The organism is Diaphorobacter sp. C33 (assembly GCF_030503915.1).
In the GTDB taxonomy this organism is placed as follows: domain Bacteria; phylum Pseudomonadota; class Gammaproteobacteria; order Burkholderiales; family Burkholderiaceae_C; genus Diaphorobacter; species Diaphorobacter nitroreducens.
Genome location: NZ_CP129980.1, coordinates 282,639 through 395,718, shown reverse-complemented (window position 1 = coordinate 395,718; position 113,080 = coordinate 282,639). Strand labels below are relative to the sequence as shown.

Genomic DNA, 113,080 nt, shown 5'->3' with positions numbered 1-113,080 from the left:
GTCTGGAATCACGTCGATCACCTCGTCGCCTTGCAGGCCCAGGCTCTGCCACGAGTCGTTGTCGCGCAGCTGCAGCGGCAGCACCCCCATGCCCACGAGGTTGGAGCGGTGGATGCGCTCGAAGCTGCGCGCCACCACCGCCTTGATGCCCAGCAACTGGGTGCCCTTGGCCGCCCAGTCCCGGCTGGAGCCGGTGCCGTATTCCTCCCCCGCGAAGATCACCGTGGGCGTCTTGTTGGCGATGTAGTGCATCGCGGCGTCGAAGATGAACATCTTCTGGCCCTGCATCGGTCCCTCGCCCTGAAAGAGGGTGACGCCCCCCTCCTCGCGCGAGCCGTCGGCCAGCGGCGGGATCATGAGGTTCTTGATGCGCACGTTGGCAAAGGTGCCGCGCATCATCACGTCGTGGTTGCCGCGGCGCGCGCCATAGCTGTTGAAGTCGGGCTTGGCCACCCCGTGCTGCAGCAGCCACTGGCCGGCGGGAGAGGTTTCCTTGATGGAGCCTGCGGGAGAGATGTGGTCCGTGGTGATGGAGTCGCCGAACAGCGCCATGATGCGGGCACCCATCACGGATTCAGAGGTTTTTTGGCCCGTAACGCCCTGTTTATCAGCGCTGGCAGCTACTGAATCGAGAGCAAAATCCGCGAAGAATGGCGGCTCCGCGATATAGGTGCTGCCGGGCCACACATAGACGTCTCCGTCCACCCCGCGGATCTTGTTCCACAGGGCTCCGGGGTCGGTCTTGACCTTGGCGTAGTTCTCCTTGAAGGCCTTGCCGTTCATGGCGTACTTCATGAGCGCATGGATCTCGTCGCTGGTGGGCCAGATGTCGCCCAGGTACACGTCGCGCCCGCCCTTGCCCTTGCCGACCGGTTCGGTCATGAGGTCCTTGAGCACCGTGCCCGCGATCGCATAGGCCACCACCAGCGGCGGGCTGGCCAGGAAGTTGGCTTTGAGGTTGGGGTGGATGCGCGCCTCGAAATTGCGGTTGCCCGACAACACCGCGGCACACACCAGGTCATTGCTGGTGATGACCTCGTTGAGCTCGGGCGCCAGATCGCCCGCATTGCCGATGCAGGTCGTGCAGCCATAGCCCGCCAGGGCAAAGCCCAGCTTTTCCAGATAGGGCAGCAGCCCGGTCTGCGTGAGGTATTCGGTCACGATGCGCGAGCCCGGCGCCAGCGAGGTCTTGATATGCGGCGCGACCCGCAACCCTGCCTCCACCGCTTTCTTGGCCAGCAGGCCCGCAGCCAGCAGTACGCTGGGGTTGGAGGTGTTGGTACAGCTGGTGATCGCCGCGATCAGCACGTCGCCGTTGCCGATGGTCGGGTCCGCCCCCTTGGCGGGCAAATGGATCGCCGCGTCTTCGTGCTGCACCTCCAGGCGCGGCTTGTTCTGCTCCATCTCGACCAGGAAGCGCGGCGCCCCTTCGGGTGCGGGTTTTTCGCTGGGGGCCCCCTCGGTCACGGGCGCCATGCGCCGGTGGATATGGTGGCGCGTGTGCAGCAGCTCAGCGGGCTGGTTGAAACCCGACTCGGCCACCGGCTTGCTGAACAACTCGGCAAACTGGCGGCACACGTTGCCCAGTTCGATGCGGTCCTGCGGGCGCTTGGGGCCGGCCAGGCTGGGGGTGACATCCCCCAGATCCAGACGCACCACCTGCGAGTAGTCGATCTCCCCCGCGCGCGGCACACCGAACAGGCCTTGTGCGCGAAAGTACGCTTCAAACGCATCGATCTCCGCCTTGGTGCGCCCCGTGCCGCGGAAGTAGTCGATGGTCTTCTCGTCCACCGGGAAGAAACCCATGGTGGCCCCATATTCCGGTGCCATGTTGCCGATGGTGGCGCGGTCGGGCAGCGCCAGGGTCCGCGTGCCTTCTCCAAAGAATTCCACGAACTTGCCCACCACCTTCTCGCGGCGCAGGATCTCGGTCACGGTGAGCACGAGGTCGGTGGCGGTGACACCCTCGCGCAGTTGGCCCGAGAGTTCGAAGCCCACCACGTCGGGTGTGAGGAAGTACACCGGCTGGCCCAGCATGGCGGCCTCGGCCTCGATGCCGCCCACGCCCCAGCCCACGACGCCAATGCCGTTGATCATGGTGGTGTGGCTGTCGGTGCCCACCAGCGTGTCGGGGTAGTACACGCCGTCGTTGCCCTTGTGCACGCCGCGTGCGAGGTATTCCAGGTTCACCTGGTGCACGATGCCAAAGCCCGGAGGCACCACACCAAAAGTGCTGAAGGCCTGCATGCCCCACTTCATGAACTCATAGCGCTCGCGGTTGCGCTGGAATTCCAGCTTCATGTTCAGGTCGAGGGCCTTCTTCGTGCCGTAGTAGTCCACCATGATGGAGTGGTCCACTACCAGGTCCACAGGCACCAGCGGTTCGATCTTGCGGGGGTTGTGGCCCAGGCGCTGGGCCACGCTGCGCATCGCGGCCAAATCGGCCAGCAGCGGCACGCCCGTGAAATCCTGCAACACGACGCGCGACACCACAAACGGAATCTCGTCCTTGCGCGGCGCATTGGGCGCCCAGCGAGCCAACTGCTCCACATGCTCTGCAGTGATGCGGCGGCCATCGCAATTGCGCAGTACGGATTCCAGCACGATGCGCAGGGACACCGGCAGCCGGTTCACCCCCGGAAACTGGCGCGCCAGCGCAGGCAGCGAATAGAACTTGCCGCTCTTTCCCGCCGCCGTGGCAAACGTCGCGAGCGTGGAAGCAAAAGCGTGACCGGGGTTGCGGGAGGCTGCCATACAAGAACTCCTGTGGGTAACGACAGAGCCCATTTTGGCAGCGCCACACTGCAGAGCCAACGCATCGCGAAATACCTTTACCCCACGCTGGGGGCAATCGGATTTAAATGAATACGCGTTCTGCGGTCGCGGCGCGGCCAGAAAGCACCGGTACAGCGCTCCTGCACCGTATCCGTTAATCGGTGCGTGGGCCACTTTACCGAGTGTCTGACATCAGCGGGGGCCTTTGACGCGCCCACCATATTGCCGCGCACCGCGCCACGAATACTGCGCCCCTCATAAGCGACAAAACCCGCCAAGGCCACGCCCCAGCGGGTTCTTCAAATCACACGCAAAACAGCGGTTAGGTCAGCCCGGAGAATTGCGCCGAGCCGCGCCGCCACGTGGTGTTCAAATAGCGAACTTCTCGCGGTCTTCGTTTTGAATCCATTTCGGCGCCTTGCCGCGGCCCGTCCAGGTCTGGCCCGTGGCGGGGTCGCGGTATTTGGGCGCGACCTTGGTTCCACTGGTTGCAGAAACGCGGCCCGTGCGGCCTGCAGGGAACACATCCTGCTGCGTCAGGCCATATTCCGCCACCAGTTCACGCACCTGCGAGATAGCAGCCGTCAATTCACGGCGTCGCGCCTCGGTGATTTGCTGCTCAAGGGCTTCACGCTGTTTCAACAGTTCTTTGTAGCTGACGGTCATGGAGGTATGGAGCGTTAAGGATTAATGGGCACGCGGATTATAAAGTCCTAAACCCAATCCCGTTACAAGTTCATGGCAATTGGCCGCATAAAAAAGCAACGAACAACCCCAGCCCAGATCACTACCTCTCATGGACACCCTCAAGGAACCTTTTCTCGCGCAGGTGCACAAATGCATCCGTATCATTGCTTGCACCAAAATGGTGATTTGATTCAACTAGTTACTAACGCTTCTGGTTTGCGCAGCACTTTGCCAGCGTCGCATAGCCCTTCAAATAACCACCGATTCCACCCAGTTGGCGAGCACAATCGCCGCTTCTCCTGACTCTGTTCTAAGAATATGGCTCTATATTGTGTGGGCGACATCCAGGGTTGCGACAACGCCTTTGAACGCCTGCTCGCCACCATTGGATTCTCTCCCAGCCGGGACACGTTGTACGTGCTGGGTGATCTGGTGAACCGCGGCCCGGACTCCACCGCAGTGCTGCGCCGATGTATCACCCTCGGAGACAGCGTGCGGCCCCTACTGGGCAACCATGATTTGCACCTGCTCGCTGCCGCCTACGGCACGCGCCGACCGTCGCGGCGCGACACGCTGCAAGGCATCCTGCTGGCACCGGATCGGGACGAGATGCTCGAATGGCTGAGGCACCAGCCGCTGGCGCGGCGTGTGCACCATGGCGGCGGCGACCTGCTGATGGTGCATGCCGGCGTGTTGCCACAATGGACGGCAGAGGAGACGTTGGCATATGCCGGCGAAGTCGAAGCCGTCCTGCAAAGCCAGGAGTTCGCCGGTTTTCTGCAACAGATGTACGGGAATTCTCCCGACCTGTGGAGCCCGGAACTTCAGGGAACGGACCGCCTGCGCGTGATCGTGAATGCGCTCACGCGCATGCGCTTTTGCTCACCCGAGGGCCGTATGGATTTCGAGAGCACCGAAAGCGCCTCCGAGGCGCCTCCAGGGCTGGTGCCGTGGTTTGACGCACCCGGACGTCGCACGCTGAACACACTGATCGCCTTTGGCCACTGGTCCACGTTGGGCTGGCTGGATCGGGCGGACGTCCTCGGGCTGGACACCGGGTGCGTGTGGGGCGGCTGTCTGAGCGCGGTGCGTTTCGGCACGACACTGGCCGACCGCGAGCGCTACCACGTGGAATGCCCGCAGGCGCAAATGCCCGGTGCCTAGGCACGCTATCAACAATATAGCTTGGAGCGCTTGCTGTTCCGTCAGTTGAGCCGCAAATCGCCAAAAGCCTTCTTCGCGGCGCCGCTGGCCCGCGAAGAAAGCGTTTTCATCCTGCGCGCGCCGGCACTGGTCGCAGCGCGGCGAGCATTCCAGGGGAACTCCAGCGCGTGCCATCAGCGCTCGCCACGAGGGCTTCGACATGTGCGTGGCCCGCATGCCATGCAGGTGCTGCCGCAGGTCCCTGGACCATCAGCGCCGTGCCCCAGCCGTTGACGTCTTCGATACGCTCGGCCATGAGCGCCACGCCAGGCACACCTTCCGTGGGCCAACCCGTGCGGGGGTTGAGCACATGGTGCAGGCGGCGTCCTGCACGCAGGAAGCCCCGCTCGTAGTCGCCGGACGATGCCACCACGCCGCGCCCTTGCAGCTCCAGTACGCCCAGCAGCTGCGCCGGAGCGGAGGGATTGCGCACGCCCACACGCCAGGGACGGTCGTGCTGCCGGCCCATGACCAGGACATCGCCACCGCCGTTGACCAGCGCATCCGTGACGCCAGCGCGCTCCAACACTTGCAAGCCCGCCTGCAAAATAGGTAGCTTCGCCACGCCGCCCAGATCCAACCCCATGCCCGGCCGCGCAAGGTAGGCCGTTCCTGCGCGCTCGTCCAGCACGAGGTGGCGCGCGTTCACCAAACGCAGCGCCTGAGCGATCTCCTCAGGTGCCGGCGCGGCTTCGTGGCCTGGCTCAAAATGCCAGCCCCGCAGTGCACCGACGGTGGGATCAAAGGCGCCAGCACTTTCTTGGTGCAGGCGACGCGCCGTGCGCAGCACCTGCATCACTTCCGGGGCCACGTGCACGGCATGCCGGCCGGCGGCCGCGCCGAGCCGCGCCACGTCGCTGCCCTCCCGGTAACGGCTCATAAGCGCCTCCAGGCGCTCCATTTCCGCGAACGCGTGCAGCATCGCCTGCTGCACAGCGCCGGCATCGCGGCCATTGCCAACGGCAGCCGCGATGTCCACGCGTGTGCCCATGAGGGTACGGCTCGCGCGCATCAGGGGCTGCGCGCCCTCCACCATGCCAGCCAAAGCCTGGCGCGGGTCGAGGTACGCCAGCGCGCCCAGCAGCGGCAGCGCAAGGGCGAAGCGCCGCCGCGTCCACCGGTTGCCTACCGCCGGCATGCACCGATCTGAGTTCATCGCGAGCCCCTCCGGTCCTTACATCGACTGGTCAGCCATGAAATCCACGGCGGCCTTCACTTCGTCATCGCTCAGCGAAGCCGCGCCGCCGCGCGCGGGCATCATGCCCTTGCTGCCGGTGAAGCCTTCGATGGCGTGCTTGTAGAGCGTGTCCTTGCCCTGGGCAATACGCGGCGCCCAATCGGCCTTATCGCCAGGCTTGGGAGCCCCTGCAACGCCGGCCGCATGGCACATAGCGCAGGTTTTGCCGTACACGCTCTTACCGACGGTGTTCTCCGCCGTCGCGGGGGCGGCGGCAGGTGCTTGAGCGGCTGGCGCGGGAGCAGGGGTAGGCGCGGGAGCCGGTGCTTGCGCAGCGGGTGCAGGAGCAGGCGCGGGCGCCGGAGCGTCGTTTTTGCCACAGGCGGCGAGCAGCAGGGTTGCGGCGGCCAGCGCCATCGTGAGAGATGTCTTTTTCATGAAAGCCTTTCTTGTTGACGTCCAAAACCAAAAGGGCATCTTAGCCTGCGCCCCATGCAACGAGCCTGCCCTTCAATGGGTCGTCAGTTTGGTAGTTTCCAGAATCATTCATTTGATGTAAATCAACATCGAAAGAAACATTCAAAGTGAACATTTAGGCACTGTCACCACAGAGGTGGCTTCCAACACGCGCCGTTAGAGCCCATACTTCCGCCATGGATAAACTCCGCTCCCTGAACCTCCTACGCTGGTGGGCAGTGGCGTGGTTCGTCCTTGGTTTTGGGGCGGCACTGGCCTCCCCCCTCATTCAGCCGCGCACCATGGAACTGGTCTGTTCCAGTGCCAGCGGCGCCACCTTGGTGGTTCACCATGCCGGTAGCAATGCCGTGCTCGACACCCTGGGCATGGACTGCTCGCTGTGCCTGCCCAGCATGGAACCGCCGCAACCCGCCGTACTGACCGTGCCGGGCTGGCCCATCACCCATTCCGTACCCCTGCCACCGCCTCGTGTGGTGGCCGTTGCCCCCACGGCCGCGCCACCACCTGCGCGCGCGCCCCCATTTTCCGCTTGCACTACCTGAAAGAGGACATCATGAGCGACAAGAGAGAGAGCCTGAACCCTGAAACCGTCGGCATGGGACGCCGCCGGTTCATCAATACCGCTGCTTTGGCAGGACTGACCGTGGGCGTTGCCGCGTGCAACGACAAGCCCGCAGCCGCCCCTGCAGCATCCGGCACCCCTGCGCCGGCACCCGCCCCCGCTGCCGCCCACGCCGGCGCCAACGTGCACCTCAAGCCCGGTGAGCTCGATACCTACTACGGTCTTTGGAGCGGCGGCCACAACGGCGACGTTCGCGTGCTGGGCCTGCCCTCTGGTCGTGAACTCCTGCGCATTCCCTGCTTCGTGCCTGACGCCCTCGTGGGCTGGGGCATCACCAATGAATCCAAGGCCGTGATGGGCACCAAGCCCGACGGCAGCCTGCGCTACACCGTGGCGGACACCCACCACTTGCACGGCTCGTACAAGGACGGCAACTACGACGGTCGTTACGCCTGGGTCAACGACAAGATCAACAGCCGCATCGCCCGCATCCGCCTGGACTACTTCATCTGCGACAAGATCACCGAGCTGCCCAACGTGCAGGGCTTCCACGGCATCTTCCCCGACAAGCGCGATCCGGTCGATCCCAACATCAACTACACCACGCGCGTGTTCTGCGGCGCTGAATTCGGCATTCCCCTGCCCAACGACGGCAAGGATGTGAACGCCACCGAGAAGTACCGCTCGATGTTCACCTGCGTGGATGCCGAGACCATGGAAGTGCGCTGGCAGGTCCTGATCGACGGCAACTGCGACCTGACGGCCACGTCGTTCGACGGCAAGCTGGCAGCGACCAACCAGTACAACACCGAGAACGGTGTGCACTACGAAGACATGATGTCGGCCGAGCGCGACGCCTGCCTGTTCTTCAACATTGCCCGCATCGAAGAAGCCGTGAAGGCCGGCAAGTTCAAGACCTACGGCACGTCCAAGGTGCCCGTGGTGGACGGCACCCGCGAAGCCAACAAGGATGCCAAGACCGCTCTCACCGCCTATGTGAGCGTTCCCAAGAACCCGCACGGCGTGAACGCCAGCCCCGACCAGAAGTACTTCATCTGCGCCGGCAAGCTGTCGCCCACGGCCACCGTGATCGAACTGGCCAAGGTGCTGGACTGGTTCGACGGCAAGAGCGAGAAGCTCGACGACGCCATCGTCGCCGAGGTGGAAATCGGCCTGGGCCCGCTGCACACCGCCTTCGACGGCCGCGGCAACGCCTACACCACGCTGTTCCTGGACAGCCAGATCGTCAAGTGGAACATCGACAAGGCCATCGCCTTCCACAAGGGTGACAAGAACGCCACCTACGTCGTGGACCGCCTGGACGTGCACTACCAGCCTGGGCACATCAATGCCACGCACTCGGAAACCGTGGCCGCTGACGGCAAGTTCCTCGCCGTGGGTTGCAAGTTCTCCAAGGACCGTTTCCTGCCGGTGGGCCCCTTCCACCCCGAGAACGAGCAGTTGATCGACATCTCGGGCGACAAGATGGTGCTGCTGGCCGACCACCCAGTGCGCGGCGAGCCCCACGACTTCATCATCTTCAAGCGTGACATCGTGAAGCCCAAGCAGGTCTACGACCTGGACGAGTTCCCGCTGGCCGTCAAGGACGCCAAGGAATCCGGCGTCTTCCGCAACGGCAAGAAGGTCACGGTGAAGCTCACGTCGCAGGCCCCTGCCTTCAGCCTGCGTGAATTCACCGTCAAGAAGGGCGATGAAGTCACACTGATCCTCACGAACCTCGACAAGATCGAAGATTTGACGCACGGCTTCGCGGTGCCCAAGTACAACATCCAGTTCGTGATCAACCCGTTGGAGACGAAGTCGGTGACCTTCATCGCCGACAAGCCCGGTGTGTTCTGGGCTTACTGCTCCACGTTCTGCCATGCGCTGCACCTGGAAATGCGCACGCGCATGATCGTCGAAGCCTGATGATGCGCAACCCTCCTGGGCCTGGCCTGGGAGGGTTGCAAATCAAATTGGCTTCTTTCGCAGACGCAGCAAGCGGCGCCTGCTATTAGTTGGATAGTGCAATGTTTTCCCTAGGTTCACGGTTAGCCGCTTTCTGTCTTGCTCTGATCCTCGCCGCCCCGCTTTGGGTGCCGCGGGCGCACGCAGGTGCCTACGAGGCGGAACTGCCTGCGAACCTGGCCACCACGCCCGACATGTGCGCGCTGCTGCCGTGCACCGAAGTATTTCCGGGCGCTACGCATTTTTCGCCGCGCAAGGGCCAGCCGCCCTATGTCGAGGCGTATGACAACGACTCGGCCCAGAAGAAGCTTCTGGGCTACGTCATGCTGTCGACCGACATCACCGACACGCCCGCCTACTCGGGCAAGCCGGTGGTCACGCTCATCGGTATGGACACGCAGGGCCGCTTCGTCGGCATGAAGGTGCTCAAGCACTCCGAGCCCATCCTGCTGCTGGGCATCCCCGAGTCGGCACTCATCAATTTCAACAACCAGTACATCGGCAAGTCGGTCACCGACACCATCGAAGTCGGCCCTTCCCGCCCCGATGAGAACGTCATCGGCGTCGACGCCATCTCCGGCGCCACCGTCACCGTGGTGGCTCAGAACCAGGTGGTCATGGCCTCGGGCTCGGCCGTGGCACGCCAGACCGGCATCATTGCTCCCACGGTGCGCGAGCAGCCTCGCTTTGTCACCACCGGACAAACCTACGATTGGGCCCAACTCGTCAAGATGGGCGCGGTGCAGCAATTGCTGGTCAAGCCCGAACAGGTGGGCCTGCCGCGCGGCCCCGAGCCCTTCATCGAAATGTGGTTCGGTGACCTGAACCAGCCCGACGTAGGCCGCAGCCTGCTGGGCAAGAACAGCTTCGAAAGCCTGCGTTCACGCCTCAAGGAAGGCGAGAGCGCCATGTTCGTCATCAAGACCGGCGGGCAGGAGTCCTTCAAGGGATCAGGTTTCGTCCGCGGCGGCATTTTTGACCGTGTGCAGGTCAAGCAAGGTGCCGACTCCTTCACCTTCCGCGACCTGGACTCCCTTAATCTGTACGGCCTGGAGGCCGCCGGCGCACCCCGCTACACCGAGTCGTCCATCTTCATCATCCGCTCGCAGGCCTTTTCTGCGGCCTATCCGTGGAAATTCGCCTTCCTGGGCAACCGGGTCGATCGGGCCACAGGCCATCGCAGCTTTGCCGTCTTCGAGTCCAAGTACTGGTTGCCGGCAGATCTGCTCGAAGGTGGCCGCCCCAAGGTGCAAGAACCCGATGCCCCCTGGGTACGCATCTGGAAATCGCAGGCCCTGCCCATCAGCCTGTTCGCCCTGCTGCTGATCGCAGTCACCGTGGTGTACGCCTTCCGCGAAAGGCTCACCCGCCTGTCCACGCACAAGAACAAGTGGCCGGTCAATGGCTTCAAGTACACCTTCTGGGCCATCAGCATCTTCTGGATCGGCTTTGGCTACATGGCCCAGCCGTCCATCACCCAGGTGCTGACCTGGTTCCACTCCGTCCTGTTCCAGTGGACCTGGTCGCTGTTCCTGTCCGATCCGTTCATCTTCCTGTTCTGGATCTTCATCATCGTGACCGCCTTCCTGTTCGGGCGCGGGCTGTTCTGCGGCTGGATGTGTCCGTTCGGCTCGCTGCAGGAGGCGATCTTCAAGATCGCCAAGGCCCTCGGGCTGAAACGCTTCCAGACACAGCTGCCGCAAAAGTGGCATGACCGGCTCAAGTGGATCAAATACGCCGTCTTCTTCGTCCTGCTGGCGGTGTCGATGTTCTCCATGGGTCTGGCCGAGAAGCTGGCCGAGGTCGAACCCTTCAAGACCACGTTCCTGGTCGGCGTGATGAACCGGGCATGGCCCTATGGCCTGTTCGTCGCCGCCATCCTCGGCGTGTCGATCTTCATCGAGCGCCCCTACTGCAAGTACATCTGCCCGCTGGGCGCCTCGCTGGCCATGCCCAGCACCTTCCGCTGGTTCGGGTTGAAGCGCAAGCAGGACTGCAACAGCTGCAAGGCCTGCGCGGTGGGTTGCGGAGCACAGGCCATCGACGCCGACGGGCGCATCGACCACCGGGAATGCCTGCATTGCCTGGATTGCATGATCCTGTACACCGACACCAAGGGCTGCCCGCCTCTGGCCAAGGAGCGCAAGCGCCGCGAGAAGGACGGCTTGGAGATGACGCCCATCGGCAAGAATGGCTACTTCATCCCCATCTACCCCGCCACCGTGCAGGACCAGATATCGGCCAAGGCCGCCCAAGGCCCCGATCCGCGCATGCCCACCGAACCCACGCTGCCCGCGCACAAGCGCAACGTAGGCTTCATGAGCTGGCTGTTGCTAGAACTGCGCGACCATCTCTGGCCCTGGAGCGCCGAAGGCTGGCGCAGCCAGCGCGCGCTGCAGATCGCCGGGCTGTCGCTGGCGGTGGCGGCCACCATCGCCTGGATCATGGCAGCGATGGGCCACCTCTCGTCGGGCGCCATCATCGGCTGGTGGTTCGGCTGGAGCGTGTACGAAGTGTTGATTCGGCTGTCGGGCCGCCGTTACGTCAAGGACGGCCCGTGGTGGCGCGACAATTACCGCGTTGCAGGTGTAATGGACATGATGAGCTACGTAGGATTCAAGAACCTGATGATCGGTGCTGCGCTGTTCCTGGTGCTGCAGGCACTGGGACTGTTCACCCCATGAAGGGCGGTGTCACCCACTTAATGCTGGCCTTGGCGATGACCCTCGCCGGGGCCTGCCAGGCAGCCACCCTCCATGTGCGAGCGGGCGACGATCTGACCGCCGCCGTGCGCAAAGCCAAGGCAGGCGATGTGCTGGAGATTGCGCGGGGCACGTACCGCGCCAATCTGGTGATCGACAAGCCCCTCACGTTGCGCGGCGTGGACCGCCCCACCATCAGCGGCGGCAACCAGGGCGACACCATCCGCGTCACCGCACCGGACGTGGTGATCGAGGGCCTGATCGTGCGCGACTCGGGTGACGACCTCAAGGATCAGAACGCCGGCATCTACCTCTACCCGGGCGCCCACCGTGCCGTCGTACGCCGCTGCGACCTCACCTACAACCTGTTCGGCCTGTGGATCGAGAAGGCCAATGACGTGCTCATCGAGCACAACGTCATCACCGGCAAGCGTGAATACTCCTCCCCGCAGCGTGGCAACGGCGTGCAGCTGTACAACACCAAAGGCGCAAAGATCCTGAACAACAACATCAGTTTCGTGCGCGACGCGCTCTACGTGGACGTCTCGCACCATGCGCTGTTCAAGGGCAATCAGCTGCATCACAGCCGCTATGGCACGCACTACATGAACTCCTACTACAACCTGTGGGAGGACAACGACACCTACTACAACCGTGGCGGCTTGGCCCTGATGGAAGTGCGCGAGCAGACCGTGCGCAACAACCGCGCCTGGGGCAACTCCGACCACGGCATCATGCTGCGCACGCTGCAGGATTCGGTGATCGAAGGCAACGTCGTGGCCGGCAACAGCCGGGGCTTCTTCATCTACGACGTGGAGTACATCAAGCTCAACAACAACCTGGTGGTGGACAACACCGTCGGCGTGCACCTGGCCGCGGGCTCGAAGAACAACGAAGTCGAAGGCAACGACTTCATCTCCAACCGCGAGCAGGTACGCTACGTGGGTGCGCGCGACGAGCGCTGGGGCGCCAAGAGCGGCAACCACTGGAGCAACTACCTGGGCTGGGACCGCGATGGCGACGGTGTCGGCGATGTGCCCTACGAGGCCAACGACATGGTGGACCGCCTGACCTGGCGCCACCCTAGCGTCAAGCTGCTGCTGGCCAGCCCGGCCGTGCAGGCCCTGCGCCTGGTGGGCCGGCAGTTCCCTGTGCTGCGCGTGCCATCGGTCGTGGACCCGAAGCCGCGCATGCAGCCCAGCAATCAACAATGGAGTGAATGGCGTGGCAAGCATTTCCCCGGCCAGTGACAACGTGGCCATCTCGCTGCGCGGCGTCAGCAAGCACTACGGCGCGCTGCACGCCGTGGACGGCGTGGACCTGGACATCCCCAAGGGCGAGATCTTCGGCCTGATCGGGCACAACGGCGCAGGCAAGAGCACGCTGTTCAAGATGATGCTGGGCCTGGTGAAGCCCACGCAGGGCACGCTTTTGATCGCAGGCGCCCAGGTGGGTGGGCGGGGGTTCCGCGCCGCCCGCCGCCAACTGGGCTACCTGCCCGAGAACGTGGTGCTCTACGACAACCTGGACGGATTGGAGACGCTGCGCTTTTTCGCGCGGCTGAAATCCGCCCCGCTGGCGCAGTGCGCGGACATTCTGGAGCGCGTGGGCCTGGCACACGCCGGCAAGCGCCCGGTGCGCGAGTATTCCAAGGGCATGCGCCAGCGCCTGGGCTTCGCGCAGGCATTGCTGGGCAGCCCGCGCGTGTTGTTCCTGGACGAGCCCACCAACGGCCTGGACCCGCAGGCGATCCGCGACTTCTACACCACGCTGCGGGGCCTGCAGGCCGAGGGCGTGACCATGGTCATCACCTCGCACATCCTCGCCGAACTGCAAGAACGCGTGGACCGGCTCGCCATTCTCTCGGCCGGCCGCATCCAGGCGCTGGGCAGCGTGCAGCAGCTGCGCGAGCAAACCCGCATGCCGCTGTCGTTCGAACTGGACATCGCACCCGCCGACCGGCCCGCCGCCGCACAGGCGCTGGAACAAGCGACGGGCATCGTCCCCGAGCACACGCCCGAAGGCTTGCGCCTGCACTGCCCGCGCGAGCAGAAGATGGCCGTGCTGGCCGCCCTCGCGCCACTGGGTGCGCGCGTGCGCGACCTCAAGCTGCTGGAGCCCTCGCTCGAAGACGTGTTCTTCGGCTTCGCCGACTGACACCCTGCCCACGACGCCCCATGGAACTGACCCAGATCTTCACCATCGCCGCCAAAGAATTCCGCGATCGCATGCGCAATCGCTGGGTGCTTGCGGTGGCCCTCGTCTTCACCGTGTTCTCACTCGTCATCGCCTACTTCGGCGGCGCGCAGCAGGGCACGGTGGGCTTTCGCTCCATCGAGTTCACCATCGCCAGCCTCGTCAGCCTGGTCATCTACCTCATCCCGCTGATTGCGCTGTTGCTGGGGTTCGATGCCATCGTGGGCGAGCGCGAGCGCGGCTCGCTTGATCTGCTGCTGGCCCTGCCCATCACCCGGCTGGAATTGCTGCTGGGCAAATACCTGGGCTTGGCGGCTGCGCTGGCGCTCTCCACCCTGGCGGGCTTCGGGCTGGTGGCGGTGCTGCTGTGGCGCCACATGAGCGCCAATGCCCTGTTCCACTACGGCGGCTTCATGATCAGCTCGGTATTGCTGGGCCTCGCATTCCTGAGCCTGGCAGTGATGCTATCGGTGCTGGCTCGCGACCGCACGCGCGCCTCGGGCCTGGCCATCGCTACCTGGTTCTTCTTCGTGCTGGTGTTCGATTTGCTGCTGCTGGGCCTGCTGGTGGCCACGGGCGGGCAGTTCGCGGGCGATGCGTTCGCCTGGCTGCTGCTGCTGAACCCGGCCGACGTGTTCCGTATCCTCAACGTGTTCTCGCTCGAAGACGTGCGCACGCTCTACGGGCTCGCCAGCGTCGTTCCCTCGTCGCTGGGTAGCCCCGCAATCATGGGTGGCGTGATGCTGGCGTGGATCGCCCTGCCGCTCGCCATCGCCAACTGGAGATTCAAGCCATGACCTGTTCCTGCATCACCCGTCGCCGTGCACTGGGCATGGCCGCCTTCACGGCGCTGGCCACCAGCAGCCTGCTGGCTGGCTGCGGCGACAAGGCAGCCGAACAGCAGTCCCTTGCGCCCGTGGAGATCGACCGTTCCACAAGTTGCGAGCTCGACGGCATGCTGCTTGCAGACTACCCCGGCCCCAAGGCGCAGATCCACTACGCGGGCCAGGAAAAGCCGTCCTTCTTCTGCGACACCATCGAACTGTTCAACACCCTGCTCGCCGGAGAACAAGTGCGTGCAGTGCGCGCCGTGTACGTGCAGGACATGGGCAAGGCCGACTGGAACGAACCCAAAGGCCACTGGATCGACGCCAAGACCGCCGTCTACGTGCTGGGCAGCAAGCGGCATGGCTCCATGGGCCCCACCATCGCCAGCTTCGCGCAGGAGGCCGATGCGGCCAAATTCGCCGGCGAACATGGCGGCAAGGTGCTGCGCTTTGCGGACATCAAGCTCGACATGGTGGACCTGAGCGGCGGTGCGCTGCACGACACCCGCATGTAACAGCCCTTGCACCATGTCTGCATCCACCCTGAGTCCTCCGCCGCACCAGCCACGCCGCAGGCGCATGGTTGCGGGCGCGCTGGTGTTTGCAGCTGCGGCGGGCGGGCTCTGGGGCGTGCCGGGCCTGCGCAGCGCGCTGCGGCCCGAGCCGGCTCCCGCCCTGGAGCCGGACGTGTGCATCGTCGCACCCCCGACGCCGTACGACCCCGCGTCAGGCCTGCCGCCCACGGCAGCGCGCCCCATTCCGGTGGATGCGCGCTGCCCCGTATGCGGCATGTTCCCCGCCCGTTCGCCCGACTGGGCGGCGCAGGTCATCTTTCGCAATGGCGACGCACAGTTTTTCGACTCGCCCCTGTCGTTGTTCATGTACCTGCAGGACGTGGCCCGCTACAGCCCCGGCCGCAATGCACGGGACATCATGGCGCACTACGTCACCGACACCGCTCGCCCTACGGCCGCGGGCGGTGCCCGCTGGACGGACGCGCTGTCTGCCTATTACGTGCACGGCTCGTCGGCGCGGGGGCCGATGCGCGCCGGCAATCTGCCCGCGTTCTCGACACGGGAGGCCGCACAGGCCTTTGCCGCGCAGCGCGGCGGCACAGTGCTCGCCTTTGGCGCCGTGGATGCCCCCCTGATCGCGCAGTTGGCGGGCCCTGGCGGGCACAATCACCCCTAGCACTCGCTATTAAAAACATAGCTATCAGCGCTTATTCCGCAAGCGCTAGGCGCATTTTTTATTGAAAAGGCCGCTGAACGGCGGCCTGTGTTTTCAGTGGGTTGATGGCTCGGCCGTAGAGGCCTGCGGTGCCTTGAACAAGGCGGGTAATTTGCGCTTGGGCTTGATGTTGGCGGAGATGCCGCCACGCGCGGGCGATGCCTTGGGTGCCACCTCCCAGCTCGCCGACGCACCGGCCGAGGTGCTGGCCTCGTAAGGCTTGTCGAAGAACGGATCGCGAGACGCCGCAGGCGCGGAGCGGTACGCGCTGCGCTCACGACTGCGGGGGGCGGCTGGAGCGCCCTCGCCCGAATCGTCGCCGCCCCAGGCGCGGCGGCCGTCGTTGTAGCGGCCCCGCGGACGATCTTCCTGCAATTCCAGCGGTTCCAGCTCAATCTTCTTCTTGATGAGCTTCTCGATATCCGCCACCAGGCGGGTATCGCTGCTGGCCGCCAGCGTGACAGCCAGACCCGATGCGCCGGCGCGGCCCGTACGGCCGATGCGGTGCACGTAGTCCTCTGCATTGAAGGGCACGTCGTAATTGAACACCGCAGGCACGTCCTTGATGTCCAGGCCCCGCGCCGCCACGTCGGTGCAGACCAGCAGGTCCACCTCGCCGCTCTTGAAGGCTTCCAGCGCCTTCAATCGCTCGTCCTGGCTCTTGTCGCCATGCAGCGCGGCGGTCTTGAGGCCGTCGCGCTCCAGGCTGCGGGCCAGGCGCGCGCAGCCCAGCTTGCTGTTCACGAAGATGAAGGCCTGCTTGAGGCCGCGCTCGTTCAGCACATGGCGGATGGCGCGGCGCTTGTCGTCGCCGTCTACCGCGAAGAAGCGCTGCTCCACGGTGGAGGCGGTCTCGTTGGGGCGCGCGACCTCGATGGTGATCGGGTCCTGCAGATAGCTGCCGGCCAGGCGCTTGATCTCGGGCGAGAAGGTGGCGGAGAACAGCAGCGTGGTGCGCTGCTTGGGCAGGTAGGAGAGGATGCGCTGCAGGTCGGGCAGGAAGCCAATGTCCAGCATGCGGTCGGCCTCGTCCAGCACCACGTACTCGACCTGATTGAGCACCGCGTTCTTGGCCTCGATATGGTCCAGCAGACGGCCGGGCGTGGCCACCAGCACCTCGACGCCCTTTTTCAGCTCGATGGTCTGCGGCTTCATGTCCATGCCGCCAAACACCACCGTGCTGCGCAGCTTGGTGTACTTGGCGTACAGCGCGATCTGCTGCGCCACCTGGTCCGCCAGCTCGCGCGTGGGCAGCAGCACGAGCGCCCGCACAGGGTGGCGCGCGGGAGAGGCTGAACTGTTCTCGTGCTTGAGCAGGCGCTGCAGCAACGGCAGCGAAAAGGCCGCCGTCTTGCCGGTGCCGGTTTGCGCCGCACCCATCACGTCCTTGCCGGTCAGCACGACAGGGATCGCCTGCGCCTGGATCGGCGTCATGTTCTCGTAGCCCATCTCGGCTACGGCGCGCTTGAGCGGCTCGGCCAGCGCAAGAGTGGAATAGGGTTGTGTCATGAAGCCGCTATTGTCGCATTGCAGCAGCGGCGAAGGCCAACAAGGCCGTCAACGGCCTGTACCGGGGCGTCTCCTGCTTGGCGCGAAAACGACGGCTTAGCGTGCGTTCACGGTGTCAAAGCGACTGTGCGTTGAAAGTGTTGCAGCCCTGCACACTGCCGGTCTTGAACCCCTGCGTGAACCACCGCACGCGCTGCGCGCTGGAGCCGTGGGTAAAGGCATCGGGCCGCACGGTGCCAGTCTGCTGGCGCTGCAGCGCGTCGTCACCGATCTGCTCGGCGGCGTTCACCGCGGACTCGATGTCGCCCTGCTCCAGCCAGTTCTTGGCCTGTTGCGAATGGTGGGCCCAAATGCCGGCGTAGCAGTCGGCCTGCAGCTCCAGCCGTACCGACAGCGCGTTCTGCTCGCGCTGGCTCACGCGCCCGCGCATGCCGTCCACCTTGCCGGTGGTGCCCAGCAGGGTCTGCACATGGTGGCCGACCTCGTGCGCGATCACGTAGGCGCGGGCAAATTCGCCTGGCGCACCCAGCTGGCGACTCATGGTGTCGAAGAAATCCATGTCCAGGTACACCTTTTGGTCCCCGGGGCAGTAAAACGGCCCCATCGCGCTCTGCCCCGTACCACAGGCCGTGGGCGTGGCGCCGCGGTAGAGCACCAACTTGGGCTGGCGGTACTGCGCCCCACCTTGCTGGAACACCTGCGCCCACACATCCTCCGTGGACGCCAGGACGGTGGAGACGAAGGCGGCCTCACGGTCGCCCTGCGGCGGACGCTGGGCCGGCCCCTGTTGGACCTGCGGCGCGCCCCCGCCCGACAGTACGCCGATGGTGGTCAGCGGGTTGATGCCAAACACACCCCAGCCGATGAGCGCCACAACGATGGTGCCAATGCCGATCGAGCGTCCGCCGATGAAGCCGCCCCCGCCGCCGCTGCGCCGGTCTTCCACGTTGTCCGATTCGCGATTGCCTTCCCATCTCATGGGTGATCTCCTGCGTGCACGACGCACCAGCCGCCGATGTTACGCCCGCGGCGGCACCCTCGGGATTTCGCGCCGCGCACTACTGCGCGGCCAGCAACATGTCCTGCGACGGGCGCGGCTGCAGCGTGTGGTTGACGTACTTCGCCATCCGTTCGTGGGCTTGGTGCGTGTGGCGTTCCACCACCGCCTGCAGCACCCACAACTGCGCAAGGATGACGATGGCGGCACCCAGCCACATCCAGAGGCTGGGCGTGGGCGCAGACTTCACGGGCGGATCCCATGGCCGGGGCGCAGCGGGGGAGGCGGGATCATGGATGGGGCGGGACATGCAGTACTCCTGAAACACTGCAGCCATCCTAGGCAGCGCCACGCAGCCGTACCACCGGCGCAGGGCCAGCCTGCGTGTAGGACGGCGGCAAGCGCCGGCGCAGGAGTCGGCGCGCACCCCACGGTCCAGGCCGCGGTCCTTTAGGCAGGTCCTTCAGGCCTTGGGCAGCGTCACCCCGTGCTGGCCCTGGTATTTGCCGTTGCGGTCCTTGTAGCTCACGGCACATTCCTCGTCACCCTGGAAGAAAAGCACCTGCGCGCAGCCCTCGCCCGCGTAGATCTTGGCGGGCAGCGGCGTAGTGTTGGAGAACTCCAGCGTCACGTAGCCTTCCCACTCGGGCTCGAACGGCGTGACGTTGACGATGATGCCGCAGCGCGCATAGGTGCTCTTGCCCAGGCAGACGGTGAGCACGTCGCGCGGGATGCGGAAGTACTCCACGGTGCGCGCAAGCGCGAAGCTGTTGGGCGGGATGATGCAGTAGTCGCCTTCGAAGTCCACGAAGCTCTTTTCGTCGAAGTTCTTCGGGTCCACCACGGTGCTGTGGATGTTGGTAAAGACCTTGAATTCGCGCGCGCAGCGAATGTCGTAGCCGTAGCTGCTGGTGCCGTAGCTGATGATCTTGCGCCCGCCCTGCTGCCGGATCTGGCCGGGCTCGAACGGCTCGATCATGCCGTGCTGCTCGGCCATGCGGCGGATCCATTTGTCGCTCTTGATGCTCATGGGGTACTCCTGGCGCGTATTCTAGGTGAATGAAAGCTACTTAAATGATAGCTGCTGGCGCTTGATACATAAGCGTCAGAGGCAAATATTTCATGCAATGACCGTGCGCTCGATCAAACGGTCGTCGCCGAGCACGATCATCGCGAACAGCAGTTCGTCCAGGTGGGCGGCGCCCGCCGTGCGCCGCGCCAGCAGCGGGGTCGCTGCAGGATTCAGCACCACGAAGTCGGCTTCGCAACCCGGCTCCAGGTTGCCCACCACGCCATCCAGCCCCAACGCCCGCGCGGCACCGGCGGTATGCAGCCACCACAGCCGTTGCGGCGCCAGGCTCAGTCCCGTCTTGGTCTGCCCCTCCCGGCCTACGTAGTACGCGGCCAGCATCGTGTGGAAAGGGCTGAAGCTGGTGCCGCCGCCCACGTCGCTGGCCAAGCCGTAGCCGAAGCCCATGCGGTCCGCGCCCGCAAAGTCAAACTGGCCACTGCCCAGGAACAGGTTGCTCGTGGGGCACACGGCAGCCACCGCGCCGCTCTCGCGCATGGCGGCGCGGTCCTCGTCGTCGAAATGGATGCAATGCGCGTACACCGCGCGCTCACGCAGCAGGCCGACACGGGCATACACATCCAGGTAGCTGCGCGTGCCGGGGAACAGCTCCCGCGCCCAGCAGATCTCCTGCTGGTTCTCCGCCACATGGGACTGCACCCATACGTCGGGGTAGCGCGCGGCCAGAGCACCCGCGCCGCTCAGCTGCTGCGGCGTACTGGTGGGGGCAAAACGCGGCGTGATCGCATAGCCCAGCCGCCCCTTGCCGTGCCAGCGCTGGATGAGCGCTTCGGTATCAATGAGGGATTGCTCGGTCGCGTCGCGCACGCCGTCGGGCGAGTGGCGGTCTTGCAGCACCTTGCCGGCAATCAGGCGCAGCCGCCGCGCATGTGCCTGCGCCATCAGCGCATCCACCGAGCCCGGATGCGAGGTGGCGAAGGTGAGCGCCGTGGTCACGCCGTTGCGCTGCAGCTCATCCAGGAAGAAGCCCGCCACCCCCGCGGCGTAGCCGGCATCGGCGAATCGCGACTCGTGCGGAAAGGTGTAGTTCTCCAGCCAGGGCAGCAGGCCTTCGGCGGGCGAGCCGATCACGTCCAGCTGCGGGTAGTGCACATGCATGTCCACGAAGCCGGGTGCAATGATGCGGCCAGGCCAGTGGGTCACCGGCTGCGAGGCCTGAGAAAAATAAAGGGGCGCCAGCGCGCGCCACGCGCCGGCGGCGTGCACGCGCTGCACGCCCCGGTCATCGGGTGCGGTGGCCAACAGGCCGTCTTCTTCGTACAGGGCCGTGCCGTCGTCGGCAAAGCGCAGGAGCGCAGATCGGTAAAGGTGCATGGCCCCGGATGATGCCCGCAATACCGGGGGGCGTCAGGGCGCGATGCTGGCGCCGTTTTCGTACCAGCGTTTGAAGGTTTCGCGCTCTTCGTCGGACAGTGCGCCCGGGTTGCCAAACGGCATCTTGCGCAGCTGCACCACCTGTTGGTAGATCTGCTGCGCGTGGCTCTTCACGTCCTGCGGGGTGTCGAACTTCACGTTCTTCTGCGCGGTGTTGGCGCTGTGGCACACCACGCAGTGTTTTTGTATGACGGCGTGCAGTTGTTCGTAGCCTGCGGCGGCCGGCGCGGCGGCGGACACGGCCGGCGCAGCCGGCTTGAGCCATACCACCACGCCCAGCAGCACCACCACGCCCACGGCCGCATAGGGCCAGGGATGGCCGTTGCGGCCCAGCTTGTAGCCGTGGCGCATCACGAAGAACTGGCGAATGGCCGCGCCTGCGAACATCATGAGGATCAGTACCAGCCAGTTCTGCCCATGGTTGTAGAGCCAGCCGTAGTGGTTGGAGAGCATGGCGAACAGCACCGGCAGCGTGAAGTACGTGTTGTGCACGCTGCGTTGCTTGCCGCGCTTGCCATGCACCGGGTCCACCGGCTGGCCGGCCTTCAGTGCCGCCACCACCTTGCGCTGGCCGGGAATGATCCAGAAGAACACGTTGGCGCTCATCGAGGTGGCGAGCATCGCGCCCATCAGCAGGAAGGCCGCCTGGCCGGGAAAGATGCGGCAGGCCAGCCACGCGGCGATGCACACCAGGACCAGCACCAGCGCCCCCACGGTGGCATCGCCGTTGGCCTTCTGGCCGAACACGCGGCAGATGCCGTCGTACAGCAGCCAGAACACCACCAGAAAGGCCAGTGCCGCCACGATGGCCATGGCGGGCGACATGAGCGGGTTAGCCGGATGCACCAGGTAGATGCCCGCGTTCCACAGATACGAAACCGTGAGCAGCGCAAAGCCGCTGAGCCAGGTGGTATAGCTCTCCCAGAAGAACCAGTGCAGATGGTCCGGCAGCTTCGGGGGCGCCACGTTGAACTTGACCGGGTGGTAGAAGCCCCCGCCATGCACAGCCCAAAGCTCGCCGTTCACGCCCTGGCGCTTCAGGTCCTCGTCGACCGGCGGCGTGAGGCTGCTGTCCAGAAAGACGAAGTAGAACGAGGAGCCCACCCAGGCGATGGCAGTGATGACGTGCAGCCAGCGCAGCAGCAGATTGGCCCAGTCGAGGAAGTAGCTTTCCATCGTGTTTCAACCTTGGCGGCCCGGCGGGCCACCTGCAAGCTGCTCACCACTGCGGGCGCTCTGAGCAGAAAAAGAGGGGCCGCGCACCGTGGCAGGAAGCTGCCGGGGCACCGCTGCGACCCGTTTTGTGAACAAGAAGTGTATGCACTTTTCTGGCAACGGCCGCTGGAATGGCCCAGGGATTGTCCCTAACCCTGCAGGATGTAATCCGGATGCTGGGCGCATACGTCGTCCACCGCGCTGAGCGTGCCCGACAGGTGCTCGCGCAACGCCTCCTGGGCCGCGGGAGCGTTCTGCCGGTCAATGGCGTCGAGGATGGCCCGGTGCTGGCGCATGATGACGCCCGTCTTGCCTGCGGTGGGTAGGTGCAGGCGGCGCAAGCGATCCACATGGCCGGAGTAGCGGCGCACCAGCGCCCACAGGCCCATGACGCCGGCCGCCTCATACATCAGGCGGTGAAAGCCATGGTCCGCACCCAGAAAGTCGTCATAGCGCTGCGCGGCGGCCAGCGATTCCTGCAGTGCGCACTGCGCCTGCAATTGCACTACCAGGCCGGGGGGCGGCTGCAGCGCCAGCGTGCGCACGATCTCCAGCTCGATGGAGCGGCGCAGGAAGTGCGCTTCGCGCGCAGCCGCCACGTCGATGCGGCTGACCAGCGTGGCGTGCTGGGGAAAGACTTCCACCAAGCCCTCCTCTTCCAGGCGCAGCAGCGCCTCGCGGATGGGCGTCTGGCTCACGCCGAATTGCCCGGCCAGGTCGCTGCGCACCAGCATCGCGCCGGGCACCAGCTCCAGCGTCAGAATGGCCTCGCGCAGGCTTTCGAAGACCTGCGGGGCGGCCAGGCGCGAACGGTCAAGGCGGAACTTGGTCAGTATGGGCATACGTGGATTCTCGCATTCGTGCACTAATATATTAGTGTTCCAATATTTCAAATGGCACGCCTTCACGGCCGTGCCCGCCTCTCCTTTTCTCTGTCCACACACTTCCCAAGGATTCCCATGTCTGCTTCCTCCCCCCACGGCCTGCTCATCAACGGCGAATGGGTTTCCACGTCCCAGGCCGCGCCCAACACCAATCCCAGCAACCTGGCCGATGTGGTGGGCGAATACGCCCAGGGCGACGCCTCGCACGTGGACGCCGCCGTGGCGGCCGCCACCGCTGCCTTCCCCGCATGGAGCACGTCGGGCATCCAGGCGCGCCACGATGCGCTGGACAAGATCGGCAATGAAATCCTCGCGCGGCGCGAGGAACTGGGCGCGCTGCTGGCGCGCGAGGAAGGCAAGACCCGCGCAGAAGGCATCGGCGAAGTCGCCCGCGCCGGGCAGATCTTCAAGTTTTTCGCCGGCGAATGCCTGCGCCTGGCGGGCGAGACCGTGCCCTCGGTGCGGCCCGGCATCGGCGTGGAGGTCACGCGCGAGCCCATCGGCGTCGTGGGCCTGATCACGCCGTGGAACTTCCCCATGGCCATCCCCGCCTGGAAGATCGCGCCGGCCCTGGCGTTCGGCAACTGCGTGGTGTTGAAGCCCGCCGACCTGGTGCCCGGCAGCGCGTGGGCGCTGGCCGAGATCATCCACCGCTCGGGCATCCCCGCCGGCGTGTTCAACCTGGTGATGGGCCGCGGGCGCGTGATCGGCGAGGCGCTGGTGCAGCACCCCGGCGTGGCCGCCATCAGCTTCACCGGATCGGTCGGCGTGGGCCGCGGCATCGCCCAGGCGTGCGTGCAGAACGGCAAAAAGGTGCAGCTGGAGATGGGCGGCAAGAATCCGCAGGTGGTGCTGGACGATGCCGACCTCGCGCAGGCGGTGGAGCTGTCCGCACAGAGCGCGTTCTATTCCACGGGCCAGCGCTGCACGGCGTCCAGCCGCCTGATCGTCACCCAGGGCATCTACCCGAAGTTCATCGAGGCGCTCCAGGCACGCATGGCGAAAATCAAAGTGGGCGACGCGCTGGCCACGGGCACCGACGTGGGCCCGGTGGTGAGCCAGGCGCAGCTGGAGCAAGACCTGTCGTACGTAGAGATCGCCAAGGCCGAGGGCGGCGTGCTGGCGGCCGGCGGCCTGCGCGTGGCCTGCCACACGGGCAGCGGCAACGAAGGCTTCTTCATGGCGCCCGCGCTGTTCGTGGATACGGCGCCGGCGATGCGCATCAACCGCGAAGAGGTGTTCGGCCCCGTGGCCAGCGTGACCCGCGTGCGCGACTACGACGAAGCCCTGGCCGTGGCGAATGACACCGAATTCGGCCTGTCCGCCGGCATTGCCACCACCAGCCTGAAATACGCCACGCACTTCAAACGCCATGCACAGGCGGGCATGGTGATGGTGAACCTGCCCACGGCCGGGGTGGACTACCACGTGCCCTTCGGCGGGCGCAAGGGCTCCAGCTACGGCCCGCGGGAACAAGGCCGTTATGCGCAGGAGTTCTTCACGACGGTGAAGACGGCCTATACGCTGGCGTGACCCACGCAACTCCTGTATTAATAGCTGCTGGCGCTCGCTCCATAAGCGCCAGCAGCCATTTTTATACGCAATCTCAGGCCAGCCGCTGCAGCAACTGCGCGGCCACGGCCACGGCGATCACCTCGGGCTGCTTGCCGGCGATTCCGGGCACGCCGATCGGGCAGGTCACCTGCGCCAGCTCGGTATCCGAGAACCCCCGCGCCGCCAGCCGGTGGCGGAAGGTGGCCCACTTGGTGCGGCTGCCGATCAGGCCGATGAACGGCAGATCGCCGCGCGCACGCTGCCGTGCGAGGCACGCCGCCACGATGTCCAGATCCTCCGCGTGGCTGAAGCTCATGATGAGCACGAAGGACTGCGGCGCCAGGCCCGGCACGGCCGCCTGTACCGGGTCGGACTGTTCACAGACCACGGACGCGTCGTCCTCCTGCGGCGGGAACACGCCATCGCGGCTGTCGATCCAGTGCAGCGCAAACGGCAGCGGTGCCAGCACCCGCGCCAGTGCATGCCCCACATGGCCGCCGCCGAAAAGCGCCACCGGCTGCAGCCGCGGTGCCAGGCGCTCGCGCAAGGCCGGCGCGTCAGCAGCCCCCACGCATTCAAACCGCAGCTGCACCACGCCGCCGCAGCACTGCCCCAGGCTGGGGCCCAGCCCATATCGCACGAGCGGCATGCGCGAAGGGTTGCCAGCCAGGTGCTCCGCCAGGCGTTCACGCGCTTCGCGCAGCGCCTGCAGTTCCAGATGGCCGCCGCCGATGGTGCCGACGAAGTCGTTGCCCACCGCGAACACCGCCAGCCATGCCCCGGCTTCCCGCGGCGCCGAGCCTTGGGTAGACTCCACCGTCACCAGGCAGGCGGGTGCGGTCTTGATACGCTCCAGCAGGCAGTCCAATGCCTTCACTCGCTGATTCCTCCAGCTTGATTCATGCGCGCCACCGCCTTGGTCGTGGCCGCGGTACAGCATAGCGACAAACACCATGCCACAGCTGCCTTCTGCCCAGTCCTCTTCGGCCCAGCGTGCATCCCGTGCGCGCCGAACGTGGTGGCTGCCCGCCGGGGTGATGGCATTGGTCGCGGCGATCGTCTCGGCCTGCAAGTCGGGGCCCGAGGCGCCCTCCGCCCAGGACTCGCGCCTACCGGGCAGCGACGCGCGCGTCACCGGTCCGGTGCCGGCCGCCCAGGGCTCGGCACGCGCGTCCTCCGCGGCCACCCCGCGCGCCTACCGGCAGGATGCCGCCAGCCACATTTATGGCCTGAATGCAGCGCGCATCTACAAGGGCAAGCTGCCGCCGCTGCTGCACGCCATTGGCGTGCTGGAGGTGGACATCGACCGCGCGGGCCGCGTGACTTCGCTGCGCTGGATGCGTGCGCCCCGCCACGCGCCCGACGTGGTGGCCGAGATCGAACGCACGGTGCGCGCGGCAGCGCCCTTCCCCGTGCCCACGCGCATGGCGCGCGTGACCTACACAGACACCTGGCTGTGGGACAAGTCCGGGAATTTTCAGCTCGACACGCTGACCGAGGGCCAGCTCTAAGACGCCGCCGCACAGGCCTCTGCGATGGCGCGCGCCCTGGTTTGCAAGGCGCGAATCACAGCAATAGCCGTAGCGACTGCGGGCATCTGCACCGCCGCAGCCCGCCCAAAGCAGGCATGCGCGACTCGCAAGAATTGGCTCCGCGTTGCCCTGCGCCACGCGGCACACGGCGCGGGCTTGCAGCATCAGGACCCGCGGTAGGTGGAGTAGCTCCAGGGGCTGACCAGCAACGGCACGTGGTAGTGCTGGTCGGCGTGGGCGATGCCGAAGTCCAGGCTCACGCGGTCCAGGAATGAGGGCTCGGGCAGCATCACGCCCTTCGCCTTGAAATACGCCCCCACATCAAACGTCAGCCGGTAGGTGCCGGTGCGCAGGCTGGCGTTGTCGAACAGCGGCGCATCGGTGCGCCCATCGGGGTTGAGCACCAGGCGCTTGACCAGCGTGGCCTGGTCACCCTGCGTGGCATACAGCGCCACCACCATGCCCGCCGCGGGGCAACCGTGCATGGTGTCAAGAACGTGGGTGCTGAGGCCCATGGTGAAGTCTCCTGATGGCAAGGCGCGGCCCGCCGATGGTGATGAGGAATGCGCTGGCGAATGGGCAAGCGATTGATACGCTCCCCTCCCTACGATCAAAGTGTATACAACTTCTGTACGCGATAAACGCCACGTCCTGTGGTGCGCCGTCCAGGACAGTTGCCGCGCGGATCGCCTGATGGGGAACAGCCGGCAGGCCGCGCGCACTCAGGCAGGGCGCGCCCGCGCCAGCAGATCAAAAAAGTGAGCTTCCAGCGCTTTATAGAAGCCGCATTCAGATGCATTCGTATCTGAAATCCAGCAACAGCAGGCGTGGCAAGCTACAAAACAAGTAGCGCGCGAAAGTCGTTCACATTGGTGTGCGTGGGCCCGGTGACGACCAGATCGCCCAGCCGCTCGAAGTAGCCGTAGGCGTCGTTGCGGTCCAGATGGTCGCCGATGCGTGCGCCCTGCGCCGCCGCGCGCGCCAGCGTGTCGGGTGCCACGCGTGCGCCGGCATTGTCTTCCACGCCGTCGATGCCGTCGGTATCGGCCGCCAGCGCCCACACCCCTTCCTGCCCCTGCAGCGCCTGCGCCAGGCCCATGCAGAACTCGCCCGCGCGGCCGCCGCGCCCCTTCGGCGCGCCCGGGGCGCGCGGGCGCACGGTGACCGTGGTCTCGCCGCCCGAAAGAATCACGCACGGCCGCGCAAACGGCTGGCCGTGGCGCGCCACCGCACGCGCCAGCGCGGCGTGCACCTTGCCCACCTCGCGCGACTCGCCCTCCATCTCGTCGGACAGGATGTACGCCGCCACCCCCGCCGCGCGCGCCGCATCCGCCGCTGCCTGCAGCGACTGCTGGGGTGTCGCGATCATGTGCACCGCATGGCCGGCAAAGCGGACATCGCCGGGCTTGGGGGTTTCCAGCGCACCGGCCTGCAGCGCTGTGTGCACGGCGGCGGGAATGTCGATGCGGTAGCGCGCCAGGATGTCCAGCGCGTCAGCGCAGGTGCTGGCGTCGGGGACCGTGGGGCCGCTGGCGATCACGGAGGGGTCGTCCCCCGGCACATCGCTGATGGTCAGCGTGACGACGCGCGCCGGCGCGCAGGCTGCCGCCAGGCGACCGCCCTTGATGCGCGAGAGGTGCTTGCGCACGCAGTTCATCTCGCCGATGGCGGCGCCGCTTTCCAGCAGTGCGCGGTTGATGCGTTGTTTCTCCTCCAGCGTGATGCCTTCGGCCGGCAGCGTGAGCAGCGCCGAGCCACCGCCCGAGATGAGACACAGTACCAGGTCGTCTTCGGTCAGCCCGCGGGTCAGCGCCAGGATGCGCTCAGCCGCGGCCAGGCCCGCCGCGTCGGGCACGGGGTGCGCGGCCTCGACGACTTCCAGGCGCTGCGCCAGCCCCTCGGGCCGCGGCGGTATGTGGCCGTAGCGCGTGACCACCAGCCCCGACAGCGGTGCATCCTGCGGCCACAGCGCCTCCAGCGCCTGCGCCATGGAGGCACCCGCCTTGCCCGCGCCCAGCACCACGGTGCGCCCCTTGGGTGGCGGCGGCAGATGCTGCGCCATGCTGTGCAAGGGCTGGGCGCGCTGCACCGCCACGCGGTAGAGGTGCAGCAGGAAGGCCTGAGGGTCGCGCAAGGGGTCTGGGGCTGTCATGGTCATGGGTCGTTGTCTCCGCCGCGCATTATCCAAAGCACGCGGCCGGCACAAGCCCTACCGTCAATCCATCGAAACCTTGGCTTCCTTGACCAATCGCGCAAAGCGCGCCGTATCGTCCTTGATCACCGGCGTGACGGTGTCGAACGACATGCTGATCTGTCCGCCCCGGGTCCCCGACAGTCCACAGAAACTGTATACAAAAATTGTCTTTCACGACTATGATGGCCGCATGGAAACCTCCACCACCGGCTTCATCGTCGAAAGCCTCACGCGCGCCATCGTCGAGCACCGCCTGTTGCCCGGCACCAAGCTGGCCGAGCAGAAGCTCGCCGACCATTTCGGCGTGTCGCGCACGCTGGTGCGCCAGGCGCTGTTCCAGCTGTCGCAGAACCGCCTGATCCGCCTGGAGCCCGCGCGCGGCGCCTTCGTGGCCGCGCCCTCGGTCCAGGAAGCGCGCCAGGTGTTCGCCGTGCGCCGCATGCTGGAGGCCGAGATGGTGCGCGCCTTCCTGGCGCAGAGCACGCCGGCCAAGATCCGCGCGCTGAAGGCCCATGTGGCGGCCGAGAAGAAGGCCATGGAGGGCAACGACGTGGGCCAGCGCACCGAACTGCTGGGCGACTTCCACGTGCGCATGGCCGAGCTCATGGGCAACGACGTGCTGGCCCAGTTGCTGGGCGAGTTGATCTCGCGCTGCGCCCTCATCACGCTGATGTACCAGTCCACCACCGCCGCCGAGCATTCGCACGAGGAGCACGCCGCCATCGTCGCGGCACTGGCCGCGGGCGACGCGGCGCAGGCCGTGCGGCTGATGCAGCAGCACCTGGACAACGTGGAGGCGGGCCTGACCTTCGACCGCGACCTGCCGACCAACGACCTTTCGATGGCCCTTTCCTCCGTATCGCCATGACCTACGACACGACGGCGCCCTACCCCCGCGACCTGATCGGCTACGGCCGCACGCCCCCGCACCCGCACTGGCCGGGCAACGCCCGCGTGGCCGTGCAGTTCGTGCTGAACTACGAGGAGGGCGGCGAGAACTGCGTGCTCCACGGCGACCCCGCCAGCGAGCAGTTCCTGTCCGAGATGTTCAACCCGGCCGCCTACCCCGAACGCCACATGAGCATGGAGGGCATCTACGAATACGGCGCGCGCGCCGGCGTGTGGCGCATCCTGCGCGAATTCGAAAAGCGCGGCCTGCCGCTCACGGTGTTCGGCGTGGCCACTGCGCTGCAGCGCCACCGCGAGCTGGCCCAGGCCTTCGCCGAGCTGGGCCACGAGGTGGCCTGCCACGGCCTGAAGTGGATCCACTACCAGAACGTGCCCGAGGAGGTGGAGCGCGCCCACATGGCGCAGTGCCTGGAGATCTTCGACACGCTCTACGGCCACGGCGGCGACCACGGCCTGGGCTGGTACACCGGGCGCGACAGCCCCCGCACCCACCGCCTGGTGGCCGACGACGGGCGCTTTGCCTACGACAGCGACTACTACGGCGACGACCTGCCGTTCTGGATGAAGGTGGCCAAGAGCGACGGCAGCGCGCACCACCAGCTCGTCGTGCCCTATACGCTCGATTGCAACGACATGCGCTTTGCGCTGCCGCAGGGCTACTCGCACGCCGACCCGTTCTTCCAGTACATGAAGGACACGTTCGATGCGCTCTACGCCGAGGGCGATCCGGGCGGCGACAACGCGCCGAAGATGATGAGCATCGGCATGCACTGCCGCCTGCTCGGCCGTCCCGGCCGCATCACGGCGCTGCAGCGCTTCCTGGACCACATCCAGCACCACGACCACGTCTGGGTGTGTCGCCGCATCGACCTCGCGCGCCACTGGGCGCAGCGCTTTCCCGTACCCGCCATTTAAGCCAAATCGGGCTGTAACGCTTATCTAATAAGCGCGAGCAGCTATTTTTTCGATAGTAGTAGGAGCCACGATGGCCTGGACCCTGGAACAACTCAACGCCGCCTCCCCCGCCGAGGCCCTGCAGATGCTCGACGGCCTGTACGAGCATTCGCCCTGGATCGCCGAGGCGGCGCTGCAGCTGCGCCCCTTCCGCTCGCTGGCCCAGCTCAAGTACGCCATGGTGCAGGTGCTGAACGGCGCCGACATGGAACGGCAGTTGGAGCTGATCCGCGCCCACCCCGAGCTGGCGGGCAAGGCCATGGTGGCGCAGGCGCTCACGGCCGCGTCCACGAACGAGCAAAGCCAGGCGGGCCTGACCCACTGCACGCCCGAGGAGTTCGCGCGCATCCAGCAACTGAATGCCCACTACAACGCCCGCTTCGGCTTTCCCTTCATCCTGGCGGTGCGCGGGCCGCGCGGCACGGGGTTAGCGAGGCAGGAGATCATCGCCACCTTCGCGCGTCGCCTGTCCAACCACCCCGACTTTGAGCGCGCCGAGGCGCTGCGCAACATCCACCGCATTGCCGAGATCCGCCTGAACGACAAATTCGGCGCTGAGCCGGTGCTGGGCAACGACGTCTGGGACTGGCACGAGCGCCTGGCCCAGCACAGCGACCCGGGCTATGCCGAGAAGGGCCAGCTCACCGTCACCTACCTCACCGATGCGCACCGCGCCTGCGCCCAGCGCATCAGCCACTGGATGCGCGACTGCGGCTTTGACGAGGTCGAGATCGACGCCGTGGGCAACGTGGTCGGCCGCTACAAGCCGGCCACACCCGACGGCAAGTATTTGATGACCGGCAGCCACTACGACACCGTGCGCAACGGCGGCAAGTACGACGGGCGTCTGGGCATCTTCGTGCCCATGGCCTGCGTGCGCGAGCTGCACCGCCAGGCCAAGCGCCTACCGTTCGGCATCGAGGTGGTGGCGTTTGCCGAGGAGGAAGGCCAGCGCTACAAGGCCACCTTCCTGGGCTCGGGCGCGCTCATCGGCGACTTTCGCAACGAATGGCTGGACCAGAAGGACGCCGACGGCATCACCATGCGCGAGGCCATGCAGCACGCCGGCCTGTGCATCGACGACATCCCCAAGCTGCGGCGCGATGCCGCCCGCTACCTGGGCTTCATCGAGGTGCACATCGAGCAGGGCCCGGTGCTCAACGAACTGGACATCCCGCTGGGCGTAGTCACGTCCATCAACGGCGGCGTGCGCTACGTCTGCGAGATGCTGGGCATGGCCAGCCACGCGGGCACCACGCCCATGGACCGCCGCCGCGACGCCGCCCTGGGCGTGGCCGAGCTGGCGCTGTACATGGAGCAGCGCGCCGCGCGCGATGGCGACAGCGTGGCCACCATCGGCATGCTGCAGGTGCCAGGCGGCTCCATCAACGTGGTGCCGGGCAAGTGCAGTTTCAGCATGGACATGCGCGCGCCCACCGATGCGCAGCGCGATGCCATGGTGGCCGACGTGCTGGCCCAGCTGGAGGAAATCGCCCAACGCCGCGGCCTGCAGTACAAGGCCGAGCTGGCCATGAAGGTCGCCGCAGCCCCTAGCGCCCCCGCCTGGCAGCACCGCTGGGAGAAGGCCGTCGACGCCCTGGGCGTCCCCATCTACCGCATGCCCAGCGGCGCCGGCCATGACGCCATGAAACTGCACGAAATCATGCCGCAGGCCATGCTGTTCGTGCGCGGCCTGCACGGCGGCATCAGCCACAACCCGTTGGAATCCAGCACCGCCGACGACATCCAGTTGGCGGTGGATGCCTTCAGCCATGTGCTGCAGCAGTTGGCCGCCGAATAACCCCTCCATGGAACGCTCCGCCATGAACCAAGACCGCCAAGCCACCTACGCCGCACTGGATGCGTGGATCGACCAGCACTTCGACGAGCAGGTGCGCTTTCTGCAAGCACTGGTGCAGGTGCCCACCGACACGCCGCCCGGCAACAATGCACCGCATGCCGAGCGCACCGCTGAACTGATCCAAGCCTTCGGCTTCGAGGCCGAGAAGCACGCCGTTTCCGCGCAGGAGGTCAAGGATTACGGCATGGAGTCCATCACCAACCTGATCGTGCGCCGGCCCTATGGGCCCGCGGGTTCGGGCCGCACCATCGCCCTCAACGCCCACGGCGACGTGGTGCCGCCGGGCGAAGGCTGGACCAGGGACCCGTACGGCGCCCAGATCGAAGGCGGCGCCATGTATGGCCGCGCCACCGCGGTGAGCAAGAGCGACTTCTCCACCTTCACCTTCGCCGTGCGCGCGCTGGAGGCGGTGGCCAAGCCCACGCAGGGCGCGATCGAGCTGCACTTCACCTACGACGAGGAGTTCGGCGGCCTGCTCGGCCCCGGCTGGCTGCTGGCGCAGGGACTGACACGGCCCGACCTGATGATCGCCGCGGGCTTCAGCTACGAGGTGGTCACCGCCCACAACGGCTGCCTGCAAATGGAGGTCACCGTGCAGGGCAAGATGGCCCATGCCGCCGTGCCGCACACGGGCGTGGACGCACTGCAGGGCGCGGTGGCCATCATGAACGCGCTGTATGCCGAGAATGTGCAGTACCGGCAGGTGACGTCGAAGGTGCCGGGCATCCAGCACCCGTACCTGAACATCGGCCGCATCGAGGGTGGCACCAACACCAACGTGGTGCCCGGCAAGGTGGTGCTGAAGCTCGACCGCCGCATGATCCCGGAGGAGAACCCCGCCGAGGTCGAGGCCCGGATTCGCGCCGTGATCGCCCAGGCGGCGGAAGGCTTCAATACCGAGCGCGGCTACGGGAGCGCAGACGCCCTACGCGTGGACATCAAACGCCTGCTGCTGGCCAACGCCATGACGCCGCTGCCCGGCAATCAGCCGCTGGTGGAGGCCATCCAGCAACACGGCGAGGCAGTCTTTGGCGAGAAGCCTCCCGCCGTGGGCACGCCGCTGTACACCGATGTGCGCCTTTATGTGGAGCGCGGCATCCCCGGCGTGATTTACGGCGCGGGCCCGCGCACGGTGCTTGAATCGCACGCCAAACGCGCCGACGAGCGCGTGGTGCTGCAAGACCTGCGCCGCGCCACCAAGGTCATAGCGCGCAGCCTGGCAGACCTGACGGCCTGACGCACAGCCGCACCAATGCTCCAGCCCGGCCCATGCCGGGCTTTTTTACGCCCTGCGCCGATCCCATCGCGCCGACTGGTGGCGAGCCCCCGCCGGGCGTAGCTGCGCCGTTGGCTGCCGACACCACCGCTTGGCAAGCAGCAAGGGCAAACCCCTAGCAATTCGACCTTGATCGGGGTCGCCTTACGACAGGCAATTCCGCATACTTTGTATACAGTTTTTGTATGGATTGCTGTGCGCAATGGCAGCCCTGTCCGGCACGGCGGAAGCCCCTTGAACAGCAAGCCAGGATTCCAAGGAACACCCATGTCCACGAACGTTCATCCGGTTGACGAAAAGCTGCCCTGGGGCCGCGCAGCCACGCTGGGTCTGCAACATGTGCTGGTGATGTACGCAGGCGCGGTGGCGGTGCCGCTCATCGTGGGGCGCGCGCTCAACCTGCCGCCCGAGCAGGTAGCGCACCTGATCTCTGCCGACCTCTTCGTCTGCGGGCTGGTCACGCTCATCCAGGCCTGGGGTGCCACGCAGTGGTTTGGCATCAAGCTGCCGGTGATGATGGGCGTGACCTTCGCGGCCGTGGCGCCCATGGTGTCGATGGCGCAGGCCACGGGCGGCCAGGCGGGCGCGGGGCTGATCTTCGGGGCGGTGATCGGGGCGGGCGTGGTCTCGATGCTCATCGCGCCGGTGATCAGCGGCCTGCTGCGGTTCTTTCCGCCGGTGGTCACGGGCACCATCATCGCGGTGATCGGCATCAGCCTGATGCGCGTGGGCATCAACTGGATCTTCGGCAACCCCGTAGGGCCCACGGCCCCGGCCGTGCCCAACCCGGAGCACCTCAAGTGGCTGGCCGAGGCGCAGGCCGCCGCCGGCGCGCCCGGCTCCTCGCTGCCGCCAGTGCCCAAGGGCTTCGCCGTGGTGCCCACGCTGCCCAACCCGCGCTATGCCGACCTGACAGGCGTGGGCATCTCGGGCGTCGTGCTACTCACCATCTTGCTGGTGGCGCGCTTTGGCAAAGGCTTCTGGGCCAACATCTCGGTGCTGCTGGGCATCATCGTGGGCGGGGTGGTCACTGCGTCCATGGGGCTGATGGACTTTCACAAGGTGGCCCAGGCCCAGTGGTTCGACATGGTGCTGCCATTCGAGATCGCGCTGCCGGTGTTCGACCCCATCCTGATCCTGACCATGACGCTGGTGATGATCGTCGTGATGATCGAGTCCACCGGCATGTTCCTGGCCCTGGGCGAGATGACGGGGCGCGAGATCTCGCGCGACGATCTCACGCGCGGCCTGCGCACCGACGGCCTGGGCACGCTGATCGGCGGCCTCTTCAACACCTTCCCGTACACCAGCTTCTCGCAGAACGTGGGGCTAGTGGCCGTCACCGGCGTCAAGAGCCGCTGGGTGTGCGTGGCGGGCGGCATGATCCTGATCGTGCTGGGCGTGCTGCCCAAGATGGCGGCGCTGATCGAGTCGCTGCCCACCGTGGTGCTGGGCGGCGCGGGGCTGGTGATGTTCGGCATGGTGGCGGCCACGGGCATCCGCATCCTGTCGAACGTGGACTTTCAGAAGAACCGCAACAACGCGATGATCGTGGCGGTGTCCATCGGGGTGGGCATGATCCCGCTGATCGCACCCAACTTCCGCCAGTGGATGCCCCATGCCATCCATCCGCTGATCGAATCCGGTATTCTGCTGGCCTCGATCACTGCCGTGGTCCTGAACATCTTCTTCAATGGAGCCAGCCGCGACACCTCTGCGGCCGTGCTCGCCGCCCGGCAGGCCGACGCCCACTGAACGTCGCCCTGCCCCGCGCCTTCCACCCGAAGGATCGCGCCCCGCGTGCCGTATGGCGCACGGGGCGCGGAAGGTTTGTTGACGTCCACGCAGGCTGCCGTGCAGGCCCTCTGTTTGCGTCAGCATGCAGTAAGCTTGTCCGGCCCGTGTTGGCCTGTTTTTTCGTGCACCGCACCATTCGTATTTCGTATGACCCAGCCCCTGTCTGCCGCTGAAGCGGCACTGCGCGAAGCCGCGCTCGAATACCACCGCAACATGACGCGCGGCAAGATCGCCGTCACGCCCACCAAGCCCCTGTCCAACCAGCGCGACCTGTCGCTGGCCTACTCGCCTGGCGTGGCCTATCCCTGCCTGGACATCCAGGCCGACCCGACCAAGGCGTTCGACTACACCTCGCGCGGCAACCTGGTGGGCGTGATCACCAATGGCACGGCCGTGCTGGGCCTGGGCGACATCGGCCCGCTGGCCGGCAAGCCGGTGATGGAGGGCAAGGGGTGCCTGTTCAAGAAGTTCGCCGGCGTGGACGTGTTCGACATCGAACTGGACGCACGCGACCCCGACAAGATCATCGAGATCGTGGCAGCACTCGAGCCCACCTTGGGCGGCATCAACCTCGAAGACATCAAGGCGCCCGAGTGCTTCTACATCGAGCGCGAGCTGTCCAAGCGCATGAACATTCCGGTGTTCCATGACGATCAGCATGGCACGGCCATCATCTCCAGCGCTGCGCTGCTCAATGGCCTGGAACTGGTGGGCAAGCAGATCGACCAGGTCAAGGTCGCCGTCTCGGGAGCGGGTGCCGCCGCCATTGCCTGCGTGGGCGTGATGGTGGGCCTGGGCGTGAAGGTGGAGAACATCTTCATGTGCGACTCCAAGGGCGTGATCTACGAAGGTCGCCCCGGCGGCTTCGATGAATCCAAGGCCCGCTACGCACAGAAGACCGACGCGCGCACGCTGGCCGACGCGGTCAACGGCGCCGACGTATTCCTGGGCTGCTCGGCCCCCGGCGTGCTCACGGCCGAGATGGTCAAGACCATGGCGGACAAGCCCATCATCCTGGCGCTGGCCAACCCCGAGCCCGAGATCCGCCCCGAACTGGCCAAGGCCGTGCGCCCGGACTGCATCATCGCCACCGGCCGCTCGGACTACCCCAACCAGGTCAACAACGTCCTGTGCTTCCCCTACATCTTCCGCGGCGCGCTGGACTGCGGCGCTACCAAGATCACCGAGGCCATGAAGCTGGCCTGCGTGCGCCAGATCGCCGCGCTGGCCAAGGAAAACATCAGCGAGGAAGTGGCTGCCGCCTATGCCGGTCAGGAGCTGACCTTCGGCCCCGATTACCTGATCCCCACGCCGTTTGACTCGCGCCTGATCCTCAAGATCGCCCCCGCCGTGGCGCAGGCAGCGCTGGAGTCGGGCGTGGCCAGTCGTCCCATCGAGGACATGGAGGCATACAAGGAGAGCCTGTCGCGCTTCGTGTACCAGACCGGCATCCTGATGCGCCCGGTGATCAACGCCGCCAAGACGCTGCCCAACGCGCAAAAACGCGTGGCCTATGCCGACGGCGAGGACGAGCGTGCGCTGCGCGCCGCGCAGTTTGCGATCGACGACCGTATCGCCCACCCGATCCTCATCGGACGCCCGGCGGTGATTGCCGCACGCATCGCCAAGGCCGGCCTGCGCATGCAGCCGGGCAAGGACGTGGAGATCTGCGACCCCTCGGACGACCCGCGGTTCCGCCAGTACTGGGAGGCCTACCACCAGCTCATGAAGCGTGACGGCGCCACGCCCGAGGTGGCCAAGGCAGCCGTGCGCCGCTCCAACACCATCATCGCCGCGCTGATGGTGAAGCTGGGCGATGCCGACGCAATGATCTGCGGCCTGGTGGGCACCTACGAGACGCACCTGGAACGCATCCACAGCATCCTGGGCCATGCACCCGGCGTGCAGCAATACGCCGCGCTGAACGCGCTGATGACGACCAACAACGGCACGCTGTTCATCGCTGACACCTACGTCAACGAAGACCCTACGGCAGAGCAGCTGGCCGACATCGCCTGGTCCTCGGTGCAGGAAGTGCAGCGCTTTGGCATTCCGCCGAAGGTGGCGTTCCTGTCGCACTCCAGCTTCGGCTCGTCCAAGCGCGCCTCGGCACGCAAGATGCGCGCAGCGCGCGACCTGTTCGTGGCCCGCCATCCCGAGATCGAATGCGATGGCGAGCTGCATGGCGACGCCGCGCTGGAGCCCAAGATCCGCAACAACTACCTGCCGGACTCCACGCTCACCGGCTCGGCCAACCTGCTGATCTGCCCGAACATCGACTCGGCCAACATCCTCTACAACGTGCTCAAGACCACGACCAGCGGCGGTGTCACCGTGGGCCCGATCCTCATGGGTACCTCGGCCACGGCGTACATCCTCACGCCCGCAGCCACCGTACGCCGGGTGTTGAACATGACCGCACTGGCCGTCGCCAGCAGCGCCGCGCGCCGCAAGTAAGCGCAGCGCACAGCAGGGCCGCCCGCCAGGCCATGGTGCGCGGCCCTTATTTTTTGACAAATCATTTGAATTCAAATGATTTGTTAGAATAACAAAATGTCTGCTGCCTCATCGTCCGATGCCGCCCGCCCCGCCAACCCCAAGCGCCTGCTGGGCGTGCGGCTCGTGGGCCTGGGCCGGCGTTGGCGCAAGACGCTGGACGCACAACTGGCCGCCGAAGGCCTGAGCGACGCCGTCTGGACGCCGCTGGTGCACCTGCACCGCCTGGGCGACGGCATCTCGCAGACCGAGCTGGCAGCCGCCGTGGGGCTGGACGGCTCCAGCCTGGTACGGCTGCTGGACGCATTGGCTGCCCAGGGACTGGTCGAGCGCCAGGCGCACGCGAGCGACCGCCGCATCAAGCTCGTGCATCTCACTGCCGCTGGCAAGCGCACGGCCAACGGCATCCGCAAGCGCCTTGCCGCCATCGAGGATGAGTTGCTGGCCGATCTGGACGAGGCCACCGCCCGCACCCTGCTGCAGGCCTTCGAGCAGATCGAAGCGCGCATTGCCAGCGCCCAGCACGAGGACTGATGCCATGGCGTTGCCAACCGGCCCTCTTCTTCCCAGCTCCCACGGCCACGCTCTGCGCCAGGCGTTGGCATCCGCGCGGCTGCGGGAGAGCCTGTCGCTGCAGCGCCCCGCCTCGTTGCGCAACGCCACGATTGCCGGCGCGCAGGTGGCGTTGGCGGTGATCCTGGTTGCCGGGCTGCTGCATGTCTCGCCCTGGGCCCAGGTGGCGGGCTTCGGCGGCCTGGGCGCTCTGGCGGCACTGTTCGGGCGCTTCGCGCCGCTGGCCCGCCGCCGCGGCGTCGTCCTCAGGGCCGGGGCGCTGCTGGTCATGCCCGTGGCGCTGCTGTCGCTGCTGGCCTGGTCGGGGCTGGGACCGGTAGCCATGCTGCTGGCCCTGTCGGGCATGGCAGGGCTGCTGGCATCACTGGCCCACCGCATGCAGATGGGCGCGCCGGGAGCGGTGATTTTCATCTTCGCGGCCAGCGCCGCGATCAGTCCGGTTGACAGCGCGCTGGTCCTGGCCGGGCGCGCCGGCGCCACCGTCCTGGGCGTGGCCGCCGCCTGGCTGTTGTGCCTGCTGACCGACCGCCTGCGCGACCTGGAAGTAGCACCGCCTGCCGCAACACCCGTCCAGGCAGCGGCGGGGGCACGCGCCCCGAAGCCCCTCACGCCGGGTTACGCACCCGTGCAGTCGGCACGCGTGGCGCTGTGCGCCGCGCTGGCCGCCCTGCTGGCACACGCCGCGGGCTGGGCGCACCCGGCTTGGGCGTCGATTGGCGCGGTGGCCGTGCTGCAAGGTGCGCACCTGCCGGGCACGGTGCACCGCGGCTGGCAGCGCACGCTGGGCACTGTGGTGGGCGCCGGCATCGCCTGGGTGATCCTCTCGTCCGAGCCATCGTTCTGGACGCTGCTGCTGGCCGTGGCCGTGCTGCAGGTGCTGACCGAGGCGGTGATCGGGTTCAACTACGCACTGGGCCAGATTTTCGTGACGCCGATGGCTCTGCTGATGACGAACATGGCGCACCATGGCGAAGCCGCGGAAATGGCACTGTCACGCATCTTCGATACCACCCTGGGCGCGGCGGTAGGGATTGTGTTGGCGCTGGTGCTGTCGTCGCTGGACGAGAGGGTGTACCTTGCGCACCACCATGGCCGCGCGCAGTGACTTAAGGTAAAAAAGGCACCTAGCGCCCGTCCAACAATCGCCAGCAGCTTCTTTTTTGATAGCAAAACAACAGATCAGCGAGCCCGTGTCCGCCGCTCGCTGGCCAGCGCCGCTGTGAACACAGCCAGGCCGCCCAGGCCCAGCAGCGCCCCCACCCAGCCGGTGGAAGTCCAGCCGCCGCCCGCTGCGATGGCCACACCGCCCAGCCAGGCCCCCAGCGCATTCGCAGCGTTGAAGGCCGAATGGTTGAGCGCGGCCGCCAGGGTCTGCGCATCGCCCGCCACGTCCATCAGACGGATCTGCAGCGCGGGACCGATGGCCACCACCGTACCCAGCAGGAAGACGGACAGCGCCGCCGTCAGCGGGTGGTGCGCCGCCGCGACGAACACCACCATCATCGCCACCGACCACCACAGCAGCTTGCCCACGGTGGGCATCAGTGCGCGGTCCGCCATGCGCGAGCCCACCAGGTTGCCCGCCACCATGCCCAAGCCAAACAGCGACAGCGTGAACGGCACCAGCGCCGCCGGCATGCCGGCCACTTCCAGTAGCGTGGGCTTGATGTAGCTGAACACCGCGAACATGCCGCCGAAGCCGATGGCGCCGATGCCCAGCGTGAACCACACCTGGCCCCGCGCCAGCGCGCCCAGTTCGCGCCAGGGGCTGGCGCCCTGCGGCGCGGGCATGTCGGGCACCCAGCGCCGCACCATGAACACCGCCGCCAGCGCGATGGCCCCCACAAACACGAAGGCCGCGCGCCAGCCCAGCAGACTGCCCAGCGCCGCCGCGATGGGCACACCCACCAGCGTCGCGCTGGTCAGCCCCAGCATCACCCAGCCCACGGCCCGGGCGCGCTCGCCCGGCCGTGACAGTGCCGCGGCCACCAGCGCCGCGACGCCGAAGTAGGTGCCGTGCGGCAGGCCGCTGACCAGCCGCAGCAGCCCCAGCGACGCATAAACTGGCGCCAGCGCCGACGCAAAGTTGCCCAGGGCGTAGACCGCCATCAGCGCCATGAGCAGCGCCCGCCGGCCCCAGTGCGCCGCCGCCACGGCCAGCACCGGCGCGCCCACCACCACGCCCAGCGCGTAGGCGCTGATCACGTGCCCGGCCTGCGGAATGCTCACCCCCAGGTCGAGCGCCACCTCGGGCAGCAGGCCCATGATGACGAACTCGCCGGTGCCGATGGCAAAGCCTCCCACGCCCATGGCCAGCACGGCGCGCACCAGCGTGCGCTCGTCCGCGGGGCTGGCGGCATCGGCATCGGCGGCGGGTGTGGCGGTGCTGGAAGTGGGTGTGCCAGAAACAGTCATGGAAGGCTCGGAAACCAGGGTTAACCCCAGGGCGCGCGACCATAGCACGCATGGCACTTCCCCGCCGGCGCACGGGCTTGGGGCGGCTGCACATACGCGATACAGGTGCTACGCTGCGGCGCAATGCCATCACAGGGCCGACCATGAACGCTGATTCCGCTTTTCAGGAGATCGCCCGCACCGTGCAGGTGCTGGCCTTTGACACCTTTGGCACGGTGGTGGACTGGCACGGCAGCATCGTGCGCGAAATGCAGCAGCACCACCCCCGCGTGGACGCCGACGCCTTCGCCCGCGCCTGGCGCGCGGGCTACCAGCCAGCGATGGCGCGGGTGATGAGCGGCGCGCAGGGCTGGACGCTGATCGACGCCCTGCACCGCCAGATCCTCGACGAAATCCTGCCGCGCTTTGGCCTGGCGCACCTGGGCGAGGAAGAGCGCGTGCACCTGAACCGCGTGTGGCACCGGCTCTCCCCGTGGCCCGACTGCGTGGCGGGGCTGACGCGGCTCAAACGCCGCTACACCATCACCACCCTGTCCAACGGCAACATCGGGTTGCTCACCCACATGGCCAAGCGCGCCGGCCTGCCCTGGGACTGCATCCTGAGCGCCGAGGTCTTTCGCGCCTACAAGCCCGATCCCGCCACCTACCTGGGCGTGGCCCGCGTGTTCGACCTGCCACCGCAGCAGGTGATGCTGGTGGCCGCCCACCACGACGATCTGGCGGGCGCGCGCGCCTGCGGCCTGCGCACGGCCTATATCGAGCGGCCGCTGGAGTTCGGCGCGGGCCACGCCAAGGATGTCTCGCCACGCCCAGGCAACGACCTGCACGCCCGCGACCTGCTGGACTTGGCGGACCAGTTGGGGGCGTAAAGGCTGTTTTGCGTGCGCAATGAAAAAAGGGCTGGCACCTGACGGCACCAGCCCTTGAGGCAGGAGGACCGACCTAGACAGCCGGGCCCGTGTTTTTGCCGGCTTACTGCTTGACGGCTTCGATCTGCGCCACGATGCGCACGTTCTTGGGGAAGCCGTACTGCACGCCGTAATCCACGCCGAAGGCCGTGCGATCGATCGTGGTCTCGAAGTCGCCGCCGCACACTTCACGCTTGAGCATCGGGCTGTCGTAGCAGGCGAACTGGTTGGCCTTCAGGGTGACGGGCTGCGTCTTGCCCTTGATGGTCAGGTTGCCCGACACGGCCGTGAGCTTGTCGCCCTCGAAGGTGAACTTGTCGCCCACGAACTTGGCGGTGGGGAATTTGGCGGCGTCAAAGATGTCCGCGCTCTGCAGGTGCTTGTCGAACGGCGCGGTACCGGTATTGACGGAGTCGATGTGCAGCGTCAGCTCCACCTTGCCGGTCTTGCCGGCCTTGTCGAACTGCACGGTGCCTTCCTTCTTGTCGAAGCGGCCGCGGTTCACGCTGGCGCCGAAGTGGCTGATCTCGAACGTGGCGAAAGTGTGCGTGGGGTCCACGGCGTACGTGGCGGGCTGGGCGTGCACGGCACCCGCGGTCAGGACAGCGGCGGCAGCGATGGTCAGGAAGGTGGAACGCATGTCGGTTTCTCCGTAGTAGAGGTTGGTGATTAAAAAGGGGAAGCGTTAAAGCTTGGGCACGCCGGTCAGGGCCAGCTTGAACTTGACCTGCACCTCGTCGGCCACCATGGACGTGTCGGCCCATTCGTTCTCGCCGATCTTGAACGCCAGGCGCTTGATGGCGAAGCTGCCCGCCGCGGTGGTGATGGCGCCGCTTTGGGTCAGGGTGACGGGCACCACGACGTCCTGCGCCGCGCCCTTGATGCTGAGCTTGCCGGCCACTTCGTACTTGCCCGCGCCCAGGGCCTTGATGGCGCTGGAATGGAACGTGGCCTGCGGGAACTTGGGCACGTTGAACCACACGGGCTTGGGCAGCTCGGCATCGGTTTCCTTCACGCCCAGCGTGGCACTGCCGGTATCCACCGTGAACGCCACCTTGCTGGTGGCGGGCTTGGCGGGGTCGAAAGCGACCTGGGCATCAAACTTCTTGAAGCGGCCCTCGACGGGCACGCCCATCTGCTTGCTCACGAAGACGATCTCGCTCTGCTCGGGCACGAGCTTTTGCTGCGCGAAGGCGCTGCCTGCGGCCAGCAGCGCGGCGCCGGCCAGTGCGATGCCAGCAAGACGGGGAAGGGACGACTGCATCATGGTGAATGCTCCATTCATGGATCAGGACAGGAAGAGAAACGGGCTCAGCCACGCGCCGGCAGCATGCGGCCTACCAGGCCGTCACGGTCGATAAGCTGGTGCTTGACGGCTGCCGCCACGTGCAACACGACCAGGGCGGTCAAGGCGTAGGCGCTGATGGCATGCAGGGGCTTGATGGCCTCCGCCAGGGCAGGGCTGACCGGCACAAAGTCAGGCAGCGGCACCAGGCCGAGAAAAACGATGGGAAAGCCCGCGGCCGAGCTGTAGGCCCAACCCACCAGCGGCACGATGAGGAACAGCGCATACATCAGGTAATGCACGCCATGGTGCGCGGCCTGCTGCCAGCGCGGCATGGCTGCCTGCACCGCCGCAGGCAATGCGGGCGGACGGTGGGTCAGGCGCCACAGCAGCCGCAGCACCGACAGCGCAAGGATGGCCACGCCCGCCCACTTGTGCCAGTTGTAGAGCTTCAGGCGCTGGGGCGAAAACGGCAGCCCCGTCATGTACCAGCCGACACAAATCACGGCCACGATGGACAGGCCCAGGATCCAGTGCAGGGCGATGGCGGTGGCGCCGTAGCGCGCGGGTCGTGGTGCGGAAGCGGTGGTCATACGGAATGGTGGCGGTAGAGGAACAGTGCGCGGCGATTGTGCGGATGGGACCCGCAGCAGAGACGGCGCTCTGGTGATGTGACGCAGTCTAGAGTGCGCTCCGTGCGGTAAGTTTCAACCGTATTGATGTTTCGATTCAAAATTTATGAACGACAGCGGTTAACCACGTTGGACAGGGGCCCTCGCGCACCCGCGTGCGCAGCAGGGCATGTCATGATTCGCGCATTGGCCTTCGCCACCTTTGCGTTCGCCGTCGCCGCACTTTCACCGCATCCCCATGACTCCTCCCTCCACTTCCGTCGTCTACGGCACCGAAGACGTGCTGGTCTCGCTGTGCAACTCCGTGACCCGTGTGCTGTCGGTCGCCACCCAGGGCCCCGTGCACTACTCAGGCATGGTGCAGCGCATCACCAAGACCTGCCTGAAGCCGGACATTGGCTGCTTCGTGCTGTTCGACGGCGGCTTCTCGGGGCTGGTGATCATCAATTTCTCGGCCGCCGCAGCCATGGAAATCTACGAGCGCTACATGCTCAGCATGGGCATGTCGGCGCAGGAGCTGGCCAGTTCTTTCACCTCTGACGAAGTCAGCAACGTCATGGGCGAACTGATGAACCAGGTGGTGGGTGACTTCACCGGCAAGGTGCGCCGCGAACTGCAGACTCACATCACGCAGAACCAGCCCAAGATGCTGGTGCTGAACCAACAGGTGGTGCTGAGCGTGGACGCCAACCTCGACCAGCCCGAGGCCCGCCGCGTGACCTTCTACACGGGCAGCAACAACATCTTCTATCTGGAACTGGCGATCGACCGCACACAGTTCATCAAGCTCTACGACTTCGAACCCCAGGACGCGCCCGACCCCGACGCACTCATGGCGCAGGCGGCAGCACCCGCGCCAGCGGCAGCCCCTGCCAGCGCAACGGATGCCGACACCGAGGCGCTGCTCCGGTCACTCGGGATGTAGCATCATTTTGCTATTAAAAATATAGCTTTTAGCACTTATCCGTAAAGCGCTAAAAGCCATTTTCACTCATAGTCCGCCCGCGTCCTACGACAAAGGAGGCCTGGTGCCGACGGCGCGCCCGCACACGCCTTCTAGGCTGGAAGCCATTTCCACAGCGGAGTGCCACCATGCCCCAACGCACCTGGAGCGCCAAACGCGAGCGCCAATACGAGCACATCAAGGACAGCCTGCTGGAGCGCGGCGAAAAGCGGGACACCGCCGAAGAAATCGCCGCACGCACCGTGAACAAGGAACGTGCCCAGCACGGCGAGGCCAAGCAGGCCGATCCCCACACACTGCAGGACACGCCCGCCCCGGTACGCGGAGGCCAGCGGTCGCACCAGGGCCCGCAAGGCCGCACGCGCGAGCAACTCTACGAGGACGCCCGCCGACGCGGCATCCCCGGGCGCTCCAAGATGAACAAAGCCCAACTGGCGGCTGCGCTAAAGCGCTGACTACGAGCCCCTACAGGGCCACACCACAAGCACCGCGCCGCCCCGCCACCCGCTTACAATAGGCGGCTTCGCGGAGACTTGGGTGAGTGGTTTAAACCAGCAGTCTTGAAAACTGCCGACGGGCAACCGTCCGTGAGTTCGAATCTCACAGTCTCCGCCACCGCCAGAAAAATCAGCGCCTCGCGAGGGCGCTTTTTTATGTCCATTCGGGGGCGGATGAAGCGGGTTTTCCAGGGTCACATACCAACCCGTGATGGGACAACTGCCTGTAGCCCTGCGTTCACAACATGGTGCGCAATGACTCGCCGGTAGCGCCTCCAGCAGCTTCAGGGGCGCGTGTGCCGAGTGACATGGTTCGCGTGCGCCTGGAACCACTTCTTTCATGGCCGGTGCGTGGTGCCCCTCCCGAAACACAACGGCCCCAAGACCGTTGCGCACCACATCTATGCCGCTGCAAAAAGCAACGCCAATGCGAGTACGGTACCGCCAACATAGGTACCCAGCGCCCCCACGGCACGGAAAGGGTTGGGACGCGCCAACGTGGCAGAAGCCAACACGCCGATCACCAACAGATAGCGCGACGCGGTCACGCCCACCATCACCCAGCTGACCCATTCCGCCGAACTCCGCTGACCCAGCAGGTAGATCAGAAGCGCCAGCATGGCTGCATATTCGGCAGTGTTGCCGTGGGCACGCACCGCCTTGGTCAGCGCATGGGCTGGATCGTCTGCCCCTGCGCACAGAATCCGAAACCGAGCGCGGGTCGCACTGACGTACAGGCCGCTCAGAAACAAAAGCAGCGCCAGCGCAGCTATGCAAAAAACAGCCACAGTCGAAGGTTGCATGGTGACTCCCCAAAGGTAGATAAAAACCCCGCCCACCGGCAACGTATGCCAGCCCGGTTACAGGCCCGTGGCGGAGTACCGTTCCAGTGCAGCGTCTTGTACGCAATGCCAGAGCGTCCTGGCACCTCATGGAAGTACCGCCGCTCGCCAGGAAGCGTTGCGGCGCCTTTCTACCATCGACACCTGTGGTGCCAAGCGGCGAGCGCATTCCGCGGTGCTCACTGCCCCATCAACACCATAGGTCGCCGGGCACCTCCCAGTCGCCGTCATGGACCAACCGGTGCCAGCGGCACGCGGCCGCGCTCGCGCTGCAGACAGAGGTTCTGGTCGGCGCTGGCGGTGCGCCCAACGGCGCGATAAAAGGCCGCGCGTTCGGCGGCGGTGTGGGCGTGGGGGCCGTTATGGCGTCTCGTTCAACCAATCGCGCTGCGCGGAAGTATCTTCCAACGCCAGCAGCGCACGCTTGCGCGGCAGGCCGCCGCCAAAGCCGGTCAAGCTGCCGTTGCTGCCGATCACCCGGTGGCAGGGCACGACGATGGAGACCTTGTTCTGCCCGTTGGCCCCAGCGACGGCGCGCGTGGCCGTGGGCTGGCCGATGGTCCGCGCCTGCTGTGCATAGCTGCGCGTCTCGCCGTAAGGGATGGCCAGCAGCGCCTGCCACGCGGCGATCTGGAATGGCGTGCCCACCAGGTCCAGCGGCACACCGAACACGCGGCGGCGGCGCCCGAAGTATTCCGCCAACTCACTGGCCAGCAGCACGGTGACCGCATTGCCCTTCTCATGTAGGGCCTTACCGCGAGCGGCCTGCACCTGGGCCAATTCACGCTCCACACCCGGCTGCCCCAGGAACTCCAGCAGACACAGCCCCCGGTCCGAAGCCACGGCCAGCATCTCGCCCAACGGGGTAGGCATGGTCTGCGCATACAGCATGGCGCGGCGCCCCCTCAGTCCTCGATGCCGCGCTGCGCGGGAATGCCCGCCTGGAACGCATGCTTGATGAGCTTCATCTCCGTCACCGTGTCGGCGATGGCGATGATTTCCTCGGGGCAGCGGCGGCCCGTCAGGCACACGTGCACGTCCTTGGGCCGCGCCGCCAGGGTGTCCAGCACCTCCTGCAGTGGCAGCCAGCCATAGATCAGGGGATAGGTGATTTCGTCGAGCACAACGAGGAAGTTCTCGCCCGACAGGATGGCCGCGCGGGCCTTGACCCAGCCGTCGCGCGCCAGTTGGGCGGAGTGGTCCAAGTCCTTGCTCTTCCAGCTGAAGCCGTCCCCCAGGCCTTCGATGGACAGGCCGATCTGCTCGAACATGCGGTGCTCGCCGAAGCGGGCGCTGGGCACCTTCATGAACTGGAAGACCTTCACGGCCTTGCCCCGGCCATGCGCGCGCAGCGCCAGGCCGAAGGCCGCCGTGCTCTTGCCCTTACCGTCGCCGGTGTTGACGATGACCAGGCCCCGGCGCTCGCCTTCGGCCTTGTCGTAGCGTTTCTCGGTGGGGGGAGTTTCAATCTGCATGCAATGCCTCAAGAAGAAGTTTTGGGAAATCAAGCCGTCGCGGGAAACGATGGAGCACGCCGCGCCTGGAAGGCCGCATGTGGCGCACCAACTGCAGCGCCAGCTCCTCCATCGAGAGGCCGGGTGGCACGCGCAGAACGGTAATGCGGCAGGCGCCAGCGCTGCCAAGCTTGCATGCGCATGGCGCCGCGCATCCACAGGGCACGGAGAAAGGCCAGCGCCACCCGCACGGGTACGGGCCACAGCAGCACCTGCGCGACCTGGGCAAAACCGGCGTCCAAATTCATGCGTTCACACTCCATGCCCTCTGCGGTTGGCCGCCCGTCGCAAGGGGTTCAAGGGAAAAGGGGCGCAGCGCGTTCACCGCTCCATGCGGGGCAGCGCCATCCACAGGCCGTCGATCTCGCGCACCTGGATGCGCCGCTCGAACACCTGCTCCAGCGCGGCGTGCGTGGCCGTGCTCTGGCATGGCCCGTGGTGCACCACGCCGCCGGCGGCCATGATGAGCATGTCGTCGGCCTGCAGCGCGATGGATACCTCGTGCAGCACGCTGACCACGGTACCGCCCTGCCCCACCAGGTCGCGCACGGTGTGCAGCCAATCGGTCTGGTGCGGCGGGTCCAGGTTGGCCAGGGGTTCGTCCATGAGCAGCACCGGCGCCTGCACGGCCAGCGCGCGCGCCAGCAGCACGCGCTGGCGCTCGCCTCCCGACAGTTCCGACAGCGGACGGTCGCGCCAGTCCCACGCCTGGGTGGTGTGCAGCGCCTGCTGCACGGCGGCATGGTCGGCATCGCTGGCCGGCGCCATCCAGGCACGGTGCGGCAGACGGCCGAGCATGGCCACGTCGTAGGCGGGCAGGTCTTCGGCGGCGGACTCGTTCTGGCCCAGCCATGCCAGTTGGCGGGCGCGCTCGCGCGCGGGAATGTCGGCCAGCGCGCGGCCCAGCAACTGCACCCGCCCTTGCACACGCGCATGGCGCAGCAGGCCTGCCAGCACCTTGAGCAGCGTGGACTTGCCCGCACCATTGGGGCCGACCACGCTGGTCCAGCGGCCAGCGGGCAGGTCCAGGTCAATGCCGCGCAATATAGAGGCATTTGCGATACTGGCGCTTATCTGGCGTGCGCTAACAGCTATGTTCTTCATAGCGAGCTTCCCAACACCCGGCGGTGCATGAGCCACAGCAGGTAGCTGCCGCCCAGCGCGGCGGTGAGCACGCCCACGGGCAGTTCCTGCGGCGCCACCACCCAACGCGCCAGGATGTCGGCGGCCAGCAGCAGCACCGCGCCCATCAGGCTGGACAGCCATACATGCCACTGGTGGGTGACGCGCGCGATCGAGCGCACGAGGTGCGGCGCCGCCAGCCCGACGAAGGCAATCAGCCCAGTGTGCGCCACGGCCGTGCCGGTGGCCAGGGCCAGCGCCAGCACCAGCCCCGCGCGCATGGGCACGATGGGCAGGCCCAGGCTGGCGGCCGTGGCTTCGCCCAGCATCAACCCGTCCAGCAGCCGCGACAACGCCCAGGCCGTGGCGGCACACAGCAGCCAGCCGCCAGCCATGATGGCGCAGGCCTGCCAGCCCACGAAGGCCGAACTGCCCATGGTGAAGACCTGCATCGGCTCCAGAATGGCGGGCTGCGCCACCTGGATCAGGTCGCGCGCAGCGCCAAGCACCACGCCCACGATTACGCCCGCCAGCAGCAGGCGCAGCGTGTGTTGCACACCACGCGCCAACACCAGCGTCAGCAGCACGGCGCCCGCAGCACCCGCGAAGGCCAAGCCCGTCACGCCCAGTCGCGCCAGCCAGCTCGCCGTGCTGGGCGACACACCCAGAACGGCCATGGCCACGGCGCCGCCCAGCGCCGCGCCCGACGCGCTGCCCAGCAGGTACGGGTCGGCCAGCGGGTTGCGAAAGAGCCCCTGGGCAATGGCGCCCGCCAGCCCCAGCAGCGCGCCGGCCAACCATGCGCCCAGTGTGCGCGGCAGGCGGATGTCCCACACGATCTGCTGCGCCAGCGGGTCGCCGCGCAGGTTCAGCAAGCTGCCAAAGCCCGTGCTGCCGACGCTGGCGCCGAGCAGCAGCAGCGCCACGCTGGCGGCCAGCAGCCACAGGCCCAGCCAGCGCGCGCGGCGGCCGCTGGCGTCGGGGTGTAAGGAGGTGGCATAGGTTGCTGGCATGGCGGTGGTCGCCATCATGGTAGAGGGCTGCGGGAGGCGCGCGCTCATTCGTACTTCTCCGCCAGGCAGCGGGCCATGATGCGCGCGGCCTCAGCCATGCGCGGGCCGGGGCGCACCACCACGTCTGACAGTTCGGGACCGAAGTCGCACACGCGGCCCGCCTTGACCGCGGCCAGGTGGTTCCACCCCGGGTATTGGGTCATGGGCTGCATGCTGCGGTTGGCCACCATCAATACGTCGGGCTGTGCGCGCAGGACGAACTCGGGATTGAGGCGCGGAAAGGGCCCCAGCTCGGGCGGGACCACGTTGCGCGCGCCCAGGCGCACCAGCGTCTCGCCGATGAACGAACTGGCCCCCGCCGCATAGGGGCCGCGGCTGACCTCGAAGAACACCCGCGCCCCGCGCGCGCGCTGCGGCAGCGACTGCGCGGCGGCCTGCACGGCGGCATCGATCACGCGCCACACGCGCTCCGCGCCGTGCTCCGGGGGAACGGCCAGCAGTTCACCCAGCACCCCCAGCACGCGGCGCACGTCCGCATGGGTCTTGTGGTCCAGCGCCAGCACCTTCACGCCCAGCGCCTCCAGCCGGTCGCTGACGCGGCTGCTGACCGACAGCAGTACCACGTCCGGGCGCAGTGCGACGATGGCCTCGATGTTCGGGTCCAGCCCGCCGCCCACCTGGGGCAGGCGCCGCACGGACGCGGGCCAGTTGGAGTAGCGGTCCACCCCCACCAGGCGCTCACAGCGCTGCAGCTCGCACACGCTCTCGGTCAGCGACGGCAGCAGGCTCACGATGCGCTGGGGCGGCTGGTCGAATCGCAGCGCGCGGCCCCGGTCGTCGGTGATGGTCACCGCGTGGGCGCTGGGCAAGGCCAGCAGCAGGCCCAGCAGCCAGCCGGCGGCAGCAAGCTGGCGGCGCCAGCGAAGAGGCATCATGGTGCGTCCTTCAGGGTAAGCGGCAGGCCCGCCGCCATCAGCGTGACGCGCTGGCAGGCTGCCGCCGCGCGCTGGTTCAGGGCGCCCAGCGCGTCCACGAAGGCGCGCACTTCGCGCCCCAGGGGGATCACGCCCAGGCCGATCTCGTTGCCCACCAGCACCACGGGGCCGGGCGCGTGCGTCAACGCTTCAAAAAAGTGAGCTGCCTGCGCTTGCCAATCGCGCGCTAGAGGCTGTTTTTGCTCTACATCTTGGGGTTCGGCCGGCATGAGCCAGTTGGTGAGCCACAGGGTGAGGCAGTCCACGACGATCAGGGTCTGTGGGGTGCTGTGGCACACCAGGGCGTGAGCCAGATCGCGCGGCTCTTCCTCGGTCTGCAGGCCGGGCACACGCTCGGCACGCTCGCGCTGGTGGCGGGCAATGCGCGCACGCATCTCGTCGTCCCACGGCTGGCCGGTGGCCAGCAGCAGCGCGCGGTGTGCCAGCGCGGCCTGCAGCCACTGGCGCGCCAGCAGTTCGGCGCGGCGCGACTTGCCGCTCTTTTGCCCACCCAGGATGAGTTCACTGCGGGCGATGGTCTGCGGCGCCGCGTTCATGGCCCCGCCTCCGCGCCCAGCAAAGCTGCGGTCGCCTGCGGGCTGGACGCAAACCATGCGTGAAAGTAGCTCGCGTGGATGCTGCCGTGGCGGTACACGGCTTCACCGCCGTCCGGTGCCCTTGCGTGATCGGGACGCTGGGCGTGTGCGCACACGGCGGCCGGGCTGTCGGTGACCGAGTAGTGAAAGGTGTGGCCGCGCAACTCATGCGTGCCCATGCGCAGCGCGCGCGGCCCCAGCGCGGCCAGGCGCCGCTGCATGGTGGCATGACCCGGCAGCAGCCCCCACAGGGGCACGCGGCGCCCGTCGGCCAAGGTGATGGACTCCAGCAGCGCCATCATGCCGCCGCACTCCGCCCACACGGGCCGACCCGCCGCCACGTGCGCCTGCAGGCTGTCGCGCAAGGCCGTATTGGCGGCCAGCGCATCGGCGTGCAGCTCGGGGTAGCCGCCGGGCAGCCACAGCGCGTCGCAGGCTGGCAGCGCAGCGTCGCACAGCGGCGAAAAGCGCACCACGCGCGCGCCCAGCTGCTGCAGGGTATCGATGTTGGCTTCGTAGATGAAGCAGAAAGCCTCATCCGCCGCCACGGCCACGGTGCGGCCGGCCAGCAGCGGCGTGATGGCGGCACGGCCCACGGGCGTGCCGCCAAAGTCCACCGCCCAGCGCTGCAGGTCCGCGGCGGACATGCGGCCCAGGGGCGTGACGGCCAGCGCATCGGCCACGGCGTCCAGCCGCTGCAGGGCATCGGGCAGTTCGTGCGCTGCCACCAGTCCCAGGTGCCGCTCGGGCAGAAGGCCACCAGGCTCCCTGCCGCCCGCAGCATCACCCACGACCCGTGGCAGCGCACCCAGCCAGTCCGCAGCGTCGGCCAAGCCGTCCCGCAGCATCTGCGCATGGCGGTCGCCCGCCACGCGGTTGGCCAAGACACCGGCCCATGGCAGGCCCGCACGGTAGTGCCGCAGCCCATGCACGATGGCGCCCAGCGTGCCCCCCATGGCAGAGGCATCCACCACCGCAAGCACCGGTATGCCGAAGCGCTGCGCCAGGTCGCCCACGCTGTGCTCGCCGTCGAACAACCCCATCACCCCTTCGATGAGCAGCAGGTCTGCTTCGGCCGCCGCGGCGCGCAGGCGCTGCGCGCAATCTGCCGCGCCGGTCATCCACAGATCGAGCTGGTGCACGGGGGCGCCGCTGGCCAATTGGTGCCAGTGCGGGTCCAGGAAGTCGGGCCCACACTTGAACACCCGCACGCGCCGGCCTTGGCGTGTGTGCAGGCGCGCCAAAGCGGCGGTGACGGTGGTCTTGCCCTGCCCAGAGGCGGGCGCGGCGATGACCAGGGCGGGACAGCGGCTCATGGTGTGGCAGTCGGTGATGGCGTTACTGCGGCTCCCACTTCAGGCCCACGTAGAACGTGCGGCCGCCGGTGGCGTAGGTGCGCGCCAACTGGTAGTCCTTGTCGGCCAGGTTGTCGACGCGGGCCAGCAGCGTCACGTCGCGCGCCACGCGCTTGCTGGTGTAGAGGTTGAGCGTGGTGTAGCCGCCCAGTACGTTGGTGTTGGCCGCGTTGTCGTACCGGCGCGCGGATGCGTAGAGCTCTGCCCCCAGCGTCCAGCCTGCCACCAAGGTGTCGGCACCCAGCGTGGCGTAGCGCTTGGCACGGCGCGCCAGCAGTTTGCCGCTGTCCAGGTCACGCGGGTTCTGCCAGTCGATGGAGCCATGCAGCGACACGCCCGCGATGCGGTGCGCGGCCGACAGCGTCACGCCCTTGTACTCGGCGCGGCCCACGTTCTCGTAGCAGCCGAAGCTGGAATCACAGCGGCCCGCGGCGCCGAAATTGATGAGGTTGCTGACGCGGTTGCGGTACGCCACGACACCCACGCTGCTCTCTCCTTGTGTCCACCGCGCGCCCAGCTCCACGTTGCGCCCCTTCTCGGGCTGCAGGTCGGGCGCGCCGTATTCGCTGAAGCGGTGGTAGAGCGTGGGTGCGCGGAAGGACGTGCCGGCCGCTGCGGTGACGCGCCACTGCGGCGTAATGGCGTAGCCATAGGACAGGCTGCCCGTGCTTTTGCCGCCGAACTCGCTGTCGTCGTCATAGCGCAGGTTGGCCTGCAGCGTATGGGCGCCCTGGTTCAGGCCATAGCCCAGCGCGAGCGCGTTCTGTGAGCGGTCACGCTGGAGGTCGCCCACGAACTCGGTGGCGGGGTTGTGCAGTTCGTCCTCGCGGCGCTCCAGCGCGGCTGTGAACAGATGCGCGCCCAGGCGCCACTCGTTTTGCAGCAGGTAATTGTGCAGCGTGGTCTCGGTCATGTAGAAGTTGGGCCGGGTGCTGTATTCACTCTGCCCCTGCGTGACCTGCAAGCGCGTGCTGTACACGTCGCTCCACTTGGCCAGCCATGCCAGGCTGGCCGTGCGCAATTGGTGGTGATTGCGGTCGTCGGCCGTTTTGCTGCCGTCGTACTGCGAGTTGAGGTTGCTGGCCAGCAGCGTGCCCTCCAGGCGATGGGTCGTGTCGAACTGCACGCCCAGTCGGGCATTGGCAGAGGTGCGGCGGTAGCCGTCTTTGTCCGGGTTGTAGGCGGAGCCTACGCGGGCACTGAAGCCATCGGCGCGCTCATGCGACAGCCCCAGCGCATAGTCCACCTGCTCGGTGCCGCCACTCACGCCGGCCTGCACCGTCCGCGTGCCCTGGTTGCCCAGGCCCACGCCCACGTAGGGCGCCGGCGCACCCTCGCCCTTTTTGGTGAAGAGCTGGATCACGCCTCCCATGGCATCCGAGCCGTACACAGCAGCCGCTGGCCCGCGCACGACCTCGATGCGGTCGATCTGCGACAACGGGATTTGCTCCCACACCACGCCGCCGGTGGATTGCGAGTCCAGGCGCACGCCGTCCAGGTACACGGCGGTAAAGCGCGACTCCGCGCCGCGCAGGTAGACGCTGCCACTGCTGCCCTGGCCGCCATTGCGCGTGATCTGCACGCCTGGCAGGCGCGAGATCACGTCAATGACGCCTACCGCGCCGCTGGCCTCGATGGTTTCACGGTCGATGACGGACACATCGGACACGATGTCGGCCAGCGGCCGGGCCACGCGGGTTGCCGTGATGACGGTTTCACGCAGTTGGGGTTCTGTGGCTGCCTGGGCCAGCAGGGTCTGGGACACGGCGGGGAAAGCGGCGGCCAGCGCCAGCGGCAGCACGGCGACGCGCGCGTGCACGGAAAGCGCACTCAAGCGCACATTGAACGGACGGGTGTTTGTCATGTGGGGCAAACAGAGAGATCGCCACGGCCGACCTCCCCGTCGGCACCTGGGCATAACGGCCCAGGTTTCACAAAAGGAAACGCGGAGCCACCTCGTTGGCCGGTATCCGGGCTGGCGGAACGCTCTGCATCGCCTTCCCAAACGCTTGTTCAAGGCGCTCAGTGGCTTGTCAATGAAGAGGGAGCCGAAGTACGGCTCATCCGCTGACCGTTGCGGGGGCAGCGCAGGCACAGGACGCACTCCATGACGGAGGGCCCCTCCCTGCTTCCCGTTGAACTGCGGCATGTGAACCACGCCGCGAGCACCAACTGCGCAATTTTACGATGGTTCGCACGCCGATCCCTACAATCGGCAGCGTATGGCCTCCCCCTCTTCCATCGACCAGATCGCCGAGCGCGTTGAGCGGCTGCTGCTGCGCCATGCCGAGTTGCAGCGCACCAATGCCCTGTTGGCGCAACAGGTCGCGGCGCTCACCCAGGAGCGCGATTCCCTCCAATCCCGCCTGCAGGCGGCCCGTGCGCGCGTGAACGCATTGCTGGACCGCCTGCCTGCCGAGCCCGAACTCCCCGGCACTGCCGAGACGAAAGACGCGCCATGAAGCAGATCGAGGTACAGATCCTCCAGCAAAGCTATCTCCTGGCCTGCCCCGACGGCCAGGAGTCGCGCCTGCTGGAGGCGGTCGAGCGCGTGGATACCGCCATGACGCGCATCCGTGACGCGGGCAAGGTACGCGCGCGTGAGCGCATCGCCGTGCTGGCGGCGCTCAACCTGGCTTTCGAGATCGCCGACCGCGAAGCCGCCGATTTGGCAGCCGCCTCAGCCCCTGCGCGCATCGTCCCCACCCCGGTCGCGCCGCACGTGCACGACAGCGATGAGCGCGTGCAGCAGTTGCTCCTGCGCCTGGACGAGGCGCTGGGCGAGGATGGGCGCCTCCTATAACCATTACGGTAAAAGCCCGGCCCCTGGCCGCACACGGGCAGCCCACTACAATGAACATGTCTGCGATGCTGCCGGGCTTTATATTTCCTTGAACCAATGCTCATTGAGCACGGGCTTGGTACATCGCCCGGTGAGCGTGATCATCTCGCGTCAGATGAACCCAACGCCTGGCTGCCCTCGCCCACCTGAACCCCCGGTTCAGGATGCCGGTCCGGTGGCATTCGCAGACACCTTTTCTCTGGTAATCGCTTGCGCCCTCGCTCCGGGTGAGTGCCAGCGACCTCAATACCTGCTCAGAAAATCCGGCGCTCCGCGGCCAGCGCGCGCAACCCACCCATCTGCAAGGCACAGAGCAGACCTTGGTAGTCGTCGCACCGATGCCAAATATCCTGGCGTGGTTCGGGCGTTTCCCAGTCCTTCGGCAACCTCACTGATACGCAGCGCGCGCCCCAGACGTACGGTGGCGCATCCAGTAAGGCAGCGATGCGTAGCTGGATTTCTCCACGTCGATGAGAACAGACTCGTCACTTCCGCTGGTATAGATCTGACAGCGATACGTCACGCCTGAGCGCCTCGGTTTGCGCCATTCGCTTGCCACGACATGCTTCGCGGAGTCGCTGTGGTTCCACAAAACGCTGTTTTCAGGGCACGCACCACGGCGCCGGCTGCCCATGGACAACCTCCATCCACAGCGCCCATGCACCCAGGGAAAAAAGCACACCACCTGCCAGCCGAGACCCCCACGCCCCACCCTTCACGCCGATCCAAGCGCGAATGCGGCCAAATGTCCACGGTCCCAGCACCAGCCATACACCGCTTCCCACGCCAAACAGGACCATGCACAAGGCTCCGCGGAGCACGCTTCCGCTGAGAGCGGCAGTCAACAGTGCGGTATACAGAAGGCCGCATGGCAGGAGCGCCCAGGCCACACCCGCGGTCAGGAGCCCGCCAGGCCGAGAGACCAAGGGCTTGACCTTCGCCCAGGCAGCACGCCCCGCCCGCTCAACCCACAAGGGCTGCTGCGCTTGCACCATCATCATCCCGCCCCACGCGAGGATGAGCACATGCATCAGCGTCCAAAGGGGGCGCAATGCCGAGGTGCTTTGCCCCAGCCATGCGAGTTGCTCCATGGCCAGCGCAACCACCGCCCCTGCGGCGCCGTAACCGATCAGGCGCCCCACGTGAAACTGCGCTACCCGTTGGAGGATTCCGCGGCGGGACGCCCATTGAATGGTGTGGGTGGCGTCCTGCGTGCCACCCAGCCCCGTAAGCGCCGCGCAGGGAACAGAACACATCGCCAAACAGTGAGCCCCTCCCATCAGCCCCATCAGGAAGGTCGTCGTGGCCAGCGCCCACAGCATGGGTCAAATAATCCGGGAAAAGCGAGCGCGGTTACGGTCAGCCTGCAGATACTTGTCGAACACCATGGCCACGCCGCGCACGAAATACCACCCCATGGGCGTGACTTCAACGCCCTCATCACTGATTTTCACCAAGCCCTGAGCCGCCATTTCTTGCAGTTGCTGTAATTCCGCATCGAAATAACTGCGGAAATCAATCAGCCAAGACTGTTCCAACGGCTCAAACAGCAATTCACCTTGGCACATCAACGCCATGATGACTGCGCGGCGCACCAAGTCGTCCTTGGTCAACGCCAGCCCGCGCACCACAGGCAAATGCCCCTGGTTAATGCAGTCGTAATACTCGTCCAGCGTTTTCACATTTTGGCTGTAAGTAGCGCCCACGCGCCCGATGGCAGAAACGCCCAGACCAATCAGGTCGCAATCGGGCTGCGTGCTATAGCCTTGGAAATTGCGGTGCAGCCTGCCTTGCCGCTTGGCCACCGCCAGCGCATCGTCAGGCAGCGCAAAATGGTCCATGCCCACGTAGACGTAGCCGGCTTCCTGGAACACATCAAGTGACCGGGCCAGCATGGACACCTTGGCCGAAGCCATGGGCAACTCGGCCGTGATGATGCGTCGCTGCGACTTGAAGCGTTCTGGCAAGTGAGCGTACGCATACAGCGCGATCCGGTCTGGCCGCAGCTCGGCTACCTGCTCCAAGGTGCGATCAAACGACTCCGGTGTCTGGCGCGGCAGCCCGTAGATCAAATCCACGTTCACCGATTCAAACCCGAGCTTCCGAGCCGCATCGACCAACGCGAACACCTTTTCGGCAGGCTGAATGCGGTGCACGGCCTTTTGTACTTCAGGGTCGAAATCCTGCACGCCAAAGCTCAGGCGATTGAAACCCAGCTCCGCCAACAATCCCAGCCGCGCTTCATCCACGGTCCGCGGGTCCACTTCTATGGAGTACTCCCCCCCCGGAACGAGGACGAAACTGCGCCTCAACATGCCCATCAGTTCGCGCAAACCGTCATCCGTCAGAAAAGTAGGCGTGCCTCCGCCGAAATGCAGCTGGCTCACATGCTGACCCACACCGCAGTGCGCCGTATGCAGGTCGATCTCACGGCTGAGGTAACGCAAGTAGACCTCTGCCCGCTCTGGATGCCGGGTAATGATCTTGTTACACGCGCAGTAATAGCACAGCGATTCACAAAACGGGATGTGGACATAAAGCGACAAAGGCATCGCCTTGGCTACCGACCCCACGCGACGCTGCTGCAGCGCAAGGATGTATTCCCGCTCGCCAAAGGCCTCGACAAAACGATCAGCAGTCGGATAAGAGGTGTAGCGCGGCCCTGGAACGTCAAAGCGACGCAGGAGCTCTGTTGTAACAACGGTCATGACGGGATTCCTTGCACTTTCATATCACTGTGCCGTAGAGTCCCCCATGAGTCCTTGACGTTGATCAAGCGCCCATAAGGTCCTTGTGGCGACAATTTGACTTCGGCTCAAAGTCGTCCAACGGCCTACGGCATTCCATGTCTCCCAGCCGTTCAGAGGTAAGCTCAAGCCATGAACAGGGTTCCCATGCATACGAATCTCCAGACCATCAAAGTTGCCTGCTCAAACTGCAATCTGCGTGAGCTGTGCATGCCCGTGGGTCTGGACGACCAGCAACTCAAGCGCATCGATGACATTGTTGCTGTACGACGCAAGATCAAGCGTGGCGGCACGCTTTTCCGGAACGGTGAACCCTTCACATCCCTTTTTGCCATCCGCACCGGATTCTTCAAGACCTGTGTCGCCACCGAGGACGGTCGCGATCAAGTGACGGGTTTTCAAATGGCGGGCGAGATCATTGGCCTGGATGGCATCGTGAGCGACCGCCACACTTGCGATGCGGTAGCGCTTGAAGACGCCGAAGTATGCGTCATGCCTTTCGATCGTATTGAAGAGTTGTCGCGCGAAGTAACGGCACTACAGCACCATGTGCACAAGATCATGAGCCGCGAGATTGTTCGCGAGCATGGGGTCATGCTGTTGCTGGGGAGTATGCGTGCCGAGGAACGCCTTGCCGCATTCCTGTTGAATCTCGTACAACGCTTGCATGCCCGGGGGTTCTCACAATCCGAATTGGTGCTGCGCATGACGCGGGAAGAGATCGGCAGTTACCTAGGATTGAAACTGGAAACCGTCAGCCGCACGTTTTCGAAGTTCGTGGAAGAAGGTATTGTGGAAGTAAAACAGCGCCATGTGCGCATCGTCGATACCGATGCGCTGAAGCGCATTGTCAACAGCCAGCAAGCCTGCCATTAAGCCTCGGTTTTTTGCTCATTCATAACTGATCGGCGGAAAGATCAGGAAACGTATTTGGCGCAATCAGCCGGCCGCGCCCCTTTGGGCACGGGGCAGCGATTCAACTCAAAGGGCGAGAGTGACAACAGCGTAGTCAATGCGCTGGAAGCCATGAGTACGAACCAGAACGTGAAGAAGGCGATGGTATACACACCTTCGCGCGAGAGATGCAGGGGTTGATCAAACCACTGCAGCGCTTCTGGATCCACGAAGGCGAACACCACCATTTCCATGACGCCCGCCATCAAAAAGGCCGGCCACGCGATCCACATCAATCGTTGCATCCACATTCGCCCATCTCCTAGCAGGTGTAGTTGACAGCGTAGCATCTGTTCTGCGGCATGCAAAGAGGACTCGCCCTGCCGGTCAACGCGGTTGGTCCTCCAGCGGAGTAGCTGCATGGTTGCGCCCCTTCATGGCAGGCGTCATGTCGCCTCCAGACTCCTTCAGGGTCTCGTTGATGTTCAATCCCCGTTGGTAATAGTCTTCCGCGATGACGGGGTCGGGTTGGCTCACGGCCAGCCAGAGGGTCACGAAGCCCGCAATGATGACAATCACCGGCCCCGCGATGACAAGCCAGACATGGCCAAACGTCCACCAAGGCTTTCCTGCGTCTTCCAGATTCATGGGGGAATTACTCGACATCGATACCAACTCCTCGCTCATTTATGAGCACAGCTTGTTCATTTGCATTCCGCGACCGCCTTCAGCGAGGCACGAGGAACACGGATTTCTCTGCCACTTGGGCTTTATCACCCTGCGCTTGAATATCGAAATACACCGTATGCGATCCGGGAGATGCTGAGCCATACGGAATTTGAAGACGGACAACCACCCATCGGGATTCCGCCGGTCCAATGTCAATTGCGGTCTCGGACGCCACTTCCAGCCCTTCCATGCCGTGGGCGCTGATGGTGTAGCGCTGCGCCCCCTCCGTGGCGTTCATGATCTGCAGCCGGTAGATATTTTCCAGCTTGCCTCCCGCCACGATGCGCGAGAGCGCAGCGCGGTCGCGCACGATGTCCACCTTCAACGGGGTGCGTACCACCAAGCTGGCCAGCATGCCGATGCACAACACCACCAGCACCGCTGAATAGAACAACACACGGGGTCGCAGCACGCGTTTGAGCATTTGCGACTGGGTCCAGTGGTTCTTGACGCCGTTCTGCGTCGAGAAGCGAATCAGCCCGCGCGGATACTTCATCTTATCCATCACGGTATTGCAAGCGTCCACGCAGAGACCGCAACCAATGCACTCGTATTGCAGTCCGTTGCGAATATCGATACCCGTTGGGCAGACCTGGACACACAGCGTGCAATCGATGCAGTCACCCAGTCCCGCAGCTTTGTGGTCTACCGTCTTGTTACGGGGCCCGCGAGGCTCGCCGCGCTCAGGATCGTAAGAGACGACCAGCGTGTCCCTGTCGAACATTGCGCTTTGGAAACGCGCATAAGGGCACATGTATTTGCATACCTGCTCGCGCAGGAATCCTGCGTTACCGTACGTGGCCAACCCATAGAAGATCACCCAGAATATCTGCCACCCTCCTTGCAGGGCCAGCAACTCTCCCCCCAGCTCGCGAATCGGAACGAAATAGCCCACGAAGGTGAAGCCGGTCCAGAATGCGACCGCAATCCAAATGGCTTGCTTGACAGATTTTTTCCAGATCTTCTCAAATGTCCACGGACCATTGTCCAGGCGCATACGGGCACTGCGGTCGCCTTCGACTTTGTGCTCGATCCACATGAACATTTCCGTGTATACGGTCTGGGGACAGGAGAAGCCGCACCACAGGCGTCCCGCCACTGCGGTAAACAGAAAAAGCGACAGCGCGGAAATAATCAGCAAACCCGTCAGATAAATGAAGTCCTGCGGGTAAAGCACCAAACCAAAAATATAGAAACGGCGTGCTCCGAGGTCAAAGAGCACCATCTGGCGCTGGCCCCACTCCAGCCATGGCAGGCCATAGAAAACCAGCTGTGTCAGAAACACCATCGCCCAACGCCAACGTGCGAACACTCCACTTATCGAGCGTGGATAGATTTTCTTTTGCGCCTCATAGAGCGAAATGACCTCGGTCTGCGAACTTTCGGCCCCCACTGGCGTGATAGGAATCACCTTACGGGGCTGACCTTCGGCTGGCTTCATGGTGGAATCTCAAAAAGGAAGTGCAACTTCCAAAACGCAAAACGGCCGGCGCCCCTCGACGGGGAGCCGGCCGCACAGGGAGCATCAGCGCGGGGCGCCGGCCTTATTGGACAAACCCCAGACGTATGCCGTCAACACCTTGATCTGTGCATCGGTCAACTTGCCCGTTTGGGCAGGCATCTCGTTGGTCTTGCCATTGTTGATCATAGCGGTGATGGCAGCTTCGCCCCAGCCATGCAGCCAGATGTCATCCGTCAGATTAGGGGCACCCAGGGCCACATTGCCCTTGCCGTCCATCCCGTGGCATGCAGCGCACGCAGTGAACTTCGACTTGCCCAGAGACGCCTTCAGGGAGTCATGCGGGCTTCCCGACAGGCTCAGGACATAGTGGGTGAGGTTGCGCACATCTTCCGGCGAGCCCACGGCGGCCGCCATGGGAGGCATGACGCCAATGCGCCCATCGTGGATGGTCTTCTGGATCTGATCAGGCGCACCGCCGTGCAGCCAGTCACCGTCGGCCAGGTTGGGGAAGCCCTTGCTGCCGCGGGCATCGGAACCATGACACTGCGCGCAGTTGTTCATGAACAGACGCTCACCAATTGCCATGGCCGCTGTGTCGGCCGCCATCTCTTGGGGCTGCATGGCCTCGAACCGCGCATACAGGGGCTGCAACTCTGCGTTAGCCTTGTCCACTTCGGCTTGGTACTCGCCCAGCTGCGTCCAGCCCAACTTACCCTTAAAGGTCCCCAATCCGGGATAGGCAGCCAGATAGCCAGCACCGAATACCAGCGTGATGATGAACAGCCACATCCACCAACGGGGCATGGGGTTGTTCATTTCCGTCAGGTCTTCGTCCCAGACGTGACCGGTGGTGTTGTCGGCCGTAGCCTCGACCTTCTTGCGGGACGTGATCCACAGCAGCAAGCCGCAGGCCACGATACCGATGATGGTGATTCCGGCCACGTAGAAGGACCAGAAGTTACTCGTGAAATCGCTCATGGGTTATCTCTTTTCTTGTGGAGACTTCTTCAGTCCTCGGCGAAGGGCAACTGTGCTGCCTCCTCGAACCGGGCCCGGTTGCGGCGCATGAAGGCCCAGAACCAGATGCCCACGAAACACGCCAGCGACGCCAGCGTGGCCACGATACGCATGGTGGTGATGTCCATGACCAGCTCCTCGATTACTTGAGCGCACGGCCCAAAACCTGGAGATAGGCCACCACGGCATCCATCTCTGTCTTCCCCTTGACCTGCTCGGCGGCGCTGGCGATCTCCTCATCCGTATACGGGACGCCGACCGTGCGCAATGCCTTCATGCGAGGAGCGACGACGGAAGGATCGATCTGGTTCTTTTCCAGCCAGGGATAGGCGGGCATATTGGATTCGGGCACCACGTCGCGCGGATTGTTCAGGTGAATGCGATGCCATTCATCGCTGTACTTTCCACCCACGCGATGCAGGTCGGGCCCAGTGCGCTTGCTACCCCATTGGAAGGGATGGTCGTAGACGAACTCGCCAGCCACCGAGTAGTGGCCATAACGCAGGGTTTCCGCGCGGAACGGACGGATCATCTGCGAGTGGCAGTTGTAGCAACCCTCGCGCAGGTAGATATCGCGTCCGATCAGTTGCACTGCCGTGTAAGGCTTCACGCCTTGGACGGCCTCAGTCGTCGATTTTTGAAAGAACAGAGGAACGATTTCCACCAGGCCGCCGACGGCCACAACCAGCAAGATCAGCACGATCATCAGGAAGTTGCTGGTTTCGACCTTCTCGTGCGTGAAGCCGGTAGATGCTTTGTTATGCGTATTGGACATGTAGTTGACCCTCCGAACTTCAGGCGTGAGCGGGTTTCACGGCGGGAATGGCCACCTTGACGGAGCGTCCGGAGATCGCCGTCACCCAGACGTTCCATGCCATCACCAACATACCGCCGAGGTACAGCAGACCGCCAAAGAAGCGGATCGCGTAGAACGGATAGGTCGCCTTGACGCCTTCCACGAAGGTATAGGTCAGCGTGCCGTCGGGGTTCACGGCGCGCCACATCAGACCTTGCATCACGCCAGCAATCCACATGGCGGCGATATACAGCACGATGCCGATGGTGGCCATCCAGAAGTGCAGTTCAATTGCCTTGATGGAGTGCATCTTCTCCTTGCCAAACAGGCGAGGCACCAAGTAATACAGCGAACCCATGGTGATCAGACCCACCCAGCCCAACGCGCCTGCATGCACGTGGCCTACAGTCCAGTCGGTGTAGTGCGAGAGCGCGTTGACGGTCTTGATCGACATCATCGGGCCTTCGAACGTGGACATGCCGTAGAACGACAGCGACACGATCAGGAAGCGCAGGATGGGGTCGTCACGCAGCTTGTGCCAGGCGCCGGACAGCGTCATGATCCCGTTGATCATGCCGCCCCAGCTGGGCGCCAGCAAGATCAGTGAGAACACCATGCCCACGGATTGCGTCCAGTCAGGCAGCGCGGTGTAGTGCAGGTGGTGCGGACCCGCCCACATGTACGTGAAGATCAGCGCCCAGAAGTGGACGATGGAGAGGCGATAGCTGTACACCGGACGGCCAGCCTGCTTCGGAATGAAGTAATACATCATGCCCAGGAAGCCGGTCGTGAGGTAGAAGCCCACGGCGTTGTGGCCGTACCACCACTGCACCATGGCGTCCTGCACGCCTGCGTAGGCGGAGTAGCTCTTCATGAAGCCCGCCGGAATGGCCGCACTGTTGACGATGTGCAGCAGCGCCACGGCGATGATGAACGCACCGAAGAACCAGTTGGCCACGTAAATGTGCTTCACCTTGCGCTGGCCGATGGTTCCGAAGAACACCACCGCATAAGAGACCCACACGGCAGCGATCAGGATGTCGATCGGCCATTCCAGTTCGGCATATTCCTTGCCGGAGGTATAGCCCAGCGGCAGGCTGATGGCCGCCGCTACGATGACCAGTTGCCAGCCCCAGAAAGTGAACGCCGCCAACTTGGGCAGAAACAGCCCCGCCTGGCAAGTGCGCTGCACCACGTAATAGCTGGTGGCGAACAGGCCACAGCCGCCGAATGCGAAGATCACGGCATTGGTGTGCAGCGGACGCAGCCGGCCATAGCTCAGCCATGGAATGCCGAAGTTGAGTTCAGGCCAGGTCAGCTGGGCGGCGATGAACACGCCCACCAGCATGCCGACCACCCCCCATACGACAGCCATGATAGAAAACTGGCGTACTACGGTGTCGTCGTAGTGCGCAACTCTTGTTTGTGAAGAATCCATCGGGCACCTCTAGTATTTGCAGTAAAAAGTTTTAACCAGGCTCGCAGTAGGCCTATTGACGAACATCAACCGTCCCTCAGAATGCGCTCCCCCTCCTGATCGACGTTCTCAAATTGGCCACGGTAGACGGCCCACCACAGTCCCGCCAGTACAAACAGCACCAGTACGACGGAGAGCGGAATCAACAAATACAGGATGTCCATATCAGACGACCTCCAAGGGCGTGCTCACGGCACGTGGGGCACCAGCGCAGTCGCCGGAACTCTCGTGGCTGAGCGGGTCCGGCAGGCGCGCCAGGCGGGCCGCGTTGACCACGACGAGCAGTGAACTCAGCGCCATGCCCAGGCCCGCGAGCCAGGCCGGCATGTAGCCCGCAATCGCCAGGGGCACGCACAACGCGTTGTATGCAGCCGCCCACCACAGGTTCTGGCGGACGATGCGCAAGGTGCGCCGCGCCAGCCAGAGCGCCTGCGCAACAAGGGCGAGATTTTCGCCCATAACCACGAAGTCGGACCGTGACTGGGCCAGGGGCACGGCGCGGCCGAACGCAAACGAGACATGCGCACCGGCCAGCACGGGGCCGTCGTTGAGCCCGTCGCCCACCATCGCCACATGGTGTCCTTGCGCCTGCAACGTCTGCAGATGCGCGAGCTTGTCCTGCGGGGTGCAGTCTCCCCGGGCCTGGCCGATGCCGGCCTGGGCAGCCACCCGCTGCACGGACTCGGCCCGGTCACCGGACAGCAGCTCGACCGCCACGCCTTCGGCGCGCAGCCCGCGCACGACCGCCGCGACCTCGGGGCGCAGTTGTTCGCTCAGCACGAACCGCGCGATTTCCACTGCCGCACCTTCGCATTCCATGGACAGCACGACCTGCGGCCCCGCATCGCCGCCTACGGCAGGCACGCGTGCATGGGCCGCAGAGCCCAGGCGCAGAATCGTTTCCTGTGCGTGTGACGGTGACGATGCACGGGCCACCAAGCCTGCACCCGGCAGCTCCTGCACGGCATGGACCGTCCAGCCCGCGGGCACCGCGGCAGACTGCGCGGCCGATGCCAGCGCGCGCGACGCGGGATGCAGTGAATGCGCCGCCAGCGCCGAAGCCAGGGCCAGCGCCTCCCCCTCGCCCCAGCCGGCCCCTGGCGCCACATGTACGGCATGCAGCGCAAGCCCATCGCGGGTCAGCGTGCCCGTCTTGTCGAAGACCACCGTATCCACCGCGGCCAGGGCCTCCAGCCCTTGCAGGTTGCGCACCAGCACGCCCCTCCGCGCCAAAGTGCCCGCAGCCGTCAGCATGGCCACCGGCGTGGCCAGAGACAGCGCGCAGGGGCACGTAACGATGAGCACCGCCACCGCCACCATCAGGGCATGGCTGGGGTCGCTCGGCCACCACCACACTGCCGCCAGCACCGCGGCCAACAACACCGCCACCAGGAAAGGCCGGGCCACCCGGTCCGCCAACTGCGCCAGGCGGGGCTTTTGTAAAGACGCGCTCTCCATTAATGCCACGATCTGCCCAAAGCGCGTCTCACTGCCCAGCGCCAAAACATCCACCGTGACCGGTGCGCGCAGGTTGTAGCTGCCCGCCGTCACGCGGCTGCCTTCGGGTCGGTCCACAGGCGTGGATTCACCGGTGAGCAGCGCCTCGTCGGCCTGGGTACCACCTGAAAGGATGCGGCCATCCGCGGGAAAGGCCTCCCCCGGCAACACGCGCACCACGTCGCCGGCCTGCAGACGGCGCGTGGCCACGCGCGTGAAGCTGCCGTCTTCCGCCCGCCGCTCCACGCTGTCGGGCAACCGGTTCATCACGGCTTCCAGCGCCCCTGCCGTGCGATCGCGCAGGCGCAGCTCCAGCCAGCGGCCCGTGAGCAGGAAAAAGACGAACATGGTCAGCGAGTCGTAGTAGACCTCGCGGCCAAAGGGGCCGGTCGGATCGAACGTGCCCGCCATGCTGACCACGAAGGTGATGAGCATGCCCAGCGCCACGGGCAGATCCATGCTGACCCGCCGCTGCCGGATATCGCGCAGCGCGCTGGAGAAGAATGGCCCGCAGGCGAACAGCACCACCGGCAGGCTAATGACCCAGGAGGCCCAGCGCAGCAGTTGTTCCATTTCCATGGTCAGGTCGCCGGGCATGGCTTGGTAGGCAGGCCATGCGTACATCATGACCTGCATCATGCAAAAACCCGCCACCAGCCAGCGCCACAGCGCCTTGCGGTTCTCGCGCTGGCGCTGCTCCCGCGCCAGCGCATCCAGGGCAGGCAGCGCGCGGTAACCGGCCTTCTGGACCGCGCCCATCCACTGCGACGGGCGCACCCGTCGCGGGTCCCATACCACGCGTGCGCGGCGGGTGGCGGCGCTCACGTCCGCTTCCGCCACGCCGGGCACACGCCGCAGGGCTTCCTCGATGGTCAGGGCGCAGGCGGCGCAGTGCATTCCGTCGAGCACCACATGCGACTCCCACGGACTCGCCTGGGCATCCGCACCTGCGGGGGTAGATGTGCAGGGCTTGCCAAAGGCCGACCATTCCTGGGGGTCATCAAGCAGCGCGACCTCATCCGGTGCAGCCGTGGAGAGGGGCGACGCCCACGGGTCGGCATCAGGATTTGACATAGCCTCAAGACTATTCGGATTGCGCGAAGGACTCATTGACTTGAATCAAGACATGGACCACGAACTATCCTATGCTTTTACCGTTCTTAACGAAATGAGGAGCTGCACATGTACAAACGCATCCTGATCGCCACCGACGGTTCCCCCCTGTCGCAAAAGGCCGTGGAAAGCGGGCTCTCGCTGGCGGGGCTCACAGGTGCGTCGGTGGTCGCCCTGAAGGTCGTCCCCCGGTATCCGCGCAGCTATTTCGAAGGTGGCCTGCCCGTGGACGCCGCGGACATCAAGCGCATCGAGAAGCAGTGGGCGGATGCGGCCCAGGAACTGGTGGACAAGGTCAAGGTGCAGGGCACCGACGAAGGCGTGACCGTGAAGACCGTGGTCGCCAAGTCCGACCTGATCGCCGAAGCCGTGATCGCCGCCGCCAAGAAGCACAAGTGCGACCTGATCGTGATGGCCTCGCACGGCCGCAAGGGCATCAAGCGCCTGCTGCTGGGCAGCGAGACGCAGCACGTGCTGACGCACTCACACATTCCGGTGCTGGTGCTGCGCTAAGCATCAAATCAGGCTCTAGCGCCCGACTATCAAGCGCTAGCAGCTATCATCCAAATAGCAAAAGGCGGCCCAGGCCGCCTTTTTGCATTGCAATGCCGCGCCGGCTCAGGCGAACAGCCCCTTGTACTGGTCGCGCAGCAGGTTCTTTTGCACCTTGCCCATGGTGTTGCGCGGCAGTTCGGTGGTGACGAAGCAGCGCTTGGGAATCTTAAAGTTGGCCAGTTGGCTCTTGAGCGATGCGATGACCGCGTCGCCATCCACCTTGGCACCGGGCTTGGGGATGACCACCACCACGCCCACTTCGCCGAAATCCGGGTGCGGCACGCCGACCACAGCGCTCTCGGCCACGCCGGGCATCTCGTTGATGTAGCCCTCGATCTCGGCCGGGTAGACGTTGTAGCCACCGCTGATGATCAGGTCCTTGCTGCGGCCCACGATGCTCACGTAGCCGCGCTCATCCACCTTGCCGACGTCGCCGGTTTTGAACCAGCCGTCGGCGCTGAACTCTTCCTTGGTCTTCTCGGGCATGCGCCAGTAGCCCTTGAACACGTTGGGGCCCTTGACCTGGATGTTGCCGATCTCGCCCACGGGCACCGGCTTGCCGGCATCGTCCACCACGCGCAGGCCCACGCCGGGCAGCGGAAAGCCCACGGTGGAGCCGCGGCGCTCGTCCTGCCCCCCATGGCGCGCGTCGGCCGCGTAGGGATTGCTGGTGAGCATGATGGTCTCACTCATGCCATAGCGCTCCAGGATGGTGTGGCCCGTGCGGTCCTGCCATTCTTTGAAAGTCTCGATGAGCAGCGGCGCCGAGCCCGCGATGAACAGCCGCATGTGGCTGGCCGCGGCCTGGGTCAGCGCCGGCTCGGCCAGCATGCGCACGTAGAGCGTGGGCACGCCCATGAACACCGTGGCGCGCGGCATGGCAGCGATCACCGCCTTGGGGTCGAACTTCGCCATCCAGATCATCTTGCTGCCATTGATCAGCGCACCATGGATGGCCACGAACAGGCCGTGCACGTGAAAGATGGGCAGCGCGTGGATCAGCACGTCGCCGGGCTTCCAGCCCCAGTAGTCCTTGAGCACCTGGGCATTGGACAGCAGGTTGCCATGCGTGAGCATCGCGCCCTTGCTGCGTCCCGTGGTGCCGCTGGTGTAGAGGATGGCAGCCAGGTCGTCAGCCTTGCGCGGGACGGCGCGGTGCTCGTCGCCGAAGTGTGCAGCGCGCTCCAGCAGGCTGCCGGTGCGGTCGTCGCCCAGCGTGAACACATGTTGCGTGCCGGCAGTGAAGGCGATCTTCGACACCCAGCCGAAGTTGCCCGGCGTGCAGACCACCACGGCCGGCTCGGCATTGCCGATGAAGTACTCGATCTCTGCGCTCTGGTAGGCGGTGTTCAGCGGCAGGAACACGTAGCCGGCGCGCAGCGTGGCCAGGTACAGCAGCATGGCTTCGACCGACTTTTCCACCTGCACGGCGATGCGGCTGCCCTCGGGCAGCTTCAGCGATGCCAGCAGGTTGGCGATGCGGGCGCTGGCGCGGTCCAGGTCGCGCCAGGTGTAGAGCAGCGGCGCGCCCGCGGCCGAAGCGGCCTCGACGGCGATCTGGTCCAGGTCAGCAGGAAAGGCAGCGCGCAGCGCAGAAAACAGGTTCTGGGAGGAGGAGCTCATGGTGGTGCACACACAAAGGATTCAGAAAACGGGAGCGCGCTTGGCCAGGAAGGCGTTGATGCCCTCGCGGTGTTCGGCGCTGTCGGCATAGACGTAGGGGTCGGCCAGCGCGTTATTTGCTATCAAATCAGAAGCTGCTTGCGCTTGCTGGTCGGGCGCTAGCTGCACATTCTTCCATATAGCGCGCAAGGTCTGCTTGTTGAGCCGAGCCGCACCGGGCGCCAAGGCTGCGATGCGCAGCGCCGTGCCCAGGGCTTGCGCGCCCAGCTGCTCGGTGTCGACCACGCGGCTCAGAAAGCCCCGCTGCGCCATCTCGGCGGCGCTGAAGGTGGCCGCCTCCAACAGCATCTGGCGCGCCGTCACGTCGCCCACGGCGCCCGCCACCAAGGCGGCCTCGCGCGGCGCCATCGGAAAGCCCAGCTTGGCAATTGGCGCGCCGAAACGCGCGCCGGCAGCGGCAATGCGGATGTCGCAGCAGCTGGCGATCTCCACGCCCGCGCCCATGCAGGCGCCTGCGATGCGCGCGACGATGGGCACGTCGCAGTCCAGCATGGCCGCCAGCCCGCCCCAGACATCGCTCTCATGGAAGTCACGCAGCTGCGCGGGATCGAAGCGAAAGGCGGGGTACTCGGAAATATCCCCCCCCGCACAGAACGCCTCCCCTGCCCCCTCGATGAGCACGCAGCGCACGCCCTCGCTGCGCTGGATGTCCAGGAACACCGTGCGCAACTGGCGCCACATGGCGCGCGACATGGCATTGAGCCGGCCCTCGTGGCGCAGCGTCACGCGCACCACGCCGCGGCCGGCGGCCTCTCCTGCGGCCATGGCCGCGACAACTTCACCTGGCATGCGATCGGACTCTCTTCGTGGGGGTGGAGGCGGCGCCACTGGAGGGGCGCCGCAGTGGGGGACTACATCACTCCAGCTTGGCGCCCGAGGCCTTCACCACCTGCGCCCAGCGCTTGATCTCGCTGCTGACCATCTTGGCGAAGTCCGCCTGCGACAGCGTGCCGAACTCCGCGCCGTTGCCGGCCCAGATGGCCTTGAGCTCCTCGGCCTGGCCGAGCTTGCGGATCTCCTCGACGATGCGCGCCTGCAGATCGGCCGGCGTGCCCTTGGGCGCCCACAGGCCATACCAGGTGGACACGGTGTAGTCCGGCAGGCCCACCTCTGCCGCGCAGGGCACGTCGGGGAAGGCCGGGTTGCGCTTGGAGCCCGACACCATCAGCGCCTTGATGCGCCCGCCCTTGATGTGCGAGGCCGACGAGCCCAGGCCGTCGAACAACATGTCCACGTTGCCGCCGATCAGGTCCTGCAGCGCAGGGCCCGCGCCGCGATAGGGGATGTGGGTGATGAAAGTCCCCGTCTGCAGCTTGAACAGCTCGCCCGCCAGGTGGTGCGAGGTGCCCGAGCCGGCCGACGCATAGTTCAGCTTGGCGGGGTTGGCCTTCACGAAGTCCATGAATTGCTTCATGTTGGTGGCCGTAACGTTGCGCGGGTTCACCACCAGCACCTGCGGCACGTTGGCCACCAAGGCCAGCGGCACGAAGTCCTTTTCCAGGTCGTAGTCCAGCTTGGGGTACATGGACGGTGCAATCACATGGTGCACGCCACCCATGAACAGGTTGTAGCCATCGGCTGGCGCCTTGGCCGCCACGCTGGCACCCACGGTGCCGCCCGCGCCGCCGCGGTTGTCGATCACCAGCGTCTTGCCCGTGGACTTGGCAAACTGCGCAGCCAATGGGCGCGCAAAGGCATCCGTGCCGCCGCCCGCGGGGAACGGCACCACCATGTTGACCGGCTTGGTCGGCCAGCCGCTGGCGCCTTGCGCCCAGGCGCCGCCCGTGGCCAGCGCCAGGCCCGCAGCGCCGGCTGCGCGCAGCATGTCACGGCGTTGCAGCGCGGCGGTGGCGATCTGGCTCAAGTTCTCTCTCTCTCGCATGGCGTTGTCTCCTGTCTTTCTGTTGTGAAAAGGGTGGGTTGGCAGGTGCTCAGGCGCGGCGCGCCTGCTCGGCCAAGGCCGCCGAGGGCAGCTGGGCGCGAGCATACAAGGCCCGCCACGCCCCGCTGGCGCCGAGGCAGCGCGCCGTCAGTCACGGCACAGGCTGTCGATATCGCCCGACACGGGCACACGCCCCTGCGCAAGCAGGCCGTGGTGCTTGTCGATGCGCTTGAGGTCATACAGGTAGTTGACCATCAGCCCGAAGGACTGCTTGAGCCCCTTGGCCGACGGGTCGCCCGCCCAGTTCAACCGCTCCACGCGGGCGCCATTGCCCAGGTGAAAGCGCGCCACCGGGTCCACCGGCTTGCCGTCGTGCAGCTCGCGCCCCAGGTAGCGCGCCGCGCACTGCATGAGCAGCTGGCGCACGGGTGATTTGGGCGGCAGCTCCAGCGCCTTGTCGGCCGCGGCCAGCACATGCGCGGCCTGCGGCGGCTCGAAGCCCACGGCGCGGCCCAGTTCGGCCAGGCGCTTCTCGTCGAGCTGCTCCAGCTGCGCGGCGCAGTTCTTGGACAGCCAGGAACGAAAGCCCGGGATCGGCGAGAGCGTGGCGAAAGTGCGCAGGCGCGGGAATTCCTCCGTGAGCGTCTCGGCCACGTGCTTGATGAGCGAATCGCCGAAGCTCACGCCGCGCAGCCCCGTCTGCGTGCTGCTGATCGAGTAGAAAATCGCCGTGGTGGCACGCTGGATGTCGGCGGCCTCGGCGGCCTCGTCCAGCAGCGGGGTGATGCTGGACGAAATCTCGTTGACCAGCGCCACCTCCACGAAGATCAGCGGCTCATTGGGCAGGCGGGGGTGAAAGAACCCGTAGCAGCGGCGGTCGCTGTCCAGTCGGTTCTTCAGGTCCGCCCAGCTGCGGATGTCGTGCACCGCCTCGTACTTGATGAGCTTTTCGATCAGTGAGGCGGGCGAATCCCACGACAGGCGCCTCAGTTCGAGGAACGCCACATCGAACCAGGTGGAGAACAATTGCTCCAGCTCCGCGTCCAGCGGCAGCAGGCGCTTGTCGCTCTTGAGCAGGGGCAGCAGCTCGGCGCGCAAGTCCACGAGGAAGCGCATGCCTTCCGGAAACACCGCAAAGCGCTGCAGCAGCCGTGTACGCGGCGACACCATGGCGCGGCGCAGGTGGGCTTCGGCCTGGGGCGCATCGTCGGTGCCGGCGGCGGCCTCGTAGCGCTGCTGGGCCGATTTGAAGCGCGTGGCATCGGGCGCGAACTGCTCGCACATCAGCAACCACAGGTCGCGCCGCTCTTCGGGCGTGGCCTCGGCGTACCACGCGGCAATGGCCTGCGCGCGGCGCCCGCCTTCGATCTCGCTCACGCGCGGGGCCACCACTGCCTGCAGGTCGGTCAGCAACCGGCGCAGCACGCGGGGCGACAGCGCCTCGCCGCTCCTGCGCAGCGTGGCCTGCAGGCGCTCGTGCGTGGAGCGTTCGGCCGCAGGCTTGGGCGGCGCGGCGCTTGCGCCGTCCTTGTTCTTGCTGGCGGCTTTGCTGTCTGCGGACCGCAGGCGGTCCACGTTGCGCGAGATCCAGGTGGAGGCGGCGTTCATGGTGTGATCCGTGAGGGGTGGTTGCGTGCAAGCTCGCGCAGCGCGTCGCGCTGCGCCAGAAGGTGGTTGCGCATGGCCTGCTCAGCCGCGGCGGCGTCGCCCTTTTGGAGTGCGGCGAACACCTGCCGGTGCTCCGACAGGCTCTGCTGCAGCCGGCCGGGCACCTGCAACGTCTGGTGCCGCGCCAGGCGCAGGATCTTGCGCAGGTCGCCGATCACCTGGGCCAGCCAGCGGTTGTCCGCCAGGGTGATGAAGGCCTCGTGGATGGCGTAGTTGGCTTCGTAGTATTCGGTGATGCGCCCCGCCTCGGCATGGTCCTGCAGGCGCTGGTGCAGCATCTGCAGCGCGTCGATGTCGGCGGGGCCTGCGTGCTCGGTGGCCTCATAGGCCGCACGGCCCTCCAGCAGCGCGATCACGGGGAAGATCTCCTGCAGATCGCGCTCCGTGATCTCGGCCACGAAGCAGCCGCGGCGCGGCTCATGGCGCAGCAGCCCTTCCGCCACCAGCACCTTGAGCGCCTCGCGCAGCGGCGTACGCGACACGGCCAGCCGCTCGCACAACGCCGCCTCGTCCACGAAGCTGCCCGGCGCCAGTTCGCCCGCAAAGATCTGCTGACGCAGCATCTCGGCGGCCTGGTGGTGCAGGGAATTGGCGGGCGGACGGCGCATGGTGAATGGTGAATGGTGAATGGGCGGCAGGCGTTATGACGTCACGAATGGCACACAAGTGGTCGCGAAACTGCATCATTTCGCGTAATTTTCAATAATTATGAAAGCATGCCCAGCCGCCGGGATGGGGACTATCCCTAGCGGGGCATATTGACGCAACGCGGCAACACTCCGCCACCGCGCCGCCCGCAAGGAACAATCAAAAATGAGAGCTGCCGGCGCTTGCTGGACAAGCGCTGGCGCCTTCTTTTATGCAAATCCCTCCGGAGCGTCCTGCCGCTGCGCCCAGACCCACATCGCCACCCCGGCCGCCACCATCGGGATGCACAGCCACTGGCCCATGCTCATGCCCAGCGACAGCAGGCCCAGGAAGCTGTCGGGCTCGCGGAAATACTCGGCCGTGAAACGCAGCACGCCATAGCCGACGAGGAACGCCGCCGCTACCTCGCCACGCTTGCGCGGCTGGCGCGCATACAGCCACAGCAGCACGAACAGCAGCAGGCCTTCGAGCAGGAACTGGTAGATCTGCGACGGATGGCGCGGCAGCATGGAGCCGCTTTGCGGGAACACCATGCCCCAGGGCAGATCCGGCGGCGCGAAGCGCCCCCACAGTTCGCCGTTGATGAAGTTGCCGATGCGCCCGGCCGCCAACCCCGTGGGCACGCAGGGCGCCACGAAATCGGCCACCTGCAGCCAGGGCCTGCGGCGCGAATGCGCAAACCACAGCATGGAACCGATCACGCCCAGCAACCCGCCGTGAAAGCTCATGCCGCCCTGCCACACGTAGAAGATCTCCAGCGGGTGGCTCAGGTAGTAGCCCGGCTTGTAGAACAGGCAGTACCCCAGCCGCCCGCCCACCACCACGCCCAGCACGCCCAGGAACAGGATGTCCTCCACGTCCTTGCGCGACCACGCCTGGTCGCCACGCAGGGATGCGTAGGGCTGGTGGCTCAGGCGGCGCATGCCCAGGAACATGAACAGCGCAAAACCGGCCAGATAGGTCAGGCCGTACCAGTGAATGGACAAAGGCCCGACCTGCAAGGCCACGGGGTCGATTTGGGGGTACATCAGCATGGCGGGCATTGTGCCGCAGGGCCGTGACACGCCCGCGCCCGTCCAACGCTGCCAGGATGAGAATGCGCCTGCGTACGGCCCGCATCCAGGGCGCCCATGCCCGGGAATTGACGGCCGCCATTGAACCGGCGCCCAAGGCGCCGGATACTCACGCCATCACCACCCCCACGAGAACAACAACATGCAAGGCCACCCGGAAGTCATCGACTGTCTCAAGGATCTGCTGCGCGGCGAGCTGGCCGCGCGTGACCAGTACTTCATCCACTCCCGCCAGTACGAGGACCAGGGCCTCACCCGCCTGTACGAGCGCATGGGCCACGAGATGGAGGAGGAAACCCAGCATGCCGACGCCATCCTGCGCCGCATCCTGATGCTGGGCGGGCGCCCCGACATGCGCCCGCACGACTTCACGCCCGGCGAGTCCGCGCAGGAGATGCTGCGCAAGGACCTGGACACCGAATACACCGTGCAGGCCCGCTTGAAGGCCGCGATGGCCCTGTGCGAATCCCACCGCGACTACGTGAGCCGCGACATGCTGCTGGCCCAGTTGCGCGACACCGAGGAAGACCACGCCTACTGGCTGGAAAAGCAGCTCGGCCTGATCGAGAAGATCGGCCTGCCCAACTACCTGCAAACCCAGGCGGGCGGCCCTTCGGGCTCGTGAAAATCCGGAACTAGGCGCCGGCCGGCACGTTGACCATGGTGGCCTGCATCAACGCCACCACCTTGTAATCGGGCCCGTCGCCCGTGAACGCGCGCACTTCGCCGGTGCACACGGTGAGCATGCGCCCGGCGTTTTGCACCTTGCCCACGGCCAGGAAGCGCGTACCCATGGCGGGCCGCATGAAATTGGTCTTGAATTCCGCCGTGACGATCTCGCTGCCGGGGGGCGAGCGGGTCAGCGCCGCGTAGCCGCAGGCGCTGTCCACGATGCTGGTGATGGCCCCGGCGTGCACGAAGCCCTGCTGCTGCGACAGGTGGATGGAGAACGGCATCTCGATATGCACCTCGCCCTCGGCCACCAGCGCCAGGCGGGCGCCGAGGGTGGCCATCAAACCTTGTGCCGCGAAGCTGGCTGCGATGCGTTGCTGGAACTCGTTCATGGGCGATGGCATTCCGTTGCTACAACAAAAAGAGCTGTTGGCGCTGACCGCACGGTCATTTGAAGCTCAAATGCACCCGTAAATCTCGTCCGCCCAGCGCGAGCAGCTCACAAATCAGGAGCGCACGCCCGGCACGGGCGTGCACCACACCACATCAGTCCAGCAGCGACACGTCGCGCACGGCGCCCTTGTCGGCCGACGTCACGAGCTTGGCATAGGCCTTGAGCGCGGCCGAGACCTTGCGCGGACGTGGCTGGGCGGGCTTCCAGCCCTTGGCGTCCTGCTCGGCGCGGCGCTGGGCCAACTCCTCGTCGCTCACCAGTACGTTGATGGTGCGGTTGGGAATGTCGATGCGGATGCGGTCGCCGTCGCGCACCAGGCCGATCGCGCCGCCGGCTGCCGCCTCGGGAGAGCAGTGGCCGATGGACAGGCCCGAGGTGCCGCCCGAGAAGCGCCCGTCGGTCAGCAGTGCGCAGGCCTTGCCCAGGCCCTTGGACTTGATGTAGCTCGTGGGGTAGAGCATTTCCTGCATGCCGGGGCCGCCCTTGGGGCCCTCGTAGCGCACCACCACGACGTCGCCGGCCTTGACCTTGTCGGCCAGGATGTTCTCCACCGCCTCGTCCTGGCTTTCGACCACATGCGCCGGGCCTTCAAAGACCAGGATGGATTCATGAACGCCCGCGGTCTTGACCACGCAGCCGTCCTTGGCGATGTTGCCGGTGAGCACCGCCAGGCCGCCTTCCTTGCTGAAGGCGTGCTCCGCGGAGCGGATACAGCCCGCGGCGCGGTCCAGGTCCAGGCTGGGCCAGCGCACGCTCTGGCTGAAGGCGACCTGCGTGGGCACGCCGCCGGGGCCGGCCTTGTAGAACGTCTGGACGGCTTCGTCCTGCGTGCGCGTCACATCCCACTGCGCCAGCGCCTCGCCCAGCGTGGGCGCGTGGATGGTGGGCACGTCGGTGTGCAGCTTGCCCGCACGCTCCAGCTCGCCCAGGATGGCGAAGATGCCGCCGGCGCGGTGCACGTCCTCGATGTGGTACTTGTCGGTGTTGGGTGCGACCTTGCACAGCTGCGGCACGCTGCGCGACAGGCGGTCGATGTCGGCCATGCTGAAGTCGATGCCGGCCTCCTGCGCGATCGCCAGCAGGTGCAGGATGGTGTTGGTGGAGCCGCCCATGGCGATGTCCAGCGTCATCGCGTTCTCGAAGGCCTTGAAGCCGACCGAGCGCGGCAGGATGCGCTCGTCGCCCTGTTCGTAGTGCTGGCGCGCCAGCTCCACGATGCGCCGTCCCGCGCGCTTGAACAGCTGCTCGCGGTCGGCGTGCGTGGCCACCACGGTGCCGTTGCCGGGCAGGGACAGGCCCAGCGCCTCGGTCAGGCAGTTCATGGAGTTGGCAGTGAACATGCCCGAGCAGGAGCCGCAGGTGGGGCAGGCATTGCGCTCGGCCTCGGCCAGGTCGGCGTCGCTCACCTTGTCGTCGGCGGCCATCACCATGGCGTCGATCAGGTCCAGCTTCTTGATCTGGATGGTGCTGGTGCCGGGCACGGTCTGCTGCACCTTGCCGGCCTCCATGGGGCCGCCGGAGACGAAGATCACCGGGATGTTCAGCCGCATGGCGGCCATGAGCATGCCGGGGGTGATCTTGTCGCAGTTGCTGATGCAGACCATGGCGTCGGCACAGTGCGCGTTCACCATGTATTCCACGCTGTCGGCAATGATGTCGCGGCTGGGCAGCGAATACAGCATGCCGTCGTGGCCCATGGCGATGCCGTCATCCACGGCGATGGTGTTGAACTCCTTGGCCACGCCGCCGGCGGCCTCGATCTCGCGCGCCACGAGCTGGCCCAGGTCCTTCAGGTGCACATGGCCGGGCACGAACTGGGTGAAGGAGTTGACCACCGCGATGATGGGCTTGGAGAAATCGGCGTCTTTCATGCCGGTGGCGCGCCACAGGGAGCGGGCCCCTGCCATGTTGCGGCCGGCGGTGGAGGTCTTGGAACGGTATGCGGGCATCGTGGTTGCGGGAGATGAGTGGCTCAGGAAAGTCGATGGGCCCGTGCGCTTGGGGGCCTGCGCGCGCCGCGGCGGAAACCTCTTGAGCCCCGCCCTAGGCAAAACCGTTTGATTATGTCGTAGCCCCGGTACCCACGTTGGCGCCCTGGCCCCGCATTCACCCGCATGGACAGCCGCTGCGGCGGCGTCCACACTCGGCCGTCTCGCCACCGCAGAAGCAGGACCCGCCATGACCGACCCGCTGCCGCTGAACCGCCGCTCCGCCCACATCACGCAGGGCAAGGCGCGCGCGCCCAACCGCTCCATGTTCTACGGCATGGGCTACCAGGAGGGCGACTTCGCCAAGCCCATGGTGGGCGTGGCCAACGGGCACAGCACCATCACGCCCTGCAACAGCGGCCTGCAACGCCTGGCCGACGCGGCCATTGCAGGCATCGAGGAAGCGGGCGGCAACGCCCAGGTCTTCGGCACGCCCACCATCAGCGACGGCATGGCCATGGGTACCGAGGGCATGAAGTACAGCCTGGTGAGCCGCGAGGTGATTGCCGACTGCGTCGAGACCTGTGTGCAGGGCCAGTGGATGGACGGCGTGGTCGTCATCGGCGGCTGCGACAAGAACATGCCCGGCGGCCTGATGGGCATGCTGCGCGCCAACGTACCGGCGATCTACGTGTATGGCGGCACCATCCTGCCGGGCCGCTGGCAGGGGCAAGACCTGAACATCGTGAGCGTGTTCGAAGCCGTGGGCCAGAACGCGGCAGGCAGGATGACCGACCAGGAACTCAAGGATATCGAGCAGCACGCCATCCCGGGCACGGGCTCGTGCGGCGGCATGTACACGGCCAACACCATGTCCTCGGCCTTCGAGGCGCTGGGCATGAGCCTGCCCTACTCCTCCACCATGGCCAATCCGCACGACGAGAAAATGAACTCGGCCCGCGAATCCGCCCGGGTGCTGATCGAGGCCATCCGCAAGGACTTGAAGCCACGCGACATCGTCACGCGCAAGGCCATCGAGAACGCCGTGGCCGTGATCATGGCCACGGGCGGCTCCACCAACGCGGTGCTGCACTTCCTGGCGATCGCGCACGCGGCGGGTGTGGAGTGGTCCATCGACGACTTCGAGCGCATGCGCAAGAAGGTCCCCGTGATCTGCGACCTCAAGCCCAGCGGCCGGTACCTGGCCGTCGACCTGCACCGCGCGGGCGGCATTCCCCAGGTAATGAAGGTGCTGCTGAATGCCGGCCTGTTGCACGGCGACTGCATGACCATCACCGGCAAAACCATCGCCGAAACCCTGGCCGACGTACCCGACGCGCCACGGCCGGACCAGGACGTGATTCGCCCGATCGACAAGGCGCTGTACCGCGAGGGGCACCTCGCCATCCTCAAGGGCAACTTGAGTCCCGAGGGCGCCGTGGCCAAGATCACCGGGCTGAAGAACCCCGTCATCACCGGGCCCGCGCGTGTGTTCGACGACGAGCAGTCGGCGTTGCAGGCCATCCTGGACAGCAGGATCGTCGCGGGCGACGTGATGGTGTTGCGCTACCTCGGCCCCAAGGGTGGCCCGGGCATGCCGGAGATGCTGGCCCCCACGGGCGCGCTGATCGGTGCGGGCCTGGGCGAGAGCGTGGGCTTGATCACCGACGGGCGCTTCTCGGGCGGCACCTGGGGCATGGTGGTGGGCCACGTCGCGCCCGAGGCGGCTGCGGGGGGCACTATTGCGCTGGTGCATGAGGGCGACACGATCACCATCGACGCCCACCAACTGCTGCTGCAGCTGCACGTGGACGACGCCACGCTGGCACAGCGCCGCGCCGCCTGGCAGCCACCCACGCCGCGCTACATGCGGGGCGTGCAGGCCAAGTTTGCCTTCAACGCCTCCAGCGCCAGCAAGGGTGCGGTGCTGGATGACTTTTCATGAAAAATGCCGCCAACGCTTATCCAATAAGCGCCAGCAGCTATCAAAACAGGATCATTGCTGCGCCATCACCGCCCAAGAAAAACCCGCAGGGCGCGTGCACCGCTGCGGGTTGTCTGGACAGGGAAGAAGCCCTCAGCGCGGTCGGCGCGGACCCATGCCCATGGATTCCTTCTGTTTGTTGATGCGGTCCTTGCGGCGCTGGTCCATCTTTTCCATGGCCTTGCGCTTGGTGTAGCCGGTGGCATCCGCCCAGGCCCACCAGGCCGCAGCTACCGCAAAAGGAGACAACACCCACCACCATGACCAATTCGCCACAGGGCCGATCTCCAGATATTTGAGAAGTATCAACAAGATGCCTAAAAGCAGCGCATACATGGTCACATCCTTTGGTGCCGCGCGAGCTTTGGCCTGGAGCCCGTCAACGGCGAACACTACAATCCCATTGAAGGCTAAATGTACCCCAACCCTAGAGGAAACCCCGCGATGAAGCGCACACTGATCACCCTCGCCATGACGCTGTCGGTTGCAGCCCCTGCATTCGCCGACCAGGCCCTGGCAACCTCCAAGAACTGCATGGCTTGCCACGCCGTGGACAAGAAGCTGGTGGGTCCGTCCTACAAGGACGTTGCCGCCAAATACGCGGGCCAAGCAGGCGCCGCAGACAAACTGGCCGAGAAGATCATGAAGGGAAGTTCCGGCGTGTGGGGCCCCGTGCCCATGCCCGCCAACGCCCAGGTGAACGCCGCCGACGCCAAGAAGCTGGCGACCTGGGTCCTGTCGCTCAAGTAATCCAGAGGGGAAAGCGCCTTCGCGGCGCGCCCTGCAAAAAGGCCGCAGCGCTCACGCTCTGCGGCCTTTTTTATGGCGCAAGGGCCGTCAGAGCCTGAGTTCCGGTTCGGTGCGCACCGGCGGCACGGGCTGCACGGCTTTCGGCTCGCCCCGGCGGTGCAATTGGTCTTCCAACTGTCCCACGTAGGCGGCAGTGATGTTGTCCGATTCCTGCGCCCGCGCGCTCAGGCGCGCCTCCAGCGCGTCCAGGCGCGCCATCAGGGCGTCGTAGCCCGTGCGGTGCTGGGTTTCCAGGAACTGGCGCAGCTCCGTGAAACGCGATGCCTCCGCCCGGTCGGCCAGCTCGCGCTGCGCCGCCATCTCCTTGGCATGGCGGCGCGTCTCCATGAGCACGGAGCCCTGCAGCGTCAGCACATAGGCCAAGAAAAAGGCCCCCAGCAGGACGGTCAGCCCCAGCATGATGAGCCCCAGGGGCGCCTGCACCGTGGCCACGCCCAATGAAACGACGGTAGGCACCGAGAGCGTCGCCCAATTGAGTGCTCCCAACGCACCGATGGCCACGACGATCAATAAAAGGATGAGGGTTTTGAGCTTCATGCAAGGGACTCCTGATGGCCAGCTGGACCGCTATCTGTTTTCAACCCACGGGATGTGCGGCCAATGCGCGGGTTGTACCCCATGGCGGCATGCCCGTCATGGCCCAACCCGGTATTTGCGCCCTGCTCCTACAACGCCAGGGTTCAAAGCTGCTTCGCCCGAAACGAAAAAGCCGCCTGGCAAGAAGCGGCTTGGGTCTGCAAAACCTGGACGCTGACGCCTCGCGGCTTCACCCGCTGGGCTGGGCCCACCGATGCAGGTTTTGCCGACACGCCACATCTGCTGCGCAGATCGGAGTGCCGACCAACCCCGCAAGCGCTGCGCGCCGGCGCCTTGCGGCGCCTCCTGCATCAGTTGGACTGCGCCAACTGATCCAGGATTGCTGGGTTTTCCAGGGTGCTGGTGTCCTGGGTGATGGGTTCGCCCTTGGCGATCGAGCGCAGCAGGCGGCGCATGATCTTGCCGCTGCGGGTCTTGGGCAGGTTGTCACCGAAGCGGATGTCCTTGGGCTTGGCGATGGGGCCGATCTCCTTGGCGACCCAGTTGCGCAGTTCGGTGGCGATCTGCTTGGCCTCCTCGCCCGTGGGGCGCGAGCGCTTGAGCACCACGAAGGCGCAAATCGCCTCGCCCGTCAGGTCGTCGGGGCGGCCCACCACGGCTGCCTCGGCCACGAGGTCCGTCTTGGCGACCAGGGCGGACTCGATCTCCATCGTGCCCATGCGGTGGCCCGACACGTTCAGCACGTCGTCGATGCGGCCCGTGATGCGGAAGTAGCCACGGTCGGCACTGCGCACGGCGCCGTCGCCGGCCAGGTAGGTGGTGCCCCCCAACTCTTCGGGAAAGTAGCTTTTCTTGAAGCGCTCGGGGTCGCCCCAGATGGTGCGGATCATCGAGGGCCAGGGCCGCTTGATCACGAGCATGCCGCCCGCGCCGTTGGGCAGGTCTTTGCCGGTTTCATCGACGATGGCGGCCTGGATGCCCGGCAGCGGCAAGGTGCACGAACCCGGCACGAGCGGCGTGGCACCCGGCAGCGGGGTGATGACGTGGCCGCCGTTTTCGGTCTGCCAGAACGTGTCCACGATAGGACAGCGCTCGCCGCCCACATGGCGGTAGTACCACATCCAGGCCTCGGGGTTGATGGGCTCGCCCACGCTGCCCAGGATGCGCAGGCTCGACAGATCCCAGTTCTTGGGGTGCACGCTCTCGTCGGAGTCGGCCGCCTTGATGAGCGAGCGGATGGCAGTGGGCGCCGTGTAGAACACCGTGACCTTGTGGCGCTCGATCATCTGCCAGAAGCGCCCGGCGTTGGGGTACGTGGGTACGCCCTCGAACACCACCTGTGTGGCACCCGCAGCCAGCGGACCGTAGGCCACGTAGGTGTGGCCCGTGATCCAGCCGATATCGGCCGTGCACCAGAACACGTCGTCGGGGCGAATGTCGAAGGTCCACTCCATCGTCACCTTGGCCCACAGCAGGTAGCCGCCGGTGCTGTGCTGCACGCCCTTGGGCTTGCCCGTGGAGCCGCTGGTGTAGAGGATGAACAGCGGATGCTCCGCGCCCACGGGCGTGGGTGGGCATTCGGTGCTCTGCCCGGCCAGGATCTCGGAGAAGGTCTTGTCACGCCCCGCCACCATGTCGCAGGCCGTGGCCGTGCGCTGGTACACGAAGACATTCTTGATGCTGTCGCAGCCGCCCATGGACAGGCCCTCGTCCACGATGGCCTTCAGGGGCAGTTCCTTGCCGCCGCGCAATTGGTAGTTGGCCGTGATCACCGCCACGGCACCCGCATCGATGATGCGCTCGTTCAGCGCCTTGGCAGAGAAACCGCCGAACACCACGCTGTGCGTGGCGCCGATGCGCGCGCAGGCCTGCATGGCCACCACGCCTTCCACGCCCATCGGCATGTAGATGAGCACGCGGTCGCCCTGCTGCACGCCATGCGCCTTCAAGGCATTGGCGAACTGGCTCACGCGCTCCAGCAGTTGCCGGTAAGTGACCTGGGTGACAGTGCCGTCGTCGGCCTCGAAGAGGATGGCGGCCTTGTTCTCGACCGGCGTGCCCATGTGCTTGTCCAGGCAGTTGGCACTGGCGTTGAGCTCGCCGTCGGCAAACCACTGGTAGAACGGCGCCTTGGACTCGTCCAGCGTCTGCGTGAACGGCTTGGTCCATTGCAGGTGCTCGCGCGCCAGGCGCGCCCAGAAGCCCTCGGGATCCTTGTTGGCTTCGGCGCACAGGGCCTCGTAGCCGGCCATGCCCGACACGCGGGCCGCCTTCACCACGCTATCGGCAGGCGGGAAGACGCGGTTCTCCACCAATACGGATTCGATGGCATTGGACGATGCACTCATGGGTTTGTCTCCTGAAGCTAAGAATTTTGAGTGGTACTTTCAGCCCTGGTACTTACAGGCCACTGACGGAGCGCCACAGCATACGGCAGCGCTCCAGCGCCATGGCCTGGCATGCGTGAAATGCCTGACGGTGGCATGTCTTCGGGGCGAAACGGGCTGCCCCTAAAATCGCGCGCCTCCCCTTCCCGACGCATTTCCCGTCACCATGACTTCCCCTTCCCCCCATTCCGCCCACATGGCAAACGCCCCGCTGCGCCCCCTGCCCGCCCTGATCTTTGCCAGCCGCTGGCTGCAACTGCCGCTGTACCTGGGCCTGATCGCCGCCCAGGGCGTCTATGTCTGGCACTTCCTGCTGGAACTGTGGCACCTGGTGGAAGCGGCTTTCGGCCATGAGGCCGCGCTGCAGGCGCTCATCACCAGCATCGGCTACAAGCCGGACGCGCCCGTCACCTCGCTCAACGAGACGGTGATCATGCTGGTGGTGCTGGCGCTGATCGATGTGGTGATGATCTCCAACCTGCTCATCATGGTGATCGTCGGAGGCTACGAGACCTTCGTGAGCCGCCTTGGCCTGGACCGCCACCCCGACCAGCCCGAGTGGCTGGGCCATGTGAACGCCTCGGTGCTCAAGGTGAAGCTGGGCCTGTCGATCATCGGCATCAGTTCGATCCACCTGCTCAAGACCTTCATCAACGCCGCCAACTACAGCGAGAAGGTGCTGATGTGGCAGACCATCATCCACGTCACTTTCCTGTTCAGCGCGCTGGCCATCGCACTCACCGACCGGCTGCTGCACACCTCCGAGGACAAGCACTGAGGCATGCGGCCGGGCACCCGGCCAATCGCCCGCAAACCCATGGAACGCCCGCGCTCCATGGGTTTTTTGCTTGAAAAGCCATCTAGCACCCATGCAGCAAGCGCGAGCAGCTATTAATTTTGCAGCAACCGGCGAGCCCGCCGTCCGTCCACGCGCGGAATAGCACAAATCAAAAAACCCGTTTTTTGACTAAAAAATACCGAATAACTATACTTTCACGGTGTTTTACAACCTGCCGCGCAGGTAATTCGCTCTTTGTGGCTGCGTTGCCCGAGAGCGCCCCGTGCCAACGCGCCTCCCACTGCTGGCGGCCCTGGCACACAGGCCGAAGTATTCGCCCCTGATGCCCCAGGGTGCCCTGCCGCCAATGCGCGGCGCACGGTACCCGCGTGACTGCGCAAGTCCTCAGCCAGACCTCTTGCGCCGCGCACCCAGGCCCTTGCGCACCGTTCGCGTGCCATTCGGGCCGATCTGGTCACTTTTCGTGTCCGCCCTCTTCCCGGCCCTGCAGGCCGCGCCCGTCGATTGGCGACGCGCGTGCCCTCGCGGGGACGCCGCATCGGGGTCGTGTGTGCCGCTTTGGCCTTTGCGTTCCTGCCGCCATTGGTGCGGCAGGGGCCCGTTCAACCCGTCACAACCGAGGAAGGACCCACACGGTGGCCAAGCAAATCATCATCGACCATGTCTTCAAGGTCTTCGGCGACTCGCCGCAGGAAGCGCTGCGCCTGGTGCAGCAGGGCCTGAGCAAGCAGCAGATCCTGGAGCGCACGGGCCATTCCATCGGCGTGTTCGATGCCAGCTTCACCATCGAGGCCGGCGAAATCTTCGTCGTCATGGGCCTATCGGGCTCGGGCAAGTCCACGCTGGTGCGCATGCTCAACCGCCTGATCGAGCCCACCAGCGGCCGCATCCTGGTGAACGGCCAAGACATCAACCGTCTGGGCGACCGCGAGTTGCGCGCGCTGCGGCGCAAGGACATCAGCATGGTGTTCCAGTCGTTCGCCCTGATGCCGCACATGACGGTGCTGGACAACGCCGCCTTCGGGCTGGAACTCGCAGGAGTGGACCGTGCCGAGCGCCAGCAGGCAGCGCAGGAGGCCCTGCAGCAGGTGGGCCTGGGCGCCTGGGGCGCCAGCTACCCCGACGAACTCTCGGGCGGCATGCAGCAGCGGGTGGGGCTGGCGCGCGCGCTGGCAGCCGACCCGTCCATCCTGCTCATGGACGAGGCGTTCTCCGCGCTGGACCCCATCATCCGCACCGAGATGCAAAGCGAGCTGCTGCGCCTGCAGCAGATCAAGCGCCGCACCATCGTCTTCATCTCGCACGACCTGGACGAGGCCATGCGCATCGGCGACCGCATTGCCATCATGAAGGACGGCCACGTGGTGCAGGTGGGCACGCCCGACGAGATCCTGCGCGCGCCTGCCAACGACTACGTACGCAGCTTCGTGCGCGGCGTGGACGCTGCGGCGGTGTTCAAGGCGGCCGACATCGCGCGCCAGGCGCTCACCGTGGTGTCCGAGCACGACGACCGCGGCTGCCGCGCGGCACTGCGCCTGCTGGAGGACTCGGACCGCGACCACGCCTACGTGCTCAACAGCCGCAAGCGCCTGCTGGGCGTGGTGTCGTCGCAGTCGCTGCGCGAAGCGCTGCACGGCCGCCAGGGCGCGCTGGGCCTGCACCACGCCTTCTTACCCAATGCCCAGCCGCTGGATGCCTCCACGCCGGTGGCGGACCTGTTCGGCCCCATGAGCAGTGCGCCCTGCCCGCTGCCGGTGGTGGACGAGGACGGCATCTACCAGGGCGTGATCAGCCGCACCACGCTGATGAAGTTCCTGGACCGCGACACGCCGCCCGTGCCGCCGCCGCAGGCGGAGGTGCCACCCATCCAGCTCCACCCCCACTTCCCGGCGCAAGCCAGCACGCCGGTGGCAGCGCCCCGCTAAGAACAACACAAGGAGAGGACACGCATGAACGACACAACGCAAGAGACCGCCGCCATCGACGACCCCTGGGCACCCGCCGACGCCGCGCCCGCTCAGGCGCAAGCACAAGCCAGCGACCCCTGGGCCGCCGACACGACGCTGCAACCCGCGGATGCCGATCCGTGGGGCGCTGGCGGCACCGCCGGCACCGATGCCACGGCCGGCGTGGACTGGCTTGACGCCGCGGCGGCGCCGATGCCCGAGCCCGACGCCGGCCTGGCCGGCCTGTGGCAGCAGATCGCCACCGACGGCCTGCCCGTGCAGGGCTGGATCAACGAGGGCCTGCACTGGGTGGTGGAGAACTTCCGCCCGTTCTTCCAGGCGGTGCGCGCGCCCATCGACGCCACGCTCACCGGCGTGACCGACCTGCTGCTGGCCGTGCCCGCGCCCGCGCTCATCGCGCTGGTCACGCTGCTGGCCTGGCAGTTTGCCGGCCGCGGCCTGGCCGTGGGCGCGGCGCTGTCGCTGGGACTGGTGGCGCTCTTGGGCATCTGGCCCGACGCCATGGTGACGCTGGCGCTGGTGCTCACATCGCTGTTGTTCTGCGTCGTCATCGGCCTGCCCATGGGCATCGTGCTGGCGGCCAGCGAGCGCGCGCAGCGCTGGACGCGCCCGCTGCTGGACGCCATGCAGACCACGCCCGCCTTCGTGTACCTGGTGCCGGTGGTGATGCTGTTCGGCATCGGCAACGTGCCGGGCGTGATCGTGACCATCGTGTTTGCGCTGCCGCCGTTGGTCCGCCTGACCAACCTGGGCCTGCGCCAGGTGCGCCCTGATCTGATCGAGGCCAGCCGCGCCTATGGCGCTTCGCCCCTGCAATTGCTGTGGAAGGTGCAGCTGCCGCTGGCCATGCCCTCGATCATGGCCGGCATCAACCAGGCGCTGATGCTGTCGCTGTCGATGGTGGTCATCGCCTCGATGATCGCCGTGGGCGGCCTGGGCCAGATGGTGCTGCGCGGCATCGGCCGGCTGGACATGGGCCTGGCCACCGTGGGCGGCCTGGGGATCGTGCTGCTGGCCATCGTGCTGGACCGCCTCACCCAGGCCATGGGCCAGCCGCGGCGCGCCAGTGCGCGCTGGTGGCACACCGGCCCCGCGGGCCTGGTGCTGCGCGCCGTGCGCGGCAAGCCCGCAGCGCCCGCGCCGCAAGCCGCCCCGCTTGCCACCCCCCGCAACTCCGCGGCCTGACACCAATCCCGTTCACCACCAGAAAGGAAACCCCGGATGACTCTTCTGTCGCTGACCTCTCCCACACACACTGCACGTTCCGGCGCATGCGCCGCCCTCGCCCGCCGCCTGCGCGCGCCGTTGGCCGCGGTTGCCGCGGGTCTGGGCCTGGCGCTGGGCGCCACCGCTGCGCTGGCCCAGCCCACCGCCCTGCCCGGCAAGGGCGTGAAAGTGCTGCCTCTCAAGAGCTCGATCGCCGAGGAGACCTTCCAGACACTGCTGGTCATGAAGGGCCTGGAAAAACTCGGCTACGACGTGCAGCCCATCCAGGAGGTGGAGTACCCCACGGCCCACATCGCCATCGGCAATGGCGACGCCACGTTCATGGCCGACCACTGGAACCCTCTGCATGCCGACTATTACAAGAACGCCGGCGGCGACGCGAAGCTCTACCGGCGCGGCACCTACTCGGGCAACGCGGCGCAGGGTTACCTGATCGACAAGAAGACCGCCGACGCGCATGGCATCACCAACGTCGAGCAGCTCAAGGACCCGAAAATTGCCCAGCTGTTCGACACCAACGGCGACGGCAAGGCCGACCTGACGGGCTGCACGCCCGGCTGGGGCTGCGAGGCCATGATCGAGCACCACCTGGACGCCTACGGCCTGCGCAACACCGTCACGCACCAGCAGGGCACCTACTCCGCGCTGATCGCCGACACCATCACGCGCTACCGCGCAGGCAAGCCCGTCCTGTACTACACCTGGACGCCCTATTGGGTGAGCAACGAGCTCAAGCCCGGCAAGGACGTGGTCTGGCTGGAAGTGCCCTTTTCCTCCCTGCCGGGCGAGCAAAAAGGCCTGGACACGCGCCTGCCCAACGGCAAGAACTACGGCTTCGTGGTGAACCAGCAGCAGATCGTGGCCAACAAGGCCTGGGCCGAGGCCAACCCCGCCGCCGCCAAGCTGTTCGAAGTGATGCAGCTGCCCGTGGCCGACATCAACGCCCAGAACCACCTGATGAGCCGGGGCCAGAACAAGGCCGCCGACATCGAACGCCATGTGAACGGCTGGATCAAGGCACACCAGAAGACCTTTGACGGCTGGGTGCAGCAGGCGCTGGCCGCGGCCCGCTGACGGGTGCGTTTGCAACAATTTGCATAAAAACAGGAGATAACGCCCGTCCCTCATGCGCGAGCAGCTATCTTTTAAGTAGCACCAGAATCGGGCGGGGCGGGCTTTCGCCCCGCCCATGCCTGCGTGCGAGGCGTTGCCATTGGTTGCATTTGGCGCGCTTCGTACCATCGCGGCCAGGCCCCGGGGGTGGCCCGGCCGTGCCATCCTCAGCGTTTGACCACGGCCAAGCGGCTCCCCACTTCATGCAACTTCCGCGTCTCACCCTCCAAGGCAAGGCCTTTGCGGCCCTGTCGGCGCTGCTGGTCGTGATGCTGGTGCTGTTCGTGGGCTTCTCGCTGCTGGGGCTGCAGCGGGGGCTGGGCCCCTACGTGGCCGAGGTGGAGTTGGCGCGCATGGACTGGCTGGTGTTCCGCCTGCAGGCCGCGTATGAACAGCAGGGCGGCTGGCAGACACTGCGCGAGCAGCCCGGCCTGTGGCGCGAGCTGCGCCGCCCGCGCAACGTCCAGATGCCGACCTTCGGACCCGCTCCCGTGCCTGCGCCCGAGCCCCTGTTGCTACCCCAGGTCACGCCCGGCACGGCCCCGCCGCCGGTGGACGCGCTTTCGCGGCGCCTGGGCGTGGTGGATACGCAAGGCCGCGTGGTCGCGGGCGCCGCACCCGTTGCCGGCGGTGCGCGGACCGCGCTGCGCGACGGCGAGGGGCGCCTGATCGGCCACCTGGTGCTGGCGCCGCTCGACGGGCTGGAGCGCGATGCGGACCGCGCATTTCTGTCCAAGCAGCTCGGTTTCGTGGTGTGGAGCGGCGTGACGGGCCTGGCGCTGGCACTGCTGCTGTCCTGGTGGCTGGCGCGGCGCTGGCTGCGCCCCATCGACACGCTGGTGACCGGCGCGCAGGCCATTGCGGCCGGCGAACTGCACACCCGCGTGCCCGAACAAGCCGACAGCGAGGAATTCACCCGCCTGATCCACACCTTCAACGCCATGGCCGAGCAGCTTGCGAGCGTCGAGGCCTCGCGCCGCCAGTGGATCGGGGACACCGCGCATGAACTGCGCACGCCGCTGGCCGCGATGCGCGCCGAGATCGAGGCCGTGCAGGACGGCGTGCGCCCGTTCGACGAAAAGACCGCGCGCCGCCTGCACCGCCAGGTGATGCGGTTGATCCAGCTCGTGGGCGATCTGCGCGCCAGCGTGGACATGGCCGGCGACCAGCCCCCGCCCGTCATGAGCGCCGTGCAGCCGCTCGCGCTGCTGCGCGAGGCCATGGCCGGCATGCAGTCGCGCTTCGACCAGACGGGTGTCGCCCTGCAGGCCGCGCCAGACCTGGCCACGCTCGCCAAGCAGCCGCTGCAGGTGCACGGCAACGCACAGCAGTTGCACCGCGTGTTCCTGAACCTGCTGGAAAACAGCCTGCGCTACACCGACCCCGGCGGGCAGCTGCAGGTGTCGGCCTGCGTGCTGCGCAATGGCGGCCCGCCGCGCCTCACGCTGCGCCTGGACGACACGGCGCCCGGTGTGGCGCCGCACGAGCTGCCGCACCTGTTTGAGCGCCTGTACCGTGCCGAGGCCTCGCGCCGCCGCGCCTCAGGCGACCTGGGCGGCTCGGGCCTGGGCCTGGCCATCTGCCGCACCATCGTGCAGGCGCACGGCGGCCAGATCGAAGCCAGCGCCTCGCCGCTGGGTGGCCTGCGCATCACCCTCACACTGCCTCTACTGGAGAACCCCTCGCCATGACCACGCCCGCACGCATCCTCGTCGTGGAGGACGAGCAGGACATCGCCGACGTGCTGCTGGATTACCTGCGCCACGCGGGCTACGCCCCGGAGCACGCGGCCGACGGCCGCACGGCCCTGCAGGTCCTCACCGCCCCCCAGCCGCCCGACCTGACGCTGCTGGACGTCATGCTGCCCGGCATCGACGGGCTGGAGGTGCTGCGCCAGGCGCGCCGCCACACCGACAACCCCATCGTGGTGATCACTGCCCGCGTGGAAGAAGTGGACCGCCTCATCGGCCTGGAACTGGGCGCGGACGACTACATCTGCAAGCCCTTCTCGCCGCGCGAGGTGGTGGCGCGCGTGAAGGCCGTGCTGCGCCGGCGCGCACCGCCGGCCCAGGCCGCCGCGCAGGCGGAGCTGGCCTACGGCGCGCTGGTGCTGGACGAGGCCCAGCTGCAAGCCACGCTGCACGGCACCCTCGTGGCGCTGACACCGCGCGAATGGCATCTGCTGCGCACCCTGCTGGCACACCCGCGCAGCGTGCTGTCGCGCGCCCAGTTGCTGCAGCACGCCTACCCGGACTCGCCGCAGGAGCCCAACGAGCGCGCCGTGGACAGCCACATCAAGAATCTGCGCCGCAAGCTGCGCAGCGCCGACCCCGCCGGGCACGACTGGATACGCTCGGTCTATGGCGTGGGCTTTGCCTTCGACCCACCCGCGGCGCCTCAGGACGCTCAGGACTGAGCTAGCTCCTTTTTTAATAGCTTCTTGCGCTTACCACAAGCGCCTTTAGGGCACTTTTTGCTTTAAACGCATCCCGGCAGCCACAGCGGCCTACGCCGGGTGGGGACAAGGGTTTGTTACCGAGCGTGACGGCGCCTAGAATGCCGCAGCCTCTGTTCCCGCGCCCGGCGCCCTCACCGACGAACCACCATGCCCGCTCCCCTGCGCTTTTGTGCCGACGTGTCGCTGCAACGTCCCCTGTTGTCGGCGCGCGAGCGCGAGGCCCTGGACCGCAGCCCCTGGTTCTCCACCCTCTCGCCCTCGCTGCGGCACGACATCTTCCGCCTGGGCCACGTGACGCGCCATGCACACGGCGACCTGATCGTCGAGCAGGGCCGTCCCATCCGCGAATGGTTCACCTGCGCCAGTGGCGCGCTGCGCTTTCAACGCACCACGCCCTCCGGCAAGCTGGTCACGCTGGCCTATGTGGAGCCCGGAATCTGGGTGGGTGAGGCCGAGGTGCTCTACGGCCGCCCCTGCACCTACGACGCGCATGCCCATGGCCCCACCACGCTGTTGAGCGTGCCCGAACCCACCTTCCGCACGCTGCTGCAGGAGCATCCCTCGTTCGGCGAGGCGCTGCTCACGCTGCAGGCATGGAGCATGCGGTCGCTGTATTGCATGATGGAAGACATGGCCACGCTGCCGCTGCGCGCGCGCCTGGCCAAGCAATTGCTACAGCTGCTGCAGCGCTTCGGCCCGCAGCGCACCGAGCCGGGCGAGAGCGTGCCGCTGGGCCTGTCGCTGGCGCAAGACGAGCTGGCCTGCCTGCTCGGCGGCTCGCGCCAGCGCGTGAACGTGGAATTGAAATGGCTGGAACGCGAGGGCCTGATCAGCGTGCGCCCCCGCGGCATCGAGATCCTGGACGCCACCGGCCTGCAGACGCTGGTGGACCAGGCCGCCGCGGATGGCCGAGGCGACGACTGAGCGCACCGCCCACCGTCGCAACGTCCCTCCCAGCCGTCAGCGCCCCACCATCCGGGCGGGCACCACCCACTCATCGAACTGCGCGGGCGTCACGTGGCCCAGCGCCAGCGCGGCCTCGCGCAGCGTGCTGCCTTCCTTGTGCGCCTTCTTGGCAATCGCCGCGGCCTTGTCGTAGCCGATGTGCGGGTTGAGCGCCGTCACCAGCATCAGCGAGCGCTCCACCAGCTCCGCGATGCGCGCGCGGTTGGGCTCTATCCCCACGGCGCAGTGCTCGTTGAAGCTCACCATGCCATCGGCCAGCAACCGCACGCTCTGCAGGAAGTTGTGCGCCACCAGCGGGCGGAACACGTTCAGCTCGAAGTTGCCACTGGCCCCGCCGATGTTGATGGCCACATCGTTGCCCAGCACCTGGGCGCACAGCATGGTCAGCGCCTCGCACTGCGTGGGGTTCACTTTGCCGGGCATGATGGACGAGCCGGGCTCGTTCTCAGGGATGGTGATCTCGCCGATGCCGCTGCGCGGGCCGCTGGCCAGCCACCGCACGTCGTTGGCGATCTTCGTGAGGCTGGCCGCCAGCGTCTTCAGCGCGCCGTGGGCATGCACCAGCGCGTCCTGCGATGCGAGCGATTCGAACTTGTTGGGCGAGGTCACGAAGGGCTGACCGGTGAACTGGGCCAGCTCCTGCGCCACACGTTCGGCGTAGCCCTCGGGCGCATTCAGGCCCGTGCCCACGGCCGTCCCGCCCAGGGCCAGTTCATGCAGGTGCGGCAGCGCCGCGCGCACATGGCGCTCCCCATGGGCAAGTTGCGCCACCCAGCCCGAGATCTCCTGCCCCAGCGTGAGCGGTGTCGCATCCTGCAGATGGGTGCGGCCGATCTTCACGATGTCGTCGAACGCCTCGGCCTTGGTCTGCAGGGTGGCGCGCAGCTCCTCCATGGCGGGCAACAGCCGGTGCACCAGCGCCTGCACCGCGGCCACATGCGTGGCGGTGGGGAACACGTCGTTGCTGGACTGGCTCTTGTTCACGTCATCGTTGGGATGTACCAGCCGTGCCTCGCCGCGCTCCCCGCCCAACAGCTCGCTGGCGCGGTTGGCCAGCACCTCGTTGACGTTCATGTTGGTCTGGGTGCCCGAGCCGGTCTGCCAGACCACCAGCGGGAACTCGTCGTCGTGCTCGCCCAGCAGCACCTCGTCGGCCGCGGCGACGATGGCGCGCGTCTTGTCCGCGCCCAGCAGCCCCAGCGCGTGGTTGACCCGGGCCGACGCGCGCTTGACCTGCGCCAGCGCGCGGATGAGTTCCTGCGGCTGTCGTTCACCCGAGATGGCGAAGTTCTGCAGCGAGCGCTGCGTCTGCGCGCCCCAGAGCCTGTCGGCCGGCACCTCGATGGGGCCGAAGGTGTCGCGTTCGATACGGGTGCTGGAAGTCATGCAAAGGCCTTTCTGATCCGGGAAGGAGCAACGGGGCCGATTTCACCGCAAATGGCCGCGAGGCCACTGAAAGCCCCTGCCGCCACGCCGGGCGGACGGGGCTTCTACCCTTGCTTTTGCCCTTGCATCAGGCTCGTGCAAGGTGCAGGGCGATAATCGCGGGCGTCCGTTTCACAAGAATCCTCCCCCACATGACCACGACCATCCGGTACAACGACCTTGTGGAGTCCGTAGCTGCCGCGCTGCAGTACATCTCCTACTACCACCCCGCCGACTACATCCAGCACCTGGCCCGCGCCTACGAGCGCGAGCAGAGCCCCGCGGCCAAGGACGCGATGGCGCAGATCCTCACCAACAGCAAGATGAGCGCCACGGGCCACCGCCCGATCTGCCAGGACACGGGCATCGTGAACGTGTTCCTGAAGGTGGGCATGGGCGTGCGCTTCGAGGGCTTCGCCGCCGACCAAAGCCTGGAGGACGCCATCAACGAAGGCGTGCGCCGCGGCTACAACCACCCCGACAACACGCTGCGTGCGTCGGTCGTCGCCGACCCGCAGTTCGCTCGCAAGAACACCAAGGACAACACACCCGCCGTCATCAGCGTGCAGATCGTGCCCGGCGACACGCTGGACGTGACGGTGGCCGCCAAGGGCGGCGGCAGCGAGAACAAGTCCAAGATGGTCATGATGAACCCCAGCGACAACCTGGTGGACTGGGTGCTCAAGACCGTACCCACCATGGGCGCCGGCTGGTGCCCGCCGGGCATGCTGGGCATCGGCATCGGCGGTACGGCGGAAAAGGCCGTGCTGCTGGCCAAGGAAAGCCTGATGGAAGACCTGGACATGTACGAGCTGCTGGCCAAGAGCCAGCGCGGCGAGAAGCTGGACCAGGTCGAAGAGCTGCGCCTGGAGCTGTACGAGAAGGTCAACGCCCTCGGCATCGGCGCTCAGGGTCTGGGCGGCCTGGCCACCGTGCTGGACGTGAAGATCAAGATGTACCCCACGCACGCGGCCAGCAAACCCGTGGCCATGATCCCCAACTGCGCGGCCACGCGCCACGCGCACTTCGTGATGGACGGCTCCGGCCCCGTCTACATGGACCCGCCGAGCCTGGACCTGTGGCCCAAGGTGGACTGGGCGCCCAACACCGAGACCAGCAAGCGCGTGGACCTCAACACCCTGACCAAGGAAGAAGTCGCGAGCTGGAAGCCTGGCCAGACGCTGCTGCTGAACGGCAAGATGCTCACCGGCCGCGACGCCGCGCACAAACGCATCCAGGACATGCTGGCCAAGGGTGAGAAGCTGCCCGTGGACTTCACCAATCGCGTGATCTACTACGTGGGCCCCGTGGACCCGGTGAAGGACGAGGCCGTGGGCCCCGCCGGCCCTACCACCGCCACGCGCATGGACAAGTTCACCGACATGATGCTGGAGCAGACCGGCCTGATCGCCATGATCGGCAAGGCCGAGCGCGGCCCGGTCGCCATCGAGTCCATCAAGAACCACAAGAGCGCCTACCTGATGGCCGTGGGCGGCGCCGCCTACCTGGTCAGCAAGGCCATCAAGAACGCCAAGGTGGTGGGCTTTGCCGACTTGGGCATGGAAGCCATCTATGAGTTCGACGTGGTGGACATGCCCGTCACCGTGGCCGTGGACGCGGGCGGCACCAGCGCCCACATCACCGGCCCGGCCGAGTGGCAAAAGAAAATCGCCGCGGGCGAATACAAGGTCGTGCCCATGGTCGCCGCCTGACGGCCTCGCGATGTGAACCGTCCGTGACAAAAACCGCCCTCGGGCGGTTTTTGTTTTTCCAACGGGTAAAGGGCCAGCGCGGCAGGGAACCCCGCTGCCGCCTTGCACTCCCATCTGCATCTCTTCACCGCCTCAGGAGCACCATGACCGCAGAAGAAATCCGCGCCACCCTCACCTTGTGCCTGATGGCCTCGTACGCAGACGGCGAGAAGCACGACCGCGAACGCGAGCAGATCCGCGAGGTCGCGCAAGGCCTTGCGGGCGACGCGCAGGTCAACCTGCCCGGCCTGTACCAGGACGTGCTGCTGCGCCGTGTGCAGCTGCCAGAAGTGTTGGGCCGCCTGGCCTCTCCCGAGTCGCGCCAGCTGGCTTATGAGATGGCCGTGTGCGTGTGCGAAGCCGACGGCCACACCAGCGCCAAGGAAGATGCCTTCCTGGCCCAGGTGCGCCAGGCCTGGGGCCTGGGGGGCGCGCTTACCACGGGGGGATTCGATGCCGAGGCCCAGGCCGTGGCCGACGCCCCTTTGCAAGCGCCTCTGCAAACGCCATTGGACGCATCCACTGCGCCTGCGACACCGGCCCCCCACCCCGCCGCTGCGGACGCGCTGCCCACCACCGCCGCGCAGCGCCGCCCCGGCAGCCTGCCGCCCGCCGAGATGGACCGCAAGATCCTGCAGGCGTCGATCATGAACGGCGCCATCGAACTGCTGCCCGAGAACCTGTCCACCCTGGCCATCATCCCGTTGCAAATGCGGCTGGTCTACCAGATCGGCCAGAGCTACGGCTATGAGCTGGACCGCGGGCACATCAAGGACTTCCTCGCGACGCTGGGCGTGGGGCTCACCTCGCAGTACCTGGAGCAGGCAGGCCGCAAGCTGCTCAGCGGCCTGCTGGGCAAGGCCGGCAAGGGCCTGCTGGGTGGCCTGGGGCGCCAGGCGGTGAGCAGCAGCATGAGCTTTGCGGCCACCTATGCGCTGGGGCATGTGGCCAACCAGTACTACGCGGGCGGGCGCACCCTGTCCACCGACATGCTCAAGGACGCCTACCAGCACGTGATGCAGGACGGCCAGCAATTGCAGGCGCGCTACCTGCCGCAGATGCAGGCGACCGCGCGCCAGCTCGACACGGCCAAGATCCTCTCCATGGTGCGCGGCGGCTGAGAGGCAAGTTGCTGCGCAGAACGCAGGTGATTTGCTACTTTTTCAGGAGCATTTAGCGCTTGACTGGCAAACGCTAGAGCCAATTTCTATATAGATGCAGCCCCGCGGAGGCGCTTGGCCCACAGCCCGCCGAACTGGTTGATCACCATGCCCGCCAGCACGCCCAGCGTGCCCATCCATTGCCAGGCCGTGGGGCGCTCGCCCAGCAGCAGCATGGCCGACAGCAGTCCCACCACCGGCACCAGCAGCGATAGCGGCGCCACGGTGCTGGCGGCGTAGCGCTGCAGCAGGCGCGTCCACAGGCCATAGCCCAGCAGGGTGGACAACAGCGCCAGATAGGCCACCACGCCCAACTCGCGCCCGCCCAGGCCACGCAACTGCTGCACCACGGCCTCCGTGCCGTCCACCACGCAGGCCAACAGCAACAGCGGCACGATGGGGAACACGCTGCTCCAGACGATGAAGGACACGGGCTCGTACGGCCCCTGGCGCGCCGCCACGCGCGTGAGCAGGTTGGAGCCGGCCCACATGGCCGCGGCCCCCACGGTGAGCAGGAAGCCCGCCAGGGTCATGCCGGAGGCGCCATCGCCGTGCGCCGCGCCGATGAACACCAGCCCGCCGATGGCGATGCACAGGCCCAGCCACTGCCAGCGGTGCGGCGTCTCGCCCAACAAGGCTGCCGCCATGAGCATGGTGATGAATGCCTGCGTCTGCAGCACCACCGAGGACATGCCCGCCGGCATGCCCAGCTGCATGCCGGTGAACAGCAGGCCGAACTGTCCCACACCCTGCACCAAGCCATAGGCCGCCATCACGCCCCAGGACAGGTGCCGCGGCGGGCGCACGAACAGCAGGAACGGCAGCGACGCCGCCAGGAAGCGCAGCGCGCACAGCACCAGCGGCGACAGCGTGGCCAGGCCCCACTTCATGACGACGAAGTTCAGCCCCCAGACCACAACCACCACCAGCGCCTTGGCCCAGTCGGCCCGCGACAGCGACGTGCTCATGCGCGGACTGCCGGCGCGGCGCGGCTCAACTGCCCGCCACCTTCATGCGGTTGATGAGGATGGAGCCCACCGTCTTGGCGCCATAGGTGTAGGCGTCGGCGCCCACGGCCTCGATGCCGCGCAGCATGTCCTTGAGGTTGCCGGCGATGGTGATCTCGTGCACCGGATAAGCGATGCGGCCGTTCTCCACCCAGAAGCCGCTGGCGCCGCGCGAGTAGTCGCCCGTCACGTAGTTCACGCCCTGGCCCATGAGCTCGATCACGAACAGGCCCGTGCCCAGCTTTTGCAGCATGGCGTCCAGGTCGTCGCCGGGCTTCGTAAGGCGCGACGACAGCACCAGGTTGTGCGAGCCGCCGGCATTGCCGGTGGTCGGCATGCCGAGCTTGCGCGCCGAATAGGTGCTGAGGAAATAGCCCTGCACGCGGCCCGCCTCCACCACCTGGCGCGGCGCCACGCGCACGCCCTCGTCGTCGAACGGCGAGCTGCCCTTGCCGCCCAGGATGAACGGGTCCTCGGCCACGTCGATGTGCTTGGCGAACACCTGCTTGCCCAGCGAATCGACGAGAAAGCTGCTCTTGCGGTACAGCGCGCCGCCGCTCACGGCCTGCACGAAGCCGCCCAGCAGGCCGGCGGCCAGGGGCGATTCGAACAGCACCGGGCATTCGGTGGTGGGGATCTTGCGGCTGCCCAGGCGGCTCAACGCGCGCTGGGCGGCGTAGCGGCCCACGGCCTCGGGCGCGGCCAATTCGCGCGCGTCGCGCATGGAGCTGTACCAGGCGTCGCGCTGCATCTCGGCATTGCGCCCTGGCAGCGAGGCGATGGGCGCCACCGAGATGCTGTGGCGCGAACTGGCGTAGCCGCCGCGAAAGCCGCGTGTGTGGGCGCTGAAGAAGTGGCTCTGCTGCGCCGACACGCCCGCGCCTTCGCTGTTGGTGATGCGTTTGTGGGTCTTGAAGGCGGCGGCCTCGCACTCCAGCGCGAGAAGCGCGGCCTCTTCGCTGGTGATGGCCCAGGGGTGGAACAGTTGCAGGTCGCGGTGCGTTTCCTGTGGCGCGATGTCGGCCGAGTCGGGCAGGCCGGCCACCGGGTCCTCGGCGGTGAAGCGGGCGATGTCGTAGGCCGCCTGCACCGTGCGCTCCACGGCGGCCAGTGAGAAGTCGGACGTGCTCGCATTGCCACGGCGGTGGCCCACGTACACCGTCACGCCCAGCGACTTGTCGCGGTTGCGCTCCACCGTCTCCAGCTCGCCCTTGCGTACGTTCACCGACAGGCCGCAGCCTTCCGAGGCGTCCGCCCCCGCGTCGGTAGCACCCAACTTCTTGGCATGGGCCAGGGCATGGTCCACCAGGCCTTCAAAGAACTCTCGGGTATAGCTGAAGCCGCTGTCGGGCTGGGAAGAAGTGCCGCTGGCGGCGCGGTTGCTGGATGTATTCATAGCGGCGGCTATGATACTTGCCGACCCGCGCCGCCGCGCGGCAGGCGCCATTGCCGCTGCGCCGCGCAGGGCCTGTTTCCGCCCCCAGCACACCCATGTCACGCAAACCCAAAAAAGGCTATTTTGTGAAGGGCCATTTCGTTGCCGAAGGCAGCGAGATGGACCTGCAGCTCAAGGCCGAACTCAAAGGCACCGACGGTGCCACCAAGACCGACCTCAAGCGCGAGATGGAGGCGCTGCAGGACCTGGGCTCCGAGCTGCTCACGCTGCGCAGCGACCTGTTCGCGCGCCTGGACCTGCCCGAAAAGCTCCAGGATGCATTGGCCGAGGCCCGCCGCATCACCAACTTCGAGGGCAAGCGCCGGCAGATGCAGTTCGTGGGCAAGCTCATGCGCAAGCTGGAAGAAGACACCGTAGCGGCCATCCACGCCGCGCTGGACGAACAGCGCAACGGCTCCGCCGCCGAGAAGCTGGCCCTGCACCAGGCCGAGCACTGGCGCGACCGCCTCATTGCGGACGACAATGCGCTGGCAGCATGGCTGGAGCAGTTTCCGCGCACGGACACGCAACAGATCCGCGCGCTGATTCGCCAGGCGCGCAAGGATGCGCCGTCCGACCATGAGGCCCGGGTGGCCCAGTCGCAGGGCGAGGCCCCGCGCAAGGGGCGTGCCTACCGCGAACTGTTCCAACTGGTGCGCCACCAGATGACCGAAGCGGCCGCCCTGGCCGTGCATGAGGAGCGCGAAGACGATGCCTGATACCCACAAAGCCCCGTCCTACGAGCCGGTCAAGATCGGCATCGTCTCCATCAGCGACCGCGCCAGCAGCGGCACGTACGAAGACAAGGGCCTGCCCGCCCTGCACGACTGGCTCAAGCGCGCGCTGCACAACCCGATTGCTTTCGAGCCGCGCCTGATTCCCGACGAGAAAGAGCGCATCAGCGCCACGCTGGTCGAACTGGTGGACGCTGGTTGCAGCCTGGTGCTGACCACCGGCGGCACCGGCCCCGCGCTGCGCGACGTGACGCCCGAGGCCACGCTGGCCGTGGCCGACAAGGAGATGCCGGGCTTTGGCGAGCAGATGCGCCAGATCTCGCTGACGTTCGTGCCCACAGCCATCCTGTCGCGCCAGGTGGCGGTAATTCGCGGCCAGAGCCTCATCATCAACCTGCCGGGCCAGCCCAAGGCGATTGCCGAGACGCTGGAGGGACTCAAGGACGACAGCGGCGCACAGCGCGTGACGGGCATCTTCGCCGCCGTGCCCTACTGCATCGACCTGATCGGCGGGCCCTACCTGGAGACACGCCCCGAGGTCTGCAAGGCCTTCCGCCCCAAGACCGCCGTGCGCCCCCAGCGCTGAGCGCGCCGCCCCGCCACGGGGCCGTGCCATGCTGCCCACCAATCGTCCTGCCGCGCCTTCGCGCCCCCGCGCAGGCAACACGTTCCTGGCCGGCCTGGCCATCGCCGGCCTGCTGGTTCCCGAGGCGGTGGCGTACGCCGCCATCGCCGGCGTACCGCCGGCCCATGCGCTGGTGGCGGCGCTCGTCGGGCTGCTCGTCTATCCGTTCATCGGCACCAGCCGCTTCGCCACGCTCTCGGCCACGTCGTCGGCCGCGGCGATCTTCGCGTCCGTCGTGGCGGCGGAAGGCACGGGCGGCGCGTTCGCGCTGGTCGGGGTCACCGGCGGACTGTTCATCGTGGCGGCGCTCGCACGCGCCGACTTCCTGGCGGCGTTCGTCTCGCGCCCCGTGCTGCGCGGCTTTGCGTGGGCGCTCGCGGTCACCATCGTCGTCAAGCAACTGCCCGGCCTCACGGGCGTTCCGGCCCAGGGCACGCACACGCCCGGCCTGCTGTGGGACTGGCTGTGCGGGCTCGGCAACGCACAGGGTCTGACGGCGGCGCTGGGCTGCGGCGCGCTGGCTCTGTGGCTGGCGCTACAGCGCGCCCAGGCGCGGCATGCCTGGGTGCAGCCCTCGGTGCTGGTGCTGGCGCTGGGCATCGCGCTGTCCGCGGCGCTGCCTTTGGCGGCGCACGGCGTGGTGCTGGTGGGGCCGGTCACGCTGCAAGGGCTGCAGTGGGGCTGGCCGCGGCTGGACTGGGACCACTGGGTGCGCGCCGCCCAGGTGGCGCCGGCGCTGATGATGATCCTGTTCGCCGAGTCGTGGGGATCGGCCCGCTCCCTGGCCCTGCAAGCGGGCGACCGCGTGCACGCGCGGCGCGAGATGCTGGCCCTGGGCGCCGCCAACATCGGCAGCAGCCTGCTGCAGGGCCTGCCCGTGGGCGCAGGCTTCTCGGCTTCGTCGGCCAACTACGAGGCTGGGGGGCACAGCCGCTGGACGGGCCTCGTCGCCGCAGCGGCGATTGCGTTGGCGCTGGGATTGGCGCAAGGCGCACTGGCGCTTGTGCCGCTACCGGTGCTGTCTGCGGTGGTGATCGGCATCCTGTCGCACAAGCTGGGCCCGCGCCCCTTGTGGGCCACGCTGCGCTGGAATGGCGACGCCTGGATGGCATTGGCCGCCGCGGCCGGCGTGTTGGTGCTGGGCGTGCTGTTCGGCATGCTGCTCGCGGTGGGGCTTTCGCTGCTGCTGGCGCTGCGCCGCTTTGCGCAGCCGGCCGCCAGTGAGCTGGGCCGTCTGCCGGGCACGCATGATTTCGTCGCGCTCAAGCTGCACCCGCAGGCGCAGCGCACGCCGGGCGTGCTGGTGCTGCGGCCGGACGAACCGCTGTTCTTTGCCAATGCCGAGGCCATGGCGCATATCGTGGCCACGCACGCAGGAGCCCAGGGCGTGCGCGCCGTGGTACTGAGCGTGGAGTCCAGCGACGACATGGACGTGACCACGCTGGAGGCCCTGCAGGAGTTGCAGGCCCATCTGGCGCGCCGGGGACTGGCCCTGCTGCTCGCGCGCATCAAGGACCACCCGCGTGCCGCGCTTCAGCGCGCCGGGCTCACGCATATTCCGCTGTTCTGGAGCGTGGACGACGCCGTGGGCGCGGCACAGGGCATGGCCATACCCGAGCAGTCCACTCAACCGTAGCCCCGCCGCCGCATCCCCGGCGTAATGTGGCGGCTTCACCCCACAAAGGAGCCCCGCATGACCGCCATGATGAAAGCCGCTGTCTTCGTCGAAAAAGGCCGCATCGAACTGGCCGACAAGCCCATTCCCGGCGTGGGCCCCAACGACGCGCTGGTGCGCATCACCACCACCACCATCTGCGGCACCGACGTGCACATCCTCAAGGGTGAATACCCGGTGGCCAAGGGCCTGACCGTGGGCCATGAACCCGTGGGTGTGATCGAGAAACTGGGCAGCGCCGTGCAGGGCTACCAGGAAGGCCAGCGCGTGATCGCCGGCGCCATCTGCCCCAACTTCAACAGCTACGCGGCGCAGGACGGCTATCCCAGCCAGGACGGCAGCTACCTGGTGCCGCGTGGTCTGTGCGGCTGCCACGGCTACAAGGCCACGGCAGGCTGGCGCTTTGGCAATCTGATCGACGGCACCCAGGCCGAGTACGTGCTGGTGCCCGATGCCCAGGCCAACCTGGCGCCCATTCCCGACGGGCTGACCGACGAGCAGGTGCTGATGTGCCCGGACATCATGTCCACCGGCTTCAAGGGCGCGGAGAACGCCAACATCAAGATCGGCGACACCGTGGTGGTGTTCGCACAAGGTCCCATCGGCCTGTGCGCCACCGCCGGCGCGCGCCTGCTGGGTGCCACCACCATCATCGCCGTGGACGGCAACGACGACCGCCTGGCGGTTGCGAAGAAGATGGGCGCCGACGTGACGCTGAACTTCCGCAACGTGGATGTGGTGGAGGAAGTGATGAAGCTCACCGGCGGCAAGGGCGCCGACGGCTCCATCGAGGCACTGGGCACGCAGGCCACGTTCGCCCAGGCCATGAAGGTGCTCAAGCCCGGCGGCACGCTGTCCAGCCTGGGGGTGTACTCGGAAGATCTGTCGATCCCGCTGGCGCAGTTCGCTGCGGGCCTGGGCGACCATACCATCCGCACCGCGCTGTGCCCCGGTGGCAAGGAGCGCATGCGCCGCCTGATGAACGTGATCGCCGCCAACCGCCTGGACCTGGGGCTGCTGGTGACGCACCAGCGCAAGCTGGACGACATCGTGGAGGCCTACGACCTGTTTGCGCACCAGCGCGACGGGGTGCTCAAGATCGCCATCAAGCCTCACTGAGGCGAGCCAACGCCCATCAAGGAAAATAGGCCGCTAGCGCTTATATATCAAGCGCTTGCAGCTATTGAATTAGGAGCATTCACCCAACAAAAGGCCCCGGCGGCCCTTCCTCGGGCTCAGAACCCGCGCATCTCGCCCCACTCGGCCCAGGGAGCGCGCGAGGAGCGCAGGGTATTGATGGGCGCCGCCGCATCCTCATAGCCCAGCGCCACGCCAAAGGCCACGCGGTACGGCTCGGGCAGTCCCAGCTGCTGCTGCAGCGTGCCGGCATAGCGGCGCCAGAAGCCCTGAGCGCAGGTGGCCAGCCCATGCTGCACCGCCAGCAGCATCAGCGACTGCAGGTAAATCCCCAGATCAGCCCATTGCGGCTGGCCCATGCGCTCGTCCACGCAGACGAAGATGCCCACGGGCGCGCCAAACAACTCGGCATTCTTGGCCAGCTGCTGCAGGCGCCCGGCCTTGTCCTCGCGCGGAATGCCGATGCTGCGGTACAGGTCTTCGCCGTTGGCGAAGCGGCGTGTGCGGTAGGGCTCCCACAGGCCCGGCGGGTAGGACTGGTTGTCCGGTCCTTCCTCGGGTTGCGCCTGGGCGACGACCGCCAGCAACTCCTGCAGCGGCGCGCCCGTGAGGGCCACCACGCGCCAGGGCTGCAGATTGCCGCCGGAGGCCGCCTGTGCGGCTTCTTGAAGAATCGTCTGCACCGTCGCCGCGGGGGGCGCGTCGGGCAGGAAGGCGCGCACCGAGCGGCGCGCACGCAGGGCCTGGGTGACTTCCATGGGGTTGTTTACTTGCCAATGATGTCGTTGAGCTTGGCCGCCTGGAATTGCTCGCAGCGCACGGCCTCGTCGGGTACGCAGCCGCCGCTTTGCGGGGTGGACCTGGAGAGCTTTTCAATGGCCTGCCACAGCAGTGCGATCTGGTGCTCCTGCGTGGCGGCGGAATCGATCAAGCCGCGCATGGCCTGGGTCAGCGGGTCGTCCTGCAGGGAGGTCACGCCGTAGGCGCTGAACTTGGCCTCCTCGGGCTTGTGCGGCTCGGTCACGTCGGCGCTCTGGCCTTCCTTGGACGGAATGATGCGCGCGGGGATGCCCACGGCCGTGGCACCCGCCGGCACCGGCTTGATGACCACGGCGTTGCTGCCGATCTTGGCCCCATCGCCCACCTCGAAGCCGCCCAGCACCTTGGCGCCCGCGCTCACCACCACGTTCTTGCCCAGCGTTGGATGGCGCTTGGTGCCCTTGTAGAGCGAGGTTCCGCCCAGCGTCACGCCCTGGTAGATGGTGCAGCCGTCGCCGATCTCGGCGGTCTCGCCCACCACCACCCCCATGGCGTGGTCGAAGAAAACCCGCTCGCCGATCTTGGCGCCCGGGTGGATCTCGATGCCCGTGAACCAGCGCGCAAAGTGCGAGATGAAGCGCCCCAGCCACTTGAAGCCATTCGTCCAGCACCAGTGCGCCGGCCGGTGCAGCCAGATGGCGTGCAGGCCGGGATAGCAGGTAATGACCTCCCAGGTGCTGCGCGCAGCCGGGTCGCGTTCGAGGATGCACTGGACGTCGGATCGCAGGCGGGCAAGCATGAAGGGCAATGGTGTAACGAGAAGCTTGGCAGTCTAGCGGTTTGCCTGCGTGGCCTGCAGCATGGATTTGGCGACACCGCGCAGGATGTGGATTTCCTCCTGCGTGAGTTGCGCGCGGTTGAAAAGCTGGTTCAAGCGCGGCATGAGCTTCTTGGGCGCGGCCGGGTCCAGAAAGCCGATGCCCGTGAGCGCCTGCTCCCAGTGCGCCAGCATGCCGGCCACCTGCGCGGCGTCCGCGCGCTCGCCCTGAGGGGCGGACTCCTGCACCGCAAAGCCCTCCCCACGGGTGGCGAGGGCCTGCCGCCATTCATAGGCGATGACCTGTACCGCCGCGCCCAGGTTGAGCGAGCCGAACTGCGGATTGGTGGGAATGCTCAGCGCCACATGGCAGCGGTACACATCCTCGTTGGCCATGCCAAAACGCTCGGAGCCGAACAGGAAGGCCACGCCAGTTTCCGGCGACGGGTTTCTAGCCAAATCAGCCTCTGGCGCTTTGCCATCAAGCGCTGACAGCTCATTATTCAATAGCATCTCGAAATGCTGGCGCGGCGTGCGCGTGGGCGGGCCGAAGTCGCGCGGCGTCATCGCCGTGGCACACAGGTGGCTCACGCCCTCCAGCGCCTCGTCCAGCGTGGCGACGATGCGGGCATGGGCCAGCACGTCCAGCGCGCCGCTGGCCCGCTGGATGGTCTCCTCCTTGCGCAGCACGTTGGGCCAGCGCGGTGCGACCAGCACCAGGTCATCGAAACCCATGGTCTTCATGGCGCGGGCCGTGGCGCCCACGTTGCCGGCGTGGCTGGTCTGGATCAGGATGAAGCGGGTTCTCATGGCGCGAAGTGACTCGGGAGCAAGCCTGCCATTGTCGCCGCTGCTGGAAAGCGCCCGAGGGCCCGCGCGTGCAAGCCCGGAGGGTGATGGGTAAAATGCCCGTTTTGCGCCCGCATCGCCGGCTGCGCGCCCCGCGGCCACCAGCCGCCCCGCTCCTTCGTCACAATCCAATGTCGTCCAATCTGCACCCCATGCTCAACGTGGCCATCAAGGCCGCTCGCGCCGCCGGCGCCATCATCAACCGCGCGGCCCTTGACGTGGAGGCCGTGCGTATTTCGCAAAAGCAGATCAACGACTTCGTGACCGAGGTGGACCATGCCGCCGAGCAGGCCATCATCGAGACGCTGCTCACCGCCTACCCCGGCCACGGCATCCTGGCCGAGGAATCGGGTTCGGAGCACGGCTCCAAGCATTCCGAGTACGTCTGGATCATCGACCCGCTGGACGGCACCACCAATTTCATCCACGGCTTTCCCGTGTACTGCGTGAGCATCGCCCTGGCCGTGCGCGGCAAGGTCGAGCAGGCCGTGGTGTACGACCCCTCGCGCAACGACCTTTTCACCGCCACGCGCGGGCGCGGCGCCTTCCTGAACGAGCGCCGCATCCGCGTGAGCAAGCGCACGCGCCTGGGCGAATGCCTGATCTCCACGGGCTTCCCTTTCCGCCCCGGCGACAACTTCAAGCAATACCTGAACATGATGGCCGAGGTGATGCCCCGCACCGCCGGCCTGCGCCGCCCCGGCGCTGCCGCGCTGGACCTGGCCTATGTGGCCGCCGGCTACACGGACGGCTTCTTCGAGAGCGGCCTGTCGATCTGGGACGTGGCCGCGGGCGGTCTGCTGGTGACCGAGGCCGGCGGTTTGGTGGGCAACTTCACGGGCGAGGCCGACTACATGGAGCAGCGCGAATGCCTGGCCGGCGCGCCACGCATCTATGGCCAGCTGGTGACTCTGCTGGGCAAATACAGCAAGTTCGCCAGCGCGGGCGACAAGGCCGCAGTGCGCCAGGCCGCCGAGGTCACGGAAGTCGCTGGCGTGGCCGACGACGAGGCGGCCGCGCAGTCGCCAGACGACGCCACGCCCACCGCACCGGACAGCGCCGCGGAGGACACCCAGACCCGGCCCACGGCAGCGCCGTAATCCTCACACTCATAAAACAATAGCTGCCCGCGCTTGCTGCAAGCGCCATGGCAGCTATTTTTATTTGAACTGCTGCAGCACTTCAATGGGGATCGGGGTAGCGCTGTGCGATGCCGCGGAAGTCGTCGGCCAGTTCCACGAACGCATCCACCATGTCCGGGTCGAAGTGCGTGCCCCGCCCCTTGAGGATGATGGTGCAGGCCTGTTCGTGGGAGAACGCCGGCTTGTACACGCGCTTGCTGATGAGTGCGTCATACACGTCGGCCACGGCCATCAGGCGCGCAGACACGGGAATGGCGTCGCCCTTGAGGCCTTCGGGGTAGCCCGATCCGTCCCACTTCTCCTGGTGGCTGTACGCGATCTCCTTGGACACGCTGAGGAAGGCCACGCGCATGCCCAGGCGCTGCTCGGCATCCTCGATGGCCTTGCGCCCCAGCGTGGTGTGGGTCTTCATGATCTCGAACTCCTCCACCGTGAGCTTGCCCGGCTTGAGCAGGATGCTGTCGGGGATGCCGATCTTGCCGATGTCGTGCAGCGGCGCCGACTTGTACAGCAGATCGATCATGCGGTCGTTCAAGGCCGCCTCGAAGCGCGGGTGGTGGCGCAGACGCTCAGCCAGGGTCTTGACGTACAGCTGCGTGCGGCGGATGTGGTTGCCGGTTTCGTTGTCGCGCGTCTCGGCCAGAGAAGTCATCGCCATGATGGTCACGTCTTGGATCGCCTGCACCTCTAGCGTACGCATCGCCACCTCGCGCTCCAGGTAGGCGCTCTTGTCGCGCAGGAAGTCGGCCGTGGCCTTAAGCGCCAGGTGCGTGGCCACGCGCGCCAACAGGATGGAGGGGCTGATGGGCTTGGTGATGTAGTCCACCGCCCCCAGCGCCAGGCCTTCGCGCTCGTCGTCGGGATCGGAGCGCGCGGTGAGAAAGATCACCGGAATGTGACGCGTGGCCTCGTTGGCCTTGAGGCGCCGGCAGACCTCGTAGCCGTCGATGCCGGGCATCATGATGTCCAGCAGCAGCAGGTCGGGCGGAGCGTCGGACTGCGCGATTACCAGGGCCTTCTCACCGCTGGCCGCCACCTTGACGCGGTAATGCCCCTGCAGCAGTCCGGCCATGAGCGTCAGGTTGTCGGGCGTGTCGTCCACTACCAGCACGGTGGCGATGGGCTTGTCGACCAGGCGGTCCGGGGCGGCGTTCACGTAGCGTTGCTGATCCATGGGAAGTCCTGCCAAAGAGTTGGTGGGATGGGGCGTCATTCCGCCGGGGCCGCGGGGCATGCCTCCAGCCGCCGCAGCGCGTCGTCATAGGCGAAGCTGCGCACGCTGCGCTCCAGCGCATCGAAGTCCGCACCCAGCCAGGCGGCCAGCCCAGCCGCGTTGCGCTGGAGGTAGTCGCCTGCGGCCGGGTCGTCCGCGCGCAGCAGCGTACGCAGCCCGCGCAGCAGCTGGGCGGGCGTCTGCGGCGGCACGGTGGCCTCGCGAGCGTCCGCGCCCGGAGCCTGCCGGGCCCAGGCACCCAACGCCTGCAGCAAAGGCGCCATATGCCCTGCCAGGGCCGCCAGCAGGGGCTGGAGCGTTTCTGCCGGCGCCTGAGAGCGCAGCGCCTGCTCCAGTGCCTGCGCATGCCGCGACACCGGCTGCGCACCGAGGTTGGCGGCCACCGAGCGCAGCGTGTGCGCGGTGCGCTCGGCCAGTGCCCAGTCCTCCGCCTGTATGGCCGCCTGCAGGTTCTGGACGACGTCACTCTGGCTCAGCGCGAAGCGCTGCAACAGTTCGGCGTACAGCCCCGGCTTACCCGAAGCCCGCTTCAGGCCCAGCGCGGTATCCAGGCCCGGCACGCCCTGTGGCAGGGCAGGCGCGAATGCAGATGACAGCGGCGCGTTCGCCGGGGGTGCGGGCGCGTGCGATGCCGCCTCGGGGCGCGGCGACAGCCAGCGCACCAGCGTGGCCCACAGCACGTCGGGGTCGATGGGCTTGGGCACGTGGTCGTTCATGCCCGCGGCAAAGCAGCGCTCCCGGTCGGCCTGCATTGCATTGGCAGTCATGGCGATGATCGGCAGGCCGGCGTGGCGTGGGTCGGCGCGCAGTTGCCGCGTGGCCGTTTCGCCATCCATCACGGGCATCTGCATGTCCATGAGCACCACGTCGTACCGGCGCCGGTCGATGCATGCGATGGCCTCCTGGCCGTTGGACGCCACATCCACCTGCATGCCGGCATCGCGCAGCAGCTCCTGCGCCACGATCTGGTTGAGCTCGTTGTCTTCCACCAGCAGCACCACCGCACCGCGCAGCACGGCGGGTGCGGCGCCGGACGCAGACCGCGGCAGCGGATGCACGTCCCACGCCTGGGCCAGCGGCTGCATGAGCGTGTCGAACAGCACCGACGCGCTCACCGGCTTGACGAGCACGTTGTCGATCCCCTCGCTGCGCGCGGCGTCCATCACCTCGTCGCGCCCGTGCGCCGTAACCATCAGCATCTGCGGGATATGCGCAAGGCCCAGCCCGCGAATGCGGCGCGCCAACTCGATCCCGTCCATCCCCGGCATGTGCCAATCCAGCAGCAGCAGGCCGTAGGGGCGCTGCTCGGCCACCGCGTCGCGCAGTGCCTGCAGCGCCTGCACGCCCGAGTGCACCTGCGTGGCCTGGAGGCCCATGGTCTGCAGCATGTCCACCAGCACCTGGGCGGCGGTGTGGTTGTCGTCCACCACCAGCACCCGGCAGCCGCGCCAATCGCTGCGCAGCAGCGCGCGGGGCAGCGGCTCGCCCCGTACCAGCGGCACGATGATCCAGAAGGCCGAGCCCTGCCCTGGTTCGCTGCGCACGCCCACTTCGCCGCCCATGAGTTCGGCCAGGCTCTTGCTGATCGCCAGGCCCAGGCCTGTGCCGCCGTAGCGGCGGGTGGTGGAGGTATCGGCCTGCTCGAAGCTCTGGAACAGGCGCTGCATCTGCTGCGGCGCGATGCCGATACCGGTGTCGCGCACCTCGAATCGCAGCAGCACGCGCGCGCCTTCGTCGCGCTCCAGCCGCACCAGCAGATGGATTTCTCCTTGCTCGGTGAACTTAACGGCGTTATTGGCAAAGTTGATGAGGATCTGCCCCAGGCGCAACGCGTCGCCCACCAAGTGCTGCGGCACGTCGGGGGCCACGTCCAGCACCAGCTCCAGCCCCTTGGCCGCCGCCTTGAAGCCCACCACGTCGGCCACGCCTTCCAGCATACGGTCCAGCGCGAAGGGGCTGCGCTCCACCGCGAGCTTGCCGGCCTCGATCTTGGAGAAGTCCAGGATGTCGTTGATCACGCCCAGCAGATGCTGGCCCGCCTGCTGCATGCGCACCACGTAGCCGCTTTGGCGCGCATCCATCCCCGACTTCAGGGCCAGGTGCGACATGCCGATGATCGCGTTGAGCGGCGTGCGGATCTCATGGCTCATGTTGGCCAGGAAACGCGACTTGAGCGCCGCCGTCTCCTCGGCCAGTTCCTTGGCGCGGCGCAGTTCCACTTCGGCGCGCTGGCGGTCGGAGACGTCCACGAAGGTGCCGATGACTCCGCCCGCCGAGCCGTCCGGGCGGTTGAACCCATGCAGCCAGAACATCGTGTGGTGCACCAGTCCATCGGCATACGGCATGGCCATCTCGCGGTGCACGGACTGCGCGCCCCGCAGCGCGGCCTCGGTATCCGCGTGCAGGCGTTCGCGCTCCAGCATGGGCAGGAACTCCAGGTCCAGCACCGTCTTGCCGATGAAGTCTTCCGTATGGATGTCGAAGGCCTGGACATAGGCCCGGTTGAAACCCAGGTAGCGCCCCTGCCCGTCTTTGTAGAAGAGCGGTACCGGAATGGCATCGATCAGCGCCTGCTGGAAGGCGAGCTGCTCGGCCACGCGCGCCTCCAACATCTTCTGGTCATGCACATCCACCTGCACGCCGATGATGCGCGCGGCCTGTCCTGCTTCGTCGCGCACCACGCGCGCGGTACACAGGATCCAGCGCGTACTGCCATCGGCGCGCACGATGCGCCAGGAATCGCGCAGACGGCCGCCGCCCTGGCCGGCCTGTGCCTGCGCCAGCAGGCCTTGCACGCGCGCACGGTCTTCGGGATGGATCACATCCACCCACGCCTGGAACGGTCTCTCTGCGGCATGCCCGTCCTTTTGCGCCGGCAGCGACGCCGCGCCATACAGCTGCTCCAGTTGGGGCGACCACACCATGCGCTGCGTCAGCAGGTTGTAGTCGAACACGCCGATGTGCCCCGCCTCCTGCGCCAGCTCCAGCCGCGCGTTGGCTTCGCGCGTGGCAGCCTCGGCGCGCTGCGCCTCGGTCACGTCCTCGATCACCCACAGCGATGCGATCTGCACGCCCTCCATCTTCAGCCCGCGGCCCGCCATGCGCGCCGTGAACGACGTGCCGTCCGGACGCCGCAGCACGGCCTGCTCGCGCACCGAGCCACCGGCCAGAAGCATGGGAACGGTCCGTGCGGTGAAGGCGCCGTAGCCGGCCTCGCCTGCGAACAGCTCCTGTACCGGGGTTCCCGCCAGGGCATCGTCCGAGGAGCGCAGCAGTTCCGCCAGGGCGCGGTTGAACTGCCGTATCTGCCCGTCGCAGACGAGCACGATGGGCGGCGCGTTGTCAAAAAGCGCTGTCTGTTGTTCCAGCAGTTCGCTCAGGCGGCGCTCACGCCGCTCCAGCTCTTGCGCGCCCTCGATGCGTGCGGTCACGTCCTGCAGCAGCCCCACGATCGCGATGCGCCGGCCCTTGGCGTCGAACACCGGCGACAGCGTGGCTTCCTCGTGGTACAGGGTGCCGTCCCGGCGCCGGTTCACGAAGCGTCCGCGCCAGGAATGGCCGGCCAGCAACCGGCTCCACATGTCCCGGTAAGTACCGGCGGGCGTGTGTTCGCTGGCGGCTATCGACGGCTTGCGCCCGCGCACTTCACCCAGCGTGTAGCCGGTGTTGCGTTCGTACTGGGGATTGACCCACGCGATCACCCCTTCCGCATCGGTGATGACGATGGAAATGGGGCTGTTCTCCAGTGCCGCGCCCAGCACGGAAAAGCGCTGCATGCTCTCCGCCAGGCGGCGCCGGTTGCGCAGCGCGTCCAGCGCCATGGCGCCCACGAGCGCGAAGAGCGCGAACGCGCCCCCTCCCACCATCCAGCGCAACCCCATGGGCATGATGGCACTCATGTCGTCCAGCAACACCAGCTGCCAGGGGCCCGCAGGGTCCTCCCAGTCCACGGCGCGGCGGCCCACGGCATAGCGCACGCCGTCGATCAGCGCTTCGCGGGAGTCGATGGAAAACGGCAGGGCCGACACCAGCCCGTTGTCGAAACGGCTGCCAAACTGGCGCGTGCTGCGCACCGCGTCGATGCGTTCCTGCGTCAGGGGCGCGGTCATCGCGTAGAGCCACTCCGGACGGGTGGAAGAGAACACCACGCCCTGCGGCGACATCAGCAGCACGGGATGCCCCACCCGCGTGAGCAGGCGGTCGAAATGGGAGAACCCCACCTTGACGGTAACCACACCGATGATGGGACTGGACGGGGTATCGCTCTCATACAGCGGCGCTGCGTAATAGAGGCCGCGCTCCTGCGACGTGCCGCCCAGGGCGGCATATACGGACGCATTGCCCTGCAAGGCCTGCTGAAAATAGGGCCGATGTCCCAGCTGCGCACCGGTCGTGCGGTTACCGGCGGTGTCATGCGCTACCACCGTGCCGTCGCGCGCGATCACGTAGGCACCATCCACCATGAAGCGGCCGCGGATGACGCCCAGGCGCGCCAGCACCGGCGGCGCATCGTAGGGCAGAAAGCCCTGCGCGGCAGCCTTGAGCGACGGCTCGCTCAAGCCAAGCAAGGTAACCATCCCCAGCAGCGGGCCGTTGCTGCTCTCGCCCAGCAGCGTCTGCTCCATGCCTTCCAGCAGCTGATTGCGTTCGTGTTGGCGCTGTTCCGAGCGCACCAACGCGATCGCTTCCACTGCCAGCCAGGCACCCAGCGCCGCCAGCACGAGCACCCATACGGCGCCCCGCAACCACCGGCCCTGTGGGTCGCGCAGCGAATCGCGCAGAACAGCCAGCCGTTCCTTGCGCTCAGGCATGGCCGTCATGCCTGCCAAGGGGCCGAGCGACCAGCCACACGTCGGGGGAGCTTTTCAAGGAAACCTCCATCAGCCCCGTGTTTCGGGGGTCGGTGCAAGATGCGTCACAGACGCGTGGTGCGCCGTGATCCAGTGGGTGCGCGGAGTATGTCAAAACGTAACCATTTTCGCCATCCCGCATGACACTTATCCACCACCTGCCAACAGCAGCGTACCAGCATGTAACAGCGGGAGCGTGTGGCCTTCCTGCCCAGTACGATGGCCCGGATCACGCCACCACCAAGGAGACCCCATGCGACCGTACCTGCGCGCCCAACGTATGACCGCCTCTGTCGTCGCTGCCCTCGCGGTGGTGACGCTGGCGGCCTGTTCCAGCCCCCCCGCCGCATTCCACTACCAGGTGCCGCAACAGCCCGAGGGCTCTTCCGGCTACACGGAGAAGCCCGGCTGGGCTACCGAGCGCTTCGCGGTGGCAGCCGCCAATCCGCTGGCGACCGACGCCGGCTACCAGGTGCTGAAGGCAGGCGGCTCGGCGCTGGATGCGGCCATCGCGGTACAGATGGTGCTTACCCTCGTGGAACCGCAGTCCAGTGGCATCGGCGGCGGCGCGTTCCTGCTGCACGCGGCTGGCAGCAAGGTCGAGGCCTACGACGGGCGCGAGACCGCCCCCGCGGCCGCCACGGAGAACCTGTTCATTGGCGCCAATGGCAAGCCCATGGCCTTCCATGAGGCTGTGGTGGGCGGGCGCTCGGTCGGCGTGCCGGGTACGGTGCGCATGCTGGAGCAGGCCCACAAGGAACACGGCAAGCTTGCCTGGGCCACACTGTTCGAGCCCGCCATCCAGTTGGCGGAACAGGGCTTCAAGGTCAGTGCGCGCCTGCACACCTTGCTGGCCAATGAGAAGTTCCTCGCGCAGGACCCGGTGGCGCGCGCCTATTTCTTCGATGCCGCTGGCCAACCCTGGCCCGTGGGGCACACGCTCAAGAATCCTGAGCTGG

102 protein-coding genes, 1 tRNA gene and 1 riboswitch (2 of these 104 only partly in view) are annotated in these 113,080 nt (G+C 66.6%); of the genes, 45 read left to right on the top strand and 58 right to left on the bottom strand.

What is annotated here, in order from left to right; genetic code table 11:
* Both QY917_RS01910 and QY917_RS01905 read right to left on the bottom strand, forming a co-directional pair.
* On the bottom strand, positions 1-2,754 hold the 5' portion of the coding sequence (locus tag QY917_RS01910; RefSeq protein WP_123675199.1) for an aconitate hydratase. Its footprint begins 165 nt before the window's first position; 2,754 of the gene's 2,919 nt are visible here — the first part of the coding sequence; it begins with the start codon at positions 2,752-2,754; the stop codon falls past the left edge of the window.
* Between the two features lie 390 nt (positions 2,755-3,144).
* Positions 3,145-3,441, bottom strand: coding sequence for an H-NS histone family protein (locus QY917_RS01905; RefSeq protein WP_011804577.1), 297 nt, complete (start codon positions 3,439-3,441; stop codon positions 3,145-3,147).
* A 339-nt stretch (positions 3,442-3,780) separates the two neighbouring features.
* Between QY917_RS01905 and QY917_RS01900 the strand changes: the two genes are divergently transcribed.
* Positions 3,781-4,626, top strand: a complete 846-nt coding sequence (locus QY917_RS01900; RefSeq protein ID WP_123675198.1) for a symmetrical bis(5'-nucleosyl)-tetraphosphatase — start codon at positions 3,781-3,783, stop codon at positions 4,624-4,626.
* A 106-nt stretch (positions 4,627-4,732) separates the two neighbouring features.
* On the opposite strand, the gene QY917_RS01895 is transcribed toward QY917_RS01900, so the two are convergent.
* Positions 4,733-5,821, bottom strand: a complete 1,089-nt coding sequence (locus QY917_RS01895) for an FAD:protein FMN transferase (RefSeq protein ID WP_123675197.1) — start codon at positions 5,819-5,821, stop codon at positions 4,733-4,735.
* Between the two features lie 18 nt (positions 5,822-5,839).
* Positions 5,840-6,280 (bottom strand): cytochrome c5 family protein, encoded by a 441-nt coding sequence (locus QY917_RS01890; RefSeq protein ID WP_041835930.1) that lies wholly within the window; start codon positions 6,278-6,280, stop codon positions 5,840-5,842.
* Positions 6,281-6,495: 215 nt separating this feature from the next.
* On the opposite strand from QY917_RS01890, the gene QY917_RS01885 reads away from it, so the two are divergent.
* The 8 genes from QY917_RS01885 (at position 6,496) to QY917_RS01850 (ending at position 15,765) form a co-directional block, all read left to right on the top strand.
* Positions 6,496-6,861 carry a hypothetical protein gene (locus tag QY917_RS01885; protein WP_015912763.1) on the top strand — a complete coding sequence of 122 codons (366 nt, stop codon included), beginning with the start codon at positions 6,496-6,498 and terminating at the stop codon, positions 6,859-6,861.
* An 11-nt stretch (positions 6,862-6,872) separates the two neighbouring features.
* Positions 6,873-8,810 (top strand): TAT-dependent nitrous-oxide reductase, encoded by a 1,938-nt coding sequence (gene nosZ, locus QY917_RS01880; protein ID WP_047350834.1) that lies wholly within the window; start codon positions 6,873-6,875, stop codon positions 8,808-8,810.
* A gap of 101 nt (positions 8,811-8,911) precedes the next feature.
* The gene (locus QY917_RS01875; RefSeq protein WP_123675196.1) at positions 8,912-11,533 is read left to right on the top strand and encodes a NosR/NirI family protein; all 2,622 of its coding nucleotides are present in this window, start codon (positions 8,912-8,914) and stop codon (positions 11,531-11,533) included.
* Positions 11,530-12,801, top strand: coding sequence for a nitrous oxide reductase family maturation protein NosD (locus tag QY917_RS01870; RefSeq protein WP_011804570.1), 1,272 nt, complete (start codon positions 11,530-11,532; stop codon positions 12,799-12,801). The genes QY917_RS01875 and QY917_RS01870 overlap by 4 nt, the downstream gene beginning before the upstream one ends.
* A complete protein-coding gene (locus tag QY917_RS01865; protein WP_123675258.1) occupies positions 12,776-13,708 on the top strand; it encodes an ABC transporter ATP-binding protein in 933 nt (310 codons plus the stop codon). Before QY917_RS01870 ends, QY917_RS01865 begins: the two co-directional genes overlap by 26 nt.
* 20 nt (positions 13,709-13,728) lie before the next feature.
* Positions 13,729-14,544 carry an ABC transporter permease gene (locus QY917_RS01860; RefSeq protein ID WP_011804568.1) on the top strand — a complete coding sequence of 272 codons (816 nt, stop codon included), beginning with the start codon at positions 13,729-13,731 and terminating at the stop codon, positions 14,542-14,544.
* Entirely contained in the window at positions 14,541-15,089 is a 549-nt protein-coding gene (locus QY917_RS01855) for a nitrous oxide reductase accessory protein NosL (protein WP_011804567.1), read from the top strand. The genes QY917_RS01860 and QY917_RS01855 overlap by 4 nt, the downstream gene beginning before the upstream one ends.
* A gap of 64 nt (positions 15,090-15,153) precedes the next feature.
* Positions 15,154-15,765 carry a nitrous oxide reductase accessory protein NosL gene (locus tag QY917_RS01850; protein WP_123675195.1) on the top strand — a complete coding sequence of 204 codons (612 nt, stop codon included), beginning with the start codon at positions 15,154-15,156 and terminating at the stop codon, positions 15,763-15,765.
* A gap of 93 nt (positions 15,766-15,858) precedes the next feature.
* Here the strand turns inward: QY917_RS01850 and QY917_RS01845 are convergent, their stop codons facing one another.
* From QY917_RS01845 to QY917_RS01815, 7 genes are all read right to left on the bottom strand, one after another.
* Positions 15,859-17,313 carry a DEAD/DEAH box helicase gene (locus QY917_RS01845; protein ID WP_088887388.1) on the bottom strand — a complete coding sequence of 485 codons (1,455 nt, stop codon included), beginning with the start codon at positions 17,311-17,313 and terminating at the stop codon, positions 15,859-15,861.
* A 115-nt stretch (positions 17,314-17,428) separates the two neighbouring features.
* Positions 17,429-18,292, bottom strand: a complete 864-nt coding sequence (locus QY917_RS01840; RefSeq protein ID WP_011804564.1) for a neutral zinc metallopeptidase — start codon at positions 18,290-18,292, stop codon at positions 17,429-17,431.
* A 79-nt stretch (positions 18,293-18,371) separates the two neighbouring features.
* The gene (locus QY917_RS01835; RefSeq protein WP_103737251.1) at positions 18,372-18,620 is read right to left on the bottom strand and encodes a hypothetical protein; all 249 of its coding nucleotides are present in this window, start codon (positions 18,618-18,620) and stop codon (positions 18,372-18,374) included.
* A 153-nt stretch (positions 18,621-18,773) separates the two neighbouring features.
* Positions 18,774-19,340, bottom strand: a complete 567-nt coding sequence (dcd, locus tag QY917_RS01830) for a dCTP deaminase (protein ID WP_123675194.1) — start codon at positions 19,338-19,340, stop codon at positions 18,774-18,776.
* Between the two features lie 90 nt (positions 19,341-19,430).
* Positions 19,431-20,714 carry a guanine deaminase gene (gene guaD, locus QY917_RS01825; protein WP_123675193.1) on the bottom strand — a complete coding sequence of 428 codons (1,284 nt, stop codon included), beginning with the start codon at positions 20,712-20,714 and terminating at the stop codon, positions 19,431-19,433.
* 33 nt (positions 20,715-20,747) lie between these two features.
* Positions 20,748-21,950: a urate hydroxylase PuuD gene (locus QY917_RS01820; protein ID WP_123675192.1), complete on the bottom strand. Its 1,203-nt coding sequence runs from the start codon at positions 21,948-21,950 to the stop codon at positions 20,748-20,750.
* Positions 21,951-22,138: 188 nt separating this feature from the next.
* Positions 22,139-22,831, bottom strand: coding sequence for a GntR family transcriptional regulator (locus QY917_RS01815; protein WP_041835929.1), 693 nt, complete (start codon positions 22,829-22,831; stop codon positions 22,139-22,141).
* A 117-nt stretch (positions 22,832-22,948) separates the two neighbouring features.
* Here QY917_RS01815 and QY917_RS01810 point away from each other — a divergent pair, with 117 nt between their 5' ends.
* Positions 22,949-24,406 carry an aldehyde dehydrogenase family protein gene (locus QY917_RS01810; RefSeq protein WP_123675191.1) on the top strand — a complete coding sequence of 486 codons (1,458 nt, stop codon included), beginning with the start codon at positions 22,949-22,951 and terminating at the stop codon, positions 24,404-24,406.
* A 73-nt stretch (positions 24,407-24,479) separates the two neighbouring features.
* Here QY917_RS01810 and xdhC read toward each other — a convergent pair whose 3' ends face one another.
* Positions 24,480-25,304, bottom strand: coding sequence for a xanthine dehydrogenase accessory protein XdhC (xdhC, locus tag QY917_RS01805; RefSeq protein ID WP_123675190.1), 825 nt, complete (start codon positions 25,302-25,304; stop codon positions 24,480-24,482).
* A 160-nt stretch (positions 25,305-25,464) separates the two neighbouring features.
* Here xdhC and QY917_RS01800 point away from each other — a divergent pair, with 160 nt between their 5' ends.
* Positions 25,465-25,938 carry a hypothetical protein gene (locus tag QY917_RS01800; protein ID WP_015912752.1) on the top strand — a complete coding sequence of 158 codons (474 nt, stop codon included), beginning with the start codon at positions 25,465-25,467 and terminating at the stop codon, positions 25,936-25,938.
* 185 nt (positions 25,939-26,123) lie between these two features.
* Here the strand turns inward: QY917_RS01800 and uraH are convergent, their stop codons facing one another.
* Positions 26,124-26,474 (bottom strand): hydroxyisourate hydrolase, encoded by a 351-nt coding sequence (gene uraH, locus QY917_RS01795; RefSeq protein ID WP_011804556.1) that lies wholly within the window; start codon positions 26,472-26,474, stop codon positions 26,124-26,126.
* Between the two features lie 320 nt (positions 26,475-26,794).
* Positions 26,795-28,117, bottom strand: coding sequence for a glycerate kinase (locus tag QY917_RS01790; RefSeq protein WP_088887392.1), 1,323 nt, complete (start codon positions 28,115-28,117; stop codon positions 26,795-26,797).
* Positions 28,118-28,343: 226 nt separating this feature from the next.
* Between QY917_RS01790 and QY917_RS01785 the strand changes: the two genes are divergently transcribed.
* The 8 genes from QY917_RS01785 to QY917_RS01750 all read left to right on the top strand — a co-directional run bounded on the left by QY917_RS01785 (position 28,344) and on the right by QY917_RS01750 (position 39,124).
* Complete coding sequence (locus QY917_RS01785) at positions 28,344-29,021, top strand: GntR family transcriptional regulator (protein WP_123675189.1); 678 nt, start codon at positions 28,344-28,346, stop codon at positions 29,019-29,021.
* Positions 29,018-29,977, top strand: coding sequence for an allantoinase PuuE (gene puuE / locus QY917_RS01780; protein WP_123675188.1), 960 nt, complete (start codon positions 29,018-29,020; stop codon positions 29,975-29,977). The genes QY917_RS01785 and puuE overlap by 4 nt, the downstream gene beginning before the upstream one ends.
* Positions 29,978-30,047: 70 nt before the next feature.
* Positions 30,048-31,817 carry a 2-oxo-4-hydroxy-4-carboxy-5-ureidoimidazoline decarboxylase gene (gene uraD / locus QY917_RS01775; protein WP_123675187.1) on the top strand — a complete coding sequence of 590 codons (1,770 nt, stop codon included), beginning with the start codon at positions 30,048-30,050 and terminating at the stop codon, positions 31,815-31,817.
* Between the two features lie 7 nt (positions 31,818-31,824).
* Positions 31,825-33,114 carry a M20/M25/M40 family metallo-hydrolase gene (locus tag QY917_RS01770; RefSeq protein WP_302078349.1) on the top strand — a complete coding sequence of 430 codons (1,290 nt, stop codon included), beginning with the start codon at positions 31,825-31,827 and terminating at the stop codon, positions 33,112-33,114.
* A 306-nt stretch (positions 33,115-33,420) separates the two neighbouring features.
* A complete protein-coding gene (locus tag QY917_RS01765; RefSeq protein ID WP_015912744.1) occupies positions 33,421-34,908 on the top strand; it encodes a nucleobase:cation symporter-2 family protein in 1,488 nt (495 codons plus the stop codon).
* A 189-nt stretch (positions 34,909-35,097) separates the two neighbouring features.
* Positions 35,098-37,407 (top strand): NADP-dependent malic enzyme, encoded by a 2,310-nt coding sequence (locus QY917_RS01760; RefSeq protein ID WP_015912743.1) that lies wholly within the window; start codon positions 35,098-35,100, stop codon positions 37,405-37,407.
* Between the two features lie 96 nt (positions 37,408-37,503).
* Positions 37,504-37,980, top strand: a complete 477-nt coding sequence (locus tag QY917_RS01755; RefSeq protein ID WP_123675186.1) for a MarR family winged helix-turn-helix transcriptional regulator — start codon at positions 37,504-37,506, stop codon at positions 37,978-37,980.
* A 4-nt stretch (positions 37,981-37,984) separates the two neighbouring features.
* A complete protein-coding gene (locus QY917_RS01750) occupies positions 37,985-39,124 on the top strand; it encodes an FUSC family protein (RefSeq protein ID WP_123675185.1) in 1,140 nt (379 codons plus the stop codon).
* 74 nt (positions 39,125-39,198) lie between these two features.
* Here QY917_RS01750 and QY917_RS01745 read toward each other — a convergent pair whose 3' ends face one another.
* Positions 39,199-40,434, bottom strand: coding sequence for an MFS transporter (locus QY917_RS01745; RefSeq protein WP_123675184.1), 1,236 nt, complete (start codon positions 40,432-40,434; stop codon positions 39,199-39,201).
* A gap of 143 nt (positions 40,435-40,577) precedes the next feature.
* On the opposite strand from QY917_RS01745, the gene QY917_RS01740 reads away from it, so the two are divergent.
* Complete coding sequence (locus QY917_RS01740) at positions 40,578-41,303, top strand: haloacid dehalogenase type II (RefSeq protein ID WP_123675183.1); 726 nt, start codon at positions 40,578-40,580, stop codon at positions 41,301-41,303.
* A gap of 103 nt (positions 41,304-41,406) precedes the next feature.
* On the opposite strand, the gene QY917_RS01735 is transcribed toward QY917_RS01740, so the two are convergent.
* Genes QY917_RS01735 through QY917_RS01725 form a run of 3 tightly spaced genes read right to left on the bottom strand, consistent with a single transcriptional unit; the run spans position 41,407 to position 43,220 of the window.
* On the bottom strand, positions 41,407-41,982 hold the full coding sequence (locus QY917_RS01735) for a YceI family protein (protein WP_123675182.1): 576 nt from the start codon (positions 41,980-41,982) through the stop codon (positions 41,407-41,409).
* A 45-nt stretch (positions 41,983-42,027) separates the two neighbouring features.
* Entirely contained in the window at positions 42,028-42,606 is a 579-nt protein-coding gene (locus tag QY917_RS01730; protein ID WP_302079262.1) for a YceI family protein, read from the bottom strand.
* Positions 42,607-42,653: 47 nt separating this feature from the next.
* Positions 42,654-43,220: a cytochrome b gene (locus QY917_RS01725; protein WP_047350797.1), complete on the bottom strand. Its 567-nt coding sequence runs from the start codon at positions 43,218-43,220 to the stop codon at positions 42,654-42,656.
* A 277-nt stretch (positions 43,221-43,497) separates the two neighbouring features.
* Between QY917_RS01725 and QY917_RS01720 the strand changes: the two genes are divergently transcribed.
* From QY917_RS01720 to QY917_RS01710, 3 genes are all read left to right on the top strand, one after another.
* Positions 43,498-44,184 carry a DUF3334 family protein gene (locus tag QY917_RS01720; RefSeq protein ID WP_011804539.1) on the top strand — a complete coding sequence of 229 codons (687 nt, stop codon included), beginning with the start codon at positions 43,498-43,500 and terminating at the stop codon, positions 44,182-44,184.
* Positions 44,185-44,351: 167 nt separating this feature from the next.
* Positions 44,352-44,678 carry a hypothetical protein gene (locus tag QY917_RS01715; RefSeq protein WP_015912735.1) on the top strand — a complete coding sequence of 109 codons (327 nt, stop codon included), beginning with the start codon at positions 44,352-44,354 and terminating at the stop codon, positions 44,676-44,678.
* 72 nt (positions 44,679-44,750) lie between these two features.
* Positions 44,751-44,838 (top strand) — tRNA-Ser (locus QY917_RS01710).
* Between the two features lie 283 nt (positions 44,839-45,121).
* Here QY917_RS01710 and QY917_RS01705 read toward each other — a convergent pair.
* From QY917_RS01705 to QY917_RS01660, 10 genes are all read right to left on the bottom strand, one after another.
* Complete coding sequence (locus QY917_RS01705) at positions 45,122-45,523, bottom strand: MAPEG family protein (protein WP_123675180.1); 402 nt, start codon at positions 45,521-45,523, stop codon at positions 45,122-45,124.
* A 399-nt stretch (positions 45,524-45,922) separates the two neighbouring features.
* Positions 45,923-46,435, bottom strand: coding sequence for a methylated-DNA--[protein]-cysteine S-methyltransferase (locus QY917_RS01700; protein ID WP_302078342.1), 513 nt, complete (start codon positions 46,433-46,435; stop codon positions 45,923-45,925).
* 32 nt (positions 46,436-46,467) lie between these two features.
* Positions 46,468-47,037 (bottom strand): cob(I)yrinic acid a,c-diamide adenosyltransferase, encoded by a 570-nt coding sequence (gene cobO, locus QY917_RS01695; protein ID WP_123675178.1) that lies wholly within the window; start codon positions 47,035-47,037, stop codon positions 46,468-46,470.
* Positions 47,038-47,066: 29 nt separating this feature from the next.
* Positions 47,067-47,324, bottom strand: coding sequence for a hypothetical protein (locus QY917_RS01690; protein ID WP_148060994.1), 258 nt, complete (start codon positions 47,322-47,324; stop codon positions 47,067-47,069).
* 73 nt (positions 47,325-47,397) lie between these two features.
* Positions 47,398-48,180: an ABC transporter ATP-binding protein gene (locus tag QY917_RS01685; RefSeq protein WP_123675176.1), complete on the bottom strand. Its 783-nt coding sequence runs from the start codon at positions 48,178-48,180 to the stop codon at positions 47,398-47,400.
* Positions 48,177-49,226, bottom strand: coding sequence for an iron ABC transporter permease (locus QY917_RS01680; protein ID WP_162844522.1), 1,050 nt, complete (start codon positions 49,224-49,226; stop codon positions 48,177-48,179). Before QY917_RS01680 ends, QY917_RS01685 begins: the two co-directional genes overlap by 4 nt.
* 29 nt (positions 49,227-49,255) lie before the next feature.
* Positions 49,256-50,146, bottom strand: coding sequence for an ABC transporter substrate-binding protein (locus tag QY917_RS01675; protein ID WP_123675174.1), 891 nt, complete (start codon positions 50,144-50,146; stop codon positions 49,256-49,258).
* Positions 50,143-50,742 carry a bifunctional adenosylcobinamide kinase/adenosylcobinamide-phosphate guanylyltransferase gene (locus tag QY917_RS01670; protein WP_123675173.1) on the bottom strand — a complete coding sequence of 200 codons (600 nt, stop codon included), beginning with the start codon at positions 50,740-50,742 and terminating at the stop codon, positions 50,143-50,145. Before QY917_RS01670 ends, QY917_RS01675 begins: the two co-directional genes overlap by 4 nt.
* The gene (locus QY917_RS01665) at positions 50,739-52,097 is read right to left on the bottom strand and encodes a cobyrinate a,c-diamide synthase (RefSeq protein WP_123675172.1); all 1,359 of its coding nucleotides are present in this window, start codon (positions 52,095-52,097) and stop codon (positions 50,739-50,741) included. Before QY917_RS01665 ends, QY917_RS01670 begins: the two co-directional genes overlap by 4 nt.
* 22 nt (positions 52,098-52,119) lie before the next feature.
* The gene (locus QY917_RS01660) at positions 52,120-54,000 is read right to left on the bottom strand and encodes a TonB-dependent receptor (RefSeq protein ID WP_123675171.1); all 1,881 of its coding nucleotides are present in this window, start codon (positions 53,998-54,000) and stop codon (positions 52,120-52,122) included.
* A gap of 79 nt (positions 54,001-54,079) precedes the next feature.
* A riboswitch (cobalamin riboswitch) is annotated at positions 54,080-54,324 on the bottom strand.
* A 34-nt stretch (positions 54,325-54,358) separates the two neighbouring features.
* Here QY917_RS01660 and QY917_RS01655 point away from each other — a divergent pair.
* Both QY917_RS01655 and QY917_RS01650 read left to right on the top strand, forming a co-directional pair.
* Entirely contained in the window at positions 54,359-54,598 is a 240-nt protein-coding gene (locus tag QY917_RS01655; RefSeq protein WP_015912724.1) for a hypothetical protein, read from the top strand.
* Positions 54,595-54,939 carry a cell division protein ZapA gene (locus QY917_RS01650; RefSeq protein ID WP_123675170.1) on the top strand — a complete coding sequence of 115 codons (345 nt, stop codon included), beginning with the start codon at positions 54,595-54,597 and terminating at the stop codon, positions 54,937-54,939. Before QY917_RS01655 ends, QY917_RS01650 begins: the two co-directional genes overlap by 4 nt.
* Before the next feature lie 641 nt (positions 54,940-55,580).
* Here QY917_RS01650 and QY917_RS01645 read toward each other — a convergent pair.
* Together QY917_RS01645 and hemN are read right to left on the bottom strand one after the other, a co-directional pair.
* On the bottom strand, positions 55,581-56,300 hold the full coding sequence (locus QY917_RS01645) for a sulfite exporter TauE/SafE family protein (RefSeq protein ID WP_123675169.1): 720 nt from the start codon (positions 56,298-56,300) through the stop codon (positions 55,581-55,583).
* Positions 56,301-56,303: 3 nt separating this feature from the next.
* Positions 56,304-57,686 carry an oxygen-independent coproporphyrinogen III oxidase gene (gene hemN / locus QY917_RS01640; RefSeq protein WP_011804527.1) on the bottom strand — a complete coding sequence of 461 codons (1,383 nt, stop codon included), beginning with the start codon at positions 57,684-57,686 and terminating at the stop codon, positions 56,304-56,306.
* 171 nt (positions 57,687-57,857) lie between these two features.
* Here hemN and fnr point away from each other — a divergent pair, with 171 nt between their 5' ends.
* Positions 57,858-58,601: a fumarate/nitrate reduction transcriptional regulator Fnr gene (fnr, locus tag QY917_RS01635; protein ID WP_011804526.1), complete on the top strand. Its 744-nt coding sequence runs from the start codon at positions 57,858-57,860 to the stop codon at positions 58,599-58,601.
* 41 nt (positions 58,602-58,642) lie between these two features.
* On the opposite strand, the gene QY917_RS01630 is transcribed toward fnr, so the two are convergent.
* The 9 genes from QY917_RS01630 to QY917_RS01590 form a co-directional block, all read right to left on the bottom strand.
* Positions 58,643-58,930, bottom strand: coding sequence for a hypothetical protein (locus QY917_RS01630; RefSeq protein WP_015912721.1), 288 nt, complete (start codon positions 58,928-58,930; stop codon positions 58,643-58,645).
* Between the two features lie 76 nt (positions 58,931-59,006).
* Positions 59,007-59,285, bottom strand: coding sequence for a FixH family protein (locus QY917_RS01625; protein ID WP_015912720.1), 279 nt, complete (start codon positions 59,283-59,285; stop codon positions 59,007-59,009).
* Between the two features lie 61 nt (positions 59,286-59,346).
* Positions 59,347-60,789 carry a cytochrome c oxidase accessory protein CcoG gene (gene ccoG / locus QY917_RS01620; RefSeq protein ID WP_088887416.1) on the bottom strand — a complete coding sequence of 481 codons (1,443 nt, stop codon included), beginning with the start codon at positions 60,787-60,789 and terminating at the stop codon, positions 59,347-59,349.
* A gap of 84 nt (positions 60,790-60,873) precedes the next feature.
* Positions 60,874-61,788, bottom strand: coding sequence for a cytochrome-c oxidase, cbb3-type subunit III (ccoP, locus tag QY917_RS01615; RefSeq protein ID WP_123675168.1), 915 nt, complete (start codon positions 61,786-61,788; stop codon positions 60,874-60,876).
* A 29-nt stretch (positions 61,789-61,817) separates the two neighbouring features.
* A complete protein-coding gene (locus tag QY917_RS01610) occupies positions 61,818-61,955 on the bottom strand; it encodes a cbb3-type cytochrome c oxidase subunit 3 (protein ID WP_011804521.1) in 138 nt (45 codons plus the stop codon).
* Between the two features lie 14 nt (positions 61,956-61,969).
* Complete coding sequence (gene ccoO, locus QY917_RS01605; protein ID WP_011804520.1) at positions 61,970-62,602, bottom strand: cytochrome-c oxidase, cbb3-type subunit II; 633 nt, start codon at positions 62,600-62,602, stop codon at positions 61,970-61,972.
* 19 nt (positions 62,603-62,621) lie between these two features.
* On the bottom strand, positions 62,622-64,061 hold the full coding sequence (ccoN, locus tag QY917_RS01600; protein ID WP_011804519.1) for a cytochrome-c oxidase, cbb3-type subunit I: 1,440 nt from the start codon (positions 64,059-64,061) through the stop codon (positions 62,622-62,624).
* Positions 64,062-64,126: 65 nt separating this feature from the next.
* Positions 64,127-64,264: a cbb3-type cytochrome oxidase assembly protein CcoS gene (gene ccoS, locus QY917_RS01595; RefSeq protein WP_011804518.1), complete on the bottom strand. Its 138-nt coding sequence runs from the start codon at positions 64,262-64,264 to the stop codon at positions 64,127-64,129.
* A gap of 1 nt (position 64,265) precedes the next feature.
* Entirely contained in the window at positions 64,266-66,671 is a 2,406-nt protein-coding gene (locus QY917_RS01590) for a cation-translocating P-type ATPase (RefSeq protein WP_302078329.1), read from the bottom strand.
* A gap of 108 nt (positions 66,672-66,779) precedes the next feature.
* On the opposite strand from QY917_RS01590, the gene QY917_RS01585 reads away from it, so the two are divergent.
* Positions 66,780-67,223 (top strand): universal stress protein, encoded by a 444-nt coding sequence (locus tag QY917_RS01585; RefSeq protein WP_011804516.1) that lies wholly within the window; start codon positions 66,780-66,782, stop codon positions 67,221-67,223.
* 105 nt (positions 67,224-67,328) lie between these two features.
* Here QY917_RS01585 and QY917_RS01580 read toward each other — a convergent pair whose 3' ends face one another.
* The 6 genes from QY917_RS01580 to lgt form a co-directional block, all read right to left on the bottom strand.
* Complete coding sequence (locus QY917_RS01580) at positions 67,329-68,888, bottom strand: malonyl-CoA synthase (RefSeq protein ID WP_123675166.1); 1,560 nt, start codon at positions 68,886-68,888, stop codon at positions 67,329-67,331.
* 21 nt (positions 68,889-68,909) lie between these two features.
* On the bottom strand, positions 68,910-69,737 hold the full coding sequence (locus tag QY917_RS01575; RefSeq protein ID WP_123675165.1) for an enoyl-CoA hydratase/isomerase family protein: 828 nt from the start codon (positions 69,735-69,737) through the stop codon (positions 68,910-68,912).
* Between the two features lie 67 nt (positions 69,738-69,804).
* Positions 69,805-70,830 (bottom strand): tripartite tricarboxylate transporter substrate binding protein, encoded by a 1,026-nt coding sequence (locus tag QY917_RS01570; RefSeq protein ID WP_088887419.1) that lies wholly within the window; start codon positions 70,828-70,830, stop codon positions 69,805-69,807.
* Positions 70,831-70,977: 147 nt separating this feature from the next.
* Entirely contained in the window at positions 70,978-72,438 is a 1,461-nt protein-coding gene (locus QY917_RS01565; RefSeq protein WP_123675164.1) for a malonyl-CoA decarboxylase, read from the bottom strand.
* Positions 72,435-73,106 (bottom strand): GntR family transcriptional regulator, encoded by a 672-nt coding sequence (locus QY917_RS01560; protein WP_123675163.1) that lies wholly within the window; start codon positions 73,104-73,106, stop codon positions 72,435-72,437. Before QY917_RS01560 ends, QY917_RS01565 begins: the two co-directional genes overlap by 4 nt.
* 249 nt (positions 73,107-73,355) lie before the next feature.
* Entirely contained in the window at positions 73,356-74,180 is an 825-nt protein-coding gene (gene lgt, locus QY917_RS01555; RefSeq protein ID WP_270175077.1) for a prolipoprotein diacylglyceryl transferase, read from the bottom strand.
* A 181-nt stretch (positions 74,181-74,361) separates the two neighbouring features.
* Between lgt and bfr the strand changes: the two genes are divergently transcribed.
* On the top strand, positions 74,362-74,844 hold the full coding sequence (gene bfr / locus QY917_RS01550; protein WP_011804509.1) for a bacterioferritin: 483 nt from the start codon (positions 74,362-74,364) through the stop codon (positions 74,842-74,844).
* A 10-nt stretch (positions 74,845-74,854) separates the two neighbouring features.
* On the opposite strand, the gene QY917_RS01545 is transcribed toward bfr, so the two are convergent.
* Together QY917_RS01545 and ilvD (QY917_RS01540) are read right to left on the bottom strand one after the other, a co-directional pair.
* A complete protein-coding gene (locus QY917_RS01545) occupies positions 74,855-75,283 on the bottom strand; it encodes a PaaI family thioesterase (RefSeq protein WP_123675161.1) in 429 nt (142 codons plus the stop codon).
* Positions 75,284-75,437: 154 nt separating this feature from the next.
* Positions 75,438-77,294: a dihydroxy-acid dehydratase gene (gene ilvD, locus QY917_RS01540; RefSeq protein WP_015912711.1), complete on the bottom strand. Its 1,857-nt coding sequence runs from the start codon at positions 77,292-77,294 to the stop codon at positions 75,438-75,440.
* Between the two features lie 229 nt (positions 77,295-77,523).
* On the opposite strand from ilvD (QY917_RS01540), the gene ilvD (QY917_RS01535) reads away from it, so the two are divergent.
* Positions 77,524-79,218, top strand: coding sequence for a dihydroxy-acid dehydratase (ilvD, locus tag QY917_RS01535; protein WP_123675160.1), 1,695 nt, complete (start codon positions 77,524-77,526; stop codon positions 79,216-79,218).
* Positions 79,219-79,350: 132 nt separating this feature from the next.
* Here the strand turns inward: ilvD (QY917_RS01535) and QY917_RS01530 are convergent, their stop codons facing one another.
* The gene (locus QY917_RS01530; RefSeq protein ID WP_011804505.1) at positions 79,351-79,593 is read right to left on the bottom strand and encodes a TIGR04438 family Trp-rich protein; all 243 of its coding nucleotides are present in this window, start codon (positions 79,591-79,593) and stop codon (positions 79,351-79,353) included.
* 108 nt (positions 79,594-79,701) lie between these two features.
* Here QY917_RS01530 and QY917_RS01525 point away from each other — a divergent pair, with 108 nt between their 5' ends.
* On the top strand, positions 79,702-80,007 hold the full coding sequence (locus tag QY917_RS01525) for a c-type cytochrome (protein WP_011804504.1): 306 nt from the start codon (positions 79,702-79,704) through the stop codon (positions 80,005-80,007).
* A gap of 87 nt (positions 80,008-80,094) precedes the next feature.
* Here QY917_RS01525 and QY917_RS01520 read toward each other — a convergent pair whose 3' ends face one another.
* Both QY917_RS01520 and acs read right to left on the bottom strand, forming a co-directional pair.
* A complete protein-coding gene (locus QY917_RS01520; protein ID WP_088887422.1) occupies positions 80,095-80,604 on the bottom strand; it encodes a Signal transduction histidine kinase in 510 nt (169 codons plus the stop codon).
* 350 nt (positions 80,605-80,954) lie between these two features.
* Positions 80,955-82,952: an acetate--CoA ligase gene (gene acs, locus QY917_RS01515; protein WP_015912709.1), complete on the bottom strand. Its 1,998-nt coding sequence runs from the start codon at positions 82,950-82,952 to the stop codon at positions 80,955-80,957.
* A 205-nt stretch (positions 82,953-83,157) separates the two neighbouring features.
* On the opposite strand from acs, the gene QY917_RS01510 reads away from it, so the two are divergent.
* From QY917_RS01510 to QY917_RS01480, 7 genes are all read left to right on the top strand, one after another.
* Complete coding sequence (locus tag QY917_RS01510; protein WP_011804501.1) at positions 83,158-83,769, top strand: TIGR00645 family protein; 612 nt, start codon at positions 83,158-83,160, stop codon at positions 83,767-83,769.
* Between the two features lie 656 nt (positions 83,770-84,425).
* The gene (gene proV, locus QY917_RS01505) at positions 84,426-85,715 is read left to right on the top strand and encodes a glycine betaine/L-proline ABC transporter ATP-binding protein ProV (protein WP_123675159.1); all 1,290 of its coding nucleotides are present in this window, start codon (positions 84,426-84,428) and stop codon (positions 85,713-85,715) included.
* A 24-nt stretch (positions 85,716-85,739) separates the two neighbouring features.
* Positions 85,740-86,942, top strand: coding sequence for a glycine betaine/L-proline ABC transporter permease ProW (proW, locus tag QY917_RS01500; RefSeq protein WP_123675158.1), 1,203 nt, complete (start codon positions 85,740-85,742; stop codon positions 86,940-86,942).
* A gap of 36 nt (positions 86,943-86,978) precedes the next feature.
* Positions 86,979-88,058, top strand: coding sequence for a glycine betaine/L-proline ABC transporter substrate-binding protein ProX (gene proX / locus QY917_RS01495; RefSeq protein WP_231403361.1), 1,080 nt, complete (start codon positions 86,979-86,981; stop codon positions 88,056-88,058).
* A gap of 242 nt (positions 88,059-88,300) precedes the next feature.
* On the top strand, positions 88,301-89,788 hold the full coding sequence (locus QY917_RS01490; RefSeq protein WP_123675157.1) for an ATP-binding protein: 1,488 nt from the start codon (positions 88,301-88,303) through the stop codon (positions 89,786-89,788).
* Positions 89,785-90,513, top strand: coding sequence for a response regulator (locus QY917_RS01485; protein ID WP_047349627.1), 729 nt, complete (start codon positions 89,785-89,787; stop codon positions 90,511-90,513). The genes QY917_RS01490 and QY917_RS01485 overlap by 4 nt, the downstream gene beginning before the upstream one ends.
* A gap of 189 nt (positions 90,514-90,702) precedes the next feature.
* Entirely contained in the window at positions 90,703-91,479 is a 777-nt protein-coding gene (locus QY917_RS01480; protein WP_103737291.1) for a Crp/Fnr family transcriptional regulator, read from the top strand.
* Between the two features lie 36 nt (positions 91,480-91,515).
* Here QY917_RS01480 and fumC read toward each other — a convergent pair whose 3' ends face one another.
* A complete protein-coding gene (gene fumC, locus QY917_RS01475; RefSeq protein ID WP_123675156.1) occupies positions 91,516-92,907 on the bottom strand; it encodes a class II fumarate hydratase in 1,392 nt (463 codons plus the stop codon).
* A 191-nt stretch (positions 92,908-93,098) separates the two neighbouring features.
* Here fumC and QY917_RS01470 point away from each other — a divergent pair, with 191 nt between their 5' ends.
* Together QY917_RS01470 and QY917_RS01465 are read left to right on the top strand one after the other, a co-directional pair.
* The gene (locus QY917_RS01470; RefSeq protein WP_015912701.1) at positions 93,099-94,658 is read left to right on the top strand and encodes a fumarate hydratase; all 1,560 of its coding nucleotides are present in this window, start codon (positions 93,099-93,101) and stop codon (positions 94,656-94,658) included.
* Positions 94,659-94,801: 143 nt separating this feature from the next.
* Positions 94,802-95,818, top strand: a complete 1,017-nt coding sequence (locus QY917_RS01465; protein WP_123675155.1) for a YcjF family protein — start codon at positions 94,802-94,804, stop codon at positions 95,816-95,818.
* 86 nt (positions 95,819-95,904) lie between these two features.
* On the opposite strand, the gene QY917_RS01460 is transcribed toward QY917_RS01465, so the two are convergent.
* A complete protein-coding gene (locus QY917_RS01460; protein WP_123675154.1) occupies positions 95,905-96,825 on the bottom strand; it encodes an EamA family transporter in 921 nt (306 codons plus the stop codon).
* Between the two features lie 25 nt (positions 96,826-96,850).
* Positions 96,851-98,260 (bottom strand): metalloprotease PmbA, encoded by a 1,410-nt coding sequence (gene pmbA / locus QY917_RS01455; RefSeq protein ID WP_123675153.1) that lies wholly within the window; start codon positions 98,258-98,260, stop codon positions 96,851-96,853.
* Between the two features lie 95 nt (positions 98,261-98,355).
* On the opposite strand from pmbA, the gene yjgA reads away from it, so the two are divergent.
* The 4 genes from yjgA to QY917_RS01435 are packed head-to-tail and all read left to right on the top strand — an operon-like array spanning position 98,356 to position 102,452.
* On the top strand, positions 98,356-99,018 hold the full coding sequence (gene yjgA, locus QY917_RS01450; protein WP_015912697.1) for a ribosome biogenesis factor YjgA: 663 nt from the start codon (positions 98,356-98,358) through the stop codon (positions 99,016-99,018).
* On the top strand, positions 99,011-99,619 hold the full coding sequence (gene mog / locus QY917_RS01445) for a molybdopterin adenylyltransferase (protein ID WP_015912696.1): 609 nt from the start codon (positions 99,011-99,013) through the stop codon (positions 99,617-99,619). Before yjgA ends, mog begins: the two co-directional genes overlap by 8 nt.
* Positions 99,620-99,647: 28 nt before the next feature.
* The gene (locus QY917_RS01440; RefSeq protein WP_123675152.1) at positions 99,648-101,294 is read left to right on the top strand and encodes a SulP family inorganic anion transporter; all 1,647 of its coding nucleotides are present in this window, start codon (positions 99,648-99,650) and stop codon (positions 101,292-101,294) included.
* A 57-nt stretch (positions 101,295-101,351) separates the two neighbouring features.
* A complete protein-coding gene (locus QY917_RS01435) occupies positions 101,352-102,452 on the top strand; it encodes an NAD(P)-dependent alcohol dehydrogenase (protein WP_058130996.1) in 1,101 nt (366 codons plus the stop codon).
* Positions 102,453-102,568: 116 nt separating this feature from the next.
* On the opposite strand, the gene QY917_RS01430 is transcribed toward QY917_RS01435, so the two are convergent.
* From QY917_RS01430 to QY917_RS01420, 3 genes are read right to left on the bottom strand one after another with little or no spacing between them, the layout of a single operon-like run.
* Complete coding sequence (locus QY917_RS01430; RefSeq protein WP_123675151.1) at positions 102,569-103,228, bottom strand: nitroreductase; 660 nt, start codon at positions 103,226-103,228, stop codon at positions 102,569-102,571.
* 8 nt (positions 103,229-103,236) lie between these two features.
* Positions 103,237-104,028, bottom strand: a complete 792-nt coding sequence (gene cysE / locus QY917_RS01425; protein ID WP_047349618.1) for a serine O-acetyltransferase — start codon at positions 104,026-104,028, stop codon at positions 103,237-103,239.
* A 33-nt stretch (positions 104,029-104,061) separates the two neighbouring features.
* Complete coding sequence (locus tag QY917_RS01420) at positions 104,062-104,856, bottom strand: RNA methyltransferase (protein ID WP_123675150.1); 795 nt, start codon at positions 104,854-104,856, stop codon at positions 104,062-104,064.
* A gap of 170 nt (positions 104,857-105,026) precedes the next feature.
* On the opposite strand from QY917_RS01420, the gene QY917_RS01415 reads away from it, so the two are divergent.
* Positions 105,027-105,995 (top strand): inositol monophosphatase family protein, encoded by a 969-nt coding sequence (locus QY917_RS01415; protein WP_015912691.1) that lies wholly within the window; start codon positions 105,027-105,029, stop codon positions 105,993-105,995.
* Between the two features lie 82 nt (positions 105,996-106,077).
* Here the strand turns inward: QY917_RS01415 and QY917_RS01410 are convergent, their stop codons facing one another.
* Positions 106,078-107,211: a two-component system response regulator gene (locus QY917_RS01410; RefSeq protein ID WP_123675149.1), complete on the bottom strand. Its 1,134-nt coding sequence runs from the start codon at positions 107,209-107,211 to the stop codon at positions 106,078-106,080.
* 35 nt (positions 107,212-107,246) lie between these two features.
* Positions 107,247-112,082 carry a response regulator gene (locus QY917_RS01405; RefSeq protein ID WP_123675256.1) on the bottom strand — a complete coding sequence of 1,612 codons (4,836 nt, stop codon included), beginning with the start codon at positions 112,080-112,082 and terminating at the stop codon, positions 107,247-107,249.
* A 292-nt stretch (positions 112,083-112,374) separates the two neighbouring features.
* Here QY917_RS01405 and ggt point away from each other — a divergent pair, with 292 nt between their 5' ends.
* On the top strand, positions 112,375-113,080 hold the 5' end (the start) of the coding sequence (ggt, locus tag QY917_RS01400) for a gamma-glutamyltransferase (protein WP_123675148.1). The gene runs 1,166 nt beyond the window's last position; only the first 706 of its 1,872 coding nucleotides appear in the window; its start codon is at positions 112,375-112,377; its stop codon lies beyond the right edge, outside the window.

Excerpts from the sequence above, each read along its gene's own strand:
- QY917_RS01905 (WP_011804577.1), bottom strand. The coding sequence starts at position 3,441 with ATGACCGTCAGCTACAAAGAACTGTTGAAACAGCGTGAAGCCCTTGAG.
- QY917_RS01900 (WP_123675198.1), top strand. The coding sequence starts at position 3,781 with ATGGCTCTATATTGTGTGGGCGACATCCAGGGTTGCGACAACGCCTTT.
- QY917_RS01895 (WP_123675197.1), bottom strand. The coding sequence starts at position 5,821 with ATGAACTCAGATCGGTGCATGCCGGCGGTAGGCAACCGGTGGACGCGG.
- QY917_RS01890 (WP_041835930.1), bottom strand. The coding sequence starts at position 6,280 with ATGAAAAAGACATCTCTCACGATGGCGCTGGCCGCCGCAACCCTGCTG.
- QY917_RS01885 (WP_015912763.1), top strand. The coding sequence starts at position 6,496 with ATGGATAAACTCCGCTCCCTGAACCTCCTACGCTGGTGGGCAGTGGCG.
- nosZ (WP_047350834.1), top strand. The coding sequence starts at position 6,873 with ATGAGCGACAAGAGAGAGAGCCTGAACCCTGAAACCGTCGGCATGGGA.
- QY917_RS01875 (WP_123675196.1), top strand. The coding sequence starts at position 8,912 with ATGTTTTCCCTAGGTTCACGGTTAGCCGCTTTCTGTCTTGCTCTGATC.
- QY917_RS01870 (WP_011804570.1), top strand. The coding sequence starts at position 11,530 with ATGAAGGGCGGTGTCACCCACTTAATGCTGGCCTTGGCGATGACCCTC.
- QY917_RS01860 (WP_011804568.1), top strand. The coding sequence starts at position 13,729 with ATGGAACTGACCCAGATCTTCACCATCGCCGCCAAAGAATTCCGCGAT.
- QY917_RS01855 (WP_011804567.1), top strand. The coding sequence starts at position 14,541 with ATGACCTGTTCCTGCATCACCCGTCGCCGTGCACTGGGCATGGCCGCC.
- QY917_RS01850 (WP_123675195.1), top strand. The coding sequence starts at position 15,154 with ATGGTTGCGGGCGCGCTGGTGTTTGCAGCTGCGGCGGGCGGGCTCTGG.
- QY917_RS01845 (WP_088887388.1), bottom strand. The coding sequence starts at position 17,313 with ATGACACAACCCTATTCCACTCTTGCGCTGGCCGAGCCGCTCAAGCGC.
- QY917_RS01840 (WP_011804564.1), bottom strand. The coding sequence starts at position 18,292 with ATGAGATGGGAAGGCAATCGCGAATCGGACAACGTGGAAGACCGGCGC.
- QY917_RS01835 (WP_103737251.1), bottom strand. The coding sequence starts at position 18,620 with ATGTCCCGCCCCATCCATGATCCCGCCTCCCCCGCTGCGCCCCGGCCA.
- dcd (WP_123675194.1), bottom strand. The coding sequence starts at position 19,340 with ATGAGCATCAAGAGCGACAAATGGATCCGCCGCATGGCCGAGCAGCAC.
- guaD (WP_123675193.1), bottom strand. The coding sequence starts at position 20,714 with ATGCACCTTTACCGATCTGCGCTCCTGCGCTTTGCCGACGACGGCACG.
- QY917_RS01820 (WP_123675192.1), bottom strand. The coding sequence starts at position 21,950 with ATGGAAAGCTACTTCCTCGACTGGGCCAATCTGCTGCTGCGCTGGCTG.
- QY917_RS01815 (WP_041835929.1), bottom strand. The coding sequence starts at position 22,831 with ATGCCCATACTGACCAAGTTCCGCCTTGACCGTTCGCGCCTGGCCGCC.
- QY917_RS01810 (WP_123675191.1), top strand. The coding sequence starts at position 22,949 with ATGTCTGCTTCCTCCCCCCACGGCCTGCTCATCAACGGCGAATGGGTT.
- QY917_RS01800 (WP_015912752.1), top strand. The coding sequence starts at position 25,465 with ATGGCATTGGTCGCGGCGATCGTCTCGGCCTGCAAGTCGGGGCCCGAG.
- uraH (WP_011804556.1), bottom strand. The coding sequence starts at position 26,474 with ATGGGCCTCAGCACCCACGTTCTTGACACCATGCACGGTTGCCCCGCG.
- QY917_RS01790 (WP_088887392.1), bottom strand. The coding sequence starts at position 28,117 with ATGACCATGACAGCCCCAGACCCCTTGCGCGACCCTCAGGCCTTCCTG.
- QY917_RS01785 (WP_123675189.1), top strand. The coding sequence starts at position 28,344 with ATGGAAACCTCCACCACCGGCTTCATCGTCGAAAGCCTCACGCGCGCC.
- puuE (WP_123675188.1), top strand. The coding sequence starts at position 29,018 with ATGACCTACGACACGACGGCGCCCTACCCCCGCGACCTGATCGGCTAC.
- uraD (WP_123675187.1), top strand. The coding sequence starts at position 30,048 with ATGGCCTGGACCCTGGAACAACTCAACGCCGCCTCCCCCGCCGAGGCC.
- QY917_RS01770 (WP_302078349.1), top strand. The coding sequence starts at position 31,825 with ATGGAACGCTCCGCCATGAACCAAGACCGCCAAGCCACCTACGCCGCA.
- QY917_RS01765 (WP_015912744.1), top strand. The coding sequence starts at position 33,421 with ATGTCCACGAACGTTCATCCGGTTGACGAAAAGCTGCCCTGGGGCCGC.
- QY917_RS01760 (WP_015912743.1), top strand. The coding sequence starts at position 35,098 with ATGACCCAGCCCCTGTCTGCCGCTGAAGCGGCACTGCGCGAAGCCGCG.
- QY917_RS01755 (WP_123675186.1), top strand. The coding sequence starts at position 37,504 with ATGTCTGCTGCCTCATCGTCCGATGCCGCCCGCCCCGCCAACCCCAAG.
- QY917_RS01750 (WP_123675185.1), top strand. The coding sequence starts at position 37,985 with ATGGCGTTGCCAACCGGCCCTCTTCTTCCCAGCTCCCACGGCCACGCT.
- QY917_RS01745 (WP_123675184.1), bottom strand. The coding sequence starts at position 40,434 with ATGACTGTTTCTGGCACACCCACTTCCAGCACCGCCACACCCGCCGCC.
- QY917_RS01740 (WP_123675183.1), top strand. The coding sequence starts at position 40,578 with ATGAACGCTGATTCCGCTTTTCAGGAGATCGCCCGCACCGTGCAGGTG.
- QY917_RS01735 (WP_123675182.1), bottom strand. The coding sequence starts at position 41,982 with ATGCGTTCCACCTTCCTGACCATCGCTGCCGCCGCTGTCCTGACCGCG.
- QY917_RS01730 (WP_302079262.1), bottom strand. The coding sequence starts at position 42,606 with ATGCAGTCGTCCCTTCCCCGTCTTGCTGGCATCGCACTGGCCGGCGCC.
- QY917_RS01725 (WP_047350797.1), bottom strand. The coding sequence starts at position 43,220 with ATGACCACCGCTTCCGCACCACGACCCGCGCGCTACGGCGCCACCGCC.
- QY917_RS01720 (WP_011804539.1), top strand. The coding sequence starts at position 43,498 with ATGACTCCTCCCTCCACTTCCGTCGTCTACGGCACCGAAGACGTGCTG.
- QY917_RS01715 (WP_015912735.1), top strand. The coding sequence starts at position 44,352 with ATGCCCCAACGCACCTGGAGCGCCAAACGCGAGCGCCAATACGAGCAC.
- QY917_RS01705 (WP_123675180.1), bottom strand. The coding sequence starts at position 45,523 with ATGCAACCTTCGACTGTGGCTGTTTTTTGCATAGCTGCGCTGGCGCTG.
- QY917_RS01700 (WP_302078342.1), bottom strand. The coding sequence starts at position 46,435 with ATGCCTACCCCGTTGGGCGAGATGCTGGCCGTGGCTTCGGACCGGGGG.
- cobO (WP_123675178.1), bottom strand. The coding sequence starts at position 47,037 with ATGCAGATTGAAACTCCCCCCACCGAGAAACGCTACGACAAGGCCGAA.
- QY917_RS01690 (WP_148060994.1), bottom strand. The coding sequence starts at position 47,324 with ATGAATTTGGACGCCGGTTTTGCCCAGGTCGCGCAGGTGCTGCTGTGG.
- QY917_RS01685 (WP_123675176.1), bottom strand. The coding sequence starts at position 48,180 with ATGAAGAACATAGCTGTTAGCGCACGCCAGATAAGCGCCAGTATCGCA.
- QY917_RS01680 (WP_162844522.1), bottom strand. The coding sequence starts at position 49,226 with ATGGCGACCACCGCCATGCCAGCAACCTATGCCACCTCCTTACACCCC.
- QY917_RS01675 (WP_123675174.1), bottom strand. The coding sequence starts at position 50,146 with ATGATGCCTCTTCGCTGGCGCCGCCAGCTTGCTGCCGCCGGCTGGCTG.
- QY917_RS01670 (WP_123675173.1), bottom strand. The coding sequence starts at position 50,742 with ATGAACGCGGCGCCGCAGACCATCGCCCGCAGTGAACTCATCCTGGGT.
- QY917_RS01665 (WP_123675172.1), bottom strand. The coding sequence starts at position 52,097 with ATGAGCCGCTGTCCCGCCCTGGTCATCGCCGCGCCCGCCTCTGGGCAG.
- QY917_RS01660 (WP_123675171.1), bottom strand. The coding sequence starts at position 54,000 with ATGACAAACACCCGTCCGTTCAATGTGCGCTTGAGTGCGCTTTCCGTG.
- QY917_RS01655 (WP_015912724.1), top strand. The coding sequence starts at position 54,359 with ATGGCCTCCCCCTCTTCCATCGACCAGATCGCCGAGCGCGTTGAGCGG.
- QY917_RS01650 (WP_123675170.1), top strand. The coding sequence starts at position 54,595 with ATGAAGCAGATCGAGGTACAGATCCTCCAGCAAAGCTATCTCCTGGCC.
- QY917_RS01645 (WP_123675169.1), bottom strand. The coding sequence starts at position 56,300 with ATGCTGTGGGCGCTGGCCACGACGACCTTCCTGATGGGGCTGATGGGA.
- hemN (WP_011804527.1), bottom strand. The coding sequence starts at position 57,686 with ATGACCGTTGTTACAACAGAGCTCCTGCGTCGCTTTGACGTTCCAGGG.
- fnr (WP_011804526.1), top strand. The coding sequence starts at position 57,858 with ATGAACAGGGTTCCCATGCATACGAATCTCCAGACCATCAAAGTTGCC.
- QY917_RS01630 (WP_015912721.1), bottom strand. The coding sequence starts at position 58,930 with ATGTGGATGCAACGATTGATGTGGATCGCGTGGCCGGCCTTTTTGATG.
- QY917_RS01625 (WP_015912720.1), bottom strand. The coding sequence starts at position 59,285 with ATGTCGAGTAATTCCCCCATGAATCTGGAAGACGCAGGAAAGCCTTGG.
- ccoG (WP_088887416.1), bottom strand. The coding sequence starts at position 60,789 with ATGAAGCCAGCCGAAGGTCAGCCCCGTAAGGTGATTCCTATCACGCCA.
- ccoP (WP_123675168.1), bottom strand. The coding sequence starts at position 61,788 with ATGAGCGATTTCACGAGTAACTTCTGGTCCTTCTACGTGGCCGGAATC.
- QY917_RS01610 (WP_011804521.1), bottom strand. The coding sequence starts at position 61,955 with ATGGACATCACCACCATGCGTATCGTGGCCACGCTGGCGTCGCTGGCG.
- ccoO (WP_011804520.1), bottom strand. The coding sequence starts at position 62,602 with ATGTCCAATACGCATAACAAAGCATCTACCGGCTTCACGCACGAGAAG.
- ccoN (WP_011804519.1), bottom strand. The coding sequence starts at position 64,061 with ATGGATTCTTCACAAACAAGAGTTGCGCACTACGACGACACCGTAGTA.
- ccoS (WP_011804518.1), bottom strand. The coding sequence starts at position 64,264 with ATGGACATCCTGTATTTGTTGATTCCGCTCTCCGTCGTACTGGTGCTG.
- QY917_RS01590 (WP_302078329.1), bottom strand. The coding sequence starts at position 66,671 with ATGTCAAATCCTGATGCCGACCCGTGGGCGTCGCCCCTCTCCACGGCT.
- QY917_RS01585 (WP_011804516.1), top strand. The coding sequence starts at position 66,780 with ATGTACAAACGCATCCTGATCGCCACCGACGGTTCCCCCCTGTCGCAA.
- QY917_RS01580 (WP_123675166.1), bottom strand. The coding sequence starts at position 68,888 with ATGAGCTCCTCCTCCCAGAACCTGTTTTCTGCGCTGCGCGCTGCCTTT.
- QY917_RS01575 (WP_123675165.1), bottom strand. The coding sequence starts at position 69,737 with ATGCCAGGTGAAGTTGTCGCGGCCATGGCCGCAGGAGAGGCCGCCGGC.
- QY917_RS01570 (WP_088887419.1), bottom strand. The coding sequence starts at position 70,830 with ATGCGAGAGAGAGAGAACTTGAGCCAGATCGCCACCGCCGCGCTGCAA.
- QY917_RS01565 (WP_123675164.1), bottom strand. The coding sequence starts at position 72,438 with ATGAACGCCGCCTCCACCTGGATCTCGCGCAACGTGGACCGCCTGCGG.
- QY917_RS01560 (WP_123675163.1), bottom strand. The coding sequence starts at position 73,106 with ATGCGCCGTCCGCCCGCCAATTCCCTGCACCACCAGGCCGCCGAGATG.
- lgt (WP_270175077.1), bottom strand. The coding sequence starts at position 74,180 with ATGCTGATGTACCCCCAAATCGACCCCGTGGCCTTGCAGGTCGGGCCT.
- bfr (WP_011804509.1), top strand. The coding sequence starts at position 74,362 with ATGCAAGGCCACCCGGAAGTCATCGACTGTCTCAAGGATCTGCTGCGC.
- QY917_RS01545 (WP_123675161.1), bottom strand. The coding sequence starts at position 75,283 with ATGAACGAGTTCCAGCAACGCATCGCAGCCAGCTTCGCGGCACAAGGT.
- ilvD (WP_015912711.1), bottom strand. The coding sequence starts at position 77,294 with ATGCCCGCATACCGTTCCAAGACCTCCACCGCCGGCCGCAACATGGCA.
- ilvD (WP_123675160.1), top strand. The coding sequence starts at position 77,524 with ATGACCGACCCGCTGCCGCTGAACCGCCGCTCCGCCCACATCACGCAG.
- QY917_RS01530 (WP_011804505.1), bottom strand. The coding sequence starts at position 79,593 with ATGTATGCGCTGCTTTTAGGCATCTTGTTGATACTTCTCAAATATCTG.
- QY917_RS01525 (WP_011804504.1), top strand. The coding sequence starts at position 79,702 with ATGAAGCGCACACTGATCACCCTCGCCATGACGCTGTCGGTTGCAGCC.
- QY917_RS01520 (WP_088887422.1), bottom strand. The coding sequence starts at position 80,604 with ATGAAGCTCAAAACCCTCATCCTTTTATTGATCGTCGTGGCCATCGGT.
- acs (WP_015912709.1), bottom strand. The coding sequence starts at position 82,952 with ATGAGTGCATCGTCCAATGCCATCGAATCCGTATTGGTGGAGAACCGC.
- QY917_RS01510 (WP_011804501.1), top strand. The coding sequence starts at position 83,158 with ATGACTTCCCCTTCCCCCCATTCCGCCCACATGGCAAACGCCCCGCTG.
- proW (WP_123675158.1), top strand. The coding sequence starts at position 85,740 with ATGAACGACACAACGCAAGAGACCGCCGCCATCGACGACCCCTGGGCA.
- proX (WP_231403361.1), top strand. The coding sequence starts at position 86,979 with ATGACTCTTCTGTCGCTGACCTCTCCCACACACACTGCACGTTCCGGC.
- QY917_RS01490 (WP_123675157.1), top strand. The coding sequence starts at position 88,301 with ATGCAACTTCCGCGTCTCACCCTCCAAGGCAAGGCCTTTGCGGCCCTG.
- QY917_RS01485 (WP_047349627.1), top strand. The coding sequence starts at position 89,785 with ATGACCACGCCCGCACGCATCCTCGTCGTGGAGGACGAGCAGGACATC.
- QY917_RS01480 (WP_103737291.1), top strand. The coding sequence starts at position 90,703 with ATGCCCGCTCCCCTGCGCTTTTGTGCCGACGTGTCGCTGCAACGTCCC.
- fumC (WP_123675156.1), bottom strand. The coding sequence starts at position 92,907 with ATGACTTCCAGCACCCGTATCGAACGCGACACCTTCGGCCCCATCGAG.
- QY917_RS01470 (WP_015912701.1), top strand. The coding sequence starts at position 93,099 with ATGACCACGACCATCCGGTACAACGACCTTGTGGAGTCCGTAGCTGCC.
- QY917_RS01465 (WP_123675155.1), top strand. The coding sequence starts at position 94,802 with ATGACCGCAGAAGAAATCCGCGCCACCCTCACCTTGTGCCTGATGGCC.
- QY917_RS01460 (WP_123675154.1), bottom strand. The coding sequence starts at position 96,825 with ATGAGCACGTCGCTGTCGCGGGCCGACTGGGCCAAGGCGCTGGTGGTG.
- pmbA (WP_123675153.1), bottom strand. The coding sequence starts at position 98,260 with ATGAATACATCCAGCAACCGCGCCGCCAGCGGCACTTCTTCCCAGCCC.
- yjgA (WP_015912697.1), top strand. The coding sequence starts at position 98,356 with ATGTCACGCAAACCCAAAAAAGGCTATTTTGTGAAGGGCCATTTCGTT.
- mog (WP_015912696.1), top strand. The coding sequence starts at position 99,011 with ATGCCTGATACCCACAAAGCCCCGTCCTACGAGCCGGTCAAGATCGGC.
- QY917_RS01440 (WP_123675152.1), top strand. The coding sequence starts at position 99,648 with ATGCTGCCCACCAATCGTCCTGCCGCGCCTTCGCGCCCCCGCGCAGGC.
- QY917_RS01435 (WP_058130996.1), top strand. The coding sequence starts at position 101,352 with ATGACCGCCATGATGAAAGCCGCTGTCTTCGTCGAAAAAGGCCGCATC.
- QY917_RS01430 (WP_123675151.1), bottom strand. The coding sequence starts at position 103,228 with ATGGAAGTCACCCAGGCCCTGCGTGCGCGCCGCTCGGTGCGCGCCTTC.
- cysE (WP_047349618.1), bottom strand. The coding sequence starts at position 104,028 with ATGCTTGCCCGCCTGCGATCCGACGTCCAGTGCATCCTCGAACGCGAC.
- QY917_RS01420 (WP_123675150.1), bottom strand. The coding sequence starts at position 104,856 with ATGAGAACCCGCTTCATCCTGATCCAGACCAGCCACGCCGGCAACGTG.
- QY917_RS01415 (WP_015912691.1), top strand. The coding sequence starts at position 105,027 with ATGTCGTCCAATCTGCACCCCATGCTCAACGTGGCCATCAAGGCCGCT.
- QY917_RS01410 (WP_123675149.1), bottom strand. The coding sequence starts at position 107,211 with ATGGATCAGCAACGCTACGTGAACGCCGCCCCGGACCGCCTGGTCGAC.
- QY917_RS01405 (WP_123675256.1), bottom strand. The coding sequence starts at position 112,082 with ATGCCTGAGCGCAAGGAACGGCTGGCTGTTCTGCGCGATTCGCTGCGC.